The sequence below is a fragment of the Micromonospora sp. NPDC049274 genome (genome assembly GCF_040678875.1).
GTDB lineage: Bacteria > Actinomycetota > Actinomycetes > Mycobacteriales > Micromonosporaceae > Micromonospora.
This window is the reverse complement of record NZ_JBFAQS010000001.1, coordinates 135,174-216,766: the sequence shown is the minus strand read 5'-3', so window position 1 is coordinate 216,766 and position 81,593 is coordinate 135,174. Positions and strand designations below refer to the sequence as shown.

The window sequence follows — 81,593 nt, the reverse complement described above, 5'->3', positions numbered from 1 at the left end:
TCTCGGCCAGTACCTCCGCCGTCCGGCCCTGCGGGGTGTCCTCCCGCGCACCGGGGGTTCCGCGGCCGGGCGTCGTCAGCGCGGCCCGGTCGACCTTGCCGTTGGGCAGCCGGGGCAGGCGCTCGACCAGCACCACCGTCGGCATCATGTAATCCGGCAGTTTCTCTCGCAGAGCGGCGCGTAGGCCGTCAACGGACAGCGCGGCCCCGGGCCGTGCCGCCACGTGCGCGACGAGCCGCCGATCGTCCGCACCGTCGTCGTCGCAGATCACCACACACTCGCCGACGCCGTCCAGGCCGGACAGCACCGCGGCGACCTCGTCCGGCTCGACCCGATGCCCCCGGATCTTGAGCTGATCGCCGATCCGGCCGAGGAACTCGATCGTGCCGCTGGACAGGAGCCGCCCCCGGTCGCCCGTGCGGTAGAGCCGCCGGCCGGACGGGCCGAGCGGATCGGCGACGAACCGTTCGGCGGTCAGGGTCGGGTCGCCGAGATAACCGCGGGCCAGGCCCGGGCCGCCGACGACGATCTCACCGGGCAGGCCGGTCGGGACCGGGCGCAGGTCGCTGTCTACCACGTACACCCGGGCGCCCGGGATCGGCCGGCCGAGCGGCACCACCGCGCGTCGGCCCTCCCGGTCGGTGCGGACCTCGGCGGCGGCGACGATGCCGGTGGTCTCGGTCTGGCCGTACATGTTGACCATCCGGGGCGTCACGCCCGGCGCGCTGCGGATCGCCTCCGGCAGGTCGTAGCGAAGCGGTTCACTGGCGGTGAGCACCACCTGTGGCCGCCAACCGTCCCGACGGGCCAGGACCGGCTGGACGACCCGCAGGTAGGACGGAACCAGGTCCAGCACCTGCACCCCGTGCGCGGCGGCATGGTCGAGCAGTGCCTCCGGGTCGGCCAACTGCGCCCGGTCGGCGACGACCACGTGGCCGCCCGCGGCGAGTGGTACGGCGAACTGCCGCACCGACGAGGAGAACGCGAACGACGCCGTGTGCAGGAACACCGGCTCGTCGGGCAGGGCCAGCGCGGCCGGCAGCCCGTCCAGGTACGCCGACAGTCCACCGTGGGTGACCACCACACCCTTCGGCAGTCCCTTGGTGCCCGAGGTGTAGACCACGTACGCGGGGCACTCCGGCCGGAGGTCGGGCGTCGGGCGCGGCCCGGCCGGGACGGGCAGGTCCCCGATCGTGAGCACGTCGCCGGCACCTTCGGGCACACCGCCCACCAGGGCCTGCGTGGTGAGGGTCACCGCCGGCCGGGCGTCCGCCACGATCGCGGTCAACCGGTCCGCCGGGTAGGCCGGGTCGAGCGGCACGTACGCGCCACCAGCTTCCAGCACTGCGAGCGCCGCTACCACCACATCGGCGCCTCGGTCGAGGTACAACGCGACCATCGTCTCGGGACCAACACCGCTGCCGGCCAGCACCCGGGCCAGATCCCCGGCCCGCCGGTGCAGCTCGCCGTAGGTCAAGGTATCGCCGCCGCCGGTGACCGCCGCGGCAGTGGGCCGCCGCTGCGCCTGCTCCGCCACCCGGCTGGTCAGCGTGCGGTGCAGGGCGGTCTCGGGCAGCGCCGGGCCGTGCGCGAACGCGTCGAGGCGCTCCCGCTCGCCGGGTAGAAGGACGTTCACGTCGAAGACGCGCTGCTCCGGGTCGCGGACCAGGCGGTCCAGCACCGCCTCGAGGCGGGCCATCATCGCTTCGACGGTGTCCGCGTCGAACAGGTCGGTGCTGTACTCGGCGTGCCCCTCGATCCCGTCCTCGGTCTCCCAGAGGTCGACCAGCAGATCGAAGCGGGCGGTGCACTGCTCGTTGTCGATCGACGTGAGGGTGAGGCCGGGACCCGGGTCGGGTAGCCCGCCCGGGGCGTTCTGCAACGCGAACCGCACCTGGAACAGGGGTGAGTGGCTGAGACTGCGGGTGGGCGCCACGGCGTCGACCACCATGTCGAACGGGACGTCCTGGTGGGCGTAGGCGCCGTGGGCCGCCGTGCGGACCCGCTGCAGGAGTTCGCGGAATGTGGGATCGCCGGACAGGTCGACCCGCAGTGCCAGGGTGTTGGCGAAGAACCCGACCAGGTTCTCCAGTTCGGTGCTGGTGCGGTTGGCGATCGGCGTGCCCACGGTGACGTCCTGTTGCCCGCTGAGCCGGGCCATGAGCACGTCGAACCCAGCGAGCAACGCCATGAACAGGGAGACCCCCTCCCGGCGGGCCAACTCGGCCACCGAGCGGGACAGGCCGGCCGACCATCGGACGTCGTGACGAGCGCCTCGGAAGGTCTGCACCGGTGGCCTCGGCCGGTCGGTGGGCAGGTCCAGCGTCGGCAGGTCGGCGAGCTGCCGACGCCACCAGTCGAGCTGGGTGTCCAGTTCGGCACCCGTCAACCAGGACCGCTGCCAGAGCGTGTAGTCCACGTACGTGTGGGCCAGCTCCGGCAGGGGCGAGGACTGTCCCTGCGCGAATGCCCGATAGAGCGTCACCAGATCGTTCAACACGATGTTGAGCGACCAGCCGTCGGAGACGATGTGGTGCAGCGTCATCAGAAGCACGTGCGAGTCGGGGCGCAGCCGCACCAGAGTGCCGCGCAGCAGTGGCCCGGTGGCCAGGTCGAACAGGGTTCGACCCTCGGCGTCGAACAGCGCGCCCAGCCGCCGCTCCGGTTCGGCGTCGCCGGAGATGTCCACCTCGGCGTACGCCACGGCCTCGGCGGGCAGGACCTCCTGCACCGGTTCCCCGTCCACGGACGGGAAACGGGCGCGCAGACCCTCGTGCCGGGACCACAGCGCGGCGAAGGCCGCACCGAGCGCGTCGGCCCTGAGATCACCGTCGAAGCGCAGCGCGATCGGCACGTTGTAGGAGGCGCTGTCCTGGGTGAGCCGGTTGAGGAAGTACAGGCGTCCCTGCGCGTACGAGAGCGGTACCGGTCCGGTACGCGGCACAGCGGCCAGGCCCGGCCGGGGTGCCCGCCCGCCGAGCGCCTCGATCCGGGTCGCCAGGTCGGCCAGCGACGTGGACTCCAGGAAGATCGGCAGCGGCAACTCGATGTCGAGCTTCTTGCGTAGCCGGGCCACGGCCTGCACGACCAGGAGGGAGTGACCGCCCAGGCCGAGGAAGTCGGAGTCCCGGCCGATGGACTCCACCGGCCGTTTGAGGATCTCGGCCCAGATCTGGGCGATGACCGTCTCCAACGGGCTCACCGGGGCGACAAGGGTGGGCGCTGGCTGCGCCGAGGTCGGCGCCGGCAGTGACCGCCGGTCCACCTTGCCGTTGGCGGCCAGCGGCAGCGCGTCCAACGTGACGACGATGTCCGGCACCATGTACTCGGGCAACTCCGCCCGCAGCGCGTCGCGCGGGTCGTCCGCCGCGGCCGGTCCCCCGACGGTGACGTACGCGACGAGTCGTTCCTCGCCAGGCCCGTCGCCACGCAGCAGCGCCACCGCCTCCCGAACCTGCGGAAGCCGGGTCAGGGCGACCTCGATCTCCTCCAGCTCGACCCGGTACCCCCGGATCTTCACCTGGGTGTCGGCCCGGCCGAGGCAGTCGAGTTGGCCGTCGGGGCGCATTCTGACCAGGTCACCGGTTCGGTACATGCGCTCCCCCGGGGTCGGGGCGAACGGGTCGGGCAGGAACCGCCCGGCGGTCAGGTCGGGTCGGCCGTGGTAACCACGGGCCACACCGGCTCCGGCCACGTACAGCTCCCCGACCGTGCCGGGCGGCACCGGCGTGAGGTTCCCGTCGAGTACGTAGAGCCGCGTGTTGGCGATCGGCCGGCCGATCGGCACCACCCGGGATAGGTCGGTGTCGTCGTCGACCTCGTACACGCAGCAGCCGACCACGGTCTCGGTCGGGCCGTACTCGTTGATCACCCGCAGGCCGGGGGCCCGGCGGCGCCAGGCAGCGACCGTCGCACCGTGAAGCGACTCGCCCCCGACGACCAGGTAGCCGTCCGAGGCGATGGTGCGGGCCGGGATCGCCCGATCCAACGCCTCCAGGTGGGCCGGGGTGAGCTTCACCAACCCGAAGTCGAGGTCGGCACCGAGCAGCCCGGTGAGGGTCTCCAGTTCGGTACCGTCGGGGACGAGCACCACCGGCCGACCGGCCAGCAGCGGACAGTACAGCGTCGTCACGGACAGGTCGAACCGCAGCGGCGACACCAGGGGCGCTCCGCCGCCATCGGCAACCCGGTACGCCCGCAGGCTCCAGGCCAGATAGTTGGTCAGACCCCGGTGGGTCACCACGACGCCCTTGGGACGTCCGGTCGAGCCTGAGGTGTAGATGACGTAGCAGGCGTTCTCCGGGTGCGGACGGACCGGGGGCGGCAGGTCGGCGTGGCCCTCCTCCTCGCTGTCCGGGTCGGCGTCGGCGAGCAGCACGTGCGCTCCGGTCGGCGGCACGTCCGAGGCCCGGGCCTCGCTGGTGATCACCACCCGCGCGCCGGCATCGGCGAGCATGAACTCGACCCGCTGCGCCGGCTCGGCGACGTCCAGCGGCACGTACGCGCCCCCTGCCTTGAGGGTGGCGAACACGGCCGTGACGAGGTCGACTCCGCGGTCCAGGAAGAGGCCGACCCGAGCCTCCGGGCCCACGCCATGTCGACGCAGCCGGACGGCGAGGGCGTCGGCGCGTCGGTTCAGCTCACCGAAGGTCACCGTGAGTTCGCCGAACACGAGCGCCGGCGCGTCGGGCGTACGGGCAGCCTGGCGGGCGAGGAGTTCGTGGGCGTGGGCACCGCCGGCGAGCTGGCCAGCGGTTCGGTCGTCGCCCTCGACGACTGCGGCACGCAGCTCGTCCTCGGACAGCAGCCGGGCGAGCCCGACCGGGGCGTCCGGCGCCTCGGTCAGGCTGGTGAGCAGGGCCCCGAGGTGGGTGGTCGTGCGCGCCACGGTGGCCAGGTCGAAGATGTCGGTGGCGTACTCGGCCACGCCCTGCAACCGGCCGTCGGCGTCCGGCCACACCTCGACGGTGAGGTCGTACTTGCTGATCGGGAGGTGGTGGTCGAGGGCGGTGACGCGCAGGCCAGCGATGTCGACCTCTGGCGCCTGGTCCTCAACGAGGGCGAACATGACCTGCGCGAGAGGGGTGTGGGCGAGGCTGCGTTCCGGGTCGACCGCCTCCACCACGCTGTCGAAGGGCACCTCACCGTGCGCCATGCCCTCCTGCGCGAGATCGCGGACCCGTCCCACCAGTTCCCGGAAGGTGGGCGAGCCGGAGGTGTCGACCCGCAGGACGATCGAGTTGACGAAGAAGCCGACCATCGTCTCCAGCTCGACCCGAGGCCGGTTCGCCACTGGGGTCACCACGGAGATCTCGTCCTGGGCCGCGTACCGCGACATCAGGGCCGCGAAGCCGGCGAGCAACACCATGAACGGCGTGGCCCGTTCCTCCCGCGCCAGGCGGTCGACGGCGGGCCAGACCCCGTGCGGCAGCGCGAACCGGTGCCGCGCACCCTGGAACGTCTGCACGGCCGGGCGGCGACGGTCCAGCGGCAGGTCGATGACCGGCGCGGCGCCGTCGAGGGTCCGCTTCCAGTAGTCGAGGCTCGCGGCCAGATCTGCCGCGCGCTCGGGCCGGTTTTCCCAGGCCGCGTAGTCGGCGTAATGCAGGGTGCGGGACGCGAGGTCCGGGGCACGGCCCTCCACGCCGGCCCGGTACAACTCCAGAAGTTCGTCAACGAGAATGCTGACCGACCAGCCGTCGCAGACGCTGTGGTGCAGGGTCAGCAGGAGCACGTTCTCGGTGGGCGTCAGCCGGAACAGCGCCGCACGCGCCAACGGACCCTCGGCGAGCGAGAAGGGACGAGTGGCTTCGTGGCGCAGGGCCGCGGTGAGGGCGGCCGTGTCGTCGCTGGCCAACTGGCGGGGCGTGAGGTCGACCTCGATGCCAGGCAGGATGCGCTGAACCGGGGCGCCCTCGATGCTGGCGAACACGGTCCTCAGCGCCTCGTGCCGGTCGAAGAGGGTGCCCACGGCGTCGGTGAGCACGTCGAGCCGGAGCGGGCCGGTGAGGCGCAGTGCGGTCGGCACGTTGAACATCACCGTGCCGGGAGCGAGCTGCTCCATGAACCACAGCCGGCGCTGCGCCGGGGAAACTGGCAGGTCACCACCACGTGGGACCGGGTCGAGTGGGTTGTCCCGCCGGGTCCGCAGGCCACCGAGGCGCTTCTCGAAAAGCGCGCGCTTCGAGGCAGACATCGAATCGAGGCGCGACCGGGTGGGCGAGGTCGCCGAGCCCTGTGCCAAAGGGCGACCGGCACTCGCATCGGTGGTCATCAGGCCGTCCCCCGACCGGCGCTCTCCAGGTACGTCACGAGGCTGCGCGGCCGCATGTCCGTCCAGGTGGAATTGACGTAGTCCAGACAGGAGACGCGGTCGGCCGGCCCGTGGGTGACCGTCCATCCGGCCGGCAGGCCGAGCGCGTGGGGCCACAGCGAGTGCTGGCCCTCGTCGTTCACCACCACGAAAAAGCGACCGTCGGGGTTGTCGAGTATGTTCACGTCTTCCTCACTCTGCGCCTGGTCCCGAGACCCGAGGGGAAGCGCTCAGCCGGCACGGCAGCCAGGCAGGGACCGCAGGGCGGTCGGTCCTGCCAGGGCCGAAGCCAGGACTTGCGTCCCCCAGGTCGGGCATCGCCAACTGTTTTTTGCATAAGGTTTCGTTTGGAAGTCGCGTGTGGTTCAACAACCACGCGTCTTCGCTCTCGGATCCTCAACAGGGCGGCGGGCAGGCAACCAGCCGAGGATAGGTAGCCGCCCCGGTAACCAAAGATCCTCAGGGGTGCATCCGGGCCAATGCCAAGCACATTTCAGCAGGCCACACGGAACCCACGTCGCACCTCCCCCGAAGTCGGCGACCTTGCCCGCGTCCATCAATGTGAACGCACGCGATCCACAGGAAACCATCAGACACGGAGCGTGTCAAGGCCCATTCGGTCTGCTGAAGGCCGGCACGCCGAGTGCGACGTATTTATGACAGATACGCGCAGTCCGGGTCGTCGAGCTGGCGGCCTGCCGAGGGGGTCATCGCCCCGGCGAGCGAGGCGAGGGGCCGTGGAGCGCATCGGTCGGATTCAACCCCCCACACGGCGGTGACACCACGTTTTGGCTCGTCACCGGCGTTTTGGACCGCGCCGCAGCGTACGGAGGTGAGGGGTTGCCCAGGCCCACAGCGACGCGCGGGACAGCGGCAGGTGCACAAGCCGACCCCCGAGGCGCCAGCGCCAATCAGCACCGACCCGGGTGAGAGAGACTGGCAATTAAGGTCAATCTCGCACGATTCGCAGCCCGACCGAGCGGATCATTCATTCGTCGAGAACAGGCTGGTGCACAATTTTCGACACGACACCCGTTAACAAGAGTTACGCAGAAATTCCCGACAAATACCTAATCCGAAAAGGCGCGCGGCTGCCTTCACCCCGCACCCATTCCAACCATTTTTACTCAAGCGATGCAGCGATACGAGGCATCGGCCGACGCTTATGTGATCAGACGCCGAAAGGATCGGACGCCATGGACGCATGGTCAGTCGGTTCGGCGGTGAACCCCATGGCCCACCGCGGCCACGGCCAGGTCCGTCAAACCGTCACCCCTGAATCCTTGTGCTCGCGTTCGCGAATCGCCCTCGGGCCGCTCGGAACCATGAGGCTGATCCTGAGTCGTCCGGACGACGCCGACGCTGGAGATGCCGCCGAATCGCAGCGCGATCTTCTCCGCGCCGGACGTGGCGGGCTTTCGCAGGACACCGGGCGGCAGTCCGCGCCACTGCCGGGCATCCGGGCGCTCCCCAGCCTGGCTGCCCCAACCGGCGTCTCCTTTCGACGGCGTGGCCGGTCTCCTCAATGGCGTGACCCGCGGCTGGAGCGCCCGAGAGGAGCCGTCGCGGCGATGCACCTCAGGCGGCTTGAATCGCACCTTCGCGCGGCGCCGACCCGGCTTTGGACAGACGATGCTCATGCAGGAACGCGAAGATCGAGTTCACCGGCAACGCCTCACCGCAGAACCGGCTCATCGGATCCAGTAGGTCCAACTGCTAGGTCGATGAGAAGACAGCGATCGGCGCCCGCAGCCGCACACACCCTGTGCAACGCGCCCGGCCAGGCCGCGTGGCCCGAGGCGAGTTCGAGTACATCCGCCACGGCACGGTATCCGTCATCGCCGCCCTCGACGTGCACCGCGGGCACGTCGTCACCGAACAGATCGCCAAGAACGACTCCGCGACGTTCATCGCGTTCCTGACCATGCTCGACACGCACGTCGATCCGGCGCTGACGATCCACCGCGTACTCGCACAACGGATCGTCACACACATCGAAGGCCACCACGAAATAGCTAGCCGAACATCCTCGCTTCGACCCTCACTACACGCCCAGACACGCGTCCTGGCTAGACCAAGCCGAGCTGTTCTCCTCGATCCTGACCCGCAGGCGGCTCCGCCGCAGCGAGTTCGCCTCCCACCAGGACCTCGCCCACAAGATCGACCGCAAGCGTCCTGGGTTGATCGAAAATCTCCCGCAAGGGTACCGATCAGTCACGCTTCGCTACCGCACCTATCGACTCAGCTGCACCCACTCTGAGCTGCGGAGGCAGCCCCAAATCAGTCCTTCAGGAGCTGCCGCGCCATGACGATCCGCTGCACCTGGTTCGTTCCTTCGTAGATCTGGGTGATCTTGGCGTCCCGCATCATGCGCTCGACCGGGTAGTCGCGGGTGTAGCCGTAGCCGCCGAGCAACTGCACCGCGTCGGTGGTGATCTCCATGGCGGCGTCGGAGGCGAAGCACTTCGCCGCCGCGCCGAAGTAGGTCAGGTCGGCGTCGCCCCGCTCGGACTTGCCGGCGGCGGCGTACGTGAGCTGTCGGGCCGCCTCCAACTTCATGCCCATGTCGGCGAGCATGAACTGGATGCCCTGGAACTCGGCGACCGCCTTGCCGAACTGGCGGCGCTCGGCGACGTACCCCTTGGCGTAGTCGAGCGCGCCCTGCGCGATCCCGACGGCCTGCGCGGCGATGGTGACCCGGGTGTGGTCCAGCGTCTTCATGGCCGTGGCGAAGCCGGTGCCCTCCGCGCCGATCATGCGGTCGGCGGGGATCCGCACGTTGTCCAGGTAGACCTCGCGGGTCGGCGAGCCCTTGATCCCCAGCTTCTTCTCCGGTGCGCCGAAGCTCACGCCGGGGTCGGACTTCTCGACCACGAAGGCCGAGATGCCCCGGGAGCGGGCGGCGGGGTCGGTGACGGCGAAGACGGTGTAGAAATCGGAGACGCCGGCGTTGGTGATCCAGCGCTTCACGCCGTTGAGCACCCAGTGATCCCCGTCACGCACCGCCCGGGTCGTCATCGACGCCGCGTCGCTGCCCGCCTCGGGCTCGGAGAGGCAGTACGAGAACATGGCGTCGCCCGCCGCGACAGGGGTCAGGTAGCGGCGCTTGATCTCCGCGGAACCGGACAGGAGCAGCGGCATCGTGCCGAGCTTGTTGACCGCCGGGATCAGCGAGGAGGACGCGCAGGCTCGCGCCACCTCCTCGATCACGATGGCGGTGGCCAGCGCATCCGCGCCCGCGCCGCCGTACTCCTCGGGGATGTGCGGCGCGTGGAAGTCGGCGGCCCGCAGCGCGTCGTAGGACGCCTTCGGGAACTCGCCGGCCTCGTCGGCCTCGGCGGCGTGCGGCGCCACCTTGGCGGCACAGACCTCACGGACCGCCTCCCGGATCGCCTCGTGCTCCTCGGGCAACCGGTAGACGTCGAACGACTCCCCTGCGGCCATGTCGGCCCCTCCCCTTCACCGCTATCATGCGCAGTCTGCGGCCTCCCCTGACCGCCGACCGCGCAGACTGAAGGATAGCGACTGCAGTTCAGGTGATGTTACCGGCGCGTAGGTATGGGCATGACGGAGCACCCGCGCCGCTGGGCGATGATGGAAGGCAGACAGTGAGCCACCCCTCCGGTGCCCCGTCAGGCGCCGCAGCAGAATGCGACGCGACGACGCGCCGCCAGTGCGAGCGGAGAAGACAGGCGTGACGATCCCCTACCCCACCATCCAGCCGACCCCCGCCATCGCCGCGGTGACGCCGCCCTCGGGCGCGCCTCGGCCGCGGGTGACGTTCCTGGGAACCGGCTACCTCGGTGCGACGTACGCCATCTGCTACGCGGAACTCGGGTACGAGGTGCTCGGGTTCGACGTCGACGCGGACAAGATCGCAATGCTGAACGCCGGCGAGGTGCCGATCCACGAGCCCGGCCTGGACGAGCTGCTCAAGCGCAACCTGGCCGCCGGCCGGCTCCGGTTCTCGACCGACATCGCCGAGACCGCCGAGTTCGGCGACGTGCACTTCATCTGCGTCGGCACCCCTCAGCGGGCCGACGGGATGGGCGCCGACCTGTCGTACGTCGAGGCGTCGGTGACCAGCCTGGCGCAGCACCTGACCCGCAAGGCGTTGATCGTCGGCAAGTCCACCGTGCCGGTGGGCACCGCCGAGTGGGTCGAGCAGCTGGTCGGCAAGCACACCCCGAACGACCTGGACGTCGAGGTGGCGTGGAGCCCCGAGTTCCTCCAGGAGGGCTTCGCCGTCGACGACGTGCTGCGGCCCAACCGGATCGTGGTCGGCGTCAAGAGCGAGTGGGCCAACGGCATGCTCTACTCCGCGCACAAGGGCGTGTTCGACCTGGCCGCCACCGAGGACCGCGAGGTGCCCCTGGTGGTCACCGACTTCGCGACGGCCGAACTGGTCAAGGTCGCGGCGAACGCGTTCCTGGCCACCAAGATCTCCTTCATCAACGCCATGGCCGAGGTCTGCGAGGCCAGCGGCGGCGACGTCACTCAGCTGGCTCGCGCGATCGGGTACGACCCCCGGATCGGCAACCGGTTCCTCCAGGCCGGGCTCGGCTTCGGTGGCGCCTGCCTGCCCAAGGACATCCGCGCCTTCCAGGCCCGCGCGCAGGAGCTGGGCGCGGGCGAGGCGCTGCGCTTCCTGCACGAGGTCGACCTGATCAACCTGCGTCGGCGGACCCGCGTACTCCAGCTCGCGGCGGACCTGCTCGGCCGGCGCTCCGGGCCGGCCGGCCCGGACTTCTCCGGCACCCGCATCGCCGTGCTGGGCGCCACCTTCAAGCCCAACACCGACGACGTCCGCGACGCCCCGGCGCTCGCCGTCGCCGCGCTGTTGCAGAAGGCCGGCGCCGACGTGCACGTGTACGACCCGCAGGGCAGCGAGAACGCCCGCCGCGCGGTACCCGAGCTGACCTACGAGGCCGGCATCAACGAGGCCGTCGCCGACGCCGATCTGGTCTGCGTCCTCACCGAGTGGGCGGACTTCCGCAACGCCGACCCGGTCGCCCTGGGTGAGCTGGTCGCCGGCCGCAAGGTCGTCGACGGGCGCAACTGCCTCGACTCGGCACTGTGGACGCAGGCCGGCTGGGAGTACCGGGGCATGGGCCGCCCCTGACGGTTCGCCACTCACCGGCCGGTCGCGAAACCCCCCTTCGCGGCCGGCCGGTGATGTTGTTTGCCCCGGACCCGCCGACAAGTGTCGAAATCCGCGCCAGCTTTGGGCATGCTGCGACAGTGGGAGTCCACAGTGCGGGTGGAGGGGTGTCGTGGCGACCTTTCAATGCTCCTCGTGCGGCCGGGAGATCAAGCCGGCCGTGCGCTGCCCGCACTGCGGGGCTGACCAACCGCAGTGGCGTGACCACCTGGCGGACATCGAGCGCTCGATCGCGGAGATGAAGGCGCGCGACGCCGCCATCGCCAGCGAGCAACGGCAGATCGCCGCCAAGATGCAGGCCGCGCTCTTCCAGCGGGACATCCTCGCCCACGCCGGTGAGGAGCGGACCAAGCAGGCCACACGGCCCCGCCGGGTGCTGCGCCGCCGCCCCGGTCGCCGCCCGCCGACGGCCACCGCCGGCGCGCCGCCCCGGGTTCCACGCCAGGGCACCCCGCCCGCACCGGAGGATCCGCCGCCGGCGTCCTGGCGGGACGCCGAGGACCCCGAGCATCCCCCGGAGGCGTCCTCCCGGGAGGTGCAGAACATCCCACTCGGGCTGGGCGCGCTGCTGCTCGCCGTGGCCGCGGTGGTCTTCGCCGCGGTGGCGACCAGCTCGATGGACGCGCTGGCCCGCCTCGGCGTCCTGCTGGTCGCCACGGTGCTGATGCTGCTCGCGCCCCCGGCGCTGGCCCGGCGCGGGCTCACGTCCACCGCGGAGACGATCTCGGCGGTGGGCCTGCTGCTCGTGCCGCTGGCCGGGTACGCGCTGTGGGCGGTGGACCGGATCACCGACGACGGCACCTCCGGCGCCGTGTTCGCCGGGTTGATCTTCGGAGCTTCCGCTGCCGTGTCCGTCGGGTACGCCGCCTGGACGGGGCTGCGCACACCCCGCTTCGCGACGGTGGTCGCCGCGCAGCCGGTGCTGCCGCTGCTGGCGTACGACCGGATCACCGGGCCGGGCGGCTGGGCGCTGGTGCTGACCCTGGTGGCCCTCCTCGACCTGTGGCTGGCCCGCTCCCCGCTCGTGGTGGAGCGTCCCGTCCGCCACGACCTGCCCGGCCCGACCAACCCGTCGGTGGCGCCCCGGCAACGCGACGCCGAGGCCCGACCGGAGGCCGACCCGGAGGAGGCCGGCGAGCTGATCGACGCCGGGACGGGCGCCGTCGACGCCCGGCCCGCCCGTCCGGTCCCCGGGCTGCGCGAGCTGACCTGGTCGCTGCACGCGGTGGCCGTCGCGGTCGCCCTGGCGTACGCGGTCACCGCCCTGCTGCGGGCGCAGACCGTGCCGACGGCCACCGGCGCCGGGCTGGTGCTCCTGCTGGCCGCCGCCGTCGGGCTGGCCGGCGCGCTGGTGCTGCGCCGCCCACCGCTGCCGGACGTGGCGGCCGGCATCGTGACCCTGGCCGTGATCGGCGCGTTCGGCCGGATCGCCTCGGTGGCGCTGCCCGGCCAGGCGTTGCTGCTGATCGCGGCGGTGATCACGGTGACCGGGCTGGCGGTGCGCGCGATCCCCGAGACCGCCCGACGCGGCCCGCAGATCGCCTCGGCGGTCGCGCTCACCGTCAGCGGCCTGGTGGTCGCCGGAGGCGCACTGCGCGCCGGGGTCGCCCCGGTCCGGGCCGCGCTACCCGCGTGGAGCGCTGACCTCGACGGGTACGCCGCCGAACTGGCCGCCGCCGTCGGCCCGACCACGTGGCAACTCGCCGCCGCGGCGTTCCTGCTCACCATCGCCGCGGTGCTGGCCCTGCCGCCGGAGATCCGCCGCGAGTTCGCTGTCGCCGGGGCCGCGCTGACCGCGCTCGCCGTACCGGCGTCGTTCGGCCTCGGCTGGGCGTCGGCGCCCTGGCCGATGGTGGTCACCGCGATCGGCATCGGGGTGATCGGCCTCTCCGCGCGTACCACCCGGGCCGCGCTGGCCCACGCCGTCGGCGCCGCCGTGGTGGGCCTGTTCGGCGCGGGCGCCGGCCTGTCCCGTCCCGGGCTCACGGCCGCGGTCCTGCTCACCCTCTTCGCGGCCGGCGCGCTGGTAACGCTCGCCCCCCGGGTCCGGATCGCGTCGGCCGCCTCCGACACCGTCACGGACTGGGCCGCCGGAGGCGCGGCCTTCGCGCTGCCCGGGGCGGTGGCTGCCTTCGTGGCCGCCACCATGCCCGTCGATCCGACCCCCACCCCGGCCAGCCTCCGCGAGGCGACCGTCCCGGTGCTGGCGGCGAGCTTCCTGGCCGTCTGTGTGACCCTCGGGTACGCCGCAATGGTGCAGGTCTCCCAGCGGCGCATCCCGGCGCCGCTATCGGTCGGCACCGGGCTGGGGGCGCTGGTCGTCACCGCCGCCGCCTTCGGCGCACCCGGCGCGACGGTCGCCGACGCCTGGGTCGGTGCGCTGCTGCTGGTCGCCGCGGTGCTGCTCTTCCTGGCCCCGTCCATCGACGCCGGCCGCCGCTCCGACCTCACCCTGGACGGCTCGGACCTGGCCGCCGCGGCGGTCACCACCGCCCTGATCGCCACGATGGTGCGGATCGCCGCGGTCCTCGCCCCGGGTGGGCAACTGGCGGTGGCCGCCGGCCTGGTCCTGGTGGTGGCCGTGGGCGCCCGCGCGATGCCCGAGGAGTGGCGACGCGGCCCGATCCTCGGCATCGCCGTTGGCGGCGTGCTCATCGGGGTCCTCGCCGGCTGGACGGCGCTGCGTGGAGGGGTCGGTGTGCTCGCCACCCCCGGACCGATCTGGGACGGCGACCTGAGCGGCTGGCCGGCCGCGCCGACCGGCGGCGCGACCTGGCAGGCGCCGATCGCGCTGGTGCTGCTGGCCATCGCCGCCGGCGTCCTGCTCCCGCCGCCCTGGCGGTGGGACGCGTCCGGGGTGGCCGTGGTGCTCGCCACGATCGGCGCGCCGGCCGCGTTCAACCTGCCCTGGTGGTCGCCGGTGCTCGTCGGGGCCATGGTCGCCACCGTCTACGGCATGGCGGCGGTGGCCAGCGAGGAGGCCCGGGCCGGGCTGTCCCGGGCCACCGTGGCCGGGGTGGTCGCGCTGCACGGGGCCGGCGCCGGCCTGGTTCGCCCGTGGACCACCGCGCTGGCGTTGGGCAGCATCGCGCTGATCGGCATCGTCGTGGCCACGCTGGCGCGCGTCCTGGCCCGGCCGCAGGTGACCGACCTGGAGACCGAGGGCATGCCTCCGCACCTCGTGCAGATCGGTGGCGCGGCTGCCGGCGCCGCGCTGCTCGCGCTGCCCGGTGCGGTGGCGGCGCTGGCCGTCGAGTTCCAGCACTCGGCACAGGTGGTGCTGACCGCCGCGCTTGCCGCGTCCAGCCTCGGTCTGGCCGGCGTTGCCGCCGTACGCCGGCAGGTTCCGCAGTACCTGCCCTGGGTCAGCGTGGCCGTGGTCGGCGGCGCCAGCATCAGCGCCCTCGCCGCCATCCCCACCGGCCTCCCCGCCGGGGTCTACGCGGCCGCCGCCGCCCTGCTCGGCGTCCTCGCCGAGCTGATCCGCGCGGCGACCGTACCGCCCACCGGTTCCGCCCAGCCGGTCCGCCGCTGGGCGGTGCTCCTCGACGGTGCGCTGCGGCGACTGCCGGACGACCCGGACCGGCGACGGTGGCGGGTCAGCCCCTCCGCCGGCGCGCTCGCGGCCGCCGCGCTGCCGACCGCCCTGGCGGTCGCGTCGATCACGCCCGCCCTGATCGTCGCCCTCGTCGAGCCGCATCGCACGTTGAGCCGCATCTGGCAGGGCCCACCGCCGGAGCTGCTCACCCCGCCGCCGGACGTGGTCAACCCGACCCACGTGCTGACGGCGCTGCTGCTCACCGCGACGGCGGCCCTGGCCGCCACCGGGTTCAGTGGCGGCCGGCGGTCCCGTGCCGTACCTGTGGTGCTGCCCGGCGCCGCCGTCACGCTGCTGATCGCGCCCACCGCGCTGGGCCGGGGTTGGCCCGCGAGCACCGTCGCCGCCCTGTCCGTCTTCACCATCGCGATGCTCGGGCTCGCGCTGACGTCACCGCCGCCGCTCGTCGAGCCGGCCCGCTCCCTGCGGCTGGCCCGAGTGCTCGTGTTCGCCATCGGTCTGGCCGGCGGCAGCGCCGGCCTGTCCGGCAGTCTGGCCGCGCGGGACCTGACCCTGTTCACCCTCGGCAGCGCCGTCGGCGTGGGCGCTGTCGCGGCGCTGTTCGGCGTCACACAGCGGGCACGCATCCTCGGCTGGCTCTTCGCGTCGCTGATGGCTCAGCTCTTCGTGCTCACCGCAGGTCTGGTCGCCGGGCTGGCGGCGGTCTGGTCCGCGTTCGGCGTGCTCGCGGTCGGCGCCGTCCTCCAGGTGCTCGCCGCGACACTGCCCCGGCTGCGCCGCCCCGAGGCGCAACGCGAGGCATCCACTGTGGAGTGGACCGGATACGCGGCGGCCCTGATCGCGCTGGCGCTCGCCTTCGACTCCCCCCGGCACATCGCCGCCCTGCTCGCCGCCTGGGGAGCGGTCCTCGGCGTGGCGGCGACCCGACCCGGCCGACGGCCCGTGGAACGCCGGATCCTCTTCTGGGCGGTGGTGTTCTGCGAGATCACCGCCTGGTGGATCCTGATGCGCGTCGCCGACGTGGCGCTGCCCGAGGCCTACACGCTGCCGTTCGCCGCGCTGGCCCTGCTGGTCGGCGTTCTCGAACTGCGCCACCGACCGGATCTGAGCAGTTGGGTGGCGTACGGGCCGGCGCTTGTCGCCGCGTTCGTGCCGACGCTGGCGATCGTGCTGGCCACCGATACCAGCACGCTGCGGCAGATGCTGCTGCTGCTCGGCGCGGTGGCGGTGCTGATCTTCGGCTCGTCGAGCCGGCAGCAGGCCCCGGTGATCGTCGGCGCGTCGGTCACCGCGATCGCCGCGATCCACGCACTGTTCAGCCTCGGCCCGTGGCTGGCGCTGATCCCCGTCGGGCTCCTGCTGCTCGTCCTCGGAGCCAGCAACGAGCGCCGCCGCCGCGCCCAGGAACGCCTCCAGACCGCGCTACGCGGCATGAGGTGAAACCGGAGGGTCACGGCAGGCTGGGCGAGATGAAAACGGAGGGTCACGGCAGGCTGCGCGAGTGGGGACGGTGAGTGGGCCGGGCTCGCGGTGCCGTCACGGGTGCGTGGGTCCGGCCCGTGGGTGGGGCTGGGTCAGGGCAGGGTGGCCTGGAGGGCCGCGTCCTTGCTCTTGATGAGCTGTTCCAGCTCCTGCTGGTAGGTCGCCATCCGGGCGCGCAGGGTCTCGTCGGAGGCGCCGAGGATCCGGACGGCCAGCAGGCCGGCGTTGCGGGCGTTGCCGATCGACACGGTGGCCACCGGAATTCCCGCCGGCATCTGCACGATGGACAGCAGCGAGTCCATGCCGTCGAGGTGCTTCAGTGGCACCGGCACGCCGATCACCGGCAGCGGGGTCACCGAGGCGACCATGCCCGGCAGGGCAGCCGCGCCACCGGCACCTGCGATGATCACCTTGAGGCCACGGTCGACGGCGTCGCGACCGTAGTCGATCATCGCGACCGGGGTCCGGTGTGCCGAGATGACCCGCACCTCGTAGGACACCTCGAAGTCGTCGAGCACCTCGGCGGCGGCCCGCATGGTCGGCCAGTCCGAGTCGCTGCCCATGATCAGCCCAACCGTGCTCACTGCGGCCCTCTCGTCGTTTTCGAAACCGTGGCTCACTCGTGCCCCGCGCGCAGCCAGCGTGCAGCTCGCGCGGCGCGCGCCCGTACGTCGTCCAGGTCGTCGCCGAGCACCGTGACGTGCCCGATCTTGCGGCCGGGGCGTACCTGCTTGCCGTAGAGGTGCACCTTGGCGCCCGGCTCGGCGGCGAAGAGGTGGTGCAGCCGCTCGTCGATCGAGATGCCGCCCGGCTCACCGCCGAGGACGTTCGCCATCACGACCACCGGCGCGGTCAGCGCGGTGTCACCCATCGGATAGTCCAGCACCGCCCGCAGGTGCTGCTCGAACTGGGAGGTACGAGCGCCCTCGATGGTCCAGTGCCCCGAGTTGTGCGGTCGCATGGCCAGCTCGTTGACCACGATCGCCGGTCGACCCGAGTCGTCGCGCACCTCGAACAGCTCCACGGCGAGCAGGCCGATCACGCCGAGCGCGGTGGCCAGGTCGATGGCGAGCTGCTGGGCGGTGACGGCCAGCTCCTCGTCCAGGCCGGGCGCCGGGGCCAGCACCTCGACGTTGATGCCGTCACGCTGGACCGTCTCGACGACCGGGTACGCGGCCACCTGCCCGAAGGGCGAGCGGGCCACCTGCACGGCGAGCTCGCGACGCAGCGGCACCCGCTCCTCGACGATCAGCCGGGTGCCGCCGGCGAGCAGCGTGGTCGCCAGCTCGGCGGCCTGGGCGGCGTCGTCCACCATCCAGACGCCCCGACCGTCGTAGCCGCCCCGGGCCGCCTTGAGCACCACCGGCCAGCCGACCTGCTCGCCGAAGCCGACCAGGTCGGCGGGCTCACCGACCGGCCGCCACGCCGGGTTGGGCGCGCCCAGCTCGGTGAGGCGTTCCCGCATGACCTGCTTGTCCTGGGCGTGCAGCAGCGCGTCCGCCGGCGGGTACAGGGTCACCCCCTCGGCCGCCAGGGTGCGGATGTGCTCGGACGGCACGTGCTCGTGGTCGAAGGTGACCACGTCACAGCCCTTGGCGAAGGTGCGCAGGGCGGCCAGGTCGGTGTGGTCGCCGTACTGGACGTCGGCGGCGACCAGGGCCGCGCCGTCGTCGGGGGCGCTCGCGAGCACACGCAGTGACTGGCCGAGGGCGATCGCGGCCTGGTGGGTCATCCGGGCCAACTGGCCGCCGCCCACCATGCCGACAACGGGGAGACCGGTACGGGAATCCATAGCGCGGCCAGCCTATCCGGGCGGCCGACGTGGCGATCCGGAGGGCCGGTGACCCACCTCGGTAGCGCCGGACGGGCCGCCCGGATGGGCGATGCCGGCGACTACCGGGCGCTACGGCCTAACCCAGCTCGGCGACCAGGTCGTCGACCGAGGTGACGGGTCGCCGGCAGACGAAACCCCGGCAGACGTACGCGGCGGAGCGTCCGTCGACAAGCGGCCGGTCGGCGAGCAACGGCACTCCGGGCTGGTCCGGGCGACCGGCGACCACCACCGCTCCGGGCGGGGCGTGCCGCCGCGCCGCGGCCACCAGCGGGTCGCCGGCCGGGTCGTCGGTCGCCACAGCGATCTCGTACGGCCCGGAGAGCAGCGCCTCACCGACCATGGCGGCGTACCCGGCGAAGCGGGCGTGCCGCCCGACGATGGGCGCCACGGTGGCGAGCGCGGTCTCGGCGGCCTCGCGGTAGCGCGTCTCCCCGGTCAGCGCGGCGTACGACACGAGGCCGGCCATCAGGGCGGACCGACCCGACGGGGTGGCGTTGTCGGTCGGATCGGCCGGCCGGGCCACCAACTGCTCCGCGTCGTCGGCCGTGTCGTAGTAGGCGCCCCCTGGCGCGGCGAAGTGCTCCAGCGCGGTGTCCAGCAGATGACCGGCAAGCGTGAGCCAGCGACCCTCGCCGGTGAACTGGTGCATGGCGCAGAACGCCTCGGCCACGCAGCCGTAGTCCTCCAGCACCCCGGCCGGCTGACCGACCCTGCCGTCGCGCGAGACCCGCCGCAGTCGGCCGTCGACCAGGTGCACGGTGGCCAGGTGCTCGGCGGCGTCGCGCATCGCGCCGTCGGCGACGATGGTGACGCCCTCCATCAGGTTGGCGTCCTCGTCCTTCGGCGACGCGTACAGCGCGGCGACCTGGAGGAACTCGGCGATCGCGGTGATCGCCAGCCCGTTCCAGGCGGCCACCACCTTGTCGTCGCGGGCCGGCTGGGGTCGCGTGTCGCGGGTCGCGAGCAACTGGCCGACCACCCGCTGCCAGCGGGCCCGGACCTCGGGCGCGACGTCGTCGACGTCCCGGGCGAGCCGCAGCACGCTCGTCCCGTGCTCGAAGGTGCCCTCGTCGGTGACGGTGAACAGGTCGGCGGCGAAGCGGCCGTCGTCCTCCCCGAGCGCCTCGACGAGCTGGGCGGGTGTCCACGCGTAGGTGAGCCCCTCGACGCCCTCGGTGTCGGCGTCCAGCGCGGACGCGAAGCCCTCCCCAGGCCGGTGCAGCTCGTCGGCGAGGAACCGGGCCGTGTCCCGGGCGACCCGGCGGGCCAGCGGGTCGCCGGTCAGCCGCCAGAGCTGCGTGTAGACGCGCAGCAGCAGCGCGTTGTCGTAGAGCATCTTCTCGAAGTGCGGCACCGTCCAGTGCGCGTCCACCGAGTAGCGGGCGAAGCCGCCGGCGAGCTGGTCGTAGATGCCGCCCCGCGCCATCGCCTCGGCGGTGTGCCGGACGATCTCCAGGCTGCGCGGGTCGCCGGTGCGCTGGTGGTGGCGCAGCAGGAAGAGCAGGTTCATGTGCGGCGGAAACTTCGGCGCGCCCCCGAACCCGCCGTTCGTCTCGTCGTACCCACTGGCGAGGTTGCCGGCCGCGGCATCGAGCAACGGGCCGTCCAGTGGGGCGGTGGGGCCGCCCACGGCCTGCGCGCCGCCGATCGCCTCGACCACGGCGGCGCCCTGGCGCAGCACTTCCGCGCGCTGGTCCTTCCAGGCGGTGGTGACCGACTGGAGCAACCGGGTGAAGTTGGCGCGCGGGAAGTAGGTGCCGCAGAAGAACGGGGTGCCGTCCGGGGTGGCGAAGACAGTCATCGGCCAGCCGCCCTGACCGGTCATCGCCTGGGTGGCGGTCATGTAGACGGCGTCGACGTCCGGGCGCTCCTCACGGTCCACCTTGATCGACACGAAGTTGTCGTTGAGCAGGGCGCCGACCTGCTCGTTCTCGAACGACTCGTGCGCCATGACATGGCACCAGTGGCAGGCCGCGTAGCCCACCGAGATGAGCACCGGAACGTCACGCCGCTTCGCCTCGGCGAACGCCTCGTCGCACCACGGCCACCAGTCGACCGGGTTGTCGGCGTGCTGGAGCAGGTACGGGCTGGTGGAGTCGGCGAGTCGGTTCACCCGACGACCATAACCATCACCGCCCGGCCGCGCCGGGCGGTCACCCGGCCCGGGCCACGCGGGCCCCGGCCGGGCGCGCCTCAGCCTCGCCGCACCGCCACCCGCGCGGTGGTCTCATCGCTGACGAAGACGTTGTACGTGGTGTCGTAGGAACTGGCGTTCGCCGAGACCTCGACGTCGCCCTTGCGGAACGGGGTTTCGCTGAACGACTGCGAACTCGACGTCCAGGCGATCGGGGCGCCCGGTGTGCAGGCAACTTCCGCCCGGACGATGCCCTTGGCGCGTCTGCCGGGCCACGTCTGGGTCAGGCCACCCTCGACGTAGACGGTGGCGGGCGCGGTACAGGTGACAGTGCCGCCGACCGTCACCTCGCCGGTCGCGGTGTCGATGGTGCCCGCGCGGGCCACGGCCACGCCGACGGCGAGCACCGGCGGCGCGGGCGGGTTGGCCACGTGCACCTCGCCCCGGGCCGAGCCCGTTGAGTAGTTGCAGCGCTGCTCGAACGTGGCGTCGAACCGCTCCAGATATCCGTGCGGGCCCCAGGAGATGTCGGTGACGGTGAAGGAGCCGGTCTGCCCGTACGGACAGATCCGGTCGTGACCGGCCAGTGCGATGCCGGGCAGCGGGCTCTCGTAGAGGTACTCGGTGGCGCCGGTGTAGGTGCCCACGGTCAGCGGCTGGCCGACCGGCGCGCTCAGATCGAGCATCCAGGGCCCGGCGGGCGGATCGAAGACCTGGACGGTGAGGTGGTTCTCGGTGCCCCAGACGTTGAATCCGTCGCCCGCGGCGGTGGAGAACGACACGCCGTCGCCCTGGCTGATCGGATCGTCCGCGTCGCCGGTGACCGTCAGCGAGGCGGACTCGGGCGCGGCCTGTGCGGGTGACGTGACCGCCAGGGCGCCGAGCGTCGCGGCGGTCAGCGCGAGCGCCGCCGCGAGCACGGGGCGTTTCCGGAAGAGTCGCATGCTGCCCCTTCGGCAGATGGATGGGAGGGCCCCGCAGCCTGGTAGATCCACGAGGCTCAATCGACTGTAGAGCCTTCCGCGGCGATCGAATGCCCCGTCCGACCTCCACCATCGAGCACGGAAGGCGGGTGAGGCCGCGCGAGCGTTCCGGAGGCGCTGCTGGCGCGGTCGGTCAGGAGGCGCCGTCGGCGCGCAGGCGGAAGACGTTCGACTCGGCCGAATCGCGCAGCGATCCGAGCACCGCACCGATCTTGTCCGCCGGCATCGGCTTGAAGAAGTGGTAGCCCTGCGCGGACGTGCAGCCGAGCTCAGCCAGGGCCAGTCGCTGCTCGGCCGTCTCCACGCCCTCGGCGACCACCCGCAGCCCCAGCTCATGGGCGAGCCCCACGGTGGTCCGGACGATGGCCGCGGCCTCCGGAGAGTCGGCCATCCGGATCACGAACGAGCGGTCCACCTTCAACTCGTCCACGGCGATCCGGGTGAGGAAGGTCAACGAGGAGAAACCGGTGCCGAAGTCGTCCACCGCGAGCTGCACACCCATCGACCGGAGCTTGGCGAGCACCTCGTCGATGATCTCCAGCTCGCTCATCACCACCGTCTCGGTGATCTCCAGGACCAGCCGGTGCGGTGGCACCTGGTGTCGACGCAGCGCGTCGGCGATCTCCGCCGGCAGCCGCGGGTCGAGCAGGCTGCGCGCCGAGAGGTTGACCGAGATCGGGACGTCCAGCCCCTCGCGGGCCCAGCCGGCGGCCACGCCGAGCGCCTTGTCCAGCACGTAGCGGGTGAACGTGCCGAGTTGCTCGCTGTTCTCCACCGGGCGGATGAAGTCGGCCGGGCTCAGCCAGCCGCGCCGGGGATGCTGCCAGCGGATCAACGCCTCCACACCGGTGGGTGCGCCGGTGGCCAGGTCGACCGCCGGCTGCAACGCCAGCACCAACTGGTCGTCAACCTTCAGCGCCTCACGCAGCTCGGCCAGCAGAGCCAACTGGTCGGTGCTGGCCGCGTCCCGGGTGCTGTCGTACGCGGCGACGCTGCCGCCGCCCTCCTTGGCCTGGTACATCGCGATGTCCGCGCGGCGCAGCAGCTCGGTCAGGTCGGCGGTGCCGGCGTCGGCGACCACCACCCCCACGGAGACCTCGATGGACATCCGCACCCCGGCCACCTCGGTCGGTGCGGCCAGTCGCTCGGCGATCTCACGAGCCTGCCGCAGCGCGTGCGCCATCGGCGCGGCCCGATCGCCGAGCACGGGGACCGAGGTGAGCAGCAGCGCGAACTCGTCGCCTCCGAGCCGGCCGAGCAGGTCACCGGGCCGGGCCAGCGCGCTGAGCCGGTTGGCGGTGAGTCGCAGCAACTGGTCGCCGGCCGCGTGCCCGAGAGTGTCGTTGACTTCCTTGAACTGGTTGATGTCGAGCAGCAGCAGCGCCACCGGGTGATCGTGGGCGAGCTGCCGCAGCGACTGGTCGCCCTTGCCGAGCATCGCCGTGCGGTTCGCCAGACCGGTGAGCGGGTCGTGCACCGCCTCGTACGACGATCGGGCGGTGACCAGCCGCAGTTCACGATGGGTCGCGGCATCGTGGAGCGCCGCTGCGAGCGCGTCGCCGAACGCCGCCACCGCGTCCCGTTCCCTCATCGCGGGTGGAGCGGAGCGGGGGAACCGGACCCGTAGTTGGCCGACCGGAGCGGCGCCCACCGACAGGGGCCGCACCAACTCGTACTCGTCGGGCTCGGACCGGTCCGGAGGGCTCACCTCCCGGTCGAGCAGCTGACCGCCGGCGTCCCCCCGGTAGCGGCGCCACCTGCCGTCGGCCCGGGCCACGTCCACGTCCACCAGTTCGGCGTTGAACAGCGCCAGCGCGCCGGTCACCGCCGCGCTGGCCACGCCCCGCTCGTCGAGCTGGTTGAGGGCCGCGGTGGCCTCGGCGAAGGCACGCCACGTACGGCGTTCCTGGTCCGCGCGCAGCCGGTAGCGGTAGGTCTGTTGCAGCAGCCAGAGCAACGGCGGGAGCAGCAGCAACCAGCGCGGATCCAACTCCAGCAACGCGATCACGACCAGGCCGACCGCCACGTTACCCACGAACATCAGCAGCTTGCTGCGCAGCGCGGCGAGCAGCGGCGGCCCGATGGGCAGCCCGTGTCGCAGCCCCAGCGTCACCCCACCGAGCCATGCGGTCACCAGGAGGTAGGTCACCGAACCGGCGATCACGGCCAGCGCCAACATCGGTGTCGGCGCGGTGAGCAGTGGGTGCCCCAGGGCGGTGGTCACGGACACGGCCAGCGCCGACGCGGCAGTCAGCGACGCGGCGATCCGGACGATCTCCAGCGGCGGACGGCGGTCACTGTGCAGCGACAGCGCCGTCCAGGCCAGCCCGGTGCCGAGCAGTGTGGCCGACGGCAGCCAGCCGGCCGGCGCGAGATAGAGGCAGACGATCAGGGCCGCCTCGCCCCAGGTGATGCTGACCATCCCGGCGGAACTGCGGAAGCGGAGCCGGGCGAGCTGGGCCACGGCGAGGACGGCTACGGCGATGCCGAAGCGGGCCGGACCACCGAGAGGATCGTCGGACGGCAGCCCGGTCGGAAGGGTCAGACCGACCACGGCGGCGACGAGAGCCGTCACCGTCACCGCAGCCGTCAGCACGAGCAGCCGGGCAGGCATGCCGTGGACCCCGAGCCGGTCGAACGGGTCGCCGGCCGGGCCGGAGGTCATCGACCTCCCCCGTCAGCCGACCGACCGACGGTACGGCGGGCGGCCGGTGCTGTGACAGTCATCGGCGCCCCCTTCCGCGCACGGCTCGGGGACTTTTGGTCCCCCCGGCGGAAGGCTAAGCCAAACCGGGTGGTCGCAACAGGGGTCCACCACCCGGTTCGGCGTGAATCATGCCCGGACTACCCGTTCCGCTGCTGCTCGTGCCCGTTGGGAGCGGGCGTGGATGAATCATGCGCGCTGATCCCGTCTGTCGGATCGACGACTGAAGCGTCGGTCCTGGTCGCATCGACCGACCGCCCCGGCTGGGGGAACCGGTCGGGCAGACGCCGCAGTCGGGCGTTCATGTTGCGGATCAGCAGGATGGTCGCGGCGGCCAACAGCAGGATGAGGAAGAGGCCCATCGGCCCGGCCAGGCCACCCGTGCGGGTGTCCCCGAAGTTGTTCTCCGCGAGCACCTGTGCAGCGGTCAGCATGGCGTTCCTCCGATGTGCGATTACCTACCACAGTAGCCCCCGGCCGGGTATCAGCCGGCGTGCGCCGTCTCCCGCACTCCGGCGAAGAGGTCGGACTCGGGCAGCGGGCTGTCCACCACGGTGCGCGCCAGCTCGAAATCCTCCGTCGGCCACGCACGCTGCTGGAGCTCCATGGGCACGTGGAACCAGAAGCCGTCCGGGTCGACCTGGGTGGCGTGGGCGCGCAACGCGTCGTCACGGACGGGGAAGTATTCGGCGCAGTCCACCCGGGTGGTGATGCGAGGGCCCTTGTCCGGACGCTCGTCCCAGCGCTTGAGCCACTCCTCGTACGGCGACTCACCGCCGGTGGCGAGCATGGCCTCGTGCAGGGCCATGATCTTGGCCTTGGAGAAGCCGATGTCGTAGTAGAGCTTCAGCGGCTGCCAGGGAGCGCCCAGCTCCGGGTAGCGCTCCGGGTCACCGGCGGCCTCGAACGCGGCCACGCTCACCCTGTGGCACATGATGTGATCCGGGTGCGGGTAGCCACCCTCCTCGTCGTACGTGGTCACCACGTGCGGGCGGAACTCACGCATCAGGCGCACCAGGGGGCCGGCCGCCACCTCGACGTCCTGGAGGGCGAAGCAGCCCTCCGGCAGCGGCGGCAGCGGGTCGCCCTCGGGCAGGCCGGAGTCGACGAACCCGAGCCAGGCCTGGTCGACGCCGAGGATCGCCCGGGCGGCGTCCATCTCGGCGCGCCGGATGTCCGCGATGTTGGCCCAGACGTCGGGCCGGTCGAGCTTGGGGTTGAGCACGCTGCCGCGCTCACCGCCGGTGCACGTCACCACCAGCACGTCCACCCCCTGGGCGACGTACTTCGCCATCGTCGCCGCACCCTTGCTCGACTCGTCGTCCGGGTGCGCGTGGACGGCCATGAGACGCAGCTGCTCTGCCAACTTCGGCGCTCCTCGTCTGTGCCGGACGGTAGACCCGACCGGGCTCGACCGGCTGACCTGCCGGGACCCTCCGCACCCCGCCGCCGGTCGGCACCACGGGGGCCCGACCTGCCATTCCTGCCGTTTGGCCGGGCTGGGAGGATGGACTCCTGCCATTCTTGCCGATGCCGCCGACAACAACGCCAGGAGATACCCGCCGGTGACCGAGACGCACGCCACAATTTCACCGGGCGCGCCGGTTTTTCCGGCCGGGCGCTACGGCCGACGCCGGGCACCCGGCGGAGGCCGCCGCCGTACGCTGCTGGCCGCGCTGGTGCTCCTGGTGCTGGTGGCGGTGCTGAGCCTGATCTCGTTGCGGCTCTACCGGCAGTACGGCGACCCGGTCTACGACGCCCAGGTGATCACGTACACCGACATCACGGACAGTCAGGTGGTTGTCGACTTCCGGGTGACCGTGCCGCCGGGCGGATCGGCGGTCTGTGTGCTGCGCGCCCGGGACCGCGCCGGCGTCGAGGTGGCCCGTACGGAGATCACGGTGACCGCCGCACCCGGCGACCGGCACGTCACCACCCGGCACCGGCTGAGCACCTCCGCCCGTCCGTTCATCGGCGAGGTGCTGCGCTGCCGGCCTCCCACCTGAACTGCGGATACGCGGCCCCGCAGCGCCCTCGGACAACCCGCACCGGCGGGTCTACCGCCCGTGCCGGATCCGGACACCGGCGGTGATCGCCGACACGCTGTGTCGTACCGCACTGGTAACTTGGTAGTTCACCTGTCAGCCAGCACGCACAACTGAGGAGAACGCCTGTGTCCACTGGCAACGAGGCGCCCGCCACCTGGCTGTCCCAGGACGCGTACGACCGCCTCCAGGCCGAGCTCGACGAGCACATCGCCAACCGTCCGGCGATCGCAGCCGAGATCAACGCCCGCCGCGAGGAGGGCGACCTGCGCGAGAACGGTGGCTACCACGCCGCCCGCGAGGAGCAGGGCAAGGCCGAGGGTCGCATCCGCTACCTGCAGGAGCTGCTGCGCACCGCCAAGGTCGGCGAGGCCCCGACGGCCGACGCGGTGTCGCCCGGCATGGTCGTGACGATCTACTTCGACGACGACGCCGACGACACCGAGACCTTCCTGCTCGGCTCGCGGGAGATCGCCGCCACCACCGACCTCACCGTCTACAGCCCCGAGTCGGCACTCGGCAAGGCGATCCTGGGTGGTCGCGCCGGGCAGACCTGCACCTACACGGCCCCGAGCGGCGCCGACATCAAGGTGACAGTGGTCAGCTTCGAGCCGTTCTCCGGCTGAGAGCCACGCGGCCCCGCACCACCGTCGCCGATCCCACCGGGCACCAGCGCCCCGAGGGCGCCTGAGCGCCGACCGAGGCGTACCGCCGCCGAGGTGTGACACACGTTGGTGTCACGCCTCGGCGGCGAAGACCACCTGGTAACCACTGGCGCGCAGCGCGCTGATCAGCGTGTCGGAGTGCTCCACGCCGCGCGTCTCCACCGACAGGGCCACCTCCACCTCGCCGAGGCTCAGGTGCGGGTTGGCCCGCTGGTGTTCCACGTCCACCACGTTGGCGCGGTGCTCGGCGATCTGGCTCAGCAACGAGGCGAGCTGGCCGGGCCGGTCGGAGCACCGCACCGTTACCCGCAGGTATCGTCCGGCGGCCGCCAGACCGTGCTCGATCACCCGCAGCATCAGCAGGGGGTCGATGTTGCCACCGGAGAGCACCGCGACCACTGGCGTCTCCACCTCCACCACCCCGGCCAGCAGCGCCGCGACGCCTACCGCTCCGGCCGGCTCGACGACCTGCTTGCCGCGTTCCAGGAGCATCAGCAGGGCACGCGAGATGTCCTCCTCGGTGACCGTGACGATCTCGTCGACGAGCTTGCGGACGTGGTTGAAGGTGATCTCCCCCGGCCGCCCGACCGCGATTCCGTCCGCGATGGTGGCGAACGCGGGCAGCCGGACCGGTTCCCCGGCCACCAGGGAGGGCGGGAAGGCCGCCGCGCCGGCCGCCTGCACACCGATGATGCGTACGTCCGGCCGCAGTGCCTTGGCGGCCACCGCCATGCCCGAGATCAGGCCGCCACCGCCCACGCCGGTGATGATCGTCCGCACGTCCGGGCACTGTTCGAGGATCTCCAACGCCACCGTGCCCTGCCCCGCGATCACGTCCGGGTGGTCGAACGGGTGGATGAGCACCGCGCCGGTGCGCTCGGCGTACGTCTGCGCCGCCACCAGCGACTCGTCCACCGTGTTGCCGGCCAGCTCGACCTGCGCGCCGTACCCCTTGGTGGCGGCGACCTTCGGCAGTGGCGCGTTGACCGGCATGAAGACAGTCGCGTGCGTGCCGACCAGGCCGGCGGCGAGAGCCACACCCTGCGCGTGGTTACCGGCGCTCGCCGCGACCACGCCGCGTTCGCGCTCGGCCGCCGAGAGCCGGGAGATCCGCACGTACGCGCCCCGCACCTTGTACGAGCCGGCGCGCTGCACGTTCTCGCACTTGAGCCAGGTCGGTCCGCCCAGTGCCGCGCTCAGTGGCCGGGAGGGCTCCAGCGGGGTGGTCCGGACGACGTCGGCGAGTAGTTTCCGCGCAGCCCGTACGTCGTCGAGGCCGACCAGTTCCGTCATGCCCCGATCGTGCCACCCGGCCATGGTGCCCCCTGCGGCGACACCGGGTTGATCCACTCGACATCCCCGACGTCGCGGTATCGACCGTGCCCCGACACCGCAACATCGCCGACCTGAAGTGGATCACGCAGTGGGCGCGTCCGACGCCGGCTGCGCCGGGGCTGGGGCCGGGGCCGCCGGGGCCGGGGCCGGGGCCGGGGCGGCGGGAAACGCCGGAACCGCCGGGGCCGCCGGCCACGCCTGGGCCGGCCACACCGGGGCGGTCGGCCACACCGGGGCGGCACGGGCGATCCGGGCCTCCTGTGCGGCGGAGATCCGGTGGATCAGCAGGATCAGCGTGACCGCGGAGACCGCGCAGGCCACCGCCGGCAGGGCGTTGCGGAGCAGGGAGTCGCCGTAGTAGTCGACGTACGCCTGGTAGCCGGCGTCGGTGAACGGGGTCTCCGGCAGCCTGTCGTACGCCTTCTCGTCGGCGCGACTGGTCAGCCGCCCGCCGACGCTGAACACCAGCCAGGCGCACCACCAGACGACCACGAGGGTCGGCGTGAACCGCCGCCAGAGGCTGTCCCTCGCCACGCCCGCCACCACACGGGCCGGCACCACGAAGTTCGCGAAGGGCACCAGCCAGCCGGCGATCGCCCAGCCGGCCCCGAGCGTCGGCAGCGCGCCAGGGAAGGCGTCGGTGTTCTTCCGCGCCCGCCACGTCCAAATGATCACCAGCACGGCGGCGGTAAGGTGCGCCACCACCATGGGCAGCGCCAACAGCCCTCCGACGACGGCAGCGCCGAGCAGCAGGTCCGTGTCGTCGTTGGCCATGGCCTGCCGGGCCATCACGATCCCGATCAGCGGGGACAACGACACCACCAGGTAGAACACGGCGGTCGCGCCCACGGCGACGTTTGCGGCCAGGCCGATCCCACGGACGCGGTAGGTCGGCAACCCCGGCGTGACGGCGGGCTGCCCCAGCGGTGTGTAGCAGCGCTGGCAGTCGTTGTGCTCGGTGGACGTGGCGTCCCCGCAGGTCTGGCAGCGCATGGGTGTCCTTCGGGTCCGCGCGACGGTGCGCGCACACGTTAGACGATCATGCGACGGCCGGCGACCCCGTGCCGACGAGGGGGTAACCGGGGGCGTGCCGCGGCCACGGGGCGGCCATCTCGAACTGACCGGCCACGCCGAGCAGCAGCAGTTCCGAGCCGGGCGGGCCGACGATCTGCACGGCGACCGGCAGGCCGTCCGGTCGACGGCCCACCGGCACCACGATCGCCGGCAGGCCGGCCATGTTCCACGGCGCGGCGTACGGGGCGTACCGGATGTTGGCCGACATGTTCGCCCGCCAGGACCGCTCGGACCAGCGTCCGGCCTCCGGCGGCGCGCTGGCCAGCGCGGGGGTGAGCAGCAGGTCGACGGAGTGGTCGGTGAAGAAGTCGACCGACCGCTGCCGCCAGGCGGCCCGGTCGGCCTCCCGGACGTAGCCTCTGCGCTGCGCCCACTCGCCCAGCGCGACGTGCCGCCGGGTACGGCGCTGCAGGCCACGGCGGTCCAGCCCGGCGGCCCGGACGTCGGCGGCGGCAGCGGCGAACCAGGTCGCGATGCCCTGCAGGCCCAGGGCCGTGGGGTAGACCGGATCGGCCGGCACGGTGTCGTGCCCCGCGGCGGCGAGCAGCCGGCCGGCGGTGGCCACGGCGTCCCGGTTCGGCGCGTCCGGGGAGACGCCGCGCACCGGCGAGCGCAGTGAGACGCCCACCCGCAGCCGCTGCGGCGGGACCAGCTTCTCCGCTCGCCGGCCGGCGAGCACCGAGAAGCCGACCGCCGCGTCCGCGACGGTGCTGGTGAGCATTCCGTGCTCGGTGAGGCCGAACCAGTCGTCCGCGCCGAGCTGGCAGGGCACCACGCCCCGACCGGGCTTGAGACCGACCAGGCCGCAGCAGGCGGCCGGGATGCGGATCGAGCCGAGCCCGTCGTTGGCGTGCGCGATCGGCACCAGTCCGGCGGCGACCGCGGCGGCGGCGCCGCCCGAGGAGCCACCGGGGGTACGCGTGTTGTCCCACGGGTTGCGGGTGACCGCGCTGTCGTCGTCGGTGAGCGCCCACAGCCCCAGCTCCGGCATGCGGGTGACCCCGAGGATCACCGCGCCGGCGCCGCGCAGCCGGCGGACCACCTCGTGGTCGGCCTCCGCGACGTCGGTGCGTACGGCCGCCGACCCGTTCCAGGTGGGCAGCCCGGCGACCGGGGTGTTCTCCTTGACCGCCACCGGCACCCCGGCCAGGGGGAGGTTGGCAAGGTCCTCCTGCTCGTCGACCTTCTCGGCCTCGGTGATCGCCTCGCCGCCACGAACGGCGCGGAACGCGGCAAGCTCGCGGTCGGCCGAGGCGATGTACTCCAGGTGGTCGGCGACGACCTGGGTGGCCGAGACGTCACCCCGGCGTACGCCCCGGGCGATCTGCTTGGCGGTCGCCCCGACCCAGGTCGCCATGATGTCCTGCACGGCCATCCTCCCCAGCGGTCAGCCGAGCGCCTGCTCCAGATCGGCGAGCAGGTCGTCGACCGTCTCGATGCCGACAGACAGTCGCACGAGATCGCCGGGAACTTCAAGCGGCGAGCCGGCAGCACTTGCGTGTGTCATGCGGCCGGGGTGTTCGATCAGGGATTCCACGCCGCCCAGCGACTCGGCGAGCACGAAGAGCGTCGTCCGGTTGCAGATCTCCACGGCGTGGTCCTCGCCGCCGGCGGCCCGGAACGAGATCATGCCGCCGAAGCGGCGCATCTGCTTGGCGGCGACCTCGTGACCGGGGTGCGAGGGGAGCCCGGGGTAGAGCACCTCGGCCACCTTGGCGTGCCCGTCGAGGTACGCGGCGAGCCGCTCGGCGTTGTCGCAGTGCCGATCCATCCGTACGCCGAGAGTCTTGATGCCGCGCAGCGTGAGCCAGGCGTCGAACGGGCCGTTGATCGCGCCCATCGCGTTCTGGTGGTAGCGCAGTTCCTCGCCGAGCGCGGCGTCGGCGACGACGAGCGCGCCGCCCACCACGTCGGAGTGCCCGCCGATGTACTTGGTGGTGGAGTGCACCACCACGTCCGCGCCGTACGCGATCGGCTGCTGCAGGTACGGCGAGGCGAAGGTGTTGTCGACCACCAGCAGCGCGCCGGCGTCGTGCGCCACACCGGCCAGGGCGGCGATGTCGGCGATGCCGAGCAGCGGGTTCGTCGGCGTCTCCACCCAGATGATCTTCGTCCGGCCGGGCTGCACGGCGGCCCGGACCGCGGCCACGTCGGAGACCTTGGCCGGGCTGAACTCCAGGCCCCAGCGCTGGGCCACCCGGGCGAAGAGCCGGTAGGTGCCCCCGTACGCGTCGTCCGGGATGATCACGTGGTCGCCCGGCTGGCAGACGGCCCGCAGCAGGGTGTCCTCCGCGGCCAGCCCGCTGGCGAAGGCGAGGCCCACTGGCCCGCCCTCCAGCGCGGCCAGGCACTCCTGAAGGGCGTCGCGGGTCGGGTTGCCGGAGCGGCTGTACTCGTAGCCGAGCCGGGGCGCGCCGACGGCGTCCTGCGCGTACGTGCTGGTCTGGTAGATCGGCGGGATCACCGCGCCGGTGCGGGCCTCAGGGTCCTGACCGGCGTGGATGGCGAGCGTCTCGAAGCCGTGACTCATTCTGGTGAGGCTAGTGCCCCGACGGAGAGGGCTGGAACGGAACCCGCGCTCCGGGCGGGGCCGGACCGTCTGGCCCGGCCCCGCACACGCCGACGATCCGCCGGCGAGCCGGTCAGCCGGCCGGAACGGGCAGGACGTGCAGGGTGACCGGGCGGACCCCGGTCCAGTCGTAGGACACCGCGTAGACCCGGGCTCCGTTGGGCGCCCAGGCCAGCGCGCCCGGACTGAGCTCGTCGTTCAGCTCGAAGTGGGCCAACTCGGTGCCGTCGACCCGAAAGAGGAACACGTCCGGGTCATAGGAGGCGTCCGCTCCGCCGGCGATCTTGGTGCCGTCGCGGGACACCTCGACGGCGCTCGGGTACGCACCGGTGTCGTAGGTCGCCGACGGGGTGCTGATGTCGGCGAACGGGAACGCCTGCACCTTGTACGGGGAGCCGGAAGCGGTGAAGACGGTGGTGCCGGTGGGGTCGAGCGCGACGTCCCGCAGGTTGCTGCCGACCGCCATGAAGTCGTTCTCCCGGGGCGCGCTCAGTGCGCCCCCGGCGCCGATCGTGTACGCGTACACCGACGCGGGGCTCAACCCGGGCTGCCCGGCCAGCAACACCGAACGGTTCTGACTGGCGGCGGTCAGCAGCGGGGCGTCGTAGAAGTCCTGGCCGGTGGCCACCCCGGTGGTCACCAGGGCCGGCTGGCGTCCCAGATCGATCCGGCCGATGTTGCCGCCCCACTGGTCACAGCCGTAGCCGAACCACAGGTAGCGCCCTGTCAACGCGAGCGACGACGGGCACTCCCCCTCGCCGGTGTCGTACCGGGCCGACTCGACAAGCGACCCGGTGTTGAAGGCGGCGATGGCGTTGGCGCTCGGCAGCGCCACGTAGAGGGTCTGCCGATCGGCGCTGAGCAGCAGGTCGGTGGGGCCGGGCAGGCCGGACAGGGTGCCGACCACCGCACCCGTCGCGTTGGCCACCACGACGTCGGTCGAGGAACGGCCTCCACTGACGAAGACCCGGTCACCGGCGGACACCACGTCGGACACCGCCGGCAACGACAGCGGGGTGGCAGTCGGCGCGGCGACTGCCTGGGCGGCTCCCGGGATCGCGGCGGTGAGCAGCCCGGCGGTCAGGACCGCCATCGCCAGGGTCGTGCCTCTTCTGATGCGCAAGGTGCGTCCTTCCCCCCAATTGATTCAGACCCGTAAATGACTACCACAGTCGATGGATGCACGGGGGGCGTGTCCCGCGGGGCCGACCACATAGCCTGGGGCGATGAGCGGGTGCGTGTTCTGCGGGATCGTGTCGGGTGACGTGCCGGCGTTCCGGGTCGCGGACGAACCGGACGGGGTGGCGTTCCTGGACACCCGTCCGGTGTTCAAGGGGCACGTGCTGGTGGTGCCTCGTGTGCACCTGGTGACCCTCGCCGAGCTTCCGGCCGACCTGCTGCCCGGCTACTTCGCGCTGGTCCGGCGGCTCGCGGTGGCGGTCGAGGCCGCCCTGGGGGCGGGTGGGACGTTCGTGGCGATGAACAACAAGGTGTCCCAGTCCGTCCCGCATCTGCACACCCACGTGGTGCCGCGTACCAAGGGCGACGGGCTGCGGGGCTTCTTCTGGCCGCGCACCCGGTACACCGACGACAGCGAGGCACAGACCTACGCCGATCGGATCGCCGCCGCCCGTGGCGGGGGGCCTGAGTCACAGTGACGCGGGTAAGGAAGGAAGACCTACCGGTGTTACACGCTGGGAGAGGTACGAGAGGAGTCCCACCGTGTTCCTGCGCCGTATGAACGCCGAGATGATTTCGCCCGAGCAGGCCCTGCCGGGCCGGCAGATCGCCATGCCTGTCGCCGACCGCCACGAGGTGCTGGGCACCCCGCTGAAGGGCCCGTTCCCGGAGGGCCTCCAGGTCGCCGTCTTCGGCATGGGCTGTTTCTGGGGTGCCGAGCGGCTGTTCTGGACGCTGCCCGGCGTCTACACCACCTCCGCCGGTTACGCGGGCGGCATCACCAAGAACCCGACGTACGAGGAGACGTGTTCCGGCCGGACCGGGCACGCCGAGGTCGTCCAGGTGGTGTACGACCCCAGCAAGATCACGTACGAGGACCTGCTCAAGGTCTTCTGGGAGAACCACGACCCGACCCAGGGCATGCGCCAGGGCAACGACGTGGGCACCCAGTACCGGTCGGCGATCTACACGACCACCGACGAGCAGCGGGCCATCGCGGAGTCGTCCCGGGACGCCTTCCAGCCGATCGTGACCCGGGCCGGCAAGGGTGAGATCACCACCGAGATCGCCCCGCTCGGCAGCTACTACTTCGCCGAGGACTACCACCAGCAGTACCTGGCCCCGACCAAGAACCCGAACGGGTACTGCAACCACGGCCCGAACGGGCTGAGCTGCCCGGTGGGCGTGGCCCGCACCGCCGGCTGACCTCCGCCACCCGTACGACCGCGATGCCCGGCTGCCGATGAGGTGGCCGGGCATTCCCGTTTGGCCCTGTGATCGAAATCCGTTGCAGAGCCCGGCGGGAACTCGATAACGTGGCCGTACACGTGAAAGGAGGTGGTCCAGACTTGTATAGCAATCGGACTCGTGAGGTGGCTGTCAGCTAGCCGCTGTCCTCGACAGTGATCCGTCCGCCGCGAGGCGGGCAACCAGTACGACCGTCGAGACCGTGTGGCAGCGGTGCGGCGAATCCACGACAGCCACCCGACCCCCGGGGTGCCGGCCAAGTCCAGCCGGCCCGCGCACATGCGCGGAGCGCCCCGGGGGTCGCTCCATATCCGGAGGACCGGCGATGTCCATGCGCGAGCTGGTGGTGCTCGGGACGGCCAGCCAGGCGCCGACCCGGCAGCGCAACCACAACGGGTACGTGCTGCGCTGGGACGACGAGGTGATCCTCTTCGACCCGGGTGAGGGCAGCCAGCGGCAGCTTCTGCACACCACTGTCACCGCCACCGATCTCACCCGGATCTGCGTCACGCACTTCCACGGCGACCACTGCCTCGGCCTGCCCGGCACCATCCAGCGCCTCTCGCTGGACCGGGTGCCGCACCCGGTCGCCGTGCACTTCCCGGCGGGCGGCGGCGAGTACTTCGCCCGACTGCGGCACGCCACCTCCTTCTACGAGACGGCCGAGCTGGCGGTCACCCCGATCGAGACCGACGGTCAGCTGATCGCCCTGAGCTGCGGCACGCTGGAGGCCCGTCGGCTGCGGCACCCCATCGAGACGTACGGCTATCGGTTGGTCGAACCGGACGGCTGCCGGATGCTGCCGGAGAAGCTGGCCGCGTACGGCATCGCCGGCCCGGCGGTCGGCGAGCTGATCCGCGTCGGGCACCTGGACCTCGACGGGCGTCGCGTCACCCGCGACGAGGTGAGCGTGCCCCGGCCGGGGCAGCGGTTCGCGTTCGTGATGGACACCGGGCTCTGCGACGGCGTGTACGCCCTTGCCGAGCACGCCGACCTGCTGGTCATCGAGTCGACCTTCCTGGAGTCGGAGGCCGCGCTCGCCGCCGAGGTCGGGCACCTGACCGCGGCGCAGGCCGCGCGGGTGGCGACCGAATCGGGGGTACGCACGCTGGTGCTCACGCACTTCTCGCAGCGCTATCCCGACCCCCGCCGGTTCTTCGACGAGGCGCGCGCACACTTCGACGGCGACCTGGTCATCGCCGAGGATCTGACCACCGTGCAGGTCCCGCCGCGCCGGGTAGCCTCGGCCGGGTGACCGTCACGCTCCGCCCCGCGACCGGTGACGACCTGATGGCGGTGGGCGCCATGCATCAGCGCTCCCGGGTCGCCGCGTACTCCGCCTTCCTGCCGCCCGAGGCCCTGGCCGACCCCACGCCGGAGGCGATGGGGCGGTACTGGGCCGAACGGTGGCAGTGGGAACGGGACACCCACCGGCTGACCGTCGCCGAGCGCGCGGGAGCGCTGGTCGGGTTCAGTTACGTGGGCCCGGACGACGAGGACGACCCCGCGACCGGGCTGCTCAACGCGATCCACCTGGAACCGGCCGAGCAGGGTCGGGGCACCGGCCGCCTGTTGATGGTGGACGCCCTGGACGCCATGCGCGCCCTCGGTTGGCGTCGTGCGGTGCTCTGGGTGCTGCGGGACAACTTTCACGCTCGCGCCTTCTACGAGCGTGGCGGCTGGACCCCGACCGGTGGTGAACGGGACGAGACGATCGGATCAGCGCCGACCCGCCAGTTGCGCTACACCCGCAACCTCTGAACAGCGCCCCGCCCCCGGAGCCCACCCCTGCCTCGCAAAGGACAGCACGGAGAATGTCCTGGCTGCCGCCCGCGGGCGGCAGCCAGGACGGGCCGGGAGGGGACTAGTGGGCGCCCAGGTGGGCCAGGAGGTCCTGGCGGGTGAGGACGCCCTTGGGCTTGCCGTCCACCAGCACCAGCGCGGCGTCGGACTTCTCCAGTAGGCCGACGGCCTCGCTGACCGGCTGGCCGCCACCGATCATCGGCAACGGGTCGCCCATGTGCCGCTCGATGGTGTCGTGCAGGTGGGCCTGACCGGTGAACAGCGCGTCGAGCAGGTCCCGCTCGGCGATCGAGCCGGCGACCTCACCGGTCACCACCGGCGGCTCGGCCTTGAGCACCGGCAACTGCGAGACGCCGTACTCACGCATGTAGTCGATCGCGTCGCGGACCGTCTCGGTCGGGTGCACGTGCACCAGCTCGGGCAGGCCGCCCGGCTTGCTGGCCAGCGCGTCGGCCACCGTCGGCTCGGCACCGGAGTTGTCCAGGAAGCCGTACCGGGCCATCCACGAGTCGTTGAAGATCTTGGACAGGTAACCCCGGCCGCCGTCGGGCAGCAGCACCACCACGACGTCGTCCGGGCCGGCCTTGCGGGCCACCTCCAGCGCGGCGACCACGGCCATCCCGCAGGAGCCGCCGACCAGCAGGCCCTCCTCGCGGGCCAGCCGTCGGGTCATCTCGAACGACGCCTTGTCGGAGACCTCGACGATCTCGTCGGCCACACCCCTGTCGTACGTCTCTGGCCAGAAGTCCTCGCCGACGCCCTCGACCAGGTACGGCCGACCGGTGCCGCCGGAGTAGACCGAGCCCTCCGGGTCGGCCCCGATGATCTTCACCCGGCCCTCGGACGCCTCCTTGAGGTACCGGCCGATGCCAGAGATCGTCCCGCCGGTGCCGACGCCCGTCACGAAGTGCGTGAGCCCACCCTCGGTCTGCTTCCACAGCTCCGGGCCGGTCGTCTCGTAGTGCGAACGCGGGTTCGCCGGGTTGCTGTACTGGTCGGGCTTCCACGCGCCGGGGATCTCGCGGGTCAGCCGGTCGGAGACGTTGTAGTACGAGCGCGGGTCCTCCGGCGCGACAGCGGTCGGGCAGACCACCACCTCGGCGCCGTACGCCCGCAGCACGTCCTGCTTGTCCTGGCTGACCTTGTCGGGGCAGACGAAGACGCACTTGTAGCCCTTGAGCTGGGCCACCAGGGCGAGCCCGACACCGGTGTTGCCGCTGGTCGGCTCGACGATGGTGCCACCGGGCTTGAGCAGGCCGGCGGCCTCGGCGTCCTCGACCATGCGGAGCGCGATCCGGTCCTTCACCGAGCCGCCCGGGTTCAGGTACTCCACCTTGGCGAGCACGGTGGCCTGGATGCCCTCGGTGACGTTTCGCAGGCGGACCAGCGGCGTGTTGCCGATCATGTCGACGACGTTGTCGTAGTACTGCACGGTGTGCCCTTCGTTGCGGCGCCGGCAACGGCGGCCGGGCAGACGTATCCTCGCGGACCAGCGTACGTGCCGTCAGGGCACCAGCCCCCCGGGGATGACCGAGCTGCGTCGGGCCTCCCACTCGAGGAAACGGTCGGTCTCGGAGAGCACGCTGCCGGCCAGCCAGGTGATCATCACCGCGTCGTCGGCCAGCCCGAAGATCGCCAGCGGGATCTCCGGCAGCAGGTCGATGGGCGAGACGATGTACGCCGTGGCCGCGGTCATCAGCGCCAGCCGCAGGCCACCGTCATACTCCCCGCGGGTCGTGGCGCGGATCATCCGGGGCAGCGCCGCCAGTCGGGTGCCCAGCGAGGGCCCGCCGCGCGCCCCCGCCGCCAGTGCCCGCGCCAGGGCCGTGAACGCCGCGCTGCGCTTCAGTGTCTTCCCCATCGTCGCGCTCCTCTCCGCCGGATCAGCGTGGCGGGTCGGCGCAAGTCGGCCGGCCTCCACCGCAGAAGTACCCCGTCGCGTCGGTTTCCAGGCACTCCCGAGCCGGGACGACGACAGCGGTGTGTCGGGGCGGCGCGATAATGTCGGCATATGGGGGTGGCTGGTTCTGTCGTACCCGTTGGTCCGCGCCGGCGGCACGCCTGGCGGATCGCCCGGCTGGCGGCCATCGGGACGGGCGCCACCGCGGCGGCCGTGATGGCGACCGGCGGGGTGCTGCTCGGCCAGGCCCGTCAGGCCCGGCGCACCATCCCGATGGCCGAGGCCCCGCCGCCGCGCTGCGACGGGATGTACGGCGCGAAGTTCCCCGGCCCCCCACTCACCATGGTCGTGCTCGGTGACTCGTCGGCTGCTGGCTACGGGGTGCACCGCCGCCGGGAGACACCCGGAGCGCTGCTGGCCACCGGACTGTCCCGGCGGCTGCACCGGCCGGTCCAGGTGCGCCGCTTCGCGGTGGTCGGCGCCATCTCGGCCGTTCTGCGACACCAGGTGGACGCGGCGTTGGAGCACCGCCCCGACATCGCGGTGATCCTGATCGGCGGCAACGACATCACCAACCGCACCCCGCGCGGCCTGGCGGTGCGCTACCTGGTCGAGGCGGTTCACGCGCTGCGCGACGCCGGCTGCGAGGTGGTCGTCGGCACCTGCCCCGACCTCGGTGCGATCCGGCCGATCCAACCACCGCTGCGCTGGCTGGCGCACCGGTGGAGTCGCCAGCTCGCCGCCGCCCAGACGGTGGCGGTGGTCGAGGCGGGCGGCTGGACGGTGTCCCTCGGCGACCTGCTCGGCCCACGGTTCGCCGCCGAACCGCACCGGATGTTCGCCTGGGACCGGTTCCACCCGTCCGCCGAGGGGTACGCGATGGCCGCCGCCGCCCTACTGCCGACCATGCTCTCCGCGCTCGGCGCGGGGCAGGAACGACGGGCCACGCCGGCGCGGGGCGAGGGCGTACGGTCGCTGCCACAGGCCGCGCAGGAGGCGGCCCGGCACGCCGGCACCGAGGTCAGCGGCACCCAGGTCCGGGGCCGCGACCGAGGGCCGGCCGGCCGGTGGGCGCAGCTGCGTCGCCGGGCGTTCTTCGGTGTCAACGCGGTGCCGCAGCCCGGCCCCGCGACGGACACCTCGACAGTGGAGGGACTGGCATGAACGAGCGCAGCGAGCGAGGCGTGACCGCCGGTCTCCCCGGCCGGCTGGGTCGGGCGGCGGCGTTCTCGCTGCTCGCCGGCACGGTGGGCGGCGCCGCCGTACTGGCCGGCGAGGCGTTCGTCGCGCGGCACAGGCGCTACGCGGAGCCGGAGCTGGGGCTGGCGTTGCGGGCCACCATCGGTCGGGCCGACGCCGCGCCGCTGCGACTGGTGCTGCTCGGCGACTCCTCGGCTCTGGGCGTGGGCGTCGACCGCCTCGAGGACACCATCGGCGGGCAGTTGGCCAATCTGCTCGCCGAGGGCCCGAACGGCCGGCGGGTGCACCTGTCCAGCGTCGGCGTCTCCGGGTCCCGCTCGACGGACCTGGCCACCCAGGTCGCCCGGGCCCTGCTCGGCGAGCGGCCCGACGTGGCGCTGATCCTGATCGGCGCGAACGACGCCACCGGGCTGCGCCGGCCCGCCGACGCGTCGGCCTACCTCGCGGCGGCGGTGCACCGGCTGCGGGAGGCACGCGTCGAAGTGGTGGTGGGGACCTGCCCCGACCTCGGTGCCGTACGCGCCATCGCGCCGCCGCTGCGTCAGCTGGTCGGCTGGTCCGGGCGGCGGATCGCCCGCGCGCAGACCAGTGCGGTGCTGGAGGCGGGTGGCGCGGTGGTCGACCTGGCCACCGAGACCGGGCCGGTCTTCCGGGCCGACGCGGGGACGCTCTGCCACGACGGCTTCCACCCCTCCGCCGACGGCTACCGGGTGTGGGCGCACGCCCTGCTGCCGGCCGTCGTGGCCGCCGCGGCGGTGGCCTCCCGGCGCTAGAGCACACCCGGCCGGGGTGACATTTCCCGCCGCGCCCGCTTCTTCCGCGCCATGTTACCGGCGGGTTAACGTTGGCTCATGCCGATTGAGTCGTCCCGCGACGCCGTCATCGTCGCTACCGCCCGCTCCCCCATCGGCCGGGCGCACAAGGGGTCCCTGCGCGATGTCCGCTCCGACGACCTCGCCGCGACAATCGTCCAGGCCGCCCTGGACAAGATCCCCCAACTCGACCCGACCACCATCGACGACATCTACCTCGGGTGCGGCCTGCCCGGCGGTGAGCAGGGCTTCAACATGGCCCGCGTGGTGGCCACCCTGCTCGGGCTGGACACCGTTCCCGGCGCCACGCTGACCCGGTACTGCGCCTCCTCGTTGCAGACCACCCGGATGGCCCTGCACGCCATCCGCGCCGGAGAGGGCGACGTGTTCGTCTCCGCCGGCGTCGAGATGGTGTCCCGCTACGCCCGCGGCAGCTCCGACGGTCTGCCACCGGAGGCGCAGGCGCTGGTCGGCGGCCGGTGGGAGAACCCGCGCTTCGCGGCGGCCGCCGAGCGCTCGAAGCGCCGCGCGCAGGGCGGCGCCGAAGTGTGGACCGACCCGCGCGACGCCGGCGACCTGCCGGACATCTACCTGACCATGGGGCAGACCGCGGAGAACCTGGCCCAGGTGTACGACGTCACCCGCGCCGACATGGACGAGTTCGGCGTGCGCAGTCAGAACCTCGCCGAGAAGGCCATCGCCGACGGCTTCTGGGCCCGGGAGATCACAGCGGTCACCACGCCGGACGGCACCGTGGTGAGTACCGACGACGGCCCCCGTGCGGGCGTCACCCTGGACGCGGTCGCCGGCCTGAAGCCGGTGTTCCGCCCGGACGGCCGGATCACCGCCGGCAACTGCTGCCCCCTCAACGACGGCGCCGCGGCCGTCGTGGTGATGAGCGCCCAGCGGGCCGAGGAGCTGGGCCTGACCCCGCTGGCCCGGATCGTCTCCACAGGCGTCACCGCGTTGTCGCCGGAGATCATGGGCCTCGGACCGGTCGAGGCGTCCCGGCAGGCGCTGAAGCGGGCCGGCATGACGATCGACGACGTCGACCTCGTCGAGATCAACGAGGCGTTCGCCGCGCAGGTCATCCCCTCCTACCGGCAGTTGGGCATCCCGGAGGAGAAGCTGAACGTCATGGGCGGCGCGATCGCGGTCGGCCACCCGTTCGGCATGACCGGCGCCCGGATCACCGGCACCCTGCTCAACGCGCTGAAGTGGCACGACAAGACCATCGGTCTGGAGACCATGTGCGTCGGCGGCGGCCAGGGCATGGCCATGGTGCTGGAGCGGCTGAACTGAGCCGAGGCCGACCCTAGAGCGCGCCGCGGGTCGCCGTCACCTCGGCGGCGGCCCGCGCCAGCACCTCGGCGTCGGCCCCGGCGGCCAGCAGGTCGGCCGTCACCACCCGCACCTGGTCGGGCAGCGCCAGGTCGTTGTTCAGCCGGGGCACCGTACGGCGGGGCTGCCCCTCGGCGTCGGCGGCCAGATTGGCGATCTCCTGCACCAGCCGGTGCACCAGGTCGGCTCGGGGCACGTTGCCGGTTGTCGCGGCCGCCGCCCAGCGCGGCTGCTCCCAGTGCCCGACCTGGCGGACCAGCAACTGCACGGCCCGCTCCAACTCCGCTGCGCTCATCGCCGCCGAGTCTACGGCCGACCGGTGCGTCGCCCGAGATCGACTCGACTTCCCGGAAACCGGGGCATCACCGTGACCCGGACACCCCGACATCAGGAAAACCGAGTCGATCATGCCGCCGGGCCGAGGGCCGGGCCGGTCAGCGGCGGAGGTAGCTGAGCAGCCGCAGCAGTTGCCAGTAGAGGAAGACCAGGCCGGTGAGCAGGCCGAACGCGCTCAGCCACGCGTACCGGCGGGGTCGGCCGTCGCGCACCGAGCGTTCGACGAGGTCGAAGTCGAGGATGAAGCTGAACGCACCGGCGATGATCGCAACGACCGAGAAGGCGTACGGCAGCCAGCCGACCTCCCCGCTGACGCTGTAGACCGCCAACCCCGGCCGCCCGGAGATGAGGTACGACACCAGGTTGACCACGCTGAGCACGGCGATGCCGAGCAGCGTGCCGATCACCAGTCGCGCCAGCCGGGGCGTCGCCCGGATCACCCGTGCCCGGTACAGCGCCGCCATGCCGAGGAAGACGCCGAAGGTGCCGGCCACCGCCTGCACCACGATCCCCGGGTAGACCTGCTCGAAGGCCCGGCTGGCCACCCCCAGCAGCAGCCCCTGGAGCAACGCGTAACCGACGATCGGCACCGGGTTGGTGATCCCCCGCAGCGAGATGACCAGGACCAGCACGATCGAGGCGAGGGCGCAGCCGGCCAGCGCGGCCCCGAGCCACACCGCGTCGGGCACCACCGCCCAGGACACCGCCGCGGCCACCCCGGTGAGCAGGAGCAACCCGACGGTACGCAGCACCACGTCGTCGACGGTCATCGGCTCGACGTCGCGGGAGCTGACCACCCGGGACTCCAACCGACCGGTCTCGTCCAGCCGGTTGAGCACCGGGTTGTTGCTGCGCACCGTCGCCTCCTTCGCCCGCGTACCCCCCGCAGTCACTCTGCCCCGCCCGGCCCGGCGGCGGCGGTGAAACGGCGCGGACGACGGCGCCCGCCCCCACGACAGCGGGGGCGGGCGCCGGTCGGACGGGACGGACGAGGTCAGTCGTCGCCCTGGAAGTAGCTCAGCAGGCGCAGGATCTCGATGTAGAGCCAGACCAGGCTGACCAGGATGCCGAACGCTGCCACCCAGGAGTAGCGCTGGGGCAGGCCCATGCGGACGCCGTCCTCGATCTCCTTGAAGCTGAGCACGAAGCTCAGCGAGGCGACCACGATGCAGACGAGGCTGAAGCCGATGGCCAGCGGGCTGCCGTCACGCAGGCCCGTGTTGACGCCGAACAGCGCCAGCACCAGGTTGATCAGCATGACGGCCGCCAGGCCGACGATCGACGCGCTCACGACCTTCACGAAGACCGGAGTGGCCCGGATGATCTTCGCCTTGTAGATCATGGTCATCAGGAAGAAGATGCCGAAGCTCGCCACGGCGGCCTGGAGCACGATGCCGTCGTAGGCCGACTCGAACGCCTTGCTGACCATGCCGACGAAGACACCCTCGACGACCGCGTACGCGATCACGAGCGCCGGGTTCGCCATCCGGGAGAACGAGATGATCAAGCCGAGGACGAGGCCGACCACCGCCGCGCCGATCCAGGCGGTGCCGACCAGCGCGTCGGGCACGAGCACCCAGGCAGCCGCGGCGGTGATGCCGAGGATGCCGAGCAACGCGACCGTCTTGACGACGACGTCGTCGACGGTCATGGGCGCCACGGCAGGCGGCGCGGCCGGGTAACCGGCCTGGGACGGGTACTGCTGGGGAATGCCGGGCTGTCCGTACGGCCCGGCCGGGGCGTACCCGGCGGAGCGCTCCCGCTCGGCCGCTTGGCCGAGCCGGGCGAGCACCGGGTTCGAGGTCTTCACTTTCTGGCCTCCCTCAGGGGGTCGTTTGCACGTGAACGTGCACCCCAAGAGTAGACTGCCCGACCCACTCCTGGTGATCACGAATGGGAACGCGGAGGCCGTGGCGGCTGGTGCCCGGGGCGGGGGTCGAACCCGCACGCCTTTCGGCAGCCGCTTTTAAGGCGGCCGTGTCTGCCTTTCCACCACCCGGGCGGGTGGCACCCGCGCGCCGACACGCACGGTGCAGTGTCACCGTAGCCGGTCGGCGGCGACCCGGCGTACCCCGCCGGGCTGGCCACATTAGGGTCGATGCCGTGAGCAGCGCAGCCCCAACGACCCCCGACGCCGCACCTGACCAGGTCTTCCGCTCCGACGATCAGGTCGACCGCCGAACCCGGGCCGTCCGGCTGCTGGCCGCCGTCCGTCGTCACCGGGCGGACCTGCTGGTCGCGGTGGTCTGGGTGGCGCTGGCCGGCTGGCTGACCCACGGGCTGTGGCCCGACCCGGATGGGCGCACGTTGGCGCTCAACCCCGAGGACCAGGCGCTCTACGAATGGTTCCTGGCTGTCGACGCGAGGGCGCTGCTCGGTGACTTCCACCTGCTCACCGACCGGCTCAACGCCCCGGACGGCGTCAACCTGATGGCCAACACCACTGTCATCGCGCTCGGTGTGGTCTGCGCGCCGATCACCCTCCTGCTCGGCGCGCCCACCACGTTCGCGCTGCTCGCCGCCGCCAACCTGGCCGGCACCGCCCTCGCCTGGTACCTGCTGTTCCACCGCACGCTGCGCGCCCGCCGCCTGGCCTCCGCGCTAGGCGGTGGGTTGTGCGGCTTTGGTCCGGGGATGATCTCGCAGTCCAACAGCCACCTGCACATGACGGCGCAGTGGCTGCTGCCGGTGATCGTCTGGCTGGTGGTCCGGCTGCTCCGGGCGTCCGACCCCGGCCCAACGACACCCGACGAGACGGCCCACGCCCGGCCGGCCGGTCCGGACCGACGACGGATGATCAGCTCTGCCGTCGGACTGGCCGCAGCCGTCACCGCGCAGGTCCTCATCGGCGAGGAGGTCCTCTTCCTCTGCGCCGTCACACTGTTGGTGATGGCGATCAGCTACGCCGTCGCCGACCGGGAGCTCGCCCGGCGGGCACTGCCCGGCTTCGCCGGCGGGCTGGCGATCGCCGCCGGCCTGGCGCTGCTGGTGCTCGGCTACCCGCTGTGGTTCCAGTTCGCCGGGCCGCAGGGCGTCGCCGACGGCATGTTCAGCCCGGCCTACTTCTCGGCCGACCTCAGCAGCTGGTGGGCGATCTCTCCGCTGTCGGTCGCCGGCAGCGTCGAGGCGTCCCGGCTGACCACCGGCCCCGCCGAGTACAACACGTTCCTCGGCTGGCCGCTGCTGTTGGTCACCGCGGCCTGCGCGGTCTGGGCCGGCCGGCGGCGGCTGGTGCGCGCCTGCGTGGTGGCGGCGCTGGTGATGGGTGCGCTCTCCCTCGGCCCGGAGGTGGTGTTCGGCGGCACCCGCACCGCGCTGCCCGGCCCGTACGCCCTGCTGGCCGGGTTGCCGGTGGTGGACGGCGCGCTGCCGATGCGGTTCGGTCTGGCGCTGCTCCCGATCGTGGCGACGCTTCTGGTCCTGGCCGTCGACCGGGCACTACGCGGCACCGGTCGGGCGGGGCGGCTGGTGCCGCTGGCCGTCGTCGCGGCGCTGCTGCCGCTCTTTCCGACTCCCCTGCCGACCGCCGCGCGGCCGGCCGTGCCGGAGTTCATCACCGGCGGACACTGGCGGCAGTGCGTCCAGCCGGGCGGGGTGCTGGTGCCGGTGCCGCTGCCCACCCCCAAGGAACCGTGGCCGATGCGCTGGGCGGCCGCCGCCGACGCCGGTTTCGGCCTGCCCGAGGGGTTCTTCATCGGCCCGTACGGGCGCGGTGGCACCGCCGCCATGGGCACCTTCAAGCAGCCCACCTCAGCCCTGCTGGCCGACGTGGCCCGCCGCGGTGACCAGCCGGCCATCGGCGACGAGCAGCGCCGGCAGGCCGCCCGGGACGTCGACTACTGGGGCGCGTCCTGCGTGGCGCTGGCCGACGACGCGCCGCACGCCGACAGCCTGCGGGCGACCCTGGAGCAGTTGTACGGTCCGGCCACCCGCGTCGCCGACGCCTGGACCTGGCGGGTTTGAGCCGAGGAGCGCGAAAGGGCCCCTCCCGATCGGGAGAGGCCCTTTCGTCCAGTTTGCTCAGACGCGTGGCGCGCCAACCGGCTGGGATGCCTCGACGAACTCCTCGCGCGGATCGTGCAGCTGGCCCAGGGCGACCACCTCACGCTTGAGGAAGAACGCCAGCGACCAGTCCACCACCACGCGGACCTTGCGGTTGAACGACGGGATCCGGCTCATGTGGTAAGTCCGGTGCATCACCCACGCCGGCCAACCGGTCATCTTGATGCCGTACACCTGGGCGACGCCCTTGTGCAGGCCGAGGCTCGCCACGCTGCCGGCGTGCTTGTGCTTGTAGTTGACCGGTTCGCGACCCCGGATCACCGCCGCGATGTTGTCGGCCATCCGCGCCGCCTGACGCACAGCGTGCTGCGCGCTCGGCGAGCAGAAGTTACCCGGCTCCTTGGTCAGGTCCGGTACGGCGGCGCAGTCACCGGCGCTCCACGCGCCCTCGATCACCCGGTCACCGTCGACCACCTGGAGCGTGGGAATGCAGGTCACCCGCCGACGATCGTCACGCGGGAAGTCCGTCGCGTCCAGCATCGGCGACGGCTTCACACCGGCCGTCCAGACGATCGTGTCGGACCGGAAGCTGTCCCCGTCGGAGAGCTTGACCACCCCGTCGACGCAGGACTCCAGGCGGGTGTCCAGCCGGATGTCCATGTTGCGCTTCATGAGCTGCTGCACCGTGTAGGCGCCCATGTCCCGATCGACCTCGGGCAGGACCCGGTTGGTGGCCTCCACGAGCACCCAGCGCATGTCCTCGGGCTCGAGCTCGGGGTAGTAGCGCAGCGCGTCGCGGGCCATGTCCTCCATCTCGGCGAGCGCCTCGATGCCCGCGTAACCGCCGCCGACGAACGTGAAGGTCAGCGCCGAGCGGCGCACCTCCGGGTCCGGGGTCACGGCCGCGACGTCCAGCCGGTCCAGCACGTGGTTACGGAGGTAGATCGCCTCACCGATGGTCTTGAACCCGATGCCCTGCTCGTGCAGGCCCGGAATCGGCAGCGTCCGGGACACCGAACCCGGTGCCACGATCACGTGGTCGTACGCGATCTCCCGGGCCGGGCCGACGATCGGCTGCACGGTGGCAACCTTGCGGTCGTGCTCGACACGCGTGACCGTTCCCGCCACCACCTTGCAGCGGCGCAGCTCGCGGCGCAGCGGCACCACGGAATGCCGGGGGGAGATGTTCCCCGCCGCCGCCTCGGGGAGGAACGGCTGATAGGTCATGTGGGGCTGGGGGTCCACGACGATGACCTCAGCCTCACGGGAGCTGAGCTTCTTTGACAGGCGCAGGGCCGCGTAGAGACCAACATGCCCGGCACCCACCACAAGGATCCGCTTCGGATTCACGTCATCTATCTTTCCCCGCCCGGGTCAGGTAATCCCGCTCGCGCCCCCCATCTGTGACGGAACACAACCCCTGTGACCTGCGTAACCCTGCCGTCCCACGGGTTCACCTACGCCGCAGCAGCCAACCCAGCAACGCGACGACACCCACCGCCACCAGCAGCCCCAGCACGGTGACCCACTGATGACCGGCCTCCCCACCCAGGCCCGCCGCCTGCAACAGCAGCACCCCCAGCACGGCCGTACCCAACAGCACCGCCGCCACCCGCAGCAACCACCGGGTGACCAGCTCCGGGTCCACCACCGCGTCGTAGGGCAGCAGCGCCGCAAGCGCGCACAGGGAATGCCCCAGATAGAGCAGCGCGGCGACGGCGAGCAACCGCCACAACGCCACCGGTCGGCCGTACCCGTCGGTGGCGAGCAACCAGCCACCGACCATGACCAGCGCCACGAAGGTCGGCCACAGCCGCCGCGGACCCACCGCGGGCAGCAGCGCGGCCACCGCCAGGAACAACAGCGGCCGGCCGGTCAACACCTCGGCGGGAAACGCCAGCGCCAACCCGGCCAGCGCGATGACGAAGATCGCAGCCCGGACCATCAGCGGAACGGCGCTGATCCGGGCCACCGCCTCCTGAGCAGCCCGAACCCGCCCGGTGACCGCGTCGATCATCTCAGCTCACTCCTCGCGCTCACCGGGCCGCCGATCGTTCGCGACTGCGGGGCTCGCAAACCCGGCTCACTCCTCGCGCTCACCGGGCCGCCGATCGTTCGCGACTGCGGGGCTCGCAAACCCGGCTCACTCCTCGCGCTCACCGGGAACCGACCCTTGGGGCCGTCGCCAGCCGCGCCACATCCCGCAGCACCTGGTCCAGGCTGCCCGCGCCGGCCCAGCGCACGACGGGCACGCCGTGTTCCCGGAGCTGCCCGATCATGGTCTCCCGGTCCAGCCGCCACAGGCGGTACGCCACCTCGGCCCAGCCCCGATCCTTCGGCGGCGTCAGGTTGGCCGGCAGCGTGTCGACCGCCACCACGAACCGGCCGCCGCGGGCCAGCCGCGCCAACATCTGCGCCGACCGCTCGTCGAGCAGCGGGGTGAGGACCACCACCAACGCGTCCGAGGAGAGCTGCTGCGGGCCGAAGACCTGGTCGTACGGCTCGTGTTGAGAGGCGTCGGCACGCACGTCGAGCAGCCACTCCAGGACGGTCAGGTACTGCCGGCGACCGGCGGCCGCGCGTAGGCGGCGGGCACCCGGCCCGTACTCCAGAAGCGACACCCGGTCACCCCGGTGCAGGTAGTGCTCGGCGATCGCCGCGGTGGCCCGCACCGTGGTGTCCAACACCGAGGCGGAGCCGTCCACGCCGCCGGAGCGCCCGGCCTCGGCGAGCACGTCGAGCAGCACCACCACCTCGGCGTCCCGGTCGGAGAGGGTGGCCGCCACGTGCAACTGCCGGGCGCGCAGCGACACCCGCCAGTCGACTCGGCGGAGCCGGTCACCGGGAGCGAAGATCCGCACACCGGCCAGTTCGCCGCCCTCACCGGGCCGGCGGGAGTGGTGCGCGCCGACCAGGCCGGCGGCGCGGGGCATCGCCTCCACCGCCTCGAACGGTTCGGTACGCGGATAGACCCGCACCCCGACCGCATCGGTGAGCACCGCTCGGGAGACGAGCAGGCCACCCGCCGCGGCGACCCGCGCGCCGGCCGGACCGACCGGGTGTCGACCCCAGCGCAGAGCCCGGCCGGCCAACTCCAGGTCCACCGCCGCGGCGGCGGGCACCGAGGTGACGAACGGCCGGTCGGCGACCGAACGGCCGGTGCCGGCGGGCGTGCCAGCAGCAGGCGAGGCGTCGGCGGTCGGGGCGTCGGGGGCCGCGGCGCCGGCGAAGCCGGCACGGCTGATCCGCAACCACGGCGAGACCCGGGACCGCACCACCACCAGGTCGTAGTCGACCGTGTCCGGATTGCCGACACTCACCGCCGCCGACACGTCGCCACCCTCGACCAGCGGCGCGTCGTCCCCGGCGGTGATCCAGACCTGCGGCAACGTCGTGGGCCGGCGGCGCAGCGCGTACGCGGTGCCCAGCGCGAACGGGGCCGCCAGCACGACGAGGTCGACCCGCCCCAGCAGGACCCCCGTCACCAGCAGCAGGCCGGCGAGCAGCACCGCGCGGCCGAGCGCGGGGGTGGGCGCCCAGCCGGCTGTCGACTCCGGCTCGGTGGATCGCGGCTCGGGCAGGCTCGGGCCGGTCATCAGCGCCGGAGCCCGCCGGCGGCGTAGCTGGGCAGCGCGCCACTGGCCGGGGCGGGCGTCGCCTCCAACACCTCACCCAAGACGAAGGCCGGGTCGACGCGGCGCAGCCACATCTCCGGGCGCAGGGTGATCCGGTGGGCCAGGGCGGGTGCCGCCACCTCCTTGACGTCCTCCGGCACCACGTAGTCCCGGCCACCGAACACCGCGCGCACCCGAGCCAGCAGCAACAGCGCCAACGAGCCACGCGGCGAGGCGCCGACCAGCACCGACGGGTGTTCCCGGGTGGCGGCGGTGAGGGACACGATGTACCGGCCGATGGAATCCTCCACCACCACGTCCTCCAGGGCGGCCTGCATCGCCCGCAGGGTGGCGGCGTCGACGACCGGTTTGATGTCGGCCTCCTCGCGACGGCGGCCCATCCGGCGGCGCAGCACCTCCCACTCCTCCTCGTGCTCCGGATAGCCGAAGGAGACCCGCAGCAGGAACCGGTCCAGCTGCGCCTCGGGCAGCGGGTAGGTGCCCTCGTACTCGATGGGGTTGGCGGTGGCCAGCACGTGGAACGGCTCGTCCAGCTTGTACGTCACGCCCTCCACCGAGACCTGCTTCTCCTGCATGGCCTCCAACAGCGCGGACTGGGTCTTCGGCGGCGTCCGGTTGATCTCGTCGGCGAGGAGCAGGTTGGTGAAGACCGGCCCCGCACGGAAGGCGAAGTCGCCGTTGCGCTGGTCGTAGAGGAAGGAGCCGGTGACGTCGGCGGGGAGCAGGTCCGGGGTGAACTGGAGTCGACGGAAGTCCAACCCGAGTGCCTGGGCGAAGGAGCGCGCGGTGAGCGTCTTGCCCAGACCGGGCAGGTCCTCCAGGAGCACGTGCCCGCCGGCCAGGATCCCGGCGAGGACCAGCTCCAACGCGTCCCGCTTGCCGACCACGACGGTGCCGACCGCGTCCAGGACGGCCCGGGCCAGGCGACCGACCTCGGCGGCGGACATGCTCCGGTCCACGTCGTTCATCAGATGTTCTCCAGTTCGGCGACGATCACCGCGAGATCGCGCGGCGACGGAGGGCGGCGGGGCGGGCTTTCCAGGAACGTCCACAGCCGGTCACCCAGCAGGGCACGGGCGCGGACCGGGTCGGATTCGCGGGTCACGCCGTGCTTCAGGCGCAGCCGCTCGTCGGCGAGTTCCGCGAGCCGGGGCAGGATGACCCCGGTGAAACGTTCGGGTCGCGTCGTGGACCAGTCCAGCGGGAGTTCCCAGCCGTTGATGGCGGCGCGCAGCGCGTCCCGCGCACCCCAGTTCCAGGTGCCCTCGTCGTACTGGGTGGTGGAGGAGCGCCGGGACGTTGGCGGTGGTGGCGCCGCGAGGGCGGCGGCGATCCGGCGCACCGCGGACACCGCGAACACCCCGGCGATCAGGATCATCAGCGAGATCTGCAGACCGACCGCCCGGAGCCCGACAACCAGCACGGCGACCATGGCGGCGTTGCCGGCCAGGGCTCGGAAGATGCGCCCGGCAGGGCCACCCTTGTCACGGTCGTCGCGCTTCGGCCGCTCCTCCTCGAAGGTGAGCAGGTCGTCGATGCTGGCGCTGCCGCTCACCGTTGCACCGTCCCCGGCCCGCTCATGACGGCACCTCGGGGGCGCCCGCCGTCACGATGGTGAGTTCACCGCGCAACCGCCGCAGCGCGGCGCGGGCCTGGTCACGGGTGCCCTCGTCGACGTCCCGTGTGGCGTACCGGGCCTCGCGGTAGACGTGCGCGAACTCGGCGAGCACGTCGGCGCTGACGATCGCCGGGACCCCTGTCGACGGATCACCCCGCAGCAGCCGGGTGACCAGGTCGGTCGGGGTGTCGCCGGGTTGCCGCGCCACGCCGGCCACGGCGGCGGCCTCCTCGAGGCGTACCCAGCAGGCGATCACCGCGACGCGTGGGTCGGTGGCCTGGTCGTCCAGCTCCACCAGGCCGGCGTCGAGGGCGGCGACCACCTCGAGGGCGGTGCCCTCGGCCGTACGGCGGGCACTCCGTGCCGGCAGCGCCCGGGTGGTGCGGCGCAACGCACCGCGGATCAGGAGCCAGCCGAGGTAACCCAGCACCGCGAGGATGGCCAGCCCGAGCAGAACCATCGCCACGGTGGCGATCCACTGCGGGATGTGCGCCTGGGTGGCCTCGCCGGCGTCCCTCGGCTCGACCGGGATCGACGGCGGTGGCGTCGGAATGTCCGTCGGATATTCGGGCACCCACGGCACGTTGTCCGCGGCCGGCGGGATCTGACTGGCGCCGATCGACGAGTGCGCCGAGGCCAGTGCGGCGGCCGCGAGCAGCGCCACCACCGTACCCACCGGCCACCACCGGCGCAGCAGGCCGAGCACCGGGCGGACCACACCCGGTCCGGCGACCGGGGACGGCGTGGGCGGGCGTGTTCCGTTCGTCATCGCCACCACCCCACGCGTTCTCAGTCCACTTCGGCCAGCTGCTTGGCCCGGCCGAAGACATCGTCCAACATCCCCGGTGTCAGCCGCCCGGTGAAGGTGTTCTGCTGGCTGACGTGGTAGCAACCGAGCAACTCCGGCACGGCCGCGCCGGACCAGTGTGCCCCATGGCCGAACGCCGGTCGCGGGCTGGGCGGGCGCTGCCCGTACACCTGGCGCAGCACCGGCCACCACGCGGCCCAGGCGAACGCGCCCAGCGCCACCACGACGCGCAGTGTGGGCCTGATCAGCGTGACCTCGCGGTGCAGCCAGGGCGCGCAGGTGTCCCGCTCGTCGGGGGTGGGCTTGTTGTCCGGCGGCGCGCAGCGGACGGCGGAGAAGATACGGGTGTCGCGCAGGGTGAGGCCGTCGTCGGCGGCGACGCTTGTCGGCTGGTTCGCCAGCCCGGCCCGGTGCAGGGCCGCGAAGAGCACATCGCCCGAGCGGTCGCCGGTGAAGATCCGGCCGGTGCGGTTGCCGCCGTGCGCGGCGGGCGCGAGCCCGAGGATGGCGATCCGCGCGTCGGCGGGGCCGAAGCCCGGCACCGGTCGACCCCAGTACTCCTGGTCGCGGAAGGCGGCCCGCCGGGTGCGGGCCACCTCCTCCCGCCATCGCACGAGCCGGGGGCAGGCGAAACAGTCGCTGACCGCCGCGTCGAGGTCGGCCAGGTCGGTCGCCCGCGCGGCGCGGGCGACGACCTGGTCGGGGGTACGCGGCTCAGCCAAGTTTGGCCCGGAAGAGCTCGAGGGTACGGGCCCAGGCGCTGGCGGCGGATCGCTGGTCGAACGCCTCCGGCCGGTCGTCGTTGAAGAACGCGTGCGAGCTGCCCGGGTAGTCGTAGAGCTGGCAGGTGCCGCCGGCCTCCTCGATGGCCCGGCGCGCGGTCTGCACACCCTCGTCGGTCGAGGTGCCGTCCTCTTCGGAACAGTGGATGACCGCCGCCTTGCCGGCGTAGTCGGCCCAGTCGGGGCGCATCGACTCCCAGGGCAGCACGGGATAGAAGCCGACGCTGGCGACGATCCGCTCGGAGAGGGTCGCCGACCAGAGGGCCAGGCTGCCGCCTGCGCAGAACCCGACGGCGCCGACCTTGCCGGTGACCTCCGGCCGGCCGGCGAGGTAGTCGGCGGCGCCGGCGATGTCCTTCGCCGCCTCGTCCATTCGCATCCCCAGCAGCAGACGCTGCGCCTCGTCCGGCTCGCTGGTGGTCTCACCGTGGTAGAAGTCCGGGGCCAGGGCGACGAAGCCGGCCTCGGCGAACCGGTCCGCGACCGACCGGATGTGCGGGACGAGACCCCACCACTCCTGGATCACGATGACGGCGGGGCTGGCCGTGCCGCTGGCGGGTATCGCGAGATACCCCTCGCTCGTCCCCCCGTTGCTGCGGTAGCTCACCATGTCGCCCATCGGCCGTCCTCCTAGCGGTCAGTCATCGTTGGCTGGTCGCCCAGTGGTCCTACGTGCCGGTAGCCTGCCATGCCGCGCCCCCTGCCCGGAAGACGCCGGAACAGTGGCATTCACCTCCCGTTCGCCGGACGGTGACTCCGGGTATGCCGACGGCGGCGGGAAACTCTCCCCGCCGCCGTCGTCGGTGTCGCAGCCCGGTCAGGCCCTGTCGCTCAGGCCTTCTTGGTCAGGCCTTCTTGGTCAGGCAGAGCACGTAGCCCTTCTTGCCCGACTCGATGCTGTAGAAGACGTACCCCTCCTGGTCTTCCTTGAAGAACTCGTTGCACGTGGTGTCGGCCTTGGCCTGGGTTTCGGTCTGCCCGTCGATCCGACCGACCACGCTGTACGCGGCGTCGGTGGAGGTGCACTCGACGACCTTGGCGCCGTCGACCTTCTCCTCCTTGTCGCCCTTGATCTCGGGCAGCTCGGCGATGCAGTCGCCGGCCTTGGCGTCGGCCGTCTCATCCTTGTTCAGGAAGTTGCCGACCGCCGAGGCGAGACCGAACTTCAGGCCGGCGATGACGAGGAACACGACGATCGCGCCGATGATGCCGAGCGCCTTCTTCCCACCGGACTTCTTCGCCTCCGGCTCGGCCGGGGGCGGCGTCTCGACGGCCGGCTGGGCGGGCGTCTCGCCGACCGGCGGCTGCGGCGCGGCGTCTGACGCGGAGGGCGGTGCGACCTGCTCTGACACGGGGGTTCCTTCCGAGGGGTGGATGAGCAGACGACACCGTAACGATCATTGATTTCCGGTGTCGTCCCGCTCGCCTCGTCCGTTCAGCTATTTCCCAGCATCGTCTGCATGATCTGGTTCACATCGCCCGTCAGCTCGTCGCGGTCGGGGTCGGGTCGCCACTGGGCGTACCGCTCGGTGTCGCGCTCGGGCTCACCGTGGGTTGACCGGTGACTGTCGGAGTTGGTGTGGTGGTCGGCTCCGGTGTGGTGGTCGGCGCCCGGGGCGGGATGGGCATGCCCGGGCCCCGGGGCCCGAAGGGAGCCTGCTCCGGACAGAGGGGGTACGCCCGCAGCAGCTTGTCCTGGCTGTTGAGCGCTTGTTCGCAAGTCGGGTAGCCCAGTCGGATCGGGTTGCCGTTCTCGTCGAAGAGGTGGGCGTTCTCCACCAGCCGACCCTCGCTGTCATAGACGAAGACGTCCATGATCCGTTCGTACGGGTTGTCGACCGAGGTCGGTTGGTAGCCGTAGTCGCCGTAGCGCATCCGGTCCTCGGCCTGCACCAGGGCGGAGAGTGCGAACACCACAAGCACCGCGCTGCCGACCTGCACCGCCGAGCGCGGCCAACGGGTCAGCTGGGCGGAACGCCGACCGAGCCAGATCGAGGCGAGCACGAAGCCGACCAGCATGATCAGGCCGGCGAGCAGCTCACCACCGAGCCGGGGCAGCAGACCGAAGTCGCCCCCCGTGGTGATCACCGTGACCAGCATCGCCGCGAGGTAACCGCGCAGCACCCACCAGGCAGGGCGCAGCAGCTTGAGGAAGTCGCTGGCCGTCTCGTACCCCAGGGGTGGGCCGAGCCGGACGTCGACGGCTCGCAGCCGCCTGCGGGCCCGGATCACCGCGGTGGCGACGCGCTGGTCGAGGTTGCGTCCACCGCCCACGCCGGCGCCGGCCGCGACGCGCAGCTCGGCGGCGTACGTCTCGGGCTCGCCCAGCCGCTCGACGAGAGTGCCCTCGCCCTCGGCCGCGACCTCGGTGAGATGGTCGGCGAGATCCTCGGTCAGCTCGTTGCGCCGGTCGGGCGGCAGGTCGGCCAGAGCCGCCCGGACCCGCGCCACGTAGTCGGTGATCTCCTGCTCCGTGACGGTCATGCCGCCAGCCCCCGATCGTCGAGCAGAGTGTCCATGGTCGTGGCGAACGAGCGCCAGAGCTTGCCGGAGCGGGTCAACTGGTCACGCCCGGCGGCGTTGAGCGAGTAGTACTTGCGGTGCGGGCCGGTCTCGCTCGGCACGACGTAGGTGGTGAGCAGGCCGGCGGCGAAGAGACGGCGCAGCGTGCCGTAGACCGAGGCGTCGCCGATCTCCTCCAGGCCGGCCTCGCGGAGCCGGCGCAGGATGTCGTAGCCGTAACCGTCCTCCTCCCGGAGCACGGCGAGGACGGCCAGATCGAGCACGCCCTTCAACAACTGTGTGGTGTCCACGCAATGCACACTAGTACGCAATGCGAAGTAGCGTCAACGATTCGCCCCCGACGCGCCGAGCGGGACCGCGCGGGGCTGGGCGGGCCTGGGCGGGGCTGGGCGGGCCTGGGCGGGGCTGGGCCAGCTTGATCCACACGAGATCGCCGAAACCGGGGTGTCCAGGTGGTCTTGATACCGCGATATCGGCGATGTCGTGTTGATCAAGGCCGCGTGACCAGGGCCGAGTCGATCAAGGCCGCGGGTGGCCTACTGGAGACTCCAGGCGATGCCGTCGAGGATGTCGTGCTCCGAGGCGACCACCGAGGGCATTCCGGCGCGCTCCATGATCACGCGGAGCACCAGCGCGCCCGCTCCGATCACGTCGGCCCGGCCCGGGTGCATCACCGGAATCGTCAACCGCTGCGCGCGGGTCTGACCCAGCAGGTCCGCCGTCACCCGCGCCACCGCCTCGTACGACACCCGAGCGTGGTGGATGCGCTCCGGGTCGTACTCCCGCAGGCCCTGGGCGATGGCGACCACAGTGGTGACCGAACCGGCGAGGCCGACAAGGGTGGCGGCCTCGCGGCCGGGCACCGACGCGAGCGCCCGGTCCACGACGGCGGCGATGTCGCCCTCCGCGGCCGCGATCTGCTCGGCCGTCGGCGGGTCGCCCGGCAGGTGCCGCTCGGTCATCCGGACGCACCCGATGTCCACGGAGATCGCCGACCGCACGCCAGCGGCCCGGTCACCGACCACGAACTCGGTGGAGCCACCGCCGATGTCGACGACCAGGAACGGCTCCGACGCGTCGGCGGGCAGCCCGCGCACCGCGCCGGTGAACGACAGCCGAGCCTCCTCGTCGCCGCTGACCACCTCGGGCGCCACGCCCAGGGTGCGCTGCACCATCTCGGTGAAGTCGGCAGCGTTCGCGGCGTCCCGGGAGGCCGAGGTCGCGCACATCCGCACCCGCTGGGCACCCAGCTTCTCGATGTCGGCGGCATACGACGCCAGCGCCACACGCGTCCGCTCGATCGCCTCCGGCGCCAGCCGGCCCGTCCTGTCGACGCCCTGCCCGAGCCGGACGATCTCCATCCGTCGGGTCACGTCGGTCAGCGGGGCCTGCGGCCCGGCCGACTCCTCAGGCAGGTCGGCTACCAGCAGTCGGATCGAGTTGGTCCCGCAGTCGATGGCCGCCACACGCGTCGTCACCCCGCAACCCTACGACAGCCCTCCGGGCGGCCCGACGCTCAACAGACCTGCGCCGAGCGGCGTCACGTGGTGTCGGACGGTCCCGCCCTCCCGCTCGCTGACGACCAGACCGGCCGCCCGCAGCGCGGTGGCGTGCTCCGAGGCCGACGACAGACTGACCCCGACCGCCCGGGACAGCGCCGTGGTGGTCAGCCCGCCCTCGCCGGCGAGACGCCGCAGCACCGCCGCGCGGGTGGCGCCGAGCAGTCGGCCGAGGGGATCGCCCTCCGGGGCGTCGCCGCGGATCGGCATCGGCGCCGGATAGACGAGCAGGATCGGCCGCCCCGGCTGGACCAGCACCCGGGGGCGGAGCCCGGCGAACGGAGAGGGCAGCAGGATCACGCCGTGACCGGTTCCGACCACGTCCCCGCTCCACCAGGTCCGTACCTCCAGCACCGGCTCACGCCACCGGATCGCCGGATGCAACCCCGCGAAGAGCCCGGCGAGGCCGTGTTGCGCGAGCCGTTGACTGGCGAGGGTCACCTGCTGGCGGTGTGTCGACACCAGATCAGGCCAGAGCGGCGCGAGCACGGCGTCGAACCAGCTGGCCACGGCACCGCCGAACAGGTCCAGCACCTCCGGGTCGGCCGCCGCGAACCGACGCCGCAGCGGGGTGGCGCTCACGCCGGCGTACGACGCCGTGGCCTCGGCGCGCACCCGGCAGGCCGGGGTGGCGCGGATGGCCTCCAGACCTGCCGCCAGCGATTCCAGACCGTCGAGAGGGGTGACGAAATCCGGCAGGCGCCCCCGCTCCGGCAGCAGGTGTCGAAGGATCGCGGTGGCTGCCTGGGCCGCGCCCGTCGCCTCGACCGCCGTCGCCTGCTCGGCCAGCGCGGGGGCCAGCACGGCGACCGTCGGATCGCGCAGCCACTGACCGGCCAGCAGCGCGGTGCCGACCGGGTGCAGTCGATCGCCGAACCGCACCCGGCAGAGATCCGCCGGGCCGAGCTGGAGGCGAAGCATGAGAAACAGCCTGCCTCCCTTCGGTCAGGACCGAAAGGGTTGATCCGCGCACCGATCACGTCCAGTGTGGACGCGGGGTCGACGGGGGGTGGCCGACGTGCGGCGAACGGTGGCGGTGTTGACGGGGCTCTGCCTCATTGTCGTGGCCGCAGGTTGTGAGCGGGGGCAACCCTCGTCGACCCCGTCCGCGTCGAGCGAACGCCCGGCTCCGGGCGACCACCAGCTCACGCTGAAGCACAACGGGCTCGACCGCGGCTACCTGCTGCACGCCCCACCCGGGTACGACCCGAGCCGTGCGCCCGCCCTGGTCATCGCGCTGCACTTCTATCCCGGATCCGGCTACCTCGTGCGGGATCTGGCGGGCCTGGAGGCTCGGGGCGACAGGGACAACGTCCTGGTCGCCTACCCGGACGGGCTGGACGGTGGGTACAACGCGCTGTCCTGCTGCGGCAACGCGGACGACGTCGGCTTCCTCAACGCCCTCACCGACCACCTGGTCCAGACCTGGCGGGCGGACCCCAACCGGGTCTTTCTCACAGGCATCTCCAACGGCGGCGACATGAGCTTCCGGGCGGCGGTGGAGGCCACCGGCAGGTACGCCGCGATCGGGGTGGTCAGCGGCGGTTACAGCGGTGCACTGACCACTGATGAGAGCTACGTGCCGAAGTCACCGGTCTCCGTGATCACCTTCATCGGCGCTCAGGACGAGTACGCCCCGAAGTTCCAGGCGGGCATCAAGACCTGGCAGCAACGGCTCCGGTGCACGCCGGCGTCGAAGGCGTCCGGGGTGCCGAGGGTGACGCGGACCGAGGCCCGGTGCGCGGACGGCAGCGAGGTGAGCGTCTACACCATCGCCGACATGGGCCACAGCTGGCCGGGGGCGACCTCCGGTCAGCTCGCCGCGCCCGCCGCGGGTGTCACCGCCACCGACTTGATCTGGGACTTCTTCGCCAGCCACCCCCGCCGCGCCTGAGCTACAGGCGCAGCAGCATCCGGGTGTTGCCCAGCGTGTTCGGCTTGACCCGCTCCAGGTCCAGGAATTCCGCGACACCCTCGTCGTACGAGCGCAGCAACTGCTCGTAGACCGGCTGCGGCACCGGAGCGCCGTCGATCTCCCGGAAGCCGAACGAGCCGAAGAACCGGGTCTCGAAGGTGAGCACGAAGATCCGCGCCACGCCCAGCTCCCGGGCCGCGTCGATCAGCTCACCCACCAGCCGGTGCCCGATCCGCTGGCCGCGACAGGACGGGTCGACGGCCACCGTACGGATCTCGGCCAGGTCCTCCCACATCACGTGCAACGCCCCGCAACCCACCACGACGCCGTCATCGGGCCGGACCGCCACCCGGAACTCCTGCACGTCCTCGTAGAGGGTGACGGTGGCCTTGCTCAGCAGTCGCCGGTCGTCGGTGTACGTGTCGACCAACCGGCGGATGCCCCGCACGTCCCCGGTGCGGGCCCGCCGCACCAGGATCCGGCCCTCGGCCTGCGTGGTCATTCCGTGGGGGGCACGTCGACGCAGGGGCCGCTGGCCCACCAGGGCTCGACAAGCGCCAACGTCTCGTCACCGAACGGGTTCACGCCGGGGCCGGCACCCAGGGCGTGGCCGAGGTGCACGTGCAGGCACTTCACCCGGCCGGGCATCCCACCGGCGGAGATGCCCGCGATCTCCGGCACCTCGCCGATCGCCTCGCGGCGGGCCAGGTAGTCCTCGTGCGCCGCCCGGTAGTGGGCGGCCAGCTCCGGATCAGTCGACAGCCGGTCGGCCATCTCCCGCATCAGCCCGGCCGACTCCAGCCGGCTGCACGCCGCGGTGGCCCGGGGGCAGGTCAGGTAGTACAGCGTCGGGAACGGGGTGCCGTCGGCGAGGCGGGGCGTCGTCTCCACCACGTCGGGCAGGCCGCACGGGCAGCGGTGGGCCACCGCCCGGGTGCCCCGGGGCGTCCGGCCGAGCTGAGCCGCCACCGCGGCCAGGTCGGCCTCCGTGGCCGGCTCCCGCTGCGGCAGGGGTACGGAATCCGCCGCCGACTCCGGCGGTGGTGCGACAGTCACGGTGCTCGTCTCTCCTGGTGTGCTGATCGGTGGGTCACTTACCCGGCTGCTGGGTGTCCGCCGCCCGCACACTCGACCAGAGCGTGTCGTACCAGGTCGTCGGCCCCGCCGGGGCGCCCGAGCCGGGCGACTTCCCGGCGTCGCGGGCGGCGCCCACCGGGTCGTTCAGCACCACCATCATCTTCTCGCCCGGCCGGCCCATGAAGAACCGCTCCCGAGCCTGCGTCATCTTGTACTCGGGGTCCTGCCACTTGGCCGCCTCCGCGGTCAGCTTGGCGATCTCCTCCTCCTGCGCCGCCTGGGCGGCCTCCATCCGCTCGATGTCGGCCTGCTGATCCAGGTAGACCCGCACCGGATAGGTGTACGCGAGGGCGAGGGCGATCAACACCGCGAACAACACGGTGGCCCGGCCGGTGAAGCGACGGGGATGGGGTGCGGCGAGCCGCTTGACGGAACCGCCGGCGGCCGTACGCCGGGCAGCGGCCGGACGGTTCGCGGAGCGTACGCCCTCGGCGCCCCGGACCGCGCCCGGCGCCCGACCGGCGGCGCCGCGCGGTTCGGCGCGTAGGCCTGCGTCCCGGAGCGACCCACGGGTGGCCCGGCCAGCACCCGGTCGACCGGTCTGACCCGGCCGACGGGCGGGACGTTGACCACCCGGTGTGCGGCGCTGCATCGTCACACCCCTCCCCCGAGGCTACGTGTGTTGCCGAGTGCGCCGGGAAGCCCCAGGACCGCTGCGGGGCTTCCCGACAACCTCTCAGGCCGAACGGTAACGCGGGAACGCACCCGCGCCCGCGTAGCGCGCCGCGTCGGCCAGCTCCTCCTCGATCCGGAGCAGCTGGTTGTACTTGGCGACCCGGTCCGAGCGGGCCGGCGCGCCGGTCTTGATCTGGCCGCAGCCGGTGGCCACCGCCAGGTCGGCGATCGTGGTGTCCTCGGTCTCGCCGGAGCGGTGGCTCATCATGCACTTGAAGCCGGCCCGGTGGGCCAGGTCCACCGCGTCCAGGGTCTCGGTGAGCGAACCGATCTGGTTGACCTTGACCAGGACCGCGTTCGCGGACTTCTCCGCGATGCCGCGGGCGATGCGCTGCGGGTTGGTCACGAACAGGTCGTCGCCGACGATCTGCACCCGGTCGCCGATCGACGCGGTGAGCGTCTGCCAGCCGGTCCAGTCGTCCTCCGCCAGCGGGTCCTCGATCGACACGATCGGGTAGTCACCGGCCAGCTTGGTGTAGTAGTTGCTCATCTCCTCGGCGGACTTCGCGGCGCCCTCGAACGTGTAGGTGCCGTTGTCGAAGAACTCCGTGGCCGCCACGTCGAGGGCGAACACGATGTCGGTGCCGAGCCGGTAACCGGCCTTCTCGACCGCCTCGGCGATCAGGTCCAGGGCAGCCGCGTTGGTCGGCAGGTTCGGCGCGAAGCCACCCTCGTCGCCGAGCCCGGTCGACAGGCCCTTCTTCTTCAGCACCGACTTCAGCGCGTGGTAGACCTCCGCGCCGGAGCGCAGCGCCTCGCGGAAGGTGGGCGCACCGATCGGCGCGACCATGAACTCCTGGATGTCGACGTTGGAGTCGGCGTGCGCCCCACCGTTGAGGATGTTCATCATCGGCACCGGCAGCAGGTGCGCGTTCGGGCCGCCCAGGTAGCGGAAGAGGCTCAGCTCGGCACTGCCGGCGGCCGCCTTCGCCACCGCCAGGGAGACCCCGAGGATGGCGTTCGCGCCCAGCTCCGACTTGCTGTCGGTGCCGTCGATGTCGAGCATCTTCTGGTCGATGAGCCGCTGCTCGCTGGCCTCGTACCCGATGATCTGGTCGACGATCTTGTCTTCGACGTTGGAGACCGCCTTCTCCACGCCCTTGCCCTGGTAGCGGTCGGCGTCACCGTCGCGCAGCTCGATCGCTTCGAACGCGCCGGTGGAGGCGCCGGAGGGCACTGCGGCGCGGGCCACCGTGCCGTCGTCCAGGCCGACCTCGACCTCGACCGTCGGGTTGCCCCGCGAGTCGAGAATCTCCCGGGCGACGATTCCCTCGATGGTTGCCACTGAGTCGCTCCTCGTTGTTGTGATCCGGTCCGTGGGTGGGCCGCGACGGTGCGGCTGAGGCAGGTGTTGAACGCAGCGTATCGGGCGGCGGGATCGGGCACGGCGTCGCCCGCGCACCCGAGTCGCCCCGCGCTGACGGACATTCCCGGATTTCCGGGCGTCAACCGGCAACGGGTTTGCGCTGCGCCGACTTGATCCACCAGGCTGGTCGTCATGCCCGCCGCCTCGACCACCCTCCGCATGCTCGCCGTGTCGGTCATCGCGTCGCTCACGGTCACCGGCTGTCAGACATTCGAGGACGCCGGCAGCGCCATGGGCCGCTCGGATCTCGTCAACGACCTCGCCGCCCGCCTCGATCGGGCGCTGGAGTTGACCTACTCGGCCGACTACCAGCTGCCCGGCGGCCAGACCGCCGCGATCGTGCAGGCGCAGGATCCGGCCCGCTCCGCCTACACCTACCCGGGTGGGCGGCTCACCGTCACGCCGGACGCCGTCACCCGCTGCACGGCGACCGGCGGCCGGATGGCGTGCACGCTCGTCGCGCCGCCCAGCCCGGGAAGCAAGCCCACAGTGGCGCTCTTCACCGAGGCCAACCGGCAGGGTCTCGTCACCCCGCCGGTGGTGGTCGGGCTGCTGACCGCCGCCGCACTCGACCCGCAGGCGGTGATCAAGCAGAGCGACACCACAGTCGCGGGGCATCACGCGGCCTGCGTCGAGGTGCAGCGCTCGGACGGCGACTTCAGCGCCTGCGTGACCACCGAAGGCGTGCTCGGCAGCTTCCTCGGCTCGGTCGACGGCAAACCGAGGGAGCTGGCGTTGAGCGCCTACTCCGAGACGGTGGAGGAGACAGCGTTCGACCCGCCCGCCGGCGCCGGCGTGGTGGACCGCCGGCCGGGCGGCCAGTAGCCGGCGTCCTCACACGTCGAGCAACGTGCGCAGGTGGCGCGGAGGCGGGCAGTCGTGGGCCAGCATCGCGTCGTGCCAGTCGCGCACCGACACCCCCTCCGGGCGGGCGGCGGCGATCTCGGCCACCTCGCTGTACCCGACGAAGTACGTGGAGAGCTGCGTCGAGGTGAGCAGGGACCGACGCCACTTGCCGGCAGCCTCGCCCTCCTCCTGGAAACCGCGCCCGGTCATCAGCGCCATGGCCTCGGCCTCGGGCAGCTCCTCGGCGTGCACCAACTGGTCGAGCAGCGCATTGATGGTCATGCGGAGCTGCATCTTGAGCTGCTGCAACCGCACCGGCAGGCCACCGAAACCGAGCCCGGCCATCAGCTCCTCGGCGTACACCGCCCAGCCCTCGACGAACGGGCCGGACCGGGCCAGCGCCCGCACCCGCGTGCCGCCGACGTACCGCCGGGCGTGGGCGAGCTGGAGGAAGTGGCCGGGCATCGCCTCGTGCACGGTCAGGTTGCGGACCATGTGATCGTTGTACTCGCGATAGAAGGAGTCCACGCGCTGCGCCGACCAGTCCGCCGGGGTGGGCGCGATGCAGTAGAAGGTCGGCACCGGCGCCGTCTCCAGCGGGCCGGGCGAGTCGCAGTACGCCACCGCGACACCCCGCGCGAACTCCGGCATCTCCTGGATCACGCACCTGTCGTCGACGAGGGTGACCAGGTCGTGGAGGCGGACGAAGTCGGTCGCCTCGTCCAGGGTCACTCCGGCCAGCTCGACGATCGTCGAGTCGTCCGGGTGCTCGGCGGCGAGCACGTCCAGCGCCCGACGTACCGCAGCGTCGTCTGCCGGGCCGCCGACCAGCTCGACGGCCGCCGCGCGGATCTCCGCGGTGATCCGGTCCAGGTTGGCCCAGGCGCGGCGCTGGATCTCGGCAGCCCCCAGCTCGGTGTCGAGGGTGTGCCAGAGCCGCGCCTCCCAGCGGTGGCGCCCCAGCCGTGGGTCACGGCCGGGACCCGCGTCGGCGGCCAGGCCGGTACGCAGCCAGGCGACGAACTCGTCCAGCGCGGCGATCGCGGCGGTGGCGGCCGGCTCGACCTCGTCGAGCCTGCCCGGCGCCTGGGCGATCAGCCCCGGCAGCTCGTCGCGGATCAGCGCGGCCGTGCCGGTGAACTGCCCGACAGCCGTCTCGGCGTGGATCCGCGGCATGTCCCGCAGCGTCGCGCGGGCGGTGGCGAGAGCATCCGGTACGTCGGCGAGCCGGCCGGCCAGTTGCGTCAACCGCACCTCGGCCGGGGCGTACGGGCGGGCCAGCAGCGGGTGCAGCAGCGGGCCGGGGTTGTGGTGCAACGGGTCCCACTCGTGCGACCGGATCTCGGTCAGCTCGAACAGCTCCCGGTCCACGAAGGAGGTGAGCAGCGCGTGGTCCACCTGTTCGTCGACGTCCAGCGCGTCGGGGTCCAGCTCGGACAGCGCGTTCGCCGCGTCGGCGAGCATCACCCGGTCGGCGGCCAGCGCGTCGACGGAGAGATCCGGAAGCCGAGAGTCGAACCGGTGATCCCCAGCAGCGGTGGCGACCCCCGGCCGCGCTTCCAGCAGTGCTTCAACAACCCGCTCCGCAAGTACCCCGAACTCCTCCACCAACCCACCCTACCGACACCCCCCACCCCCAACCCCACTTCGGTCGATCATGAAGTTATTGCCGCCCGCTTCGGCGTGTCGCGGCAATAACTTCATGATCAACGCGGGTCAGCCGCGGGGTTGGGTTTCCGTTTCGCGGATCTTTTCGGCTTGGGCCAGGGTTGCTCTGCGGAGGGCTGATTCTGGGTTCAGGTTGGCTTTGCGGGCCTTGGCGACCATCGTCAGGAGGGTGGCGCCCAGGTTCGCCTCGTCGTCAGGCTCACCGTCCGGGTTCGGCAGTGAGACCTCGATGCCGTTGCGCGCGGCCCGGTCCAGGATCTGCGCGGCCAGGGCCAGCGCGGGCTGGCTGAACGCCACACCGTCCAGGACGGAGTCACGCGCCTTCTCCACGCGCTTGATCCGCTCCCAGTTCGCGGTGATCTCCTCCAGGGTGCCCGCCTCGGCACCGGCGAAGACGTGCGGATTGCGCCGGATCATCTTGTCGACCAGGCCACCCGCCACATCGTCGATGGTCCACCGCTCGCCCTCGGGCAGGTCCTCCGCGAGTCGCGCGTGCAGCACCACCTGCAACAGGACGTCGCCCAACTCCTCACGCAGCGAGTCGGTGTCGTCGGAGACCATCGCGTCGTACGCCTCGTAGCTCTCCTCCAGCAGATAACCCGCGAGGCTGCGGTGCGTCTGCGCCCGCTTCCACGGGTCGCCACCCGGAGAGGCCAGCCGGTCCAGCACGGCCACCGCGTCCAGCAGCCGGGCCCCCGGCGGGTCCCACGAGCCGTACATCAGCTCCAACTCGGCAAGCCCCGGCTCCCGGGCCAGCCGCAGGCCCAGCTCCCGGGCCAGCGACTCGTCGCCGGCCGGGCCGGCCAACCACACCGCCGCGCCGTGCGCCGCCACCGTGTCGAGCAGCGGCTGCGTCGCCGGGCCGTCCACGACTGTCACCTCGGCGCCCGCCTGACGCACTGCCGTGGTCAACTCGCTCTCCGCGCCCGTCAAGACCGGATGCTGGCGTACGACGTCCCAGGCGGCCGAGGTCAGCAGGCCAGCCGGCAACCGGGGTGAGGTGACCAGCAGGACGATCCGTGCCGTCATGCTCAGCTGGCCGTGCCCTCGGCGTCCGGGCTCGCGCTCGGCGACGCCGCGTCCGGGCTGGAGATGTCGGTGACCGGACCCTCCTCGTTGATGTACGGCAACGAGTAGAAGATGACCGACTGGCCGCTGCTCACCAACGAGGGCACCCCCACCTCGCGGTAGCGCGGGTTGATCGAGACGTCGACCCGGTTCGCCTCCTCCTCGAGGGCGGCGCTGAGCGCGGTGGCGCTGCCGACGAAGGCTCCCTCGCCGAACTTCTGGCGCACCTCGGCGACAGGCAGGCCGCCCGGGATCGCCCCGGCCTTGACCAGGGCCTGATAGACGGCCATCACCGACTTGTCGCTCACCTCGGCCGGAGGAAGCTGCTGGTTGAACACCTGCAGCAGGTCGACCCACTCCCCCCAGAGCTTGGCGTACTCGGTGGTGGCCGGCACCCGCAGGCTCTGCTCCAACTGCTGCGGAGTGACCTCGTCGGGCACCTGGAGGTTCTTGGCAGCCGCCAACCGCTTGCCCAGCTCCAGGCTGACCAGGAGGTTCACCACGTCCTGCCGGGTGACGGGGGCCCGCAACTGCTCGGGCGACGGGGTCGCGCTGGCCTGGCCGGCCTCCTGGCGGACCGCGTCACCGTACTTCGCCTGCACCTCGTCGTAGATCCCGTTGACCCGGTCGAGCGAATAGGTCCTGTCACCGACGTACGCGGCGACGTCCGGCGCGGACTTCCCGCAGGCGGCGAGGGAGAGGACACCCAGAGCCGCGACGCTGGCGGCGGCGATCACACGGCGAGCACGCATGCCCGTCACTCTCTCATGCCCTTCCGCCCGCTGTGACGGCCCCCACCTCACCCGGCCGCGGCGACCAGCGGGGCGGGGGCGCCCAGCACGTCGGAGAGCAGTTGCGCGCACCATTCGAGCAGCGCCTGGTCCCGCAGCGGCTCGCCACCGATCCGACGCGTGGTCGGCCGGGGCACGCTGACCTGGTCGGTGGCCAGCTTGTAGACCGCGTCCGGGTGGTAGCGCTTGAGCCGCATCTGCTTCGAGTCGGGCAGCGGCAGCGGCCCGAACCGCACGTGCTTGCCCTGCATGGACACGTCGGTCAGGCCGTACCGGCGGGCCAGCAGACGGAACCGGGCCACCGCCACCAGGTTCTGCACGGGAGCCGGCGGCTCGCCGTACCGGTCGGTCATCTCGGCGACGACCTCGGTCAACCGCTCCTCGTCGCGGGCCTCGGCGAGCTTGCGGTACATCTCCAGCCGCAACCGCTCCACGCTCACGTAGTCGTGCGGCAGGTGCGCGTCGACCGGCAGGTCGATCTTGACGTCGACCTCCTCCTCCGGCCGCTCACCCTTGAACGCCGACACCGCCTCGCCGACCATCCGCACGTACAGGTCGAACCCGACGCCCTCGATGTGACCTGACTGCTCGCCGCCGAGCAGGTTGCCGGCGCCCCGGATCTCCAGGTCCTTCATGGCCACGTACATGCCGGCGCCCAACTCGGTGTGCTGCGCGATGGTGGCCAGCCGCTCGTGGGCGTGCTCGGTGAGCGGCTTCTCCGGCGGGTAGAGGAAGTACGCGTACGCCCGCTCCCGACCCCGGCCGACCCGACCGCGGATCTGGTGCAGCTGGGCCAGGCCGAGCAGGTCGGCCCGCTCCACGATCAGGGTGTTGGCGTTCGGGATGTCGATGCCCGACTCGACGATCGTGGTGCAGACCAGGACGTCGAACTCCTTCTCCCAGAAGCCGACCATGACCTTCTCCAGGGCGTCCTCACCCATCTGGCCGTGCGCGACGGCGACCCGCGCCTCGGGGACCAGCTCCCGCAGCCGCCGCGCCGCCCGGTCGATCGACTCGACCCGGTTGTGCAGGTAGAAGACCTGACCGTCGCGCAGCAACTCGCGGTGGATGGACGCGGCCACCTGCCTGTCGTCCTGCGCCCCGACGAAGGTGAGCACCGGGTGCCGCTCCTCCGGCGGGGTGGCGATGGTGGACATCTCCCGGATGCCGGTGATCGCCATCTCCAGGGTGCGCGGGATCGGGGTGGCCGACATGCTCAGTACGTCCACCGAGGCCCGCAGGGTCTTCAGATGCTCCTTGTGCTCGACGCCGAAGCGCTGCTCCTCGTCGACGATCACCAGCCCGAGCTGCTTGAACCGGGTGGCGGTCTGCAACAGCCGGTGAGTGCCGATGACGATGTCGACGGTGCCGTCGGCCACCATCTCCAGCGTCCGCTCGGTCTCCTTCGGGGTCTGGAACCGCGACAGCTGCCGGATCTGCACCGGGAACTGGCTCATCCGCTCGGCGAAGGTGTTGTAGTGCTGCTGCACCAGCAGAGTGGTCGGCACCAGCACCGCCACCTGCTTGCCGTCCTGTACGGCCTTGAAGGCCGCCCGGACCGCGATCTCGGTCTTGCCGTAGCCGACGTCGCCGCAGATCAGCCGGTCCATCGGGACGGTCTGCTCCATGTCCCGCTTGACCTCGTCGATCGCGGCGAGCTGGTCCGGCGTCTCCTGCCACGGGAACGCGTCCTCCAGCTCGCGCTGCCACGGGGTGTCCGGGCCGAACGAGTGGCCTTTTGACGCCTTACGGGCGGCGTAGAGCTGGATGAGCTGCGCGGCGATCTCCCGGACCGCCTTGCGGGCCCGCGCCTTGGACTTCTGCCAGTCCGAGCCGCCCATCTTGTGCAGCGTCGGCTGCTCGCCGCCCACGTAGCGGGAGAGCTGGTCGAGCTGGTCGGTCGGCACGAAGAGCCGGTCGCCGGGCTGGCCGCGCTTGCTGGCCGCGTACTCGATGACCAGGTATTCCCGGCTGGCGCCGTTGACGGTGCGCTGCACCAGCTCGACGTACCTGCCGATGCCGTGCTGCTCGTGCACCACGAAGTCGCCGGCCTTGAGCTCCAGCGGGTCGATGGTGTTGCGCCGCCGGCTCGGCATCTTGCGCATGTCCCGTGTCGAGGTGCCTCGACCGCCTGTGACGTCGTTGCCGGTGAGCAGCACGAAACGGGACGCTTCGTCGACGAACCCGCTGCTCAGCGCGCCGCAGGTGACGACCAGCTCGCCGGCGGCCGGCGCGGTCGGCACCTCCTCGGTGAGCCGGGCGCCCAACCCGGCGTCGCGCAGCACCTCCACCGCCCGTTGGGCGGGGCCGTGCCCCTCGAAGACCAGCGCGATCGACCAGCCCTCCCCGGCCCAGCGCTTCAGGTCGTCGACGACCCGCGACGTCTCACCGTGGTAGAGCGGTGCCGGCTGGGCGGCGAGGGTCACCGCGATGGCGTCGTCCGGGGTGACCGCTGCCTGCTCGGGCGCGTCCTCCCAGGGCTGCCGGGTCTCGGCCGTCTCGGCTTCGCCGAGACCGAACGGGGACAGCGTCCACCACGGCTGGCCGAGGGTGCCGGCGGTGGCGCGGACCTCGCCGAGCGTGCGGAAGGCGGCGGCGCCGACGTCCACCGGGGCCTGGCCACCGACCGCGGCGGCGGCCCAGCTGGCCTGCAAGAACTCCTCGGACGTACGCACCAGGTCGTGCGCCCTCGTGCGGATCCGCTCCGGGTCGCACAGCAGGACGTGGGTGCCGGCCGGCATGGCGTCGAGTAGCAGCTCCAGCGAGTCGGGGCCGACAAGCACCGGAGCCAGCGACTCCATCCCCTCCACCGGGATGCCCTCGGCCAGCTTGTCGAGGATCTCGGCCAGCTCGGGGTGCTGCTCGGCGAGCGCGGCGGCCCGGGCACGCACCTCCGGGGTGAGCAGCAGCTCACGGCAGGGCGGCGCCCAGAGCAGCGGCACCTGCTCAATGGTCCGCTGGTCGGCGACGGCGAAGGTGCGGATCTCCTCCACCTCGTCGCCCCAGAACTCGACCCGGGACGGGTGCTCGTCGGTCGGCGGGAAGACGTCCAGGATGCCGCCGCGCACCGCGAACTCGCCACGCTTGGTGACCAGGTCGACCCGGGCGTACGCCATGTCGACCAGGCGGTGGGCGACCTCCTCCAGGTCCGCCTCCTCGCCGGCGGCGAGCTGCACCGGCTCCAGGTCACCGAGGCCCTTGAGCTGCGGTTGCAGCACCGACCGGACGGGCGCCACGACCACCCGCAGTGGCCCGGTGCCGCCGTGCGCGTCGGTCGCCTCCGGGTGCGCGAGGCGGCGCAGCACGGCCAGCCGGCGGCCCACCGTGTCCGAGCGGGGGGAGAGCCGCTCGTGCGGCAGCGTCTCCCACGAGGGGAAGACCACCACCTGCTCCGGCGGCAGCAACCCGCCGAGCGCGGCGGCCAGGTCGTCGGCCTCCCGGGTGGTGGCGGTCACCGCCAGCACCGGTCGCCCGGCCCCCTGCTCGTCGGCGGCGACCGCCGCGACGGCGAACGGACGCAGCGCGGCGGGGGCGGTGATGTCGAGGCCGTCGACCTGGGCGGCACCGGAGCGCGCCAGGTCACGCGCCCGGGTCAGCCCGGGATCGGCCAGGGCGGCGGAGAACAGACCGGTGAGCAAGGCAAACCTTTCCGGGGAGTCGACGCACACGACTGCGGCCCCTCGTCCAGCCGGACGGGGGGTGCACGCCAACAAGCCTATCCCCGTCCACCGACAGCCACCCCCTTCCGCCCAGGTCCGCGTAACCCCGGCGCGTCGCCCCCGCTCCCACGCCCTACGCCCCGCCCCCGCTCCCCGCCCGCTCCCCGCCCGCTCCCCGCCCCGCGGCGCGCCCCGCCCCGCGGCGCGCCCCGCCCCGCGGCGCGCCCCGCCCCGCCCCGCGGCGCGCCCCGCGCCCCACGCCCCGCCCCGCGGCGCGCCCCACGCCCCGCCCCGCGGCGCGCCCCGCGCCCCACGCCCGGCCGCCCCGAGCCCCGCCCGTTCGCCCGCACCGAGCGCCCCGCGCCGCCTGCCCCAACCCCCGTCAGGTCCCAAGATCCGCGCAACTTCCCGGAAGTTGCTGCTTCCGGGGCGCGGGAGGCAGCACTTTCCCTGATGTTGTGCGGATCTTGTCGGTGGGAGCGCCGTCGACCGCGCCGAAGCGCGCGGACAGGTGACCGTGCGGGACGATCCGTCGCGCTGCCGCCCTGGGGGCGACACCGCGCAAGATCGTGCTCGATCCAGGAAGTAGTGGTCTCGTCGCCGGCGGATCTCCACTCTTTCCTGGATCGAGCACGATCTTGGGGGACGCGGACCAGAGACCGCCCCAGCCGAGACGCCCGACACCCGTAGCCCGGGGCGGTGCGGAACGGGAGGTAGATCTTGACCGGTGGGTGGCCGGCATGGTCGGGTTTCGGCATGGGTGGGCAGTGGCGGGCACAGTTCGACGCGGAGGTGAGCTTCGCCAACGGTGGCGGGCTGCGTACCGAGGGGTTCCGGCTGGACATACCCGGTCGGGAGATCACCGACGACGACCTGGCGGCGTTGTTCGTCCGGCACCTGGGGCTGCTGATGGTCGCCGAGGTCCGGATCAGCGCGAAGACGATCATCGAGGAGCCGCACAAGGGCGGCCGGGGCGTCGCCGTCGACGAGTCGAGCGCCGATCGTCGGCTGGTCGAGCTGAGCCATGTGATCAGCGACGGGATGACCACTCTGCCCGGCTGGCCGGAGCCACGGATCACCGACTGGCTGACCTTCGCGGCGTCCCGGGCCAACTACGCGCCGGGCACCGAGTTCCACGTGGCACGGATCGACATGATCGCCAACACCGGCACGTACGTGGACACTCCCGCCCACCGCTGGGCCGGCCGCGCAGACCTGGCCGGGGTGCCGCTGGACAGCCTCGCCGACCTGCCCGGGGTGGTGGTCCGGGTGCCGGCCGGCACACGCGCCGTGGACCGACTGATGCTGGCCCCGTACGAGGTGGCCGGGCGGGCGGTGCTGCTGCACACCGGGTGGGACGCGCACTTCGGCACCGAGCGGTACGGCGCGCCGGAAGCGCCGTACCTGACCGGGGACGCCGCCCAGGCGCTGGCCGCCGCCGGCGCGGCAGTGGTCGGCATCGACTCGATCAACATCGACGACATGAGCCCGGCGGCCGGAGGCGTACGCCCCGCCCACAGCATCCTGCTCGCCGCCGGCATCCCGATCGTGGAGCACCTGACCGGCCTGGGCGCGCTGCCGCCCAGTGGGTTCCGCTTCACCGCGGCCCCGCCGATGGTGGCCGGCATGGGCACCTTCCCGGTCCGCGCCTTCGCCGTCGTCGGCCGGTGACCCCGCGACAGCGACGCCGGGTCCGTGCGCAGCCGACCGGCAGCGCCGGCTGATCCACGGCGTCGGGCCGGGGGGTGGACGGAGGGGATGGTGAGTCGGCAGCATTCCTGCGGAGAGTGCACGATCGCCGCGCCAGGGGGAAGCGATGCCCGCTGAGGGATTCGGCAGTGATCCGCGTCGCCGCACGACGCCCGCGCGGTGGCGGGTGCTGGGGCACCCGGACGGGATGTTGATCTACCAGGTTCGCTGCATCGTTGAAGACCACGGCTGGACGGAGACCGTCGCGGAGGACCGGCACAAGATCGTCCTGGGTCGTTCCGGGGCGTACCGGCGTCGGCTGAACGGCAGGGTGGGGCTCTCCGACGCCACCTCGGTCCTGCTTACCCGACCAGGCGACGAGATGGCAGTGGCGCATCCGTTCGGCTGCGGCGACTCGTACACCTGCCTGGAGATCGATCCGGCGGTGCTCCTGGAGCGGCCGGACGCCGAGCGCTGGCTGGGCCAGGGCGGCTGGGCCGGCACGTCGGATGCCACCCTGGACCTGGCGCACCGCCTGCTGGTGGCCGAGTTCCGGCGTGGGCTGGACGGGTTCGAGATGGCCGAACGGCTCCAGCGGTTCCTGGCCCGCCTGCTGCACCACAGCGCCCTCCACTCCGACGACCCGGACGCCGAGGTGGAGCGGGCCGTCCGTCGACGGCCGGCGACGCTTGCCGCGCACCGGCGGCTCGCCGACCAGGCCCGGGAGGTGCTCGCCAACTCGGGGTTCACGATGGGTCTGGAAGAGGTGGCCCGGCAGGTGGGCAGTTCGCCGCACCACCTCAGCCGGGTGTTCCAACGAATGACCGGCAGCAGCCTGACCGCCTACCGCAACCGGCTGCGGGTCCGTGCGGTGCTGGACACGCTCGCCGAGCCCGACGGCCGGCCGCTCGGCGCGCTCGCCAGCGAGTACGGCTTCGCCGACCAGGCACACCTGACCCGGGTGGTCCGCGAGCAGGTGGGCCACCCACCGGCCCGACTGCGCCGCCTGCTCACCGCGAGCGGCGAAGACCCGACCGAAGCGGCCTGACCGAAGGCGGTCGGAGGTGCCGCACGGGGGGCGTGCGGCACCTCCTCAGGCACGCGCGAACGCGGCCCGCCCAGGGCCGGCCGGGGCGTCGGACCTCCCCGAACAGGTCCGCGTGCCCGAGGGGCCGACCCGGTGGGGCGGCTTCCAGACCGACGTGATCCATCCTCCCGGCGTGCCCGTCCACGGTCTTGAAGAAAATTGCTCGTATCGCCGGTGGGTCAGTAGCGCACGGCGACGCGTCACCTTCCGGACTGGAGGTACCGCAACACCGCGAGGACCCGACGGTGGTCGGTCTCGGTGGGCGGCAGACCGAGCTTGCCGAAGATGCTGGTGATGTGCTTCTCCACTGCCCCCACGCTGAGGAACAGCGCGGAGGCGATCGCCACGTTCGCGCGCCCCTCGGCCATCAGGGCCAGCACGGCCCGTTCCCGCTCGGAGAGGCCGGCCAGGTGCCCGGGACCCCGGGCCGCGCCGAGGAGCTGCGTCACCACCTCCGGATCGAGCACTGTCGCGCCACCGGCGACGCGGGTCAGCGCGTCGACGAATTCGCCGACCTCGGCCACCCGGTCCTTGAGCAGGTAACCGACACCTTCGGCACCGCCAGCGAGGAGCTGCGCCGCGTACCGGGTCTCCACGTATTGGGAGAAGAGCAGCACCGGCGTACCGGGATGGGCGGCGCGTACGGCGAGCGCGGCCCGCAGCCCTTCGTCGGTGTACGTCGGCGGCATCCGGATGTCGATCACGGCGACGTCGGGGCGGTGTTCGTCGACGGCGGCCCGCAGCGCCTCCGGGTCGGCCACGGCGGCGAGCACCAGGTGCCCTCGGTCGGCGAGCAGATAGCTGAGCCCGTCGCGGAGGATCCCGGAGTCCTCGGCGATGACCACGCGCAGCCCGGTCATCGCCGCACCGGCAGTTCCAGGGTGACGAGCGTCGGCCCGCCCGGTGGGCTGTCGATCCGCATCGTGCCGTCCACGGTTCGGGCCCGGTCGCGCAGGCCGGCCAACCCGCCGCCGGGCAGCGCGTGTGTCGTTTTTCCGATCATGGCGCCGCCACCGCCGTCGTCTGCGACCTGCACCCGCAGCAGACCGTCGAGTTGCCGTACCTCGACTGTCGCCCGCTGGGCCGCCGCGTGCTTGGCGACGTTGGTGAGCAGCTCGGCGACGCAGTAGTAGACGGTCGTCTCGACGGCAGGTGACGGTCGGTCGTGCACCTCGACCCGCAGCTGCACGGGTACGGCGCCCCGCGCCACAAGGGTGTCCAGTGCCGCTTCCAGACCGTTGTCGAGCATCGGCGGATGGATGCCCCGGGCCAGGTCACGAAGGTCGGTGATGGCGATCTTCGCGTCCCGGTGCGCGGTCTCCACGAGCGCTCTGGCCTCGGGCGCGGCGTCACCGGCGAGCTTCTCCTTGGCCAGGCCGAGTTTCATGGCCAGGGCGACCAGTTGTGCCTGCGTACCGTCGTGCAGGTCGCGCTCGATGCGGCGCAGCAGCGCGGCGGCGTCGTCGACGGCCAGCGCGCGGGCCTCTTCGAGGTCGTCGACCCGCGCGTCGAGGCTGGTCGGGCCGAGCAGACCACGAATCAGCAGGCCGTCCAGGAGCAGGACCAGGCGCAGCAGCCAGGTGCCGGCGACGAGCATCCCGGCGCCGATCCCGGCCAGCAGGAACGACCGCGGCCAGGTGTCGAACAAGAAGTCACCGAGTTGCAGGGCGGCGCGCTGCGACCACCAGAGGGGATGGCTGAGCAGGAACACCGGGTAGCAGAGGAAGGCCGCGATCACCGCCGTCGCCACCAGGGTCACCGGCAGCTTCACGATCAGGTACGCCAGCGCCCGCCATCCGGTGCCATCGCCGAGGCCGCTCCGGACGTACCCCACCGGCCCGGGCCGTCGTCGGACCGGTCGCGGGCCCGCCACCCGCAACCCCAGCGTCGCCCGGGCCAGCGCGCGGTGCAGCCATCCCCAACCGCGAGCGCCGAGGACGCCCGAGGACAGCAGCGGCAGGCCGAGCAGCGTCAACGCGAGCGCCCCGCCGACGACCACAGTGACGACGGCGTACGCGAAGCCGACCACCGCCAGCGGCAGGCTGGTCAGCACGTACCCGACCTGGTTGCGGAGCTGCCGGAGACGCGTCATCTGATCCTCCCGACCGTGCCGGACGACACCGTCCCGGACGAGCCGGCAGCGAGTGTTCCGGATCAGCATGCCCGGATGCGGGCCATCCCCCCAGCCGGGTAACCCGTCGGGTTAACCCCACCCGGTCGACGGGAGAGCCGCATGTCGCCGCGGTCCACAGGCCGGCACTGTCGACGGCAACATACGTTTCGTCGATGGGAGCAGGTCGTGACGCGTTCGCTCTGGACCGTGGTGGTGTCGGTAGGCACGATGGTCGCCACCCTCGCCGTTCCACCTCAACCGGTCCGCGCCGACCATCAGGCGCCGGAACGCCTGGCGTTGGCCGCCGCGCTCGACGAACTGGTCGTGGACGGCTTTCCCGCGGCGCTGGCGTACGGGCGGGTGGACGGCCGACGGTGGCAGTTGGCGGCGGGAGTGGCGGACCGGGCCACCGGGGCGCGGGCCCGGCCGGAGGACCGTTTCCGGATCGCCAGCAACACCAAGGCGTTCGTCTCCACGGTGCTGCTGCAACTGGCGGGCGAGGGCCGACTGACCCTCGACGACCCGGTCGAGCGCTGGCTGCCGGGGATCGTCCACGGCAACGGCAACGACGGTTCGACGATCACCGTCCGGCAGTTGCTCAACCACACCAGCGGCATCTGGGACCCGACCGACGAACGGAGCTTCTGGGCCCCGTACCTGGACGAGCACGACTGGGACCGGGTCATCACACCCCGTACGGTGATCGCCCTGGCGGTGGCCCACCGGCCGGACTTCGCCCCCGGCGCCTCGTGGCGCTACTCGAACACCAACTACCTGCTGGCCGGCCTGATCATCGAGGCGGTCACCGGCCGGGACGCGGCGACCGAGGTGCGGCGGCGGATCATCGGGCCGCTCGGCCTGAGTCAGACCTCGTTCCCGATCACCGACCCGGAGATCCACGGCCGGCATCTGCACGGCTACGACCTGACCGGTCGGGACGTGACCACGTTCAGCCCGTCGTACGACTGGACGGCCGGGGCGATGATCTCGACGACGGCTGACCTGGCGCGGTTCCACCGGGCGTTGTTCGGCGGACGACTGCTCGCGCCGGCACAGCAGCGAGAGTTGGAGACCGTGGTGCCGATGGGCGACTCGCCGAGCGAGTACGGCCTGGGGGTGCAGCGGGTGACGCTGCCGTGCGCGTCGGGCGCGATCGGAGTGTGGACGACCGACGGGGGCGGGCCGGGCTTCACAAGCATCGCGGCGACCAGCCTGGACAACTCCCGGCAGCTCGTCCTGGCCGCAAACGTCTTCGACATCGACCGGGACGTCCAGGGGCAGCTTCCGGTGCCGTCGAGCGCGGGTCTCCTGGCCGCCCTGCGATCGGTCCTCTGCGCGAACGGCTGACCTGCGACCGTGCACCGCCCGCCGGCGCGGGCGGTGCACGGATCTCAGTAGCGCACCGCGATCCGGCCCTCGATCGCGTCGACAAGGATCTCCCCGCCGTACGGGATGATCAACTGTGGGTCGGTGTGGCCGAGGTCGACGTCGAACACCACCACCGCGTCCGGGTTGTAGGGGGCCAGGGCGCGGGTGATGGCGTCCCGCTGGGCCTCGCCCCAGGCCCGCCGCTCGGGCACCGTCAGCGGCTTGCCGAAGTCCCAGGCCTTCGGCCGGCCGACGACCACCGCCGGAAAGGCGGCGAGCAGCCCCCGCTCCCCCAGGTTCCGCACGATGCGGAAGACCTCCTTGGCGCTGGGCATCTCCTGCGAGGTCTCGACGATCAGCACGGACCCGTCCAACTCGGCGGCGGTCGGCACCCGGTCGGTGGCCAGCAGCCAGTGCACGATCTCCAGGCAGCCACCCCAGGTACGCCCCCGGACGACCCGCGCCGGCCCCTGCCAGCGCCAGCCCTCGCCCGGCAGCATCTCCGGCTCGTACGCCAACGTCTCCGGCTCGGTCCACGGGTTGGGCCGGTCGCCCCACTCGCGGGCGGGTGACAACTCGTACCAGTCGCTTGTGAACAGGGCGGCGCGCAGCGACTCGAAGGTCAGCGGGTGTGGCCGGCCCGGCCGGCCGAGGTGCACCAGCACCGAGCCGCCGTGGTAGGCGACGATCCCCAACCGGTAGAGGTGGTTGAGCACGTTCGTGTTGTCGGAGTAGCCGAAGTAGGGCTTCGGATTGGCCCGCAGCACGTCGTCGTCGAGGTGTGGGGTGACGGTGATCAGGTCGTCCCCGCCGACGGTGGCGAGCACGGCGGTGATCGTCGGGTCGGCGAAGGCGGCGGTCAGGTCGCGGGCCCGGTCACGCGGGTCGGCCCCCATCTCGCGGGTCGTCGGGTACTCCACGGGTTCCAGCCCGAGCTCCGTGCGCAGCCGGCGGAGCCCCAACTCGTACACGTGGGGGAAGATCGCCGGCAGTCCGGCGGAGGGGGAGACGACCGCGACCCGGTCGCCCGGCTTGGGTTTGGCGGGGTAGCTCGGTGACACCATGATCAGACGCTAACGGCCGGCACCAGCGGTTTTCCGCCCGCAGAAACGCCACAAGCAGGGCAAACGCCCCCTTAGGCTGGCCTGGTGGACGAGGCGTCGGAGGTCCGGGTACGCGACTGGCTCCCCCGTACCGCCGGTCTGCTGCTCGGCACCCTCGCGCTGGCCGTCGCCTTCATCGCCGCGTACGTCGGCGCCCTGCACCAGCCCCACCCCCGCGACGTGCCGGTCGGCGTGGCGGCCAGCGACCAGTCCGCGCGCACGGTCCTGGCCGCCGTCCGCGACCGGACCAACAAGATCAAAGCCATCGATTACGCCGACCCGGGCGCCGCCGACGACGGTTTGACCAGCCGCGAGGTGTACGCCGTGCTCAGCGCCGCCCCCGACGGCGGGCTCGTCCTGACCACCGCCAGCGCCGGTGCGCCGTCCGCCACCGACCTGGTCATCCAGGTGCTCACCAGCGCCGCCCAGCAGGCCCGGGTGCCGCTGCGGGTGACCGACGAGGTGCCCGTGGCCGGCACCGACCCCCGCGGCCTGGTCCCCTTCTATCTGGCCATCGGGTACGTCCTCGGCGGATACCTGGCCTCGACAGTGCTCGGCATCTCCGCCGGCACCGCTCCGCGCACCCTGCGCGCCGCCGGACTGCGCATCGGGGCGCTGGCCGTCTACAGCGTGGTGCTCGGCATCGCCGGGGCGGTGATCGTCGGCCCGGTGCTGGACGTCTGGCACCACGACCTGCCGGCCATCGCCGGCACCGGCATGCTGGCCGCCTTCGCCGCCGCGATGGTCGCCGCCGCGGTCCAGGGCTGGCTGGGGGTCCTCGGCACCGGGCTGGTGATCCTGTTACTGGTGGTGCTCGGCAACCCGGGCTCCGGTGGCATCTACGCCCCCGAGTTCCTGCCCACCTGGCTGCGCGGCATGCACCGCTGGAACGTGCCCGGCCTGGCCACCGACCTGATCAAGTCGGCCGTGTACTTCGACAGACGCTCGATCGGCTGGCCACTGACCGGCCTGGCGCTCTGGGCGGTGCTCGCGCTTGCCGCCCTGCTCGGCGCGACCCGGGTGCGGGGGCGCCGGGCGATCGCCCGCGCAAGACCCTGAAGTGATCTCCGGGGTGTTCCGTGTCACGGCCCGGTATGCGGAGAGCCCCTCCTGCCAGCCGGCCCGGCGCGGATACCATCCAGGGAGTCGGACAGCGCTGTCCTTCGTACTCACGTAAGGAGCGCATCGTGACCGACCAGCATGACCACGACGGCCCGGACGCCGCGCTGCGCGCTGACATCCGCCGACTCGGCACCCTGCTCGGCCAGACGCTGGCCCGCCAGGAGGGCCGCCCGCTGCTCGACCTCGTCGAGGAGATCCGCGCCCAGGTCCGCTCCGACGTCCCGGCCGCCGCCCAGCGGCTCGGTGGGCTCGACGTGACCACAGGCACCAAGCTGGCCCGCGCCTTCTCCACCTACTTCCACCTGGCCAACATCACCGAACAGGTGCACCGCGCTCGGGACCTGCGTCGCCGCCGCGCGGTGCAGGGCGGCTGGCTGGACCAGGCCGCCAAGATGATCGCCGAGCGGGGGGTGCCGGCCGAGGAGATCGCCGCCGCGGCCCGCCGGCTGGCCGTCCGGCCGGTCTTCACCGCCCACCCGACCGAGGCGGCCCGCCGCTCGATCCTGTCCAAGCTGCGGGCCATCGCCGACGAGCTGGACACCGAGACCGCCAACGCGATCCTCTACGGCGCCAGCGACGAGGGCCCGGCCAACCGCCGGCTGGCCGAGCTGCTGGACCTGATGTGGCAGACCGACGAGCTGCGCCTCGACCGGCCCGACCCGACCGACGAGGCGCGCAACGCCATCTACTACCTGCGCGACCTGTACGCCGAGGCCGCCCCGCAGGTGCTCGACGACCTGGCCGACACGCTGCGCACCCTCGGCGTGGAGACGTCGCCGACGGCCCGCCCGCTGAGCTTCGGCACCTGGATCGGCGGCGACCGCGACGGCAACCCGTTCGTCACCCCGGCGGTCACCCGCGAGGTGCTGACCATCCAGCACGAGCACGGCATCGCGGCCACCGAGAAGGCGATGGACCACCTGATCAACGAGGTCTCGGTGTCCCGCCGACTGCGCGGGGTGTCGCTGGACCTCTCCGCCAGCCTCGCCGCCGACCTCGACGCGCTGCCCGAGGTGGCCCAGCGGTTCCGTCGGGTCAACGCCGAGGAGCCGTACCGGCTCAAGGCGCGCTGCGTGAAGGCCAAGCTGGCCAACACCCGGCAGCGGCTGCGCCAGGGCACCGCGCACGTCCCGGGCCGCGACTACCGCGGGTCCGCCGAGCTGATCGCCGACCTGGACCTGCTGCGCGCCTCGCTGGCCCGCAACTCCGGGCAGCTCACCGCCGTCGGCCGGCTGGCCTCCACCATCCGGACGGTCTCCGCGTTCGGCCTGCACCTCGCGACCATGGACGTCCGGGAGCACGCCGAGAAGCACCACGAGGTGCTCACTCAGCTCTACGCGGCCGTCGGCGAGGTGTCCGACTACCCGTCGTTGAGCCGGTTGGAGCGCACCAAGCTGCTCGCCGACGAGCTGACCGGCCGCCGGCCGCTGTCCACCCTGGACACGCCGTTGATCGAGCCGGCCCGCAAGACGTTCGACGTGTTCAGCACCATCCGCGAGGCGCAGGACCGCTTCGGCAACGAGGTGATCGAGTCGTACATCATCTCGATGACCATGGGCGTCGACGACGTGCTCGCCGCCGTGGTGCTGGCCCGCGAGGCCGGGCTTGTCGACGTGCACAGCGGCCGGTCCCGGATCGGTTTCGTGCCGCTGCTGGAGACCCCGGCCGAGCTGAACGCCGGTGGCGAACTCCTCGACGAGCTGCTGTCGCTGCCCGCGTACCGGGCGCTCGTCGCGGCCCGCGGCGACGTGCAGGAGGTCATGCTCGGCTACTCCGACTCCAACAAGGAGGCCGGGATCACCACCAGCCAGTGGTCGATCCACCGGGCCCAGCGCGCGCTGCGTGACGTGGCCGCCCGGCACGGCGTACGCCTGCGGCTGTTCCACGGCCGCGGCGGCACTGTCGGGCGCGGCGGCGGCCCTACGCACGAGGCGATCCTGGCGCAGCCGTACGGCACGCTTGACGGCGCGATCAAGGTGACCGAGCAGGGCGAGGTCATCTCCGACAAGTACACGCTGCCCTCGCTTGCGCGGGAGAACCTGGAGCTGACCCTCGCCGCGGTGCTCCAGGCGACGCTGCTGCACACCGCTCCCCGCCAGCCGGCCGAGATGCTGGAGCGCTGGGACGCGACGATGGACGTGGTCTCCGAGTCCGCGTTCCGGTCGTACCGGACCCTCGTCGAGGACCCGGACCTGCCGGCGTACTTCTGGGCGTCCACCCCCACCGAGCTGCTCGGCGCGCTGAACATCGGCTCCCGACCGGCGAAGCGACCCAACACCGGTGCCGGGCTGTCCGGGCTGCGGGCCATCCCGTGGGTGTTCGGCTGGACGCAGACCCGGCAGATCGTGCCGGGCTGGTTCGGTGTCGGCTCCGGGCTGGCCGCCGCCCGGGAGGCCGGGCTGGCGGACGTCCTCGCCGAGATGCACCGCAACTGGCACTTCTTCCGCACGTTCCTGTCGAACGTCGAGATGATGCTGACCAAGACCGACCTCAGCATCGCCCGCCGGTACGTCGAGACCCTCGTGCCGAAGAAGCTGCACCCGATCTTCGAGCAGATCGAGCGGGAGTACGAGCTGACCAAGCGCGAGGTGCTGGCGGTGACCGCCTCCCCCGCCCTGCTGGAGAACTCGCCTGTGCTCCAGCGCACCCTGGCCGTCCGGGACACCTACCTGGAGCCGCTGCACCACCTGCAGGTGGCGCTGCTGCGGCAGTACCGGGAGTCCGGCGCGGCCGGTCGTGCCGTGGCCACCGCACCGGGTGGCCGGCGCGCACCCAGCGACGGCACGGCCCTGGAGCGGGCGCTGCTCACCACCGTGAACGGCATCGCCGCCGGCATGCGCAACACCGGCTGACCGTTCGGCACAGCAATCGGGCCCCGGTCGTCACGACCGGGGCCCGTCGCACGCGTCAGCAGGTGATGTTCACGAGTCGGCGGCTCGGGTGCTCACCAGTCGCCGCCGCCGCCGAAGTCACCACCACCGAAGTCACCGCCACCGAAGCCGCCACCACCGAAGTCACCGCCGCCGAAGCCTCCACCGCCGACGTCACCGCCACCGGCAAAGTCGCCGCCAGCGAAGTCGCCCGCCTGGTCGCCGCCGCCGAAGTCGCCCCCCTGATCACCGGCGTCGCCACCCTGGTCGCCGCCATCGGCGCCCTGGTCGTCGGCGTAGTCGGCGCCGTCACCGAAGCCCTCCTGGTAGCCCTCGTCGTAGCCGTACCCCGGGTCGGCGAAGGCAGGCGAGAACAGCGCGTCGGCGATCAGCATGCCGCCGAGCACACCGGCCCCCGCGCCCAACGCGGTCTTCCACCACGGCGTCGAATACCAGCCGGCCGGCACCGGCCGGCCCTGGTACCGCCCACCGGGGTAGTAGTAGGGCGTCTG

64 protein-coding genes, 1 tRNA gene and 1 pseudogene (1 of these 66 only partly in view) are annotated in these 81,593 nt (G+C 72.3%); 19 read left to right on the top strand and 47 right to left on the bottom strand.

The window, feature by feature from the left end; translation table 11 throughout:
- The 4 genes from AB0K10_RS00990 to AB0K10_RS00975 all read right to left on the bottom strand — a co-directional run.
- Window positions 1-6,196 (bottom strand): amino acid adenylation domain-containing protein (locus AB0K10_RS00990; protein ID WP_363678638.1); only part of this gene is annotated, 6,196 nt, incomplete at its 3' end.
- A gap of 77 nt (window positions 6,197-6,273) precedes the next feature.
- Window positions 6,274-6,498, bottom strand: coding sequence for an MbtH family NRPS accessory protein (locus tag AB0K10_RS00985; protein ID WP_363678636.1), 225 nt, complete (start codon window positions 6,496-6,498; stop codon window positions 6,274-6,276).
- Window positions 6,499-7,988: 1,490 nt separating this feature from the next.
- Window positions 7,989-8,318: a hypothetical protein gene (locus AB0K10_RS00980; RefSeq protein WP_363678634.1), complete on the bottom strand. Its 330-nt coding sequence runs from the start codon at window positions 8,316-8,318 to the stop codon at window positions 7,989-7,991.
- A gap of 275 nt (window positions 8,319-8,593) precedes the next feature.
- Entirely contained in the window at window positions 8,594-9,757 is a 1,164-nt protein-coding gene (locus AB0K10_RS00975; protein ID WP_363678632.1) for an acyl-CoA dehydrogenase family protein, read from the bottom strand.
- A 250-nt stretch (window positions 9,758-10,007) separates the two neighbouring features.
- Between AB0K10_RS00975 and AB0K10_RS00970 the strand changes: the two genes are divergently transcribed.
- Window positions 10,008-11,435 (top strand): UDP-glucose/GDP-mannose dehydrogenase family protein, encoded by a 1,428-nt coding sequence (locus AB0K10_RS00970; protein ID WP_363678630.1) that lies wholly within the window; start codon window positions 10,008-10,010, stop codon window positions 11,433-11,435.
- Window positions 11,436-11,586: 151 nt separating this feature from the next.
- Window positions 11,587-16,473, top strand: a complete 4,887-nt coding sequence (locus tag AB0K10_RS00965; RefSeq protein ID WP_363678628.1) for a permease — start codon at window positions 11,587-11,589, stop codon at window positions 16,471-16,473.
- A gap of 134 nt (window positions 16,474-16,607) precedes the next feature.
- Here the strand turns inward: AB0K10_RS00965 and purE are convergent, their stop codons facing one another.
- The 7 genes from purE to mca all read right to left on the bottom strand — a co-directional run bounded on the left by purE (window position 16,608) and on the right by mca (window position 25,536).
- Window positions 16,608-17,099, bottom strand: a complete 492-nt coding sequence (purE, locus tag AB0K10_RS00960) for a 5-(carboxyamino)imidazole ribonucleotide mutase (protein ID WP_363678626.1) — start codon at window positions 17,097-17,099, stop codon at window positions 16,608-16,610.
- 32 nt (window positions 17,100-17,131) lie between these two features.
- Window positions 17,132-18,307 (bottom strand): 5-(carboxyamino)imidazole ribonucleotide synthase, encoded by a 1,176-nt coding sequence (locus AB0K10_RS00955; RefSeq protein WP_363678624.1) that lies wholly within the window; start codon window positions 18,305-18,307, stop codon window positions 17,132-17,134.
- Between the two features lie 118 nt (window positions 18,308-18,425).
- Entirely contained in the window at window positions 18,426-20,462 is a 2,037-nt protein-coding gene (locus AB0K10_RS00950; protein ID WP_363678622.1) for a thioredoxin domain-containing protein, read from the bottom strand.
- Window positions 20,463-20,542: 80 nt separating this feature from the next.
- Window positions 20,543-21,427: a hypothetical protein gene (locus AB0K10_RS00945; protein ID WP_363678620.1), complete on the bottom strand. Its 885-nt coding sequence runs from the start codon at window positions 21,425-21,427 to the stop codon at window positions 20,543-20,545.
- 172 nt (window positions 21,428-21,599) lie between these two features.
- Complete coding sequence (locus tag AB0K10_RS00940; protein WP_363679550.1) at window positions 21,600-24,080, bottom strand: bifunctional diguanylate cyclase/phosphodiesterase; 2,481 nt, start codon at window positions 24,078-24,080, stop codon at window positions 21,600-21,602.
- 230 nt (window positions 24,081-24,310) lie between these two features.
- Window positions 24,311-24,604, bottom strand: coding sequence for a hypothetical protein (locus AB0K10_RS00935; protein WP_363678618.1), 294 nt, complete (start codon window positions 24,602-24,604; stop codon window positions 24,311-24,313).
- 50 nt (window positions 24,605-24,654) lie between these two features.
- Window positions 24,655-25,536, bottom strand: coding sequence for a mycothiol conjugate amidase Mca (mca, locus tag AB0K10_RS00930; RefSeq protein WP_363678616.1), 882 nt, complete (start codon window positions 25,534-25,536; stop codon window positions 24,655-24,657).
- A 199-nt stretch (window positions 25,537-25,735) separates the two neighbouring features.
- On the opposite strand from mca, the gene AB0K10_RS00925 reads away from it, so the two are divergent.
- Both AB0K10_RS00925 and greA read left to right on the top strand, forming a co-directional pair.
- Window positions 25,736-26,176 carry a DUF4307 domain-containing protein gene (locus AB0K10_RS00925; protein ID WP_363678614.1) on the top strand — a complete coding sequence of 147 codons (441 nt, stop codon included), beginning with the start codon at window positions 25,736-25,738 and terminating at the stop codon, window positions 26,174-26,176.
- A 167-nt stretch (window positions 26,177-26,343) separates the two neighbouring features.
- Window positions 26,344-26,841 carry a transcription elongation factor GreA gene (gene greA, locus AB0K10_RS00920; RefSeq protein ID WP_266248993.1) on the top strand — a complete coding sequence of 166 codons (498 nt, stop codon included), beginning with the start codon at window positions 26,344-26,346 and terminating at the stop codon, window positions 26,839-26,841.
- 111 nt (window positions 26,842-26,952) lie between these two features.
- Here greA and ilvA read toward each other — a convergent pair whose 3' ends face one another.
- The 5 genes from ilvA to AB0K10_RS00895 form a co-directional block, all read right to left on the bottom strand.
- On the bottom strand, window positions 26,953-28,173 hold the full coding sequence (gene ilvA / locus AB0K10_RS00915) for a threonine ammonia-lyase (protein ID WP_363678612.1): 1,221 nt from the start codon (window positions 28,171-28,173) through the stop codon (window positions 26,953-26,955).
- 123 nt (window positions 28,174-28,296) lie between these two features.
- Window positions 28,297-29,208, bottom strand: coding sequence for a DUF4328 domain-containing protein (locus AB0K10_RS00910; protein WP_363678610.1), 912 nt, complete (start codon window positions 29,206-29,208; stop codon window positions 28,297-28,299).
- A 46-nt stretch (window positions 29,209-29,254) separates the two neighbouring features.
- Window positions 29,255-30,664, bottom strand: a complete 1,410-nt coding sequence (locus tag AB0K10_RS00905; RefSeq protein ID WP_363678608.1) for an amidase — start codon at window positions 30,662-30,664, stop codon at window positions 29,255-29,257.
- 12 nt (window positions 30,665-30,676) lie between these two features.
- The gene (locus AB0K10_RS00900) at window positions 30,677-31,819 is read right to left on the bottom strand and encodes a cystathionine gamma-synthase (RefSeq protein WP_363678606.1); all 1,143 of its coding nucleotides are present in this window, start codon (window positions 31,817-31,819) and stop codon (window positions 30,677-30,679) included.
- Window positions 31,820-31,931: 112 nt separating this feature from the next.
- Window positions 31,932-32,981 (bottom strand): WD40 repeat domain-containing protein, encoded by a 1,050-nt coding sequence (locus tag AB0K10_RS00895; RefSeq protein ID WP_363678604.1) that lies wholly within the window; start codon window positions 32,979-32,981, stop codon window positions 31,932-31,934.
- Window positions 32,982-33,084: 103 nt separating this feature from the next.
- Here AB0K10_RS00895 and AB0K10_RS00890 point away from each other — a divergent pair, with 103 nt between their 5' ends.
- From AB0K10_RS00890 to AB0K10_RS00875, 4 genes are all read left to right on the top strand, one after another.
- A complete protein-coding gene (locus AB0K10_RS00890; RefSeq protein ID WP_363678602.1) occupies window positions 33,085-33,516 on the top strand; it encodes an HIT family protein in 432 nt (143 codons plus the stop codon).
- Window positions 33,517-33,580: 64 nt separating this feature from the next.
- A complete protein-coding gene (msrA, locus tag AB0K10_RS00885; RefSeq protein WP_363678600.1) occupies window positions 33,581-34,243 on the top strand; it encodes a peptide-methionine (S)-S-oxide reductase MsrA in 663 nt (220 codons plus the stop codon).
- Window positions 34,244-34,610: 367 nt separating this feature from the next.
- Window positions 34,611-35,540, top strand: coding sequence for a ribonuclease Z (locus tag AB0K10_RS00880; protein ID WP_363678598.1), 930 nt, complete (start codon window positions 34,611-34,613; stop codon window positions 35,538-35,540).
- The gene (locus tag AB0K10_RS00875) at window positions 35,537-36,046 is read left to right on the top strand and encodes a GNAT family N-acetyltransferase (protein ID WP_363678596.1); all 510 of its coding nucleotides are present in this window, start codon (window positions 35,537-35,539) and stop codon (window positions 36,044-36,046) included. The genes AB0K10_RS00880 and AB0K10_RS00875 overlap by 4 nt, the downstream gene beginning before the upstream one ends.
- Before the next feature lie 103 nt (window positions 36,047-36,149).
- Here AB0K10_RS00875 and AB0K10_RS00870 read toward each other — a convergent pair whose 3' ends face one another.
- Both AB0K10_RS00870 and AB0K10_RS00865 read right to left on the bottom strand, forming a co-directional pair.
- The gene (locus tag AB0K10_RS00870) at window positions 36,150-37,520 is read right to left on the bottom strand and encodes a cystathionine beta-synthase (protein WP_363678594.1); all 1,371 of its coding nucleotides are present in this window, start codon (window positions 37,518-37,520) and stop codon (window positions 36,150-36,152) included.
- A 72-nt stretch (window positions 37,521-37,592) separates the two neighbouring features.
- Window positions 37,593-37,949 (bottom strand): YkvA family protein, encoded by a 357-nt coding sequence (locus tag AB0K10_RS00865; protein ID WP_363678592.1) that lies wholly within the window; start codon window positions 37,947-37,949, stop codon window positions 37,593-37,595.
- A 150-nt stretch (window positions 37,950-38,099) separates the two neighbouring features.
- Here AB0K10_RS00865 and AB0K10_RS00860 point away from each other — a divergent pair.
- The 3 genes and pseudogenes from AB0K10_RS00860 to AB0K10_RS00850 form a co-directional block, all read left to right on the top strand.
- Window positions 38,100-39,172: pseudogene (locus AB0K10_RS00860) on the top strand (SGNH/GDSL hydrolase family protein); the annotation flags it as partial.
- Window positions 39,149-39,961, top strand: a complete 813-nt coding sequence (locus AB0K10_RS00855) for an SGNH/GDSL hydrolase family protein (RefSeq protein ID WP_363679548.1) — start codon at window positions 39,149-39,151, stop codon at window positions 39,959-39,961. The pseudogene AB0K10_RS00860 and the gene AB0K10_RS00855, both read left to right, overlap by 24 nt.
- Before the next feature lie 78 nt (window positions 39,962-40,039).
- On the top strand, window positions 40,040-41,302 hold the full coding sequence (locus AB0K10_RS00850) for an acetyl-CoA C-acetyltransferase (RefSeq protein WP_363678590.1): 1,263 nt from the start codon (window positions 40,040-40,042) through the stop codon (window positions 41,300-41,302).
- Between the two features lie 13 nt (window positions 41,303-41,315).
- Here the strand turns inward: AB0K10_RS00850 and AB0K10_RS00845 are convergent, their stop codons facing one another.
- The 4 genes from AB0K10_RS00845 to AB0K10_RS00830 form a co-directional block, all read right to left on the bottom strand.
- Window positions 41,316-41,636, bottom strand: coding sequence for a hypothetical protein (locus AB0K10_RS00845; protein ID WP_363678588.1), 321 nt, complete (start codon window positions 41,634-41,636; stop codon window positions 41,316-41,318).
- 139 nt (window positions 41,637-41,775) lie between these two features.
- Window positions 41,776-42,534, bottom strand: coding sequence for a Bax inhibitor-1/YccA family protein (locus AB0K10_RS00840; RefSeq protein WP_363678586.1), 759 nt, complete (start codon window positions 42,532-42,534; stop codon window positions 41,776-41,778).
- A gap of 137 nt (window positions 42,535-42,671) precedes the next feature.
- Complete coding sequence (locus tag AB0K10_RS00835; protein ID WP_363678584.1) at window positions 42,672-43,487, bottom strand: Bax inhibitor-1/YccA family protein; 816 nt, start codon at window positions 43,485-43,487, stop codon at window positions 42,672-42,674.
- A 108-nt stretch (window positions 43,488-43,595) separates the two neighbouring features.
- Window positions 43,596-43,679 (bottom strand) — tRNA-Leu (locus AB0K10_RS00830).
- A 101-nt stretch (window positions 43,680-43,780) separates the two neighbouring features.
- On the opposite strand from AB0K10_RS00830, the gene AB0K10_RS00825 reads away from it, so the two are divergent.
- Window positions 43,781-45,640, top strand: a complete 1,860-nt coding sequence (locus AB0K10_RS00825; protein WP_363678582.1) for a hypothetical protein — start codon at window positions 43,781-43,783, stop codon at window positions 45,638-45,640.
- Window positions 45,641-45,697: 57 nt separating this feature from the next.
- Here the strand turns inward: AB0K10_RS00825 and AB0K10_RS00820 are convergent, their stop codons facing one another.
- The 13 genes from AB0K10_RS00820 to AB0K10_RS00760 form a co-directional block, all read right to left on the bottom strand.
- Window positions 45,698-47,029 carry an NAD(P)/FAD-dependent oxidoreductase gene (locus AB0K10_RS00820; RefSeq protein ID WP_363678580.1) on the bottom strand — a complete coding sequence of 444 codons (1,332 nt, stop codon included), beginning with the start codon at window positions 47,027-47,029 and terminating at the stop codon, window positions 45,698-45,700.
- A 103-nt stretch (window positions 47,030-47,132) separates the two neighbouring features.
- A complete protein-coding gene (locus AB0K10_RS00815) occupies window positions 47,133-47,696 on the bottom strand; it encodes a hypothetical protein (protein WP_363678579.1) in 564 nt (187 codons plus the stop codon).
- 139 nt (window positions 47,697-47,835) lie between these two features.
- Window positions 47,836-49,275 (bottom strand): DUF58 domain-containing protein, encoded by a 1,440-nt coding sequence (locus AB0K10_RS00810; RefSeq protein WP_363678577.1) that lies wholly within the window; start codon window positions 49,273-49,275, stop codon window positions 47,836-47,838.
- Window positions 49,275-50,282 (bottom strand): MoxR family ATPase, encoded by a 1,008-nt coding sequence (locus AB0K10_RS00805; RefSeq protein ID WP_363678575.1) that lies wholly within the window; start codon window positions 50,280-50,282, stop codon window positions 49,275-49,277. The genes AB0K10_RS00810 and AB0K10_RS00805 overlap by 1 nt, the downstream gene beginning before the upstream one ends.
- On the bottom strand, window positions 50,282-50,869 hold the full coding sequence (locus AB0K10_RS00800) for a hypothetical protein (protein WP_363678573.1): 588 nt from the start codon (window positions 50,867-50,869) through the stop codon (window positions 50,282-50,284). Before AB0K10_RS00800 ends, AB0K10_RS00805 begins: the two co-directional genes overlap by 1 nt.
- A 22-nt stretch (window positions 50,870-50,891) precedes the next feature.
- Entirely contained in the window at window positions 50,892-51,629 is a 738-nt protein-coding gene (locus AB0K10_RS00795) for a DUF4129 domain-containing protein (RefSeq protein WP_363679546.1), read from the bottom strand.
- Window positions 51,630-51,721: 92 nt separating this feature from the next.
- Entirely contained in the window at window positions 51,722-52,462 is a 741-nt protein-coding gene (locus AB0K10_RS00790; protein ID WP_363678571.1) for a uracil-DNA glycosylase, read from the bottom strand.
- A complete protein-coding gene (locus tag AB0K10_RS00785) occupies window positions 52,455-53,141 on the bottom strand; it encodes a dienelactone hydrolase family protein (protein ID WP_363678569.1) in 687 nt (228 codons plus the stop codon). The genes AB0K10_RS00790 and AB0K10_RS00785 overlap by 8 nt, the downstream gene beginning before the upstream one ends.
- Window positions 53,142-53,367: 226 nt before the next feature.
- Window positions 53,368-53,874, bottom strand: coding sequence for a hypothetical protein (locus tag AB0K10_RS00780; RefSeq protein ID WP_363678567.1), 507 nt, complete (start codon window positions 53,872-53,874; stop codon window positions 53,368-53,370).
- A 130-nt stretch (window positions 53,875-54,004) separates the two neighbouring features.
- Window positions 54,005-55,006 carry a hypothetical protein gene (locus AB0K10_RS00775; protein ID WP_363678565.1) on the bottom strand — a complete coding sequence of 334 codons (1,002 nt, stop codon included), beginning with the start codon at window positions 55,004-55,006 and terminating at the stop codon, window positions 54,005-54,007.
- Entirely contained in the window at window positions 55,003-55,335 is a 333-nt protein-coding gene (locus tag AB0K10_RS00770) for a PadR family transcriptional regulator (protein WP_007455685.1), read from the bottom strand. The genes AB0K10_RS00775 and AB0K10_RS00770 overlap by 4 nt, the downstream gene beginning before the upstream one ends.
- 246 nt (window positions 55,336-55,581) lie before the next feature.
- On the bottom strand, window positions 55,582-56,511 hold the full coding sequence (locus AB0K10_RS00765; RefSeq protein ID WP_363679544.1) for a Ppx/GppA phosphatase family protein: 930 nt from the start codon (window positions 56,509-56,511) through the stop codon (window positions 55,582-55,584).
- Between the two features lie 21 nt (window positions 56,512-56,532).
- Complete coding sequence (locus AB0K10_RS00760) at window positions 56,533-57,525, bottom strand: helix-turn-helix transcriptional regulator (RefSeq protein WP_363678563.1); 993 nt, start codon at window positions 57,523-57,525, stop codon at window positions 56,533-56,535.
- Window positions 57,526-57,622: 97 nt separating this feature from the next.
- Here AB0K10_RS00760 and AB0K10_RS00755 point away from each other — a divergent pair, with 97 nt between their 5' ends.
- Window positions 57,623-58,498 (top strand): polyhydroxybutyrate depolymerase, encoded by an 876-nt coding sequence (locus tag AB0K10_RS00755; protein ID WP_363678562.1) that lies wholly within the window; start codon window positions 57,623-57,625, stop codon window positions 58,496-58,498.
- Between the two features lies 1 nt (window position 58,499).
- Here the strand turns inward: AB0K10_RS00755 and AB0K10_RS00750 are convergent, their stop codons facing one another.
- From AB0K10_RS00750 to eno, 4 genes are all read right to left on the bottom strand, one after another.
- Window positions 58,500-59,021 (bottom strand): amino-acid N-acetyltransferase, encoded by a 522-nt coding sequence (locus AB0K10_RS00750; protein WP_363678560.1) that lies wholly within the window; start codon window positions 59,019-59,021, stop codon window positions 58,500-58,502.
- A complete protein-coding gene (locus tag AB0K10_RS00745) occupies window positions 59,018-59,575 on the bottom strand; it encodes a DUF501 domain-containing protein (protein WP_007455679.1) in 558 nt (185 codons plus the stop codon). The genes AB0K10_RS00750 and AB0K10_RS00745 overlap by 4 nt, the downstream gene beginning before the upstream one ends.
- Window positions 59,576-59,609: 34 nt before the next feature.
- Complete coding sequence (locus AB0K10_RS00740) at window positions 59,610-60,248, bottom strand: septum formation initiator family protein (protein WP_363678558.1); 639 nt, start codon at window positions 60,246-60,248, stop codon at window positions 59,610-59,612.
- An 84-nt stretch (window positions 60,249-60,332) separates the two neighbouring features.
- On the bottom strand, window positions 60,333-61,616 hold the full coding sequence (gene eno, locus AB0K10_RS00735) for a phosphopyruvate hydratase (RefSeq protein WP_363678556.1): 1,284 nt from the start codon (window positions 61,614-61,616) through the stop codon (window positions 60,333-60,335).
- Window positions 61,617-61,829: 213 nt separating this feature from the next.
- Between eno and AB0K10_RS00730 the strand changes: the two genes are divergently transcribed.
- Window positions 61,830-62,522: a hypothetical protein gene (locus tag AB0K10_RS00730; protein ID WP_363678554.1), complete on the top strand. Its 693-nt coding sequence runs from the start codon at window positions 61,830-61,832 to the stop codon at window positions 62,520-62,522.
- A gap of 9 nt (window positions 62,523-62,531) precedes the next feature.
- Here the strand turns inward: AB0K10_RS00730 and AB0K10_RS00725 are convergent, their stop codons facing one another.
- The 4 genes from AB0K10_RS00725 to mfd form a co-directional block, all read right to left on the bottom strand.
- On the bottom strand, window positions 62,532-64,151 hold the full coding sequence (locus tag AB0K10_RS00725) for a DUF885 domain-containing protein (RefSeq protein ID WP_363678552.1): 1,620 nt from the start codon (window positions 64,149-64,151) through the stop codon (window positions 62,532-62,534).
- Window positions 64,152-64,259: 108 nt separating this feature from the next.
- Complete coding sequence (locus AB0K10_RS00720) at window positions 64,260-65,240, bottom strand: nucleoside triphosphate pyrophosphohydrolase (RefSeq protein WP_363678550.1); 981 nt, start codon at window positions 65,238-65,240, stop codon at window positions 64,260-64,262.
- A 2-nt stretch (window positions 65,241-65,242) separates the two neighbouring features.
- Window positions 65,243-66,031, bottom strand: coding sequence for a hypothetical protein (locus AB0K10_RS00715; RefSeq protein ID WP_363678548.1), 789 nt, complete (start codon window positions 66,029-66,031; stop codon window positions 65,243-65,245).
- Between the two features lie 47 nt (window positions 66,032-66,078).
- Window positions 66,079-69,708, bottom strand: coding sequence for a transcription-repair coupling factor (gene mfd, locus AB0K10_RS00710; protein WP_363678546.1), 3,630 nt, complete (start codon window positions 69,706-69,708; stop codon window positions 66,079-66,081).
- A 777-nt stretch (window positions 69,709-70,485) separates the two neighbouring features.
- Here mfd and AB0K10_RS00705 point away from each other — a divergent pair.
- Window positions 70,486-71,400, top strand: coding sequence for a cyclase family protein (locus AB0K10_RS00705; protein ID WP_363678544.1), 915 nt, complete (start codon window positions 70,486-70,488; stop codon window positions 71,398-71,400).
- A gap of 145 nt (window positions 71,401-71,545) precedes the next feature.
- Window positions 71,546-72,466, top strand: coding sequence for an AraC family transcriptional regulator (locus tag AB0K10_RS00700; protein ID WP_363678543.1), 921 nt, complete (start codon window positions 71,546-71,548; stop codon window positions 72,464-72,466).
- A gap of 239 nt (window positions 72,467-72,705) precedes the next feature.
- Here AB0K10_RS00700 and AB0K10_RS00695 read toward each other — a convergent pair whose 3' ends face one another.
- Both AB0K10_RS00695 and AB0K10_RS00690 read right to left on the bottom strand, forming a co-directional pair.
- Entirely contained in the window at window positions 72,706-73,356 is a 651-nt protein-coding gene (locus AB0K10_RS00695) for a response regulator transcription factor (protein ID WP_363679542.1), read from the bottom strand.
- 5 nt (window positions 73,357-73,361) lie between these two features.
- Entirely contained in the window at window positions 73,362-74,597 is a 1,236-nt protein-coding gene (locus AB0K10_RS00690) for a sensor domain-containing protein (RefSeq protein WP_363678541.1), read from the bottom strand.
- Between the two features lie 207 nt (window positions 74,598-74,804).
- Between AB0K10_RS00690 and AB0K10_RS00685 the strand changes: the two genes are divergently transcribed.
- Window positions 74,805-75,965, top strand: a complete 1,161-nt coding sequence (locus AB0K10_RS00685; protein ID WP_363678539.1) for a serine hydrolase domain-containing protein — start codon at window positions 74,805-74,807, stop codon at window positions 75,963-75,965.
- A gap of 44 nt (window positions 75,966-76,009) precedes the next feature.
- Here the strand turns inward: AB0K10_RS00685 and AB0K10_RS00680 are convergent, their stop codons facing one another.
- Window positions 76,010-77,050 carry a S66 peptidase family protein gene (locus AB0K10_RS00680; protein WP_363678537.1) on the bottom strand — a complete coding sequence of 347 codons (1,041 nt, stop codon included), beginning with the start codon at window positions 77,048-77,050 and terminating at the stop codon, window positions 76,010-76,012.
- 84 nt (window positions 77,051-77,134) lie between these two features.
- On the opposite strand from AB0K10_RS00680, the gene AB0K10_RS00675 reads away from it, so the two are divergent.
- Both AB0K10_RS00675 and ppc read left to right on the top strand, forming a co-directional pair.
- Window positions 77,135-78,148 (top strand): hypothetical protein, encoded by a 1,014-nt coding sequence (locus AB0K10_RS00675; protein WP_363678535.1) that lies wholly within the window; start codon window positions 77,135-77,137, stop codon window positions 78,146-78,148.
- A gap of 128 nt (window positions 78,149-78,276) precedes the next feature.
- Window positions 78,277-81,063, top strand: a complete 2,787-nt coding sequence (gene ppc, locus AB0K10_RS00670; protein ID WP_363678533.1) for a phosphoenolpyruvate carboxylase — start codon at window positions 78,277-78,279, stop codon at window positions 81,061-81,063.
- A 92-nt stretch (window positions 81,064-81,155) separates the two neighbouring features.
- Here the strand turns inward: ppc and AB0K10_RS00665 are convergent, their stop codons facing one another.
- On the bottom strand, window positions 81,156-81,593 hold the 3' end of the coding sequence (locus tag AB0K10_RS00665) for a hypothetical protein (protein ID WP_363678531.1). 450 nt of this gene lie beyond the right edge of the window; 438 of the gene's 888 nt are visible here — the last part of the coding sequence; its start codon lies beyond the right edge, outside the window; it ends in the stop codon at window positions 81,156-81,158.

Bases quoted from the DNA above. Each gene is read 5' to 3' on its own strand.
- AB0K10_RS00890 (WP_363678602.1), top strand. From the start codon at position 33,085: ATGAGCGGGTGCGTGTTCTGCGGGATCGTGTCGGGTGACGTGCCGGCG.
- AB0K10_RS00720 (WP_363678550.1), bottom strand. From the start codon at position 65,240: ATGACGGCACGGATCGTCCTGCTGGTCACCTCACCCCGGTTGCCGGCT.
- AB0K10_RS00690 (WP_363678541.1), bottom strand. From the start codon at position 74,597: ATGACGCGTCTCCGGCAGCTCCGCAACCAGGTCGGGTACGTGCTGACC.
- AB0K10_RS00900 (WP_363678606.1), bottom strand. From the start codon at position 31,819: ATGAGTCACGGCTTCGAGACGCTCGCCATCCACGCCGGTCAGGACCCT.
- AB0K10_RS00975 (WP_363678632.1), bottom strand. From the start codon at position 9,757: ATGGCCGCAGGGGAGTCGTTCGACGTCTACCGGTTGCCCGAGGAGCAC.
- AB0K10_RS00760 (WP_363678563.1), bottom strand. From the start codon at position 57,525: ATGCTTCGCCTCCAGCTCGGCCCGGCGGATCTCTGCCGGGTGCGGTTC.
- AB0K10_RS00940 (WP_363679550.1), bottom strand. From the start codon at position 24,080: ATGCCTGCCCGGCTGCTCGTGCTGACGGCTGCGGTGACGGTGACGGCT.
- AB0K10_RS00955 (WP_363678624.1), bottom strand. From the start codon at position 18,307: ATGGATTCCCGTACCGGTCTCCCCGTTGTCGGCATGGTGGGCGGCGGC.
- AB0K10_RS00680 (WP_363678537.1), bottom strand. From the start codon at position 77,050: ATGGTGTCACCGAGCTACCCCGCCAAACCCAAGCCGGGCGACCGGGTC.
- AB0K10_RS00705 (WP_363678544.1), top strand. From the start codon at position 70,486: ATGGGTGGGCAGTGGCGGGCACAGTTCGACGCGGAGGTGAGCTTCGCC.
- AB0K10_RS00750 (WP_363678560.1), bottom strand. From the start codon at position 59,021: ATGACCACGCAGGCCGAGGGCCGGATCCTGGTGCGGCGGGCCCGCACC.
- AB0K10_RS00905 (WP_363678608.1), bottom strand. From the start codon at position 30,664: ATGGCCGTGCAGGACATCATGGCGACCTGGGTCGGGGCGACCGCCAAG.
- AB0K10_RS00945 (WP_363678620.1), bottom strand. From the start codon at position 21,427: ATGCGACTCTTCCGGAAACGCCCCGTGCTCGCGGCGGCGCTCGCGCTG.
- AB0K10_RS00815 (WP_363678579.1), bottom strand. From the start codon at position 47,696: ATGATCGACGCGGTCACCGGGCGGGTTCGGGCTGCTCAGGAGGCGGTG.
- ilvA (WP_363678612.1), bottom strand. From the start codon at position 28,173: ATGACGGAACTGGTCGGCCTCGACGACGTACGGGCTGCGCGGAAACTA.
- AB0K10_RS00910 (WP_363678610.1), bottom strand. From the start codon at position 29,208: ATGCGCTGCCAGACCTGCGGGGACGCCACGTCCACCGAGCACAACGAC.
- AB0K10_RS00740 (WP_363678558.1), bottom strand. From the start codon at position 60,248: ATGCAGCGCCGCACACCGGGTGGTCAACGTCCCGCCCGTCGGCCGGGT.
- AB0K10_RS00810 (WP_363678577.1), bottom strand. From the start codon at position 49,275: ATGACCGGCCCGAGCCTGCCCGAGCCGCGATCCACCGAGCCGGAGTCG.
- AB0K10_RS00845 (WP_363678588.1), bottom strand. From the start codon at position 41,636: ATGAGCGCAGCGGAGTTGGAGCGGGCCGTGCAGTTGCTGGTCCGCCAG.
- AB0K10_RS00855 (WP_363679548.1), top strand. From the start codon at position 39,149: ATGAACGAGCGCAGCGAGCGAGGCGTGACCGCCGGTCTCCCCGGCCGG.
- AB0K10_RS00880 (WP_363678598.1), top strand. From the start codon at position 34,611: ATGTCCATGCGCGAGCTGGTGGTGCTCGGGACGGCCAGCCAGGCGCCG.
- AB0K10_RS00715 (WP_363678548.1), bottom strand. From the start codon at position 66,031: ATGCGTGCTCGCCGTGTGATCGCCGCCGCCAGCGTCGCGGCTCTGGGT.
- AB0K10_RS00700 (WP_363678543.1), top strand. From the start codon at position 71,546: ATGCCCGCTGAGGGATTCGGCAGTGATCCGCGTCGCCGCACGACGCCC.
- AB0K10_RS00805 (WP_363678575.1), bottom strand. From the start codon at position 50,282: ATGAACGACGTGGACCGGAGCATGTCCGCCGCCGAGGTCGGTCGCCTG.
- AB0K10_RS00785 (WP_363678569.1), bottom strand. From the start codon at position 53,141: ATGGGCGACATGGTGAGCTACCGCAGCAACGGGGGGACGAGCGAGGGG.
- AB0K10_RS00850 (WP_363678590.1), top strand. From the start codon at position 40,040: ATGCCGATTGAGTCGTCCCGCGACGCCGTCATCGTCGCTACCGCCCGC.
- AB0K10_RS00865 (WP_363678592.1), bottom strand. From the start codon at position 37,949: ATGGGGAAGACACTGAAGCGCAGCGCGGCGTTCACGGCCCTGGCGCGG.
- AB0K10_RS00935 (WP_363678618.1), bottom strand. From the start codon at position 24,604: ATGCTGACCGCTGCACAGGTGCTCGCGGAGAACAACTTCGGGGACACC.
- AB0K10_RS00775 (WP_363678565.1), bottom strand. From the start codon at position 55,006: ATGACCGTCACGGAGCAGGAGATCACCGACTACGTGGCGCGGGTCCGG.
- AB0K10_RS00730 (WP_363678554.1), top strand. From the start codon at position 61,830: ATGCCCGCCGCCTCGACCACCCTCCGCATGCTCGCCGTGTCGGTCATC.